The sequence below is a fragment of the uncultured Sphingosinicella sp. genome (assembly GCF_963974575.1).
In the GTDB taxonomy this organism is placed as follows: Bacteria; Pseudomonadota; Alphaproteobacteria; order Sphingomonadales; family Sphingomonadaceae; genus Sphingosinicella.
This window is the reverse complement of the sequence record NZ_CAXBBQ010000006.1, coordinates 1-113,782: the sequence shown is the minus strand read 5'-3', so window position 1 is coordinate 113,782 and position 113,782 is coordinate 1. Positions and strand designations below refer to the sequence as shown.

Annotated in this window: 111 protein-coding genes and 1 tRNA gene (1 of these 112 cut by a window edge); 41 read left to right on the top strand and 71 right to left on the bottom strand. The window is 65.1% G+C overall.

Annotation, left to right across the window (positions count from 1 at the left end; all coding sequences use genetic code 11):
- From lpdA to eno, 7 genes are all read right to left on the bottom strand, one after another.
- Nucleotides 1-1,363, bottom strand: partial view of a dihydrolipoyl dehydrogenase gene (lpdA, locus tag AAC014_RS12385; protein WP_339708934.1) — the 5' portion only. Its footprint begins 38 nt before the window's first position; only the first 1,363 of its 1,401 coding nucleotides appear in the window; it begins with the start codon at nt 1,361-1,363; its stop codon lies off the left edge, out of view.
- Nucleotides 1,356-1,820, bottom strand: a complete 465-nt coding sequence (locus tag AAC014_RS12380; protein WP_339708932.1) for a hypothetical protein — start codon at nt 1,818-1,820, stop codon at nt 1,356-1,358. The genes lpdA and AAC014_RS12380 overlap by 8 nt, the downstream gene beginning before the upstream one ends.
- The gene (locus AAC014_RS12375) at nt 1,817-3,091 is read right to left on the bottom strand and encodes a pyruvate dehydrogenase complex dihydrolipoamide acetyltransferase (protein WP_339708930.1); all 1,275 of its coding nucleotides are present in this window, start codon (nt 3,089-3,091) and stop codon (nt 1,817-1,819) included. Before AAC014_RS12375 ends, AAC014_RS12380 begins: the two co-directional genes overlap by 4 nt.
- A gap of 2 nt (nt 3,092-3,093) precedes the next feature.
- Nucleotides 3,094-4,491 carry a pyruvate dehydrogenase complex E1 component subunit beta gene (locus tag AAC014_RS12370; RefSeq protein WP_339708928.1) on the bottom strand — a complete coding sequence of 466 codons (1,398 nt, stop codon included), beginning with the start codon at nt 4,489-4,491 and terminating at the stop codon, nt 3,094-3,096.
- Nucleotides 4,491-5,477, bottom strand: coding sequence for a pyruvate dehydrogenase (acetyl-transferring) E1 component subunit alpha (pdhA, locus tag AAC014_RS12365; RefSeq protein ID WP_339708926.1), 987 nt, complete (start codon nt 5,475-5,477; stop codon nt 4,491-4,493). The genes AAC014_RS12370 and pdhA overlap by 1 nt, the downstream gene beginning before the upstream one ends.
- A gap of 213 nt (nt 5,478-5,690) precedes the next feature.
- On the bottom strand, nt 5,691-6,005 hold the full coding sequence (locus AAC014_RS12360; RefSeq protein ID WP_339708924.1) for a septum formation initiator family protein: 315 nt from the start codon (nt 6,003-6,005) through the stop codon (nt 5,691-5,693).
- Nucleotides 6,006-6,044: 39 nt separating this feature from the next.
- Complete coding sequence (gene eno / locus AAC014_RS12355) at nt 6,045-7,325, bottom strand: phosphopyruvate hydratase (RefSeq protein ID WP_339708922.1); 1,281 nt, start codon at nt 7,323-7,325, stop codon at nt 6,045-6,047.
- Between the two features lie 177 nt (nt 7,326-7,502).
- Here eno and AAC014_RS12350 point away from each other — a divergent pair, with 177 nt between their 5' ends.
- The 3 genes from AAC014_RS12350 to AAC014_RS12340 are packed head-to-tail and all read left to right on the top strand — an operon-like array spanning nt 7,503 to nt 9,168.
- Nucleotides 7,503-7,931: a hypothetical protein gene (locus tag AAC014_RS12350; protein ID WP_339708920.1), complete on the top strand. Its 429-nt coding sequence runs from the start codon at nt 7,503-7,505 to the stop codon at nt 7,929-7,931.
- A 14-nt stretch (nt 7,932-7,945) separates the two neighbouring features.
- Complete coding sequence (locus AAC014_RS12345) at nt 7,946-8,302, top strand: phage holin family protein (RefSeq protein WP_339708918.1); 357 nt, start codon at nt 7,946-7,948, stop codon at nt 8,300-8,302.
- Nucleotides 8,299-9,168, top strand: coding sequence for a hypothetical protein (locus tag AAC014_RS12340; RefSeq protein WP_339708916.1), 870 nt, complete (start codon nt 8,299-8,301; stop codon nt 9,166-9,168). The genes AAC014_RS12345 and AAC014_RS12340 overlap by 4 nt, the downstream gene beginning before the upstream one ends.
- On the opposite strand, the gene AAC014_RS12335 is transcribed toward AAC014_RS12340, so the two are convergent.
- On the bottom strand, nt 9,165-10,115 hold the full coding sequence (locus AAC014_RS12335; protein ID WP_339708914.1) for a DUF2336 domain-containing protein: 951 nt from the start codon (nt 10,113-10,115) through the stop codon (nt 9,165-9,167). The two genes, AAC014_RS12340 and AAC014_RS12335, sit on opposite strands and share 4 nt — an antisense overlap.
- Before the next feature lie 91 nt (nt 10,116-10,206).
- Between AAC014_RS12335 and AAC014_RS12330 the strand changes: the two genes are divergently transcribed.
- From AAC014_RS12330 to AAC014_RS12315, 4 genes are read left to right on the top strand one after another with little or no spacing between them, the layout of a single operon-like run.
- Complete coding sequence (locus AAC014_RS12330) at nt 10,207-10,590, top strand: c-type cytochrome (protein ID WP_339708912.1); 384 nt, start codon at nt 10,207-10,209, stop codon at nt 10,588-10,590.
- Nucleotides 10,591-10,620: 30 nt separating this feature from the next.
- Entirely contained in the window at nt 10,621-11,244 is a 624-nt protein-coding gene (locus tag AAC014_RS12325) for an ABC transporter substrate-binding protein (protein WP_339708910.1), read from the top strand.
- Entirely contained in the window at nt 11,241-11,810 is a 570-nt protein-coding gene (locus tag AAC014_RS12320; protein ID WP_339708908.1) for a gamma carbonic anhydrase family protein, read from the top strand. The genes AAC014_RS12325 and AAC014_RS12320 overlap by 4 nt, the downstream gene beginning before the upstream one ends.
- A 9-nt stretch (nt 11,811-11,819) precedes the next feature.
- Complete coding sequence (locus AAC014_RS12315; protein ID WP_339708906.1) at nt 11,820-12,059, top strand: DUF4170 domain-containing protein; 240 nt, start codon at nt 11,820-11,822, stop codon at nt 12,057-12,059.
- Here AAC014_RS12315 and AAC014_RS12310 read toward each other — a convergent pair.
- The 4 genes from AAC014_RS12310 to carA form a co-directional block, all read right to left on the bottom strand.
- Nucleotides 12,056-12,682: a rhomboid family intramembrane serine protease gene (locus AAC014_RS12310; RefSeq protein ID WP_339708904.1), complete on the bottom strand. Its 627-nt coding sequence runs from the start codon at nt 12,680-12,682 to the stop codon at nt 12,056-12,058. The genes AAC014_RS12315 and AAC014_RS12310 overlap by 4 nt on opposite strands.
- 14 nt (nt 12,683-12,696) lie before the next feature.
- A complete protein-coding gene (gene greA / locus AAC014_RS12305) occupies nt 12,697-13,176 on the bottom strand; it encodes a transcription elongation factor GreA (RefSeq protein ID WP_293777592.1) in 480 nt (159 codons plus the stop codon).
- 86 nt (nt 13,177-13,262) lie between these two features.
- A complete protein-coding gene (gene carB / locus AAC014_RS12300) occupies nt 13,263-16,508 on the bottom strand; it encodes a carbamoyl-phosphate synthase large subunit (protein ID WP_339708900.1) in 3,246 nt (1,081 codons plus the stop codon).
- Between the two features lie 4 nt (nt 16,509-16,512).
- A complete protein-coding gene (gene carA / locus AAC014_RS12295; RefSeq protein WP_339708898.1) occupies nt 16,513-17,673 on the bottom strand; it encodes a glutamine-hydrolyzing carbamoyl-phosphate synthase small subunit in 1,161 nt (386 codons plus the stop codon).
- A 138-nt stretch (nt 17,674-17,811) separates the two neighbouring features.
- Between carA and AAC014_RS12290 the strand changes: the two genes are divergently transcribed.
- From AAC014_RS12290 to AAC014_RS12245, 10 genes are all read left to right on the top strand, one after another.
- The gene (locus AAC014_RS12290; RefSeq protein WP_339708896.1) at nt 17,812-18,267 is read left to right on the top strand and encodes a GatB/YqeY domain-containing protein; all 456 of its coding nucleotides are present in this window, start codon (nt 17,812-17,814) and stop codon (nt 18,265-18,267) included.
- 10 nt (nt 18,268-18,277) lie between these two features.
- Nucleotides 18,278-20,161: a DNA primase gene (gene dnaG, locus AAC014_RS12285; protein WP_339708894.1), complete on the top strand. Its 1,884-nt coding sequence runs from the start codon at nt 18,278-18,280 to the stop codon at nt 20,159-20,161.
- The gene (rpoD, locus tag AAC014_RS12280; protein WP_339708892.1) at nt 20,127-22,157 is read left to right on the top strand and encodes an RNA polymerase sigma factor RpoD; all 2,031 of its coding nucleotides are present in this window, start codon (nt 20,127-20,129) and stop codon (nt 22,155-22,157) included. Before dnaG ends, rpoD begins: the two co-directional genes overlap by 35 nt.
- A 121-nt stretch (nt 22,158-22,278) precedes the next feature.
- Complete coding sequence (locus tag AAC014_RS12275; RefSeq protein ID WP_339708890.1) at nt 22,279-23,004, top strand: collagen-binding domain-containing protein; 726 nt, start codon at nt 22,279-22,281, stop codon at nt 23,002-23,004.
- A gap of 91 nt (nt 23,005-23,095) precedes the next feature.
- Nucleotides 23,096-23,800 (top strand): hypothetical protein, encoded by a 705-nt coding sequence (locus AAC014_RS12270; protein ID WP_339708888.1) that lies wholly within the window; start codon nt 23,096-23,098, stop codon nt 23,798-23,800.
- An 81-nt stretch (nt 23,801-23,881) separates the two neighbouring features.
- The gene (locus AAC014_RS12265) at nt 23,882-24,733 is read left to right on the top strand and encodes a MoxR family ATPase (protein ID WP_339708886.1); all 852 of its coding nucleotides are present in this window, start codon (nt 23,882-23,884) and stop codon (nt 24,731-24,733) included.
- A 10-nt stretch (nt 24,734-24,743) separates the two neighbouring features.
- Nucleotides 24,744-25,406, top strand: coding sequence for a hypothetical protein (locus AAC014_RS12260; RefSeq protein WP_339708884.1), 663 nt, complete (start codon nt 24,744-24,746; stop codon nt 25,404-25,406).
- Nucleotides 25,407-25,561: 155 nt separating this feature from the next.
- Nucleotides 25,562-26,263, top strand: a complete 702-nt coding sequence (locus tag AAC014_RS12255) for a PEP-CTERM sorting domain-containing protein (RefSeq protein WP_339708882.1) — start codon at nt 25,562-25,564, stop codon at nt 26,261-26,263.
- Between the two features lie 173 nt (nt 26,264-26,436).
- Nucleotides 26,437-27,618, top strand: coding sequence for a VWA domain-containing protein (locus tag AAC014_RS12250; RefSeq protein WP_339708880.1), 1,182 nt, complete (start codon nt 26,437-26,439; stop codon nt 27,616-27,618).
- Nucleotides 27,615-28,106: a GNAT family N-acetyltransferase gene (locus AAC014_RS12245; protein WP_339708878.1), complete on the top strand. Its 492-nt coding sequence runs from the start codon at nt 27,615-27,617 to the stop codon at nt 28,104-28,106. Before AAC014_RS12250 ends, AAC014_RS12245 begins: the two co-directional genes overlap by 4 nt.
- A gap of 19 nt (nt 28,107-28,125) precedes the next feature.
- On the opposite strand, the gene AAC014_RS12240 is transcribed toward AAC014_RS12245, so the two are convergent.
- The 3 genes from AAC014_RS12240 to glpK form a co-directional block, all read right to left on the bottom strand.
- Nucleotides 28,126-30,225, bottom strand: a complete 2,100-nt coding sequence (locus AAC014_RS12240) for a PQQ-dependent dehydrogenase, methanol/ethanol family (RefSeq protein ID WP_339708876.1) — start codon at nt 30,223-30,225, stop codon at nt 28,126-28,128.
- Between the two features lie 70 nt (nt 30,226-30,295).
- A complete protein-coding gene (locus tag AAC014_RS12235; RefSeq protein WP_339708874.1) occupies nt 30,296-30,475 on the bottom strand; it encodes a hypothetical protein in 180 nt (59 codons plus the stop codon).
- Nucleotides 30,472-31,947: a glycerol kinase GlpK gene (glpK, locus tag AAC014_RS12230; RefSeq protein WP_339708872.1), complete on the bottom strand. Its 1,476-nt coding sequence runs from the start codon at nt 31,945-31,947 to the stop codon at nt 30,472-30,474. Before glpK ends, AAC014_RS12235 begins: the two co-directional genes overlap by 4 nt.
- Nucleotides 31,948-31,990: 43 nt before the next feature.
- On the opposite strand from glpK, the gene glpD reads away from it, so the two are divergent.
- Entirely contained in the window at nt 31,991-33,463 is a 1,473-nt protein-coding gene (gene glpD, locus AAC014_RS12225; RefSeq protein WP_339708870.1) for a glycerol-3-phosphate dehydrogenase, read from the top strand.
- A 44-nt stretch (nt 33,464-33,507) separates the two neighbouring features.
- Nucleotides 33,508-33,747 carry a hypothetical protein gene (locus AAC014_RS12220; RefSeq protein ID WP_339708868.1) on the top strand — a complete coding sequence of 80 codons (240 nt, stop codon included), beginning with the start codon at nt 33,508-33,510 and terminating at the stop codon, nt 33,745-33,747.
- On the opposite strand, the gene AAC014_RS12215 is transcribed toward AAC014_RS12220, so the two are convergent.
- Nucleotides 33,744-34,694 (bottom strand): threonine/serine dehydratase, encoded by a 951-nt coding sequence (locus AAC014_RS12215; RefSeq protein ID WP_339708866.1) that lies wholly within the window; start codon nt 34,692-34,694, stop codon nt 33,744-33,746. The two genes, AAC014_RS12220 and AAC014_RS12215, sit on opposite strands and share 4 nt — an antisense overlap.
- A 162-nt stretch (nt 34,695-34,856) precedes the next feature.
- On the opposite strand from AAC014_RS12215, the gene AAC014_RS12210 reads away from it, so the two are divergent.
- Nucleotides 34,857-36,038: an alanine racemase gene (locus AAC014_RS12210; RefSeq protein ID WP_339708864.1), complete on the top strand. Its 1,182-nt coding sequence runs from the start codon at nt 34,857-34,859 to the stop codon at nt 36,036-36,038.
- Nucleotides 36,039-36,160: 122 nt separating this feature from the next.
- On the top strand, nt 36,161-37,213 hold the full coding sequence (locus AAC014_RS12205) for a deoxyhypusine synthase (protein WP_339708862.1): 1,053 nt from the start codon (nt 36,161-36,163) through the stop codon (nt 37,211-37,213).
- On the opposite strand, the gene AAC014_RS12200 is transcribed toward AAC014_RS12205, so the two are convergent.
- From AAC014_RS12200 to AAC014_RS12140, 13 genes are all read right to left on the bottom strand, one after another.
- On the bottom strand, nt 37,210-38,403 hold the full coding sequence (locus tag AAC014_RS12200) for a methyltransferase (RefSeq protein ID WP_339708860.1): 1,194 nt from the start codon (nt 38,401-38,403) through the stop codon (nt 37,210-37,212). The genes AAC014_RS12205 and AAC014_RS12200 overlap by 4 nt on opposite strands.
- The gene (locus AAC014_RS12195; protein WP_339708858.1) at nt 38,400-39,770 is read right to left on the bottom strand and encodes an NAD(P)H-hydrate dehydratase; all 1,371 of its coding nucleotides are present in this window, start codon (nt 39,768-39,770) and stop codon (nt 38,400-38,402) included. Before AAC014_RS12195 ends, AAC014_RS12200 begins: the two co-directional genes overlap by 4 nt.
- Before the next feature lie 136 nt (nt 39,771-39,906).
- A complete protein-coding gene (locus AAC014_RS12190; RefSeq protein ID WP_339708856.1) occupies nt 39,907-40,071 on the bottom strand; it encodes a hypothetical protein in 165 nt (54 codons plus the stop codon).
- Between the two features lie 13 nt (nt 40,072-40,084).
- Nucleotides 40,085-41,803 (bottom strand): dihydroxy-acid dehydratase, encoded by a 1,719-nt coding sequence (gene ilvD, locus AAC014_RS12185; RefSeq protein WP_339708854.1) that lies wholly within the window; start codon nt 41,801-41,803, stop codon nt 40,085-40,087.
- A complete protein-coding gene (locus AAC014_RS12180) occupies nt 41,800-42,531 on the bottom strand; it encodes an N-formylglutamate amidohydrolase (protein WP_339708852.1) in 732 nt (243 codons plus the stop codon). Before AAC014_RS12180 ends, ilvD begins: the two co-directional genes overlap by 4 nt.
- Nucleotides 42,528-43,310: an enoyl-CoA hydratase-related protein gene (locus AAC014_RS12175; protein WP_339708850.1), complete on the bottom strand. Its 783-nt coding sequence runs from the start codon at nt 43,308-43,310 to the stop codon at nt 42,528-42,530. Before AAC014_RS12175 ends, AAC014_RS12180 begins: the two co-directional genes overlap by 4 nt.
- Before the next feature lie 152 nt (nt 43,311-43,462).
- Nucleotides 43,463-43,756 carry a hypothetical protein gene (locus tag AAC014_RS12170; RefSeq protein WP_339708848.1) on the bottom strand — a complete coding sequence of 98 codons (294 nt, stop codon included), beginning with the start codon at nt 43,754-43,756 and terminating at the stop codon, nt 43,463-43,465.
- A 195-nt stretch (nt 43,757-43,951) separates the two neighbouring features.
- Entirely contained in the window at nt 43,952-47,395 is a 3,444-nt protein-coding gene (gene dnaE, locus AAC014_RS12165) for a DNA polymerase III subunit alpha (RefSeq protein ID WP_339708846.1), read from the bottom strand.
- A gap of 3 nt (nt 47,396-47,398) precedes the next feature.
- Entirely contained in the window at nt 47,399-48,004 is a 606-nt protein-coding gene (locus AAC014_RS12160; protein WP_339708844.1) for a GNAT family protein, read from the bottom strand.
- Nucleotides 48,001-48,681 (bottom strand): ABC transporter ATP-binding protein, encoded by a 681-nt coding sequence (locus AAC014_RS12155; protein WP_339708842.1) that lies wholly within the window; start codon nt 48,679-48,681, stop codon nt 48,001-48,003. Before AAC014_RS12155 ends, AAC014_RS12160 begins: the two co-directional genes overlap by 4 nt.
- Nucleotides 48,674-49,921, bottom strand: a complete 1,248-nt coding sequence (locus AAC014_RS12150; protein ID WP_339708840.1) for a lipoprotein-releasing ABC transporter permease subunit — start codon at nt 49,919-49,921, stop codon at nt 48,674-48,676. The genes AAC014_RS12155 and AAC014_RS12150 overlap by 8 nt, the downstream gene beginning before the upstream one ends.
- A complete protein-coding gene (proS, locus tag AAC014_RS12145; RefSeq protein ID WP_339708838.1) occupies nt 49,918-51,207 on the bottom strand; it encodes a proline--tRNA ligase in 1,290 nt (429 codons plus the stop codon). Before proS ends, AAC014_RS12150 begins: the two co-directional genes overlap by 4 nt.
- A 536-nt stretch (nt 51,208-51,743) precedes the next feature.
- Complete coding sequence (locus AAC014_RS12140) at nt 51,744-52,631, bottom strand: AraC family transcriptional regulator (protein WP_339708837.1); 888 nt, start codon at nt 52,629-52,631, stop codon at nt 51,744-51,746.
- A 135-nt stretch (nt 52,632-52,766) separates the two neighbouring features.
- On the opposite strand from AAC014_RS12140, the gene AAC014_RS12135 reads away from it, so the two are divergent.
- On the top strand, nt 52,767-53,522 hold the full coding sequence (locus tag AAC014_RS12135; protein ID WP_339708836.1) for an SDR family oxidoreductase: 756 nt from the start codon (nt 52,767-52,769) through the stop codon (nt 53,520-53,522).
- Nucleotides 53,523-53,572: 50 nt separating this feature from the next.
- On the opposite strand, the gene AAC014_RS12130 is transcribed toward AAC014_RS12135, so the two are convergent.
- On the bottom strand, nt 53,573-55,204 hold the full coding sequence (locus AAC014_RS12130; RefSeq protein ID WP_339708835.1) for a CTP synthase: 1,632 nt from the start codon (nt 55,202-55,204) through the stop codon (nt 53,573-53,575).
- Nucleotides 55,205-55,284: 80 nt separating this feature from the next.
- Complete coding sequence (gene secG / locus AAC014_RS12125; protein WP_339708834.1) at nt 55,285-55,686, bottom strand: preprotein translocase subunit SecG; 402 nt, start codon at nt 55,684-55,686, stop codon at nt 55,285-55,287.
- A gap of 113 nt (nt 55,687-55,799) precedes the next feature.
- On the opposite strand from secG, the gene AAC014_RS12120 reads away from it, so the two are divergent.
- The gene (locus AAC014_RS12120; protein WP_339708832.1) at nt 55,800-56,642 is read left to right on the top strand and encodes a class I SAM-dependent methyltransferase; all 843 of its coding nucleotides are present in this window, start codon (nt 55,800-55,802) and stop codon (nt 56,640-56,642) included.
- On the opposite strand, the gene AAC014_RS12115 is transcribed toward AAC014_RS12120, so the two are convergent.
- Nucleotides 56,639-57,694, bottom strand: coding sequence for a phospholipase A (locus tag AAC014_RS12115; protein WP_339708830.1), 1,056 nt, complete (start codon nt 57,692-57,694; stop codon nt 56,639-56,641). The two genes, AAC014_RS12120 and AAC014_RS12115, sit on opposite strands and share 4 nt — an antisense overlap.
- A 3-nt stretch (nt 57,695-57,697) precedes the next feature.
- Entirely contained in the window at nt 57,698-58,441 is a 744-nt protein-coding gene (gene tpiA, locus AAC014_RS12110; RefSeq protein ID WP_339708828.1) for a triose-phosphate isomerase, read from the bottom strand.
- A gap of 144 nt (nt 58,442-58,585) precedes the next feature.
- Between tpiA and AAC014_RS12105 the strand changes: the two genes are divergently transcribed.
- The 8 genes from AAC014_RS12105 to lexA all read left to right on the top strand — a co-directional run bounded on the left by AAC014_RS12105 (nt 58,586) and on the right by lexA (nt 66,840).
- The gene (locus tag AAC014_RS12105; RefSeq protein WP_339708826.1) at nt 58,586-60,514 is read left to right on the top strand and encodes a SurA N-terminal domain-containing protein; all 1,929 of its coding nucleotides are present in this window, start codon (nt 58,586-58,588) and stop codon (nt 60,512-60,514) included.
- A gap of 10 nt (nt 60,515-60,524) precedes the next feature.
- The gene (gene trpE / locus AAC014_RS12100) at nt 60,525-62,033 is read left to right on the top strand and encodes an anthranilate synthase component I (RefSeq protein ID WP_339708824.1); all 1,509 of its coding nucleotides are present in this window, start codon (nt 60,525-60,527) and stop codon (nt 62,031-62,033) included.
- 39 nt (nt 62,034-62,072) lie between these two features.
- Complete coding sequence (locus AAC014_RS12095) at nt 62,073-62,666, top strand: aminodeoxychorismate/anthranilate synthase component II (protein WP_339708822.1); 594 nt, start codon at nt 62,073-62,075, stop codon at nt 62,664-62,666.
- The gene (trpD, locus tag AAC014_RS12090; RefSeq protein ID WP_339708820.1) at nt 62,663-63,652 is read left to right on the top strand and encodes an anthranilate phosphoribosyltransferase; all 990 of its coding nucleotides are present in this window, start codon (nt 62,663-62,665) and stop codon (nt 63,650-63,652) included. Before AAC014_RS12095 ends, trpD begins: the two co-directional genes overlap by 4 nt.
- The gene (gene trpC / locus AAC014_RS12085; protein ID WP_339708818.1) at nt 63,649-64,440 is read left to right on the top strand and encodes an indole-3-glycerol phosphate synthase TrpC; all 792 of its coding nucleotides are present in this window, start codon (nt 63,649-63,651) and stop codon (nt 64,438-64,440) included. The genes trpD and trpC overlap by 4 nt, the downstream gene beginning before the upstream one ends.
- A 3-nt stretch (nt 64,441-64,443) precedes the next feature.
- Nucleotides 64,444-64,920, top strand: coding sequence for a cyclic pyranopterin monophosphate synthase MoaC (gene moaC / locus AAC014_RS12080; protein ID WP_339708816.1), 477 nt, complete (start codon nt 64,444-64,446; stop codon nt 64,918-64,920).
- On the top strand, nt 64,914-66,104 hold the full coding sequence (gene glp, locus AAC014_RS12075) for a gephyrin-like molybdotransferase Glp (protein ID WP_339708814.1): 1,191 nt from the start codon (nt 64,914-64,916) through the stop codon (nt 66,102-66,104). The genes moaC and glp overlap by 7 nt, the downstream gene beginning before the upstream one ends.
- Before the next feature lie 73 nt (nt 66,105-66,177).
- Nucleotides 66,178-66,840 (top strand): transcriptional repressor LexA, encoded by a 663-nt coding sequence (gene lexA / locus AAC014_RS12070; RefSeq protein WP_339708812.1) that lies wholly within the window; start codon nt 66,178-66,180, stop codon nt 66,838-66,840.
- 123 nt (nt 66,841-66,963) lie between these two features.
- On the opposite strand, the gene dmeF is transcribed toward lexA, so the two are convergent.
- The 3 genes from dmeF to AAC014_RS12055 are packed head-to-tail and all read right to left on the bottom strand — an operon-like array spanning nt 66,964 to nt 70,406.
- The gene (dmeF, locus tag AAC014_RS12065) at nt 66,964-67,881 is read right to left on the bottom strand and encodes a CDF family Co(II)/Ni(II) efflux transporter DmeF (protein ID WP_339708810.1); all 918 of its coding nucleotides are present in this window, start codon (nt 67,879-67,881) and stop codon (nt 66,964-66,966) included.
- A gap of 13 nt (nt 67,882-67,894) precedes the next feature.
- Nucleotides 67,895-68,176 carry a metal/formaldehyde-sensitive transcriptional repressor gene (locus tag AAC014_RS12060; RefSeq protein ID WP_339708808.1) on the bottom strand — a complete coding sequence of 94 codons (282 nt, stop codon included), beginning with the start codon at nt 68,174-68,176 and terminating at the stop codon, nt 67,895-67,897.
- 16 nt (nt 68,177-68,192) lie between these two features.
- Nucleotides 68,193-70,406 carry a ComEC/Rec2 family competence protein gene (locus tag AAC014_RS12055; protein WP_339708806.1) on the bottom strand — a complete coding sequence of 738 codons (2,214 nt, stop codon included), beginning with the start codon at nt 70,404-70,406 and terminating at the stop codon, nt 68,193-68,195.
- Between AAC014_RS12055 and gltX the strand changes: the two genes are divergently transcribed.
- The gene (gene gltX, locus AAC014_RS12050) at nt 70,405-71,832 is read left to right on the top strand and encodes a glutamate--tRNA ligase (RefSeq protein WP_339708804.1); all 1,428 of its coding nucleotides are present in this window, start codon (nt 70,405-70,407) and stop codon (nt 71,830-71,832) included. The two genes, AAC014_RS12055 and gltX, sit on opposite strands and share 2 nt — an antisense overlap.
- Nucleotides 71,833-71,863: 31 nt before the next feature.
- Nucleotides 71,864-73,150 (top strand): citrate synthase, encoded by a 1,287-nt coding sequence (locus AAC014_RS12045; protein ID WP_339708802.1) that lies wholly within the window; start codon nt 71,864-71,866, stop codon nt 73,148-73,150.
- A 188-nt stretch (nt 73,151-73,338) separates the two neighbouring features.
- On the opposite strand, the gene AAC014_RS12040 is transcribed toward AAC014_RS12045, so the two are convergent.
- From AAC014_RS12040 to AAC014_RS12015, 6 genes are all read right to left on the bottom strand, one after another.
- Nucleotides 73,339-74,799, bottom strand: a complete 1,461-nt coding sequence (locus tag AAC014_RS12040; RefSeq protein WP_339708800.1) for a HAMP domain-containing sensor histidine kinase — start codon at nt 74,797-74,799, stop codon at nt 73,339-73,341.
- Nucleotides 74,800-74,804: 5 nt separating this feature from the next.
- Nucleotides 74,805-75,947, bottom strand: coding sequence for a DUF2336 domain-containing protein (locus AAC014_RS12035; protein WP_339708798.1), 1,143 nt, complete (start codon nt 75,945-75,947; stop codon nt 74,805-74,807).
- Between the two features lie 81 nt (nt 75,948-76,028).
- Complete coding sequence (locus tag AAC014_RS12030; RefSeq protein WP_339708796.1) at nt 76,029-77,492, bottom strand: capsule assembly Wzi family protein; 1,464 nt, start codon at nt 77,490-77,492, stop codon at nt 76,029-76,031.
- Nucleotides 77,489-78,199 carry an NTP transferase domain-containing protein gene (locus tag AAC014_RS12025; protein WP_339708794.1) on the bottom strand — a complete coding sequence of 237 codons (711 nt, stop codon included), beginning with the start codon at nt 78,197-78,199 and terminating at the stop codon, nt 77,489-77,491. Before AAC014_RS12025 ends, AAC014_RS12030 begins: the two co-directional genes overlap by 4 nt.
- Before the next feature lie 9 nt (nt 78,200-78,208).
- Nucleotides 78,209-79,315 carry an inositol-3-phosphate synthase gene (locus AAC014_RS12020; protein WP_339708792.1) on the bottom strand — a complete coding sequence of 369 codons (1,107 nt, stop codon included), beginning with the start codon at nt 79,313-79,315 and terminating at the stop codon, nt 78,209-78,211.
- A 42-nt stretch (nt 79,316-79,357) separates the two neighbouring features.
- Complete coding sequence (locus AAC014_RS12015; RefSeq protein WP_339708790.1) at nt 79,358-80,716, bottom strand: CDP-alcohol phosphatidyltransferase family protein; 1,359 nt, start codon at nt 80,714-80,716, stop codon at nt 79,358-79,360.
- 197 nt (nt 80,717-80,913) lie between these two features.
- Here AAC014_RS12015 and AAC014_RS12010 point away from each other — a divergent pair, with 197 nt between their 5' ends.
- Complete coding sequence (locus AAC014_RS12010) at nt 80,914-81,630, top strand: CDP-alcohol phosphatidyltransferase family protein (protein ID WP_339708788.1); 717 nt, start codon at nt 80,914-80,916, stop codon at nt 81,628-81,630.
- On the opposite strand, the gene AAC014_RS12005 is transcribed toward AAC014_RS12010, so the two are convergent.
- A complete protein-coding gene (locus AAC014_RS12005) occupies nt 81,619-81,927 on the bottom strand; it encodes an Hpt domain-containing protein (RefSeq protein ID WP_339708786.1) in 309 nt (102 codons plus the stop codon). The genes AAC014_RS12010 and AAC014_RS12005 overlap by 12 nt on opposite strands.
- A gap of 134 nt (nt 81,928-82,061) precedes the next feature.
- Between AAC014_RS12005 and AAC014_RS12000 the strand changes: the two genes are divergently transcribed.
- Nucleotides 82,062-84,413, top strand: coding sequence for a hypothetical protein (locus AAC014_RS12000; RefSeq protein ID WP_339708784.1), 2,352 nt, complete (start codon nt 82,062-82,064; stop codon nt 84,411-84,413).
- 27 nt (nt 84,414-84,440) lie between these two features.
- Here the strand turns inward: AAC014_RS12000 and AAC014_RS11995 are convergent, their stop codons facing one another.
- From AAC014_RS11995 to AAC014_RS11885, 23 genes are all read right to left on the bottom strand, one after another.
- Entirely contained in the window at nt 84,441-84,689 is a 249-nt protein-coding gene (locus AAC014_RS11995) for a DUF1467 family protein (protein ID WP_339708782.1), read from the bottom strand.
- Nucleotides 84,689-86,338, bottom strand: coding sequence for a ribonuclease J (locus AAC014_RS11990; RefSeq protein WP_339708780.1), 1,650 nt, complete (start codon nt 86,336-86,338; stop codon nt 84,689-84,691). The genes AAC014_RS11995 and AAC014_RS11990 overlap by 1 nt, the downstream gene beginning before the upstream one ends.
- A complete protein-coding gene (locus AAC014_RS11985) occupies nt 86,335-87,105 on the bottom strand; it encodes a type III pantothenate kinase (protein WP_339708778.1) in 771 nt (256 codons plus the stop codon). Before AAC014_RS11985 ends, AAC014_RS11990 begins: the two co-directional genes overlap by 4 nt.
- On the bottom strand, nt 87,105-87,815 hold the full coding sequence (locus AAC014_RS11980; RefSeq protein ID WP_339708776.1) for a biotin--[acetyl-CoA-carboxylase] ligase: 711 nt from the start codon (nt 87,813-87,815) through the stop codon (nt 87,105-87,107). Before AAC014_RS11980 ends, AAC014_RS11985 begins: the two co-directional genes overlap by 1 nt.
- A complete protein-coding gene (gene nuoN / locus AAC014_RS11975; RefSeq protein WP_339708774.1) occupies nt 87,812-89,257 on the bottom strand; it encodes an NADH-quinone oxidoreductase subunit NuoN in 1,446 nt (481 codons plus the stop codon). Before nuoN ends, AAC014_RS11980 begins: the two co-directional genes overlap by 4 nt.
- Entirely contained in the window at nt 89,257-90,804 is a 1,548-nt protein-coding gene (locus tag AAC014_RS11970) for an NADH-quinone oxidoreductase subunit M (RefSeq protein ID WP_339709263.1), read from the bottom strand. Before AAC014_RS11970 ends, nuoN begins: the two co-directional genes overlap by 1 nt.
- A complete protein-coding gene (gene nuoL, locus AAC014_RS11965; protein WP_339708772.1) occupies nt 90,801-92,849 on the bottom strand; it encodes an NADH-quinone oxidoreductase subunit L in 2,049 nt (682 codons plus the stop codon). The genes AAC014_RS11970 and nuoL overlap by 4 nt, the downstream gene beginning before the upstream one ends.
- A gap of 6 nt (nt 92,850-92,855) precedes the next feature.
- The gene (gene nuoK, locus AAC014_RS11960; RefSeq protein WP_339708770.1) at nt 92,856-93,161 is read right to left on the bottom strand and encodes an NADH-quinone oxidoreductase subunit NuoK; all 306 of its coding nucleotides are present in this window, start codon (nt 93,159-93,161) and stop codon (nt 92,856-92,858) included.
- Entirely contained in the window at nt 93,158-93,778 is a 621-nt protein-coding gene (locus AAC014_RS11955) for an NADH-quinone oxidoreductase subunit J (RefSeq protein ID WP_339708768.1), read from the bottom strand. The genes nuoK and AAC014_RS11955 overlap by 4 nt, the downstream gene beginning before the upstream one ends.
- 34 nt (nt 93,779-93,812) lie before the next feature.
- A complete protein-coding gene (nuoI, locus tag AAC014_RS11950; RefSeq protein WP_339708766.1) occupies nt 93,813-94,301 on the bottom strand; it encodes an NADH-quinone oxidoreductase subunit NuoI in 489 nt (162 codons plus the stop codon).
- Nucleotides 94,298-95,347 carry an NADH-quinone oxidoreductase subunit NuoH gene (gene nuoH, locus AAC014_RS11945; RefSeq protein ID WP_339708764.1) on the bottom strand — a complete coding sequence of 350 codons (1,050 nt, stop codon included), beginning with the start codon at nt 95,345-95,347 and terminating at the stop codon, nt 94,298-94,300. Before nuoH ends, nuoI begins: the two co-directional genes overlap by 4 nt.
- Entirely contained in the window at nt 95,347-97,368 is a 2,022-nt protein-coding gene (nuoG, locus tag AAC014_RS11940) for an NADH-quinone oxidoreductase subunit NuoG (protein ID WP_339708762.1), read from the bottom strand. The genes nuoH and nuoG overlap by 1 nt, the downstream gene beginning before the upstream one ends.
- A gap of 9 nt (nt 97,369-97,377) precedes the next feature.
- Nucleotides 97,378-98,685 (bottom strand): NADH-quinone oxidoreductase subunit NuoF, encoded by a 1,308-nt coding sequence (nuoF, locus tag AAC014_RS11935; RefSeq protein ID WP_339708760.1) that lies wholly within the window; start codon nt 98,683-98,685, stop codon nt 97,378-97,380.
- Nucleotides 98,682-99,314, bottom strand: a complete 633-nt coding sequence (gene nuoE, locus AAC014_RS11930) for an NADH-quinone oxidoreductase subunit NuoE (RefSeq protein ID WP_339708758.1) — start codon at nt 99,312-99,314, stop codon at nt 98,682-98,684. The genes nuoF and nuoE overlap by 4 nt, the downstream gene beginning before the upstream one ends.
- Entirely contained in the window at nt 99,311-100,519 is a 1,209-nt protein-coding gene (locus AAC014_RS11925) for an NADH-quinone oxidoreductase subunit D (protein ID WP_339708756.1), read from the bottom strand. The genes nuoE and AAC014_RS11925 overlap by 4 nt, the downstream gene beginning before the upstream one ends.
- Nucleotides 100,519-101,148, bottom strand: coding sequence for an NADH-quinone oxidoreductase subunit C (locus AAC014_RS11920; RefSeq protein WP_339708754.1), 630 nt, complete (start codon nt 101,146-101,148; stop codon nt 100,519-100,521). Before AAC014_RS11920 ends, AAC014_RS11925 begins: the two co-directional genes overlap by 1 nt.
- Nucleotides 101,145-101,690, bottom strand: a complete 546-nt coding sequence (locus AAC014_RS11915) for an NADH-quinone oxidoreductase subunit B family protein (RefSeq protein ID WP_339708752.1) — start codon at nt 101,688-101,690, stop codon at nt 101,145-101,147. The genes AAC014_RS11920 and AAC014_RS11915 overlap by 4 nt, the downstream gene beginning before the upstream one ends.
- A complete protein-coding gene (locus tag AAC014_RS11910; RefSeq protein WP_121048569.1) occupies nt 101,681-102,058 on the bottom strand; it encodes an NADH-quinone oxidoreductase subunit A in 378 nt (125 codons plus the stop codon). The genes AAC014_RS11915 and AAC014_RS11910 overlap by 10 nt, the downstream gene beginning before the upstream one ends.
- 77 nt (nt 102,059-102,135) lie before the next feature.
- Nucleotides 102,136-102,945: an inositol monophosphatase family protein gene (locus AAC014_RS11905; protein WP_339708749.1), complete on the bottom strand. Its 810-nt coding sequence runs from the start codon at nt 102,943-102,945 to the stop codon at nt 102,136-102,138.
- 11 nt (nt 102,946-102,956) lie between these two features.
- Complete coding sequence (gene efp, locus AAC014_RS11900; RefSeq protein ID WP_339708747.1) at nt 102,957-103,520, bottom strand: elongation factor P; 564 nt, start codon at nt 103,518-103,520, stop codon at nt 102,957-102,959.
- Between the two features lie 38 nt (nt 103,521-103,558).
- Entirely contained in the window at nt 103,559-104,254 is a 696-nt protein-coding gene (gene thiE, locus AAC014_RS11895) for a thiamine phosphate synthase (protein WP_339708745.1), read from the bottom strand.
- The gene (locus AAC014_RS11890; RefSeq protein ID WP_339708743.1) at nt 104,244-104,912 is read right to left on the bottom strand and encodes an O-methyltransferase; all 669 of its coding nucleotides are present in this window, start codon (nt 104,910-104,912) and stop codon (nt 104,244-104,246) included. The genes thiE and AAC014_RS11890 overlap by 11 nt, the downstream gene beginning before the upstream one ends.
- A 5-nt stretch (nt 104,913-104,917) precedes the next feature.
- The gene (locus AAC014_RS11885; RefSeq protein ID WP_339708741.1) at nt 104,918-105,832 is read right to left on the bottom strand and encodes a class I fructose-bisphosphate aldolase; all 915 of its coding nucleotides are present in this window, start codon (nt 105,830-105,832) and stop codon (nt 104,918-104,920) included.
- 169 nt (nt 105,833-106,001) lie between these two features.
- Here AAC014_RS11885 and AAC014_RS11880 point away from each other — a divergent pair, with 169 nt between their 5' ends.
- Complete coding sequence (locus AAC014_RS11880) at nt 106,002-106,790, top strand: hypothetical protein (RefSeq protein WP_339708739.1); 789 nt, start codon at nt 106,002-106,004, stop codon at nt 106,788-106,790.
- Nucleotides 106,791-106,794: 4 nt separating this feature from the next.
- Here the strand turns inward: AAC014_RS11880 and AAC014_RS11875 are convergent, their stop codons facing one another.
- From AAC014_RS11875 to tkt, 4 genes are all read right to left on the bottom strand, one after another.
- The gene (locus tag AAC014_RS11875; protein WP_339708737.1) at nt 106,795-107,322 is read right to left on the bottom strand and encodes a CAP domain-containing protein; all 528 of its coding nucleotides are present in this window, start codon (nt 107,320-107,322) and stop codon (nt 106,795-106,797) included.
- Nucleotides 107,323-107,427: 105 nt separating this feature from the next.
- Nucleotides 107,428-108,621 carry a phosphoglycerate kinase gene (locus AAC014_RS11870; protein ID WP_339708735.1) on the bottom strand — a complete coding sequence of 398 codons (1,194 nt, stop codon included), beginning with the start codon at nt 108,619-108,621 and terminating at the stop codon, nt 107,428-107,430.
- A 2-nt stretch (nt 108,622-108,623) separates the two neighbouring features.
- Nucleotides 108,624-109,631, bottom strand: coding sequence for a type I glyceraldehyde-3-phosphate dehydrogenase (gene gap / locus AAC014_RS11865; RefSeq protein ID WP_339708733.1), 1,008 nt, complete (start codon nt 109,629-109,631; stop codon nt 108,624-108,626).
- Nucleotides 109,632-109,655: 24 nt separating this feature from the next.
- Entirely contained in the window at nt 109,656-111,626 is a 1,971-nt protein-coding gene (tkt, locus tag AAC014_RS11860; protein WP_339708731.1) for a transketolase, read from the bottom strand.
- 233 nt (nt 111,627-111,859) lie between these two features.
- On the opposite strand from tkt, the gene AAC014_RS11855 reads away from it, so the two are divergent.
- The 5 genes from AAC014_RS11855 to AAC014_RS11835 all read left to right on the top strand — a co-directional run bounded on the left by AAC014_RS11855 (nt 111,860) and on the right by AAC014_RS11835 (nt 113,662).
- Nucleotides 111,860-112,063: a hypothetical protein gene (locus AAC014_RS11855; RefSeq protein ID WP_339708729.1), complete on the top strand. Its 204-nt coding sequence runs from the start codon at nt 111,860-111,862 to the stop codon at nt 112,061-112,063.
- 4 nt (nt 112,064-112,067) lie between these two features.
- Nucleotides 112,068-112,379 (top strand): cell division protein ZapA, encoded by a 312-nt coding sequence (locus AAC014_RS11850; RefSeq protein WP_121048536.1) that lies wholly within the window; start codon nt 112,068-112,070, stop codon nt 112,377-112,379.
- A gap of 199 nt (nt 112,380-112,578) precedes the next feature.
- Complete coding sequence (locus tag AAC014_RS11845; protein ID WP_339708725.1) at nt 112,579-113,142, top strand: 5-formyltetrahydrofolate cyclo-ligase; 564 nt, start codon at nt 112,579-112,581, stop codon at nt 113,140-113,142.
- A complete protein-coding gene (locus tag AAC014_RS11840) occupies nt 113,139-113,357 on the top strand; it encodes a DUF2842 domain-containing protein (RefSeq protein ID WP_339708723.1) in 219 nt (72 codons plus the stop codon). The genes AAC014_RS11845 and AAC014_RS11840 overlap by 4 nt, the downstream gene beginning before the upstream one ends.
- Complete coding sequence (locus tag AAC014_RS11835) at nt 113,354-113,662, top strand: chorismate mutase (RefSeq protein ID WP_339708721.1); 309 nt, start codon at nt 113,354-113,356, stop codon at nt 113,660-113,662. Before AAC014_RS11840 ends, AAC014_RS11835 begins: the two co-directional genes overlap by 4 nt.
- A 42-nt stretch (nt 113,663-113,704) precedes the next feature.
- Here AAC014_RS11835 and AAC014_RS11830 read toward each other — a convergent pair.
- Nucleotides 113,705-113,781 (bottom strand) — tRNA-Asp (locus AAC014_RS11830).
- Nucleotide 113,782 lies beyond the last annotated feature (1 nt).

Below are 113,782 nucleotides of genomic sequence, written 5' to 3'. Positions count from 1 at the left end.
TTTCGTGCATCATTTCCGAAAGCGTCGGGTGCGGGAAGGTCGTGCCCATCAGCTCGGCCTCGGTCGTCTCCAGCTCGCGCGCGACGACATAGCCCTGGATCAGCTCAGTGACTTCCGCGCCGACCATATGCGCGCCCAGAAGCTCGCCGGTCGCCTCGTCGAACACGGTCTTCACGAAGCCCTCGGTCTCGCCGAGTGCGATCGCCTTGCCATTGCCGATGGCGGGGAACTTGCCAACCTTCACCTTGTAGCCGGCTTCCTTCGCCTTCGCCTCGGTGAGGCCCACGGAGGCAACCTGCGGGCGTGAGTAGGTGCAGCCGGGGATGTTGGCCGTGCTCATCGCATGAACGTCCTTCACGCCTGCCATCTTCTCGACGCAGATCACCGCCTCATGCATCGCCTTGTGCGCGAGCCACGGCCCGCTGGTGACGTCGCCGATCGCCCAGATGCCCTCCACGTTGGTGCGGCCGTAGCCGTCCGTCTCGATGTGCTTGTTGGAAAGCTGCTTCACACCGAGCTTTTCCAGCCCGATATCCTCGATGTTCGGCACGATGCCGACTGCGACGATGACATGGCTGAACTCCTGCGTTTCAACCTTGCCGTCCGCGAACTTGATCTCGGCCTTCACACCCTTCGCAGTCGCGTCCAGTTTCTGGACACCGGTCTTCGTGTGGATCGCCATGCCCTGCTTCGTGAGCGCCTTTTCCATGAAGGCGCTGACTTCGGCGTCTTCTACGGGAAGGATACGCTCCAGCATCTCGACGACCGTCACCTTGGCACCGAGGTCCGAATAGAAGCTCGCGAACTCGATGCCGATCGCGCCCGATCCGATCACCAGCAGCTTTTCCGGCACCGCTTCGGGCACCAGAGCATGGCGATACGTCCAGATGCGCTTGCCGTCGGCCTTCGCGAACGGAAGCTCGCGGGCGCGGGCGCCCGTGGCGACGATGATGTTCTTCGCCGAAAGCTCCGTGGTCTTGCCGTCCTTCGAAACGGAGAGTTTCCCCTTCCCCGTCAGCGTGCCGACGCCCTCGTGGACATCGATCTTGTGCTTCTTCATCAGCCCTTTGACGCCGCCGTTCAGCTGATCGGCCACCTTGCGGCTGCGCGCCACGACGGCCTTGATGTCAAACGATGGCTTCTCGGCGCTGAGGCCATAAGCCGAAGCGTGCGTCAGATAATGGAAGATCTCCGACGAGCGCAGCAGGGCCTTCGTGGGGATACACCCCCAGTTGAGGCAGATGCCCCCCAGCCGCTCGCGCTCGACAATGGCCGTCTTCATTCCAAGCTGCGCTGCGCGGATCGCCGCAACATAGCCCCCCGGCCCGGAGCCGAGGACGATAAGATCATAGGTATCAGCCATAAAATCTTCCTATCCTTTGAGGTTCCATGAGAACCCAACCGATATAACCTGTAAGAACGCCAAACATGGCGCCAACCCATGGCGAGTAATTCCCTATTGGCTCAACAATATTCGGAAAACTTAAAGAGCGATCCAAGTAAACCAGTGCTGCTCCTAAGATGGCTCCGATGATGGAAATCAAGAAGAGATCGCTTTTGCGCTTTCTTCCGAAAAACACACACGATGGCCAAAAGCCAATCAACGCTCCTAAAAAAGTATAAGGCAATACGTTTGCAATTATCGGCAGCCCTAAAACCAAACTGGCCAGAATAAATAACGGGGCCTCCAACAACGCTAACATATCCCCCTCTTTGAGAGCGCGTGCAGCTTCAGCGATCGGTAGAAATAAAAATCCTCCAATCGCTGCGCCGCCGATCGCAGTCGCGGGAACCTTCCAGAGCTGGTTCGCGACAATCACGCCAGCAGGCTGAGCGGGTTTTCGACGAGGCGCTTGAACGCCTGCATCAGGCGTGCACCGTCTGCACCGTCGATGGCGCGATGGTCGAAGCTGCCGGTCGCCGACATCACCGTTGCGATGGCGAGCGCATCGTTCACGATGTACGGCCGCTTCTCGCCCGCACCGATCGCCATGATCATGCCCTGCGGCGGGTTAATGACCGCGTCGAACTGCGTGATACCGTACATCCCCATGTTGGAGATGGAGGCCGTGCCGCCCTGATATTCGTTAGGCTGCAGCTTGCCTTCCTTGGCGCGGGCGGCGAGTTCCTTCATCTCCGTCGCGATCGCCGACAGGCTCTTGGCGTCCGCGCCCGTGATGATGGGCGTGATCAGGCCGTTCGGGATCGACACTGCCACCGAGATATCAGCGCGACTGTATTTGAAGAGCTGGTCGCCCGAAATCGAGACGTTGCACTCCGGCACCTCGATGAGCGCGGCGGCGAGCGCCTTGATCAGCAGATCGTTGACGCTGAGCTTCACGCCGCGCGGCTCCAGCGCCGTGTTCAACTCGCCGCGCAGCTTCAGGAGCGCATCGAGCTGGATATCCACCGTGAGGTAGATGTGCGGAATCGTCTGCTTCGCCTCGGTAAGGCGCCGCGCGATGGTTTTGCGCATGTTCGAAAGCTTCACCGCCTCGTGCGGAATCTCGGTATCGAACGCTGCAGGCGCCGCAGGTGCAGCGACCTTGGCTGAGGGCGCGGCCGCAGCCGGTTTTCCGCCATCGAGGTCCGCCTTCACGACGCGTCCGCCGGGGCCGCTGCCCTGAACGTCGCCAAGGTCGATGCCCTTGGCCTCGGCGATACGGCGCGCAAGCGGGCTCGCCTTCACGCGATCTTCCGAATCCGTCGCCACCGGGGCGGGCGCCGCCGACTTCGGAGCTTCAGCCTTCACCGGTTCGGGTGCTGGCTGCGGCTTCTCTTCGGCCTTGGGGGCCTTCGGCGCCTCTTTCGGTTCCGCTTTTGCAGCCTTCGGCGCGGAGACCTCTTCGCCCTCTTCGGCGAGCACGGCAATGAGCTGGCCGACCGGAACGTCCTCCGTTCCCGCGGCAACGACGATCTTCGCCACAACACCCTCGTCGATGGATTCAACCTCCATCGTCGCCTTGTCGGTTTCGATCTCGGCGATGACGTCGCCCGGCGAGACCTTGTCGCCTTCCTTCACCAGCCATTTCGCGAGCGTCCCCACCTCCATCGTGGGCGACAGCGCGGGCATCGTAATGTCAATCGGCATGTTCAGTCCTTGTAAGTGACGCGCTTGGCGGCGGCGACAACGTCGGCAGCCTTCACGAGGGCGGCTTTTTCCAGGTTCGCGGCGTAGGGCAGCGGAACATCTTCATTGGTGACGCGGAGAACGGGCGCATCAAGATCGTCGAAGCCGTCCTCCATCGCGATCGCCATGATTTCAGAGGCGATCGAGCATTGCGGCCAGCCTTCCTCGACGACGACCATGCGGTTCGTCTTCTTGAGGCTTGCGAGGACAGTGCTGCGGTCGAGCGGACGCAAGGTGCGGAGATCGACGACCTCCGCCTCGATCCCCTCGTCCGCCAGCGCCTTCGCGGCTTCGAGCGCGACGCCGACGCCGATCGAGTAAGACACGATGGTGACATCGCTCCCCTCGCGCGCGATCCGTGCCTTGCCGATGGGGAGCACATAATCCTCAACCTCGGGCACATCGAAGCTCTGGCCGTAAAGCAGCTCGTTTTCGAGGAACACGACGGGGTCGGGCGAACGGATCGCCGCCTTCAGAAGGCCTTTCGCGTCCGCCGCGCTGTAGGGCGCGATCACGATAAGGCCGGGTACGCTCGCATACCACGGGCCGTAGTTCTGGCTGTGCTGTGCCGCAACGCGCGACGCTGCGCCGTTCGGGCCGCGGAACACCATGGGGCAGCGCATCTGGCCGCCCGACATGTAGTTGGTCTTGGCGGCTGAGTTCACGATATGGTCGATCGCCTGCATGGCGAAGTTGAACGTCATGAACTCGACGATTGGGCGAAGACCGCCCATCGCGGCACCGGTGCCGACGCCCGCAAACCCGTATTCGGTGATCGGCGTATCGATGACGCGCTGCGGACCGAACTCTTCGAGCAGGCCCTGTGTCACCTTATAGGCACCCTGATACTCCGCGACCTCTTCGCCCATCACGAAGACGCGGTTGTCGGTGCGCATTTCTTCGGCCATCGCATCGCGCAACGCCTCGCGTACCGTCATGCGGCGCAGATTGGTGCCCGAAGGGATTTCGGGATCGTTCGCGATCGCCGGCTGCGGCGTTGGAATCGCCTTGGCGCCGGAAGGTGCTTCGGTCTTCTGTTCGGGATGTCTTTCAGCCGGTGCCTTTTTGGCGACCGGGGGCTCGGTCTTTTCCGGCGGCGCCTCGGCGTCGCGATCCCCTTCCCCGTCATCGATCACGGCAATCAGCGTGCCGACGGCAACGCTGTCCGATCCGGCCTCAACCAGGATCTTCGAAACAGTGCCGCCTTCGTCCGATTCCAGTTCCATCGTGGCCTTGTCGGTCTCGATCTCGGCGATCACGTCGCCGGGCTTCACCGTGTCGCCTTCCTTCACCAGCCACTTGGCGAGCGTCCCCTCTTCCATCGTGGGGGACATGGCGGGCAGCTTTATCTCGATCGCCATCAGTAGCTCCCCACCAGAACGTCGGTGTAAAGTTCGGAAAGTTCCGGTTCGGGCGTCTGCTCGGCGAAGTCGGCAGAATCGTTGACGATGGCCCGCACCTCCTTTTCGATGTCCTTGAGCTTGGCCTCATCGACACCCGCGGCGAGCAGGTGCTTCTTCGCCGCCTCGATCGGATCGGACTTTTCGCGCATCGCCTGCACTTCCTCACGCGAGCGGTATTTCGCGGGGTCGGACATGGAATGGCCGCGATATCGGTATGTCTTCAGCTCAAGAAGCAGCGGCCCCTTGCCCGAGCGAACCCATTCGATCGCCATCTGCGCTGCGCCGCGCACTTCGAGCACGTCCATGCCGTTCACCTGGATGCCTTCGATGCGGAAACTCTCGCCGCGGCGGTAAAGCTGGTCTTCCGCGCTCGCGCGATTGACGCTCGTACCCATGGCGTATTGATTGTTTTCGACCACGTAGACGACGGGGAGCTTCCACAGCTCCGCCATGTTGAAGCTTTCGTACACCTGCCCCTGGTTCGCCGCGCCGTCACCGAAATAGGTGAGGCAGATATTGCCGTCGCCCTTGTATTTGTGTGCGAAGGCAAGCCCGGTACCAAGTGGCACCTGTGCGGCGACGATGCCGTGCCCGCCGTAAAAACCGTGCTCGACACTGAACATGTGCATCGAGCCGCCCTTGCCTTTGGATATGCCGGCGGCACGGCCGGTCAATTCCGCCATCACCGCGCGCGATTCGATGCCGCAGGCAAGCATGTGGCCGTGGTCGCGGTAACCGGTGATAACGCTGTCGCCGGCCTTCAATGCGGACTGAAGGCCGACAACGACGGCCTCCTGCCCGATATAGAGGTGGCAGAAACCGCCGATCAGCCCCATGCCGTAAAGCTGGCCCGCCTTTTCCTCGAAACGGCGGATGAGCAGCATCTGGCGGTAGAAATCGAGGAGTTCGTCGACGCTGGCCTTGTAGGGCGAATAGTCGGGCAACCGGTCCAGTCCCTCGCGAACTTCAGACTGCCGCTGCGACGTCGCAGCCTTTGTTTTACGAGCCGCAGGTTTGGGCTTGGGCGATGTTTTCGCCTCTTTGGTTCGCTCGACGATGATCCCCTCCTCTGGTTCGCAAGGTAAAGTTTTTTACTTCACCGACGCTATACGTGCGACCGTGTGTAAAGTTCAAGCGCGAGCGAGACGCTTGATGGCTTATTTGTCGAGACGGATGACGAACTCGTCCTCACGGACGAGGCCCAGATTCTCACGTACGAGTTCGTCTGCAAGGTCGGGATCGACCTTCGAGGGATTGAGGAGCGTCACCTTGCGCTCAAGATCCGCCTTGCGCTGGGCGACAACGGCCGCTTCCTTCGCAAGGCGCGTCTCTTCGGCCTTATAGCCGCCGAGCGCGAGAATGCCCGTGTCGCCCGCAACCGCGTGCCATCCGAAGAACGCGACGAGGCCGATGCACAGCGCGGGAAGCCACGCTGAGCGGATATAGGAGACAAGGCGGACGGGTTCGCTCACGTCCGCCTTTGAATCACGCGAATCCTAATGATTCAAGCGTTATTTTGCGCGGAGAATCGATCGGCCTGCATATGTGGCGACATCGCCCAGCTCCTCGGCGATGCGGATCAGCTGATTGTATTTCGCGAGCCGGTCCGAACGCGCCATGCTGCCGGTCTTGATCTGACCGCAGTTCGTCGCGACGGCGAGGTCAGCAATCGTCGCATCCTCGGTCTCGCCCGAACGGTGTGACATCACGGCGGTGTACCGCGCACGGTGCGCCATGTTGACGGCTTCGAGCGTTTCGGACAGCGTACCGATCTGGTTAACTTTTACCAGAATGGAGTTCGCGGTACCCTTGGCAATGCCGTCGCGGAGGCGTGCAGGGTTGGTCACGAAGAGGTCGTCGCCGACAAGCTGGACGCGATCTCCGACGCGGTCGGTGAGCAGCTTCCAGCCGTCCCAGTCGTCCTCACCCATGCCGTCCTCGATCGAGATGATCGGGTAGCGATCGCAAAGGCTTGCAAGGAAGTCCACCATCTCGGCCGACGACAGCGACTTGCCTTCGCCCGTCATCTCGTAATTGCCGTCCTTGTGGAATTCGGTGGCGGCGCAGTCGAGCGCCAGCATCACCTCATCGCCTACCTTGAAGCCCGCCTTTTCCACGGCGCCCATTATGAAGTCGAGCGCAGCCTCGGCGCTCGCGAGGTTCGGTGCGAAGCCGCCTTCGTCGCCCACCGCGGTCGCGAGGCCCTTGTCGTGTAGTGACTTTTTCAGCGTGTGGAAGATTTCCGCGCCCCAGCGCAGCCCCTCGCCGAAGCTCTCGGCACCGACCGGCATGATCATGAATTCCTGGAAGTCGATCGGATTGTCGGCGTGCGCACCACCGTTCAGGATGTTCATCATCGGCACCGGCAGCACGCTTGCCGAGACGCCGCCAACGTACCGATAGAGCGGCAGCCCCCGCGAATCCGCAGCCGCCTTTGCTGCCGCCAGGCTGACCCCGAGAATGGCGTTGGCGCCAAGCCGCGCCTTGTTCGGTGTGCCGTCCAGCGAGATCAGCGTGTTGTCGAGCTCAAGCTGGTCCTCGGCATCCATGCCGAGCAGCGCGTCCTGGATTTCGCCGTCAACGGCGGCGCACGCTTTCTCGACACCCTTGCCGAGCCAGCGGCTCGTGTCGCCGTCGCGAAGCTCAACGGCCTCATAGGCGCCCGTCGAGGCGCCCGAGGGCACGGCGGCGCGGCCGAAGGCGCCATCTTCCAGCGTCACCTCGACCTCCACGGTCGGATTGCCGCGGCTGTCGAGAATCTGTCTGGCGTGGATGTCGATGATCGCGGTCATGGCGTCGCTCCGGCTTGTGAAAATATCGTTCGTGCGCGCTCTTAATCAGCCTCGGCGCGTGGGGCAACGCCGCTTGTTCTGCCAGTGTCGCAATGCGGCCTTGTTTTTGCCCACGACGGAACCAACATCCTGTTCTATTGTTGTACTACAGCCCCCGTAAGCCTGAAAGGAATTGGCATGTCCGACACTCTTCCCGCGCCTCCTACTGCCGATCCCGTTGCCGCGAAAACGGACCGGCTGGCCACGATCAAGGCTGAAGCCAGCAAGTTCAAGACCGAAGCCTCGACAAAGGCGCGCAGCGCCGCCGAGGAAGGCAAGACCCGCGCCGCCGAAACGCTCGGCAGCGTCTCGCACGTCACGCGCGAAGCCGCCGACAAGCTGAAAGGCACGCAGGCGGAGCCGCTCGCGAACATCATCAATTCGGCCGCAGATTCGGTGGAATCCTTCGCGCAGCGGATGCGTGAGAAGACAGTCGATGACATTATCGACGACACGCGCGAAATGGTCCGCCGTTCGCCGGTGCTGGTGATCGCCGCCGCAGCGGCCGCCGGTTTCATTATCTCGCGCTTCTTCAAGGCCAGCCGCAACGACGACGCTGAAGTCTGAGAGGACCAACAGGGGTGGCCGATCAGGACGTAAAAATCTCCGATCTCTTCGAGCGCCTCGTCGACGAAGGCGGAGACTTTCTGCAGGCGGAAGTCCGCATTGCCGAGGCGAAGATCGCCCGGCGACTTCAATTGGCGCGGCTGCCGCTTGCGTTTCTCAGCGCTTCGGTTGCTTTGGCGTTCGTGGCACTGATGGGGATTGCGACGGCGCTCGTCGTGCTGCTCGGGCCCTATGTCGGATTCTTCTTGGCGGTGGTGATCGTCACCGTGATCGCTGCCGGAGCGTCGTGCCTTTTGTTTGTTGAAGGGCGCAAACGCCTTGAGATCGTGATTGAGCCCCCATCCTTGCTGCGCCACCGGAGCGAAACGTGAAAGACGACCCCGTCAATACGGCCCTTTATGAAGCGGAAGCCGCTGAGGCGCGGCGGCGGATCGCGCTGACCGTCGGCGAGATCCGGCACCGGCTCGATCCCCGTACGATCGCGAACGAGGCGATTGATGCAGCGGCTGAACGGGGGGCAGAACTCGTTGCACGCGGCCGTAAGGCAGCGAGCGACAATCTTGGCGCGATCTCCATCGTCGGCGCGCTTGCCGGTCTGATGGCGGGCGCGCGGCACCATCGGAAGAGCAGAAAGGCACCCGCCATGAGCCAGTACGAAGATGATTTCGGCAACGAAGCGCCGGGCAAGGACCGGCTGGAAGGTGTGAAACAGACCGCGCAGCAAGTGCGCGAGACGGTGACACACAAGGCGCAGGCCGCGCGCGAGGCCGCCGGCGAAACGTTCGCTTCCGCACGCCAGCACGCGAATGACGCCTGGGAAACGGCGCGTGAGCGTGCCGCGGATTATTCGGAGCGCGCGAAAGTGCAGGCGGCGAAGGCGCGCGAGCGCACGGCCGAAAGCGTCGACGAGAATCCACTCGTCGCCGTGCTTGCGGGCGCGGCGCTCGGTGCGATCATCGGCGCGCTCCTGCCGCGCAGCAGCGGTGAGAACCGCGCCCTCGGCCCGGTTCGCGACAAGCTCGCGTCGACGGCGCGTACGGCGGCCCGGGTTGCGCGCACGGCCGGCGAAGCGAAGCTTGCCGAACTTGGCATCAAGGAAGCCGCCAAGCTGCGCTTCAGCGAGATCAAGGAAGGTGCGGCCGAGGTCGCGAAGTCTGCGACATCCGCCGTTCGCGGCAAGGGCAAAGCCGTTAACGGCACCCCTGCCGAGGATGAAAGCCCGGCCGAACTCGCCTAGGCGGCGGCGGGGACAACCTCGTCGATTTCCGATGGAACAAGGCCGACTTCGCGCAGCATCCGCCGCGCCGAGTCCGGCTGATCGAAGGCTTCCACCACAAGGCCGTACCGAAGCCCGGTGAGCCTTGAGACAACCGCCTGCATCAGCTCGCGATCGCCGAGCCGCCCGGCGCGGATGACGAGCGAGGGTTGCAGTTTTCCGGCCGCGTGCAGTTGGTCGACCATGGCGATGAGATCGAGCACGTCGGTTTCGCCGCCCCCGAGTATGAACGCCGCACCTTCGGAAACCTGCGAAAGCCCCTTCGCGAACTGCTGAAACCTGTCCCCTTCCCCCGCCATCCGGGCTCTGATCCGGCTCGAAACCAGCGCAACGAGCCGCTCCGCGATGGCAAGCGGCAGCGATGGGCGATCGGCGAGCGGCATCGCCACGGCTTCTTCATCGCCGAAGCGTTCGACTGCACGCGCCATCGCGGCTTCCGCGATGTCTGCGCCGGCATTGGCGGCAAGCGTCGACACCGCCCGCACTTCGGCATGTTCGACAATCGCCGCGGAAACCGGCTCCCGCACCACGGGCCGCGCGGCGATGGCGACGCGGTGTTCCTCGCTCCGCGATTTCACGATCTCCACGAGCATGTCGTCGTCGAGGAGGTCGCTCGCCTTCAAAATCGGCTCGGCGACCTCAATAACGTCGTGCGCCATGCGAAGCGCCACGTCCTGCGGAATGTCGGCGCTTGAAGCGATGGTTTGCGCCAGCGCCTTGCGCACCTCAACCTCAACGTCACGGGCGATCGCGCGCACAATATCGTCCGCGATTCCGCGTTCGCGGTTGTCGAACAGGCGCTGCGTATAGCTGTGCCCAAGCTTCAGCGCGATCGCGCGGCGGGCATCCGCGTTCGCGTTCTCCTGTAGCCGCTCGACGTCGGCAAGAGAGGGCAGAAGCGGGTCCATCTCTTTACAATAGCCCGAAAAACATTACCGATTAATCGCCGATTCACAGGGGATCGTGCATTCCAGCATTATGGAAAAGAAAGCTACGCACATGAAAACGCGCGCTGCCCGTTTGGTTGCCCTTTCCGCTCTTGCCGTGTTGATCGCCGGTCCGGCGGCAGCGGCAGACGGAGCGCAATTGTTCAAGAGCCGCTGCGGCATCTGCCACTGGGACCCTGCCCAGGCTGGCGAAAAGCCGCGCCAGGGCCCATCGCTCAAAAAGCTGATCGGGCGCACTGCGGGCACTGAAAAGAGCTTTCCGCGCTATTCCCCGGCGATGAAGAAAGCCGGCTTCACGTGGACTGCGGACAAGCTCGACACGTATCTCGACAATCCCCGGAAGGTGGTTCCGGGAACTTCCATGGCCTTTGTCGGGTTGAAGAAGCCTGACGAGCGCAAGGCGGTCGTCGATTATCTCTTAAAGGCGTCTCGCTAAGCGAACGCCAAGCGGACGGAGTTCTGATAAATGTTCATTCGCGCACTCGCGATTCTTCTCGCCTCGGCGGCCGTTGCCACGCCCGCTGCCAGCCTTGCGGCGCAAACGACTGCGCCGGCCGACAACGGCAAGGCTGCCGGCACCTTCATTACCGAGCTCTCTCAGCGCGCTTATGCCGTGCTGCGCGACAAGTCGAACGACAAGAATGAAGTCCGCGCCCAGTTCCGGAGGTTGCTCAAGGAGAACTTCGCGGTCACCGACATCGGCAACCGCCTGATCCGCCGCCATGTGCGGACGATCAACAAGCAGCAGTATCAGGCCTATCAGGCCGCCTTCCCGGACTATGTCGTCGATACCTATACCGACAACCTGTTCGAGTTTGCCGACAGTGAACTCAAGGTTGTCCGCACCGTGCCCCGGGGCACGCGCGGAACCATAGACGTCTACGCCCGCGTCACCCGCAACAACGGCGCGCAGCCGATCGATTCGATCTGGACCGTGAAGAAGAACCAGAGCGGCAAGTATGTCGTCGACAATCTCACGGTGGCCGGCGTGAACCTGTCGCTGACGCAGGAAGCCGACTTCACCGCCTATATCCAGAAGAACGGCTTCGATGCGCTCGTCCAGTTCATGAGGGATCGCAAGTCCGCATGACATCCGTCATCGACCGCGAAGCTGCGGCGTTCATCCATCCTTCGGCGCAGCTTTACGGCCATATCCGTTTCGAGGAAGGGTCCTCGGTCTGGTGCAACGTGGTCATGCGTTCGGAAGCGGAACATATCCGGATCGGGCGTTTCACGAATATCCAGGACTTCGTGATGGTTCACGCAGAGCCGGGCCGTGCGGTGGAAATCGGCGATTACTGCTCGATCACGCACCATGCGACGATCCATGCCTGCAAGCTCGGTAACAATGTCCTCGTCGGCGTGAACGCCACGATCTTCAACGATGCGGTGATCGGCGACAACAGCATCGTCGGCCAGCACGCCTTCGTGCGCGACGGCACGGAAGTGCCGCCGAACAGCATCGTCGTCGGCTCCCCCGCCAAGGTGATCCGCACCCACAACAGCTGGATCGCGAACCGAATGAACGCGCTCATCTACCACCGCAACGCGCTCGCGTATGCAAAGGGCGACCACAGGGCATGGGCAGCCCCGGAGTTCGAGCGTTGGGCCGGTGCGACGCTCGAACGCTTGCAGCGCGAGTTCGAGGCGCTATAGCGCACGTGCATGGACCAGACTGAAAAACAGAAACTCCACCTCGTGTTCGGCGGACGCGTCGCGGACCCGCGCGGGCTCGAGTTCGAAGACCTCGCCGCGCTCGACATCGTCGGCATTTTTCCAGACTTCAAGAGCGCGGAAAACGCGTGGCGCGCCAATGCGCAGCGCACGGTGGACGATGCGGCGATGAAGTATGTCGTGGTGCACCTGCACCGGCTGCTGGAGCCCGACGCGGACCCCTCCGCCTAACGGAACCGTCGCGCGATCGCAGCGCGGGCGAGCGGCAGGGCGACGATCAGGCCCGCCACGAAGCCGCCAACGTGCGCGCCGATCGCGATGCCGCCGCCATCCGTGTTGAGCACGAGTCCCGTCGCGACCTGGAGGCCGATCCAGAGCGCGGCGAGCTGAAGCGCGCGCGCGAACTCGCCCTTCCCGCCTGAACGCCCGAAGATCATCGCGTGCGCGGCAAATACGCCGGAAATGGCGCCACTCGCGCCCACGACCGGGATCGGCGAGCCGGGATCGAGCGCGACCTGAACGAGCCCGCCCGCGATGCCCGAGACGAAGAACAGCAGCAGATAGCGCCAGCGGCCGAGCACCGCCTCGACGAAACGGCCGATCCACGCGAGGAACAGCATGTTGAAGCCGAGGTGTGCCCAGCTTCCATGCAGGAAAATCGAGGATACGAGCGTTGCGGGTGCCGGGATCGCATGATCGAGGACGAGGCTGCCCCCGATCCGCGCCGGGATCAGACCCCCGCCCATGCTGATCGCCATCTCGAAACCGGGGCCGCCAAGCGTCACCGCGAGCTGGATCAGAACGCAGGCGATAATGATCGCGCGGGTCGCGAGATCCACGCGTTCAGCTTCCACCGGCTTTCCGCCTTTCAGATGAAGTTGAGTTTGACGATCTCGTAATATTTGTCGCCGGACGGGGTCGAAACTTCGACCTCCTCACCGACGCGGCGCCCGATGAGCGCGCGGCCGAGCGGGGACGTGTACGAGATGCGGCCCTGCTTGGCATCGGCCTCGTAGGGGCCAACGATCTGGTAAACGACGGGCTTATCGTCTTCATCCAGAAGGTCGACCGTGGCGCCGAACACCACCTTGTCGCCCGAAAGCGTTGTCGGATCGATCACCTGCGCGCGGGCGAGCTGATCTTCCAGCTCGATGATCTGCGCTTCGATCTGGCCTTGCCGCTCTTTCGCGGCATGATACTCGGCGTTTTCGGAAAGGTCGCCGTGCGCACGTGCTTCCTCGATGGCCTGCACCACCTCGGGACGGTCAACCGTCTTCAGCTTTTGCAGTTCGGTCTGCATTTTCGCATGACCGGACGGCAGGATCGGAAGCTTTTCAAGCGTCGCCATGTTCGTAACCCACTCCTAGCCTACTCCCCCGGCAAACCGACCCTCCGCCGGAAAATCCGCCGTCTCTTAGCCAGAACTGTCGGGGATCAGGTATCGAGATCAGAATAGTAAGATTGCAGCGACCGGACTGCAAGGGGTTGTTGACGCATTGCGCGGATGGCCATCACTGTCGCCAGCGATTCCGCCGCCGTCGTATAATACGGAATCTTGCCGTAAAGCGCCGAAGCGCGGATCGATTGCGAGTCCTTCAGGCTCTGTGCGCCCTCGGTGGTGTTGAAGATAAGGTCGATGTCGCCGTCCTTGATCCGGTCGACGATATGCGGCCGTCCTTCCAGCACCTTGTTGACCGGCTCCACCGCGATCCCCTGCTCCGCAAGGTAACTCGCCGTGCCCGAAGTCGCGACTATGCGGAAACCGAGCTCTATCAGCCCCCTGGCAGCGGCAAGGATCACCGGCTTGTCGGTATCCTTCACCGAAACGAAGACCGTGCCGGTATCGGGCAGCGTCGTCCCCGCGCCGAGCTGGCTCTTCGCGAAGGCCGTGGGGAAATCGACATCGATGCCCATCACCTCGCCTGTCGACTTCATCTCCGGCCCGAGGATCGGGTCCACGCCCGGGAAGCGCGCGAACGGGAACACGGCCTCTTTCACTGCGATATAGGGAATATCGCGGTTGATCGGGCCGAACGAGGCGAGCGCCTCGCCCGCCATCACGCGCGCGGCGATCTTCGCGATCGGCCGCCCGATGGCCTTCGCCACGAACGGCACCGTGCGGCTGGCGCGCGGGTTCACCTCGATGAGGTAAACCTCGCCGTCCTTCACGGCATACTGCACGTTCATCAGGCCCTTGACCTTCAGCGCGATCGCAAGCGCCACGGTTTGCCGCTCGATCTCGGCGATCATGTCTGCGGCCAGGCTGTAGGGCGGCAGCGAGCAGGCACTGTCGCCCGAATGGACGCCCGCTTCCTCGATGTGCTGAAGCACGCCCGCGACAACCACATCCTTGCCGTCCGACAGCGCATCGACGTCGACCTCGACCGCATCGCGCAGATACTGGTCGACAAGCACGGGCGAGGTGCCGGACACCTTCACTGCGGTCGCGATGTAGGTTTCGAGCTGCGTCTGGTTCTCCACGACCTCCATCGCGCGGCCGCCGAGCACGTAGGACGGGCGCAGCAGCACTGGATAGCCGATCCGGTCGGCCTCGCGGATCGCCTCTTCGAGGCTGCGCGCAAGACCGTTCGAGGGCTGCTTGAGACCAAGATCGCCCACCAGCTTCGCGAAGCGCTCGCGGTCTTCCGCAAGGTCGATCGCGTCGGGTGAGGTGCCGAGGATCGGGATGCCCGCGTCCTCAAGCCCCTGCGCGAGCTTCAGCGGCGTCTGCCCCCCGAACTGTACGATGACGCCGACGAGCGTACCCTTCGACATCTCGACATGCAGGATTTCAAGCACATCCTCGGTGGTGAGCGGCTCGAAATACAGGCGGTCCGACGTGTCGTAGTCGGTGGAGACCGTCTCCGGGTTGCAGTTGATCATGATGGTTTCGTAACCCGCCTCGTCGAGCGCGAAGCAGGCGTGGCAGCAGCAATAGTCGAACTCGATGCCCTGCCCGATCCGGTTTGGCCCGCCGCCGAGGATGACGACCTTTTTCGCGTCCGTAGGCTGGCTCTCGTCCTCGGGCACGCCAAAGCTCGGCGCCTCGTAGGTCGAATACATATAGGGCGTCTTCGCCTCGAACTCGGCGGCGCAGGTATCGATGCGCTTGAACACCGGGCGGACATTGAGCCCGCGCCGCTGTTCGGCGACCGCAGCCTCGTGCCAGCCGACGAGCGTTGCGAGCCGCGCATCCGAAAAGCCCATCGCCTTCAGCGCGCGGAAACCCTCAGCGTCCCTCGGCAGGCCGTTCTCGCGAACCTTTTCCTCGGCGTCCACGATCTCGCGGATACGCGCGATGAACCACGGGTCGTAAGCGGACAGGCGGTGAATATCGGCATCCGAAATCCCGCGCCGGATCGCGTCGGCGACGACCAGCAGCCGGTCGGGCGTCGGAAGCGCGAGCGCGGCTTCCACCTCGTCGTTTCCGGCGCCCATCAGCGCCTCGACCTCGTCGAAGCCGGTGAGTCCGGTTTCGAGGCCGCGCAGCGCCTTCTGCATACTTTCGTGAATCGAGCGGCCGATCGCCATAACCTCGCCCACGGACTTCATCGCCGTGGTGAGCGTATTCGAAGCCCCCTTGAACTTCTCGAACGCGAAGCGCGGGATCTTGGTGACGACGTAATCGATGGTGGGCTCGAAGCTCGCGGGCGTCGCGCCCGTGATGTCGTTCTCGATCTCGTCGAGCGTGTAGCCGACGGCAAGCTTCGCCGCGACCTTCGCAATCGGGAACCCCGTCGCCTTCGAAGCGAGCGCCGAAGAGCGCGAGACGCGCGGGTTCATCTCGATGACGACGAGGCGGCCGTCCTTCGGATTGACTGCGAACTGGACGTTCGAACCGCCCGTTTCCACGCCGATTTCACGCAGGACCGCGATGCTCGCGTTCCGCATGATCTGGTATTCCTTGTCGGTCAGCGTCAGCGCCGGGGCGACGGTGATGCTGTCGCCGGTGTGGACGCCCATCGGGTCGACGTTCTCGATCGAGCAGATGATGATGGCGTTGTCGTTCCTGTCGCGGACGACTTCCATCTCATACTCTTTCCAGCCGAGCAGCGATTCCTCGATCAGCACCTCGGTGGTGGGGCTGGCGTCGAGCCCGCCGCGCACGATCTCCTCGAACTCCTGCCGGTTGTAGGCGACGCCGCCGCCGGTGCCGCCCATCGTGAAGCTGGGGCGGATGATCGAGGGAAGCCCTGTGCGCTCCAGCACCTCGAACGCCTCGTCGAGCGAATGGGCGATGCCGGACCGCGCGCTTTCCAGCCCGATCTTGTCCATCGCCTGCCGGAATTTCAGCCGATCCTCGGCCTTGTCGATGGCCTCGGCATCCGCACCGATCAGCTCGACGCCGTATTTTTCAAGCGTACCGTCGCGCGCCAGCGCCAGCGCCGTATTCAGCGCCGTCTGCCCGCCCATCGTCGGCAGCACCGCGTCGGGCCGCTCCTTCTCGATGATCTTGGCGACGATCTCCGGCGTGATCGGCTCGATATAGGTCGCGTCCGCCATGTCCGGATCGGTCATGATCGTCGCGGGGTTCGAGTTCACCAGAATGATCCGGTACCCCTCCTCGCGCAGCGCCTTGCACGCCTGCGTACCCGAATAATCGAACTCGCACGCTTGCCCGATGACGATGGGGCCTGCGCCGATGATGAGGATGGAGGAGATGTCCGTGCGTTTGGGCATGGTTTTACTGCAGTCCCTTCACGAACTTCTCGAAGAGGTAGAAACTGTCCTGCGGACCGGGGCTCGCCTCGGGGTGATACTGGACGGAAAACGCCGTCTTGTCGGTGAGTTCGAGCCCGCAGTTGGAACCATCGAACAACGAGACATGCGTCGCCCGTGCGTTCGCGGGAAGCGTGTCGGCGTCCACCGCGAAGCCGTGGTTCATGCTGGTGATCTCGACGAGACCATCAGAGAGCCGCTTCACCGGGTGGTTCGCGCCGCGATGGCCCTGATGCATCTTCGCGGTTTTCGCGCCCACGGCGAGGCCGAGGAGCTGGTGGCCGAGGCAGATGCCGAAGATCGGCACGTTCGCGTCGAGCAGCTTCTTGATGACTGGCACAGCATATTCGCCGGTCGCGGCAGGGTCGCCGGGGCCGTTCGACAGGAACACGCCGTCCGGGCGCAGCGCCATTACCTCTTCGAAGGTCGCGCTCGCGGGCATCACGGTCACGCTCGCGCCTGCCGCCGTCAGGTTGCGCAGGATGTTGTTCTTGGCGCCGTAATCGATGGCGACCACATGCGGCCTGCCTTCACCGGCGCTTTCGCCGTAGCCCTTTCCGAGATGCCACGGCCCGCCGGACCAATCCTGCCGCGCGCTCCGCGTCACGTCCTTGGCAAGGTCCATGCCTTCGAGGCCCGGCCACGCCTTTGCCTCGGCGAGCAGCGCGTCGATGTCGAACGTGCCCGAGGGGCTGTGCGCGATCACCGCGTTCGGCGCGCCGAGTTCACGAATGCGGCGCGTCAGCGCGCGCGTATCGACGCCTGAGAGGCCCACGCGCCCCTTGCGCTTCATCCACGCGTCGAAGCCTTCGGCGCTGCGGAAGTTGCTGGGCGCCGTCACGTTCTGCCGCACCACGCAGCCTACGGCAGCGGGCGTATCGGCCTCCACATCCTCGGCATTCGTGCCGACATTGCCGATGTGCGGGAAGGTGAAGGTAACGATCTGCCCGGCGTAGGAGGGATCGGTCATCACCTCCTGATAGCCCGTCATCGCGGTGTTGAAGCAAACCTCGCCGACCGCGTGACCCTCGGCGCCGAAACCGTGCCCCCAGATCACTGTGCCGTCCGCGAGAATCAATACCCCCGTGGCTCCTTTGGGTGCGCGCGCGGGTTTGGCGTCGGACACGTGGTCTGGCCCCTTCGACTCTGGTTTCGTGCTTTGTGGCTAAGGCGCCTAGCTATTGGCGAGGGTCCGGAGCGTCAATCTATTCTTTTGCCTTTTTGGCGGCTAGACGGACCGCTTGCTCTTAAAGGGAAGAAAAGCATGATTCGCGACGACATCAAGGCGGCGCAGGTGGCGGCCATGAAGGCGGGCGAGAAGGAACGGCTGGCAGCCGTGCGCCTGATCCTCGCGAAGCTGAAGGACCGCGACATCGAGCTGCGCACGGCGAAATCCGTGCCGGACGATGACGTTATTGTCGTCGATGTCCTGCAGAAGATGGGCAAACAGCGCCGCGAATCCATCACCATGTTCGAACAGGGCGGCCGCGAAGAGCTCGCCGCGCAGGAAAAAGCGGAGCTTGCGGTCATCGAATCCTTCCTCCCCGCCATGATGGGCCCGGACGAGGTGAAAGCCGCCGTCGCCGCCATCGTTGCCGAGATCGGCGCCGCCGGCCCCAAGGACATGGGCCGCGTGATGGCCGAGGTGAAGGCGCGCCACGCCGGGCAGATCGACATGAGCACGGTCAGCGGAATCGTCAAAGCCGCGCTGGCGGGATAGCCCTGCCCGCATGAGCATCCCCCCGCAATTCCTCGACGAGATCAGGAGCCGGGTGAGCCTGTCGTCCGTGGTGGCGCGTCGGGTGAAGCTGCTCAAGGCCGGGCGCGAGATGAAGGGCTGCTGCCCCTTCCATAACGAGAAGACGCCGAGCTTCTACGTCAACGACGACAAGGCTTTCTATCACTGCTTCGGCTGCGGCGCCCATGGCGACGTCATCCGCTTCGTGGTGGAGCAGGAAGGCCTCAGCTTCCGCGATGCCGTGGCGGGCCTCGCGGCGGAAGCCGGGCTGGAGATGCCCGAGGAAAACCCGGAGGCGCGTGCGAAGGCGAAGGCTGCGGCGGGACTTCATGACGTCACCGGTGCCGCAAGCGACTGGTTCCGCAAGCAGCTTTCCGGCCTCGGCGGTGCGGACGCGCGCGCCTACATCGAAAAGCGCAGCCTGAAACCAGGCACCGTGGAAGCCTTCGGCCTCGGCTTCGCGCCCGACAGCCGCGGCGCGCTCAAGGCCGCGCTCGGCGATATAGACGTTCGCAAACTCATCGAAGTCGGCCTCGTCATCGAAGCCGAAGGCCGCGAGCCATACGATCGCTTCCGGGGCCGCCTGATGTTCCCGATCCGCGATCCGCGCGGGCGTGTCGTGGGCTTCGGCGGGCGCATCATCGGCGCGGGCGAGCCCAAGTACCTGAACTCCCCCGACACGCCGCTCTTCGACAAGGGCCGCCTGCTCTACAACCTCGACAAGGCCGGCCCGGCCGCGCGCAAGTCGGGCCGCATCGTCGTCGTCGAAGGCTATATGGACGTCATCGGCCTCGCGCAGGTCGGCTTCGCGGAGGCTGTTGCGCCGATGGGCACCGCGCTCACCGAGGATCAGATGAAGCTGCTGTGGCGTGTCGCGCCCGAGCCGGTGCTCTGCTTCGACGGGGATGCCGCCGGGCGCCGCGCGGCGATCCGCGCCGCGATGCGCGCCCTCCCCCTGCTCGAACCCGGCAAGTCGCTGCGTTTCATCACCATGCCGCAGGGGCAGGACCCCGACGATTTCGCCAAGGCACGCGGACTTTCCGCGTTCACGGACCTCGTGAACGGCGCGGCGAGCCTGATCGATACGCTCTGGAGGGCGGAGACAGAGGGCGTCGACACCGCCACGCCCGAACGCCGCGCCGCCGTCCGCCAGCGCCTGTTCGAGCACGCACACGCGATTCAGAACCAGACCGTCGCCTCGCTCTACCAAAGCGAGTTCCGCGAACGCTTCGATGCGATGTTTCAGGCGCGGCGGCAAAACCGCTTCATGCCCGTCGTTCGCGGCGCGTCGAGCGCGTTCAAAGAGCGCGCAGGGGTCGAAGGCACGCAAAAGCAGATGTACGCGATTTTTCGCGGCCTGCTCGACAGGCCTGAACTCGCAGAGGCGCACGCGGAAGACATTGCGAGCCTTTATATCGCCGATCCTCAGCTCACGGCGCTGAGAACTGCAATTTTTGCCGCAGTTTCGCGTAATCCCGATCTTGACAAAGATGCGCTGGCACACGACCTAGCGGCACAAGGGCTCGGTCAGTACGCGGAACACATCAGGCAACAGCGATATGCTCGCAACCGCCTCGATTTCAGCTTCACGCGACCCCGGACGCCCGCCGCGATTGCGGATCAGGACTTGGCATGTGTTGTGGGCCACCTTATGGCGCTGCAACGCATCGATGAGGATTTGGCGGATCTGCGTGCGCGCTACGATTCCCTGGTCCAGTCGGAATTCGAGGAACAACAACGGCTTCGCGCTGAAAAGGCGCGTGTCGAACGAGAACTTATCGATTTGGCAGAGGCGCGACGCGGGGATGATACGTCGGCGCCCATGAAGGAACGGAACCTGGATGGCGACCAAAGCACCGGCGAAGCCCAAGGGTAAGGACGAGAACGGCGAAGCCGACGGCGCGCCGCTCATCGACATGAACGATGCGTCGATCAAGAAATTGGTCGCGAAGGCGAAGAAGCGCGGCTGGCTGACGTATGACGAGCTGAACGCGGCGCTGCCGCAGGATCAGATGTCGTCCGAGCAGATCGAGGACGTGATGTCCGCGCTCTCTGAGATGGGCATCAACCTCACCGAGAACGAGGACACCGGCGACGATGAGCCGGAGGCCGAAGCGGAGGAGGAGGCCGAGGCCGAGGAGATCGACGGCGACGAGAAGCCGGCGCTGCACGTCATCGAGAAGAAGAAAGAGGTGCTGGACCGCACCGACGATCCGGTGCGCATGTACCTGCGCGAAATGGGCGCGGTGGAGCTGCTGTCGCGCGAAGGCGAAATCGCCATCGCCAAGCGCATCGAAGCGGGCCGCAACACGATGATCGAGGGGCTTTGCGAAAGCCCCCTCACCTTCACGTCGATGATCGCGTGGTCCGAAGCGCTGAACGCGGGCGAGATGCAGCTTCGCGAAATCCTCGACCTCGACGCCATGCTGAACAGCGGGCCGTCCGACGAGCAGGTGGAGAACGACAGCGATTCCGATCTGCCGAGCGGCGTTGAGCTGAAGGACGACGACGAGCCCGAAGCTGAGCCGGAGAAGAACGCCGACGAGGAAGACGAATACACCGAGAAGCGCGCCAAGCCGCAGCAGGAAGAAGAAGACGAGGAAAACACGCTCTCCCTCGCGCAGATGGAAGAGCAGCTGAAGCCGCAGGCGCTTGAGCAGTTCGCCGAGATCACCTCTCTCTACAAGCGCTTCCTGAAACTCCAGGAAGGCCGCCTCGAAGCGCTCAACTCCGGTGAGGAGTTCCCGCAGGCGCAGGAGAAGAAGTATCAGGGGCTGCGCGAGGAGCTGACCCTGAAGGTCGCGGCCGTGCACTTCCACAACGCCAAGATCGAGTTCCTCGTCGATCAGCTCTACAGCTACAACCGCCAGCTCATGACGCTTGGCGGCAACATGCTGCGTCTCGCCGAGCGTTACCGCATCAACCGCAAGTCGTTCCTCGACGAGTATATGGGCAGCGAGCTCGACGAGAGCTGGCTCGACCGCGTTTCGCGCATGGACGACAAGTGGGCCAATTTCGCACAGAGCGAGCGCGGCACGGTCGAGAAGATCCGCACCGATATCGCCGATATCGCACAGCAGACGGGCGTGGAGCTCGGTGAGTTCCGCCGCATCGTCAATATGGTGCAGAAGGGCGAGCGCGAGGCGCGGATCGCCAAGAAGGAAATGGTGGAGGCGAACCTTCGCCTCGTCATCTCCATCGCCAAGAAGTACACGAACCGCGGTCTGCAATTCCTTGATCTCATTCAGGAAGGCAACATCGGCCTGATGAAGGCGGTGGACAAGTTCGAGTACCGGCGCGGCTACAAGTTCTCCACGTACGCCACGTGGTGGATCCGGCAGGCGATCACGCGTTCGATCGCCGACCAGGCGCGCACGATCCGCATCCCCGTCCACATGATCGAAACGATCAACAAGCTCGTCCGCACCAGCCGCCAGATTCTGCACGAGATCGGCCGTGAGCCGACGCCGGAAGAACTGGCCGAGCGTCTCTCGATGCCGCTCGACAAGGTGCGCAAGGTCATGAAGATCGCGAAGGAGCCGATCTCCCTCGAAACGCCGATCGGCGACGAGGAAGACAGCCACCTTGGCGACTTCATCGAAGACAAGAACGCCGTGATCCCCGTGGACGCGGCGATCCACGCCAACCTCAAGGAAACGGTGACGCGGGTTCTCGCCAGCCTCACCCCGCGCGAGGAGCGCGTGCTTCGTATGCGCTTCGGCATCGGCATGAACACCGATCACACGCTCGAAGAGGTCGGGCAGCAGTTCTCGGTGACGCGCGAACGCATCCGTCAGATCGAGGCGAAGGCGCTTCGGAAGCTCAAGCACCCGACGCGCAGCCGCAAGATGCGGAGCTTCCTCGACACCTAGGGCGGATCGACATTCAGCCCTAAGACATTTGGTTCATGTCACTTTAATCAAATCACGGTTAGACGGCGGGCGCAGCGGTGTCCGCCGTTTTGCCATGAAGAACGAACAAGGGTCTGCGATCATGAAATCCGGTTTTGGCAGCGCGGTTGTTGCAGCGCTCCTGTTTGCGTCGTCCAGTGCTCTCGCGAGCCCGATCCAGGCTCTCAAAGACTATAATCTCATCGCTTTCAGCGACGTCACGCTCTCCAGCGACATCGAAGGCGCGGTTTACGTCGACGGCAACTACAACGCGGGCGCGGTTCAGATCGCCTCCAAGGGGACCAATGCCCAGAAGGCGAGCCTCGTTGTCACGGGCAATGTCTCGAACAACGCCAAGGTGAAGCGCGGGGACGCCTATGTGGGCGGCAGCGTTTCGCCCGCGATCGATTTTCAGGGCGGCGGCGGCAGCACGAAAGCGCTCGGCGATCTGCCGGGCGGCACGCTCAAGAAGTCCGATTTCATCCAGTTCTCAGCCGATCTCGCCGCGCTCGACGCCGGCGTCGGCTATGATCGCTACAGTCCCGGCGATCACATGAACGGATTTTTGATCACGCCGAGCCTTCCCAATGAAAGCGGCGTTTCGGTCATCTCGCTCTCCGCCGACTTCTTCCCGAACACGGGCAAGATCAAGTTCTCCTCATCGGCGAAGCTTCGCGGCGAGCTTCACCATGCGCCTTACGGCGGAAACTTCGAATTCCCGGACAACGGCACCGACATTCCCGAGCCGGCAAGCCTTGGACTCGTCGCGGCGGGTCTCGGTTTCCTCGCATGGCGGCGGCGCGCTGTAAAAAAGGGCAGCACGGATTAAGGCTCCCTTTACGTTGAGCACTCTACGCTTCGCGCCGGCGGTAAGAACCGCGGGGCAGCGGATGCGGAGACGACGGCAAATGGCGCCAGCGGTGGTCCCAACCTTCATGGACCAACTTCAGAAGACCCTGCGGGCTGCGGGTAGCGTAGCCGATTCGCGCAGCTTCGCTGCGGCGGTGATCGGCGCGCTACGAGATGGCGGCGCCGGCGGCAGCGCGCATTTACGTGCGCTTTCCGAAGGCGCGGTCGCGCGGCCGCTGCAGGCTGTTGCCGACGCGGCACATTTTCTTGTTATCCTGCACGGGCAGCTTCCGAGCGTGCTCGAAATCGCGCGGCTCAATGCCGATGAACCCGCTGCCTCGTGGCTGCGCAGCGCGGGCGTGGCGTTCGATCAAGACCGCCGCTGGATGGCCGGGCTTGCCGCGATGACCGGCGGCGCGCTCGATCTCCAGGGCATCAGCACCGCAGAACAGGTGGTGCGCGACCAGCGCGATGCCATGCTGACGCTCGCCAAATCGAACCGCATGGGCTGCGCGCTCGGCGCGGCGGTAACGCTCGTGCTCGATTGGCAGACCGTGCGCAGCCGCTTGCCCCGCGCGGCACAGCACCTCGGCTACGATCGCCACGAGCGGCTTTCAGACCCGTGGCCCGTGGATGGCGCGTTCGACGCGCTCGCCTGCCATGCAGACGATGTGCGCGTGCGTCGTGCCATCGAGTTCGGCGCGCTGCAGCTTGCCAGCCTCCACGCGCAGCTTTTCGACCTCCTCGAAGCGCGCCACGCCCAGCGCCTCGGCTGAGCCTCCTATCGCAAACAGGCGGTTGCCCGTTCGGCTTTCTCGCTTTAGGCCGAACGCGAACGGGCATCAGCGGAGAATTTCATGCGTTTCGAAGGCACCAGCGGCTATGTCGCAACCGACGACCTCAAGGTTGCCGTGAATGCGGCGGCGACGCTCCGGCGTCCACTGCTGGTGAAGGGCGAGCCCGGAACGGGCAAGACCGTGCTCGCGGCCGAAGTTGCCGCGGCGATGGGCGCTCCGCTCATCGAATGGCACGTCAAGTCCACCACCAAGGCGCAGCAGGGTCTCTACGAGTACGACGCCGTCAGCCGTCTGCGCGACAGCCAACTCGGCGACGAGCGCGTGCACGACATCCGCAACTACATCCGCAAGGGCAAGCTGTGGGAAGCGTTCACCTCCCCTGTCCTCCCCGTGCTGCTGATCGACGAGATCGACAAGGCCGACATCGAGTTTCCGAACGACCTCCTGCAGGAACTCGATCGCATGGAGTTCCACGTCTACGAGACCGGCGAGACGGTGAAGGCCGCCGAGCGTCCCATCGTCATCATCACCTCGAACAACGAGAAGGAACTGCCGGACGCGTTCCTGCGCCGCTGCTTCTTCCACTACATCAAGTTCCCGGACCGCGAGACGATGCAGGCGATCGTCGACGTGCATTTCCCTGACATCCAGAAGGAGCTGGTGCGCGAGGCGCTCTCCGTCTTCTACGATATCCGCGACGTACCGGGCCTCAAGAAGAAGCCGTCCACCTCCGAGCTGCTCGATTGGCTGAAGCTCCTCATGCACGAGGATTTGCCGCTTGAGGTACTGCGCTCGCGCGATCCCAAGAAGCTGATCCCGCCCCTCCACGGCGCGCTCCTCAAGAACGAGCAGGACGTCATGCTGTTCGAACGCCTGGCGTTCATCTCGCGGCGCGACGGCAAGCCGGGATAGGCGCCCCCCCATGAACTGGCTGGCCGACAGACGCACGACCGTGGTTCTGTTCGGCCTTGTCATCCTGATGTTCGCCATCCTGCAGGTGGTGTTTCCGAAGACGCTCGCCGCGCCGCTTCCAGAGGCGCGCGTGCAAAGCCCGGTGCTCGTCTTCGAGTTCGCGCGGACACCGGCGCATCTCGATCACATCTTCGGCGTCCCGACTGACCCGGCGCGGATCGCTGCGATGGACCGCGGTAACCGGCTCGATTTTCTGTTCATGCCGATCTACGGCCTCTTCGTCTTCAGTGTCTTCGCTGGTATCGCGCAGGATCGGAAACGCCCCATCTGGCTAGTTTTCGGCGCGTTCGGCCTCGTCGCGGCGGCAAGCGATGCGGTGGAAAATCTTCTGCTTCTCCACATCACCGCGAACCTCTCCGCCCCCGGCAATGCCCTTGCCCTGCTCGCTTGGCCCGTGTGGATCAAGTTTGGGCTGCTTGCGCTTGCTTCGGGCGGCAGCGCGATCGCGCTCATTCGGTCGGGACGCCGGGTGCTCGGCGCGTTGTGTCTTCCTGCGCCGTTCGTGATCCTCCCCGCGCTGCTTCAGCCCCTCCAGTTCGGCGGCCTTGTGGCTGGGGCGATCGGTCTGGGCTGGCTCGCCATGGGTCTTCACGTGATCACGCGCTCGCGCTGATTGCGCGCTGTCGGTAAAATTTACAAAATGAAAATCAAGCTGTTGGCCTGATTTCTGTCGATCCGCTCGAATCCTTTCGTTTTGAAAATATGGCATGTCGCTTGCATTGCCTCTTCCCGACGGTGCCGACAGGCAATTGTAATGAGGAGGGCCAAGTGAAATCGTTTTGGATCGAGCATGTGATGCGGGCGACGGTGTTTACCGCGCTGACGACGCTACCGATGGCGGCAATGGCTGCCCCTGTTTACCTCAATGCCGCATCGGGCGTTACGGTTTCGCTGGGTGACAGCCATGACGCGGACGTTCTTGCGAACCCGACGAATGGCCCGTTCCAGAACCTGAACATCGCCGCCTCGCTCGCGAACGTCATCGATGCCCCGACGGCGACTTCGCCGGAGTTTCACCGGTCGCCCTCAACCCATGTGTGGGTGAGCGGTGGACACCTCGAACTCGTGTTCGATTTCGGCGCGGAATACGACCTCTCGACCATGCACTTCTGGAACTACCACAGCGAAAGCTACGACGTGGACGAGATCGTGTTCACGTTCTACGACGACGCATGGGCACTCGTCGGCTCCCTCACCGAGGAGCCGCGTCTCGGCAACACCGACGGCAGCGACGGCACGCCCATCACGCCGGAGGACTACGCGCTCGATTTCCCGACGAACGTCCGCTACGTCAACGCGTGGCTCACCGGCTCGAACGGCCAGGTTGATTTCAACAACATCGGCTTCACCGCCGTCCTTTCGGACCCCGACCCCGATCCCGAACCCCCGCTCGACGTCCCGGAGCCTGCGAGCCTCGCGCTCCTCGGTCTCGGCCTGGCGGGTGTCGGCATCGTGCGCCGTCGGCGCTGAACGGACGCAAACCTGGCAAGGGTGGTGGGGCGATTGTTCCGCCACCCTTTTTTTATTCGACATAAGTCTGCCGCGTCGCGAATGTGACAGCCCTAGCGGAACCGGGTAATGCGTCGGCGCGCGGATTGCTCTATGCCTTCCGCGGACTGGACCAGCGAAAGGCCCCGCAGCGCATGTTTCTCGATTTCCTTGACGCCCTCCGCGCCGCGAAGATCCCGGCGAGCCTCAAGGAGCACCTGACGCTCCTGGAAGCGCTGAAGGCGGGCGTGATCGATCGGAACGTCGAGAGCTTCTACTATCTCTCGCGCGCAGCCTATGTGAAGGACGAGGCGCTGCTCGATCGCTTCGATCAGGTGTTCGGCAAGGTCTTCCACGGCCTTGAAACCAGTTTCGAGGCGGAAACCGCCGAAATCCCCGAAGAGTGGCTGAAGAAGCTCGCCGAGCTTTACCTCACCGACGAGGAGAAGGCCGAGATCGAGAAGCTCGGCTCGTGGGACGAGATCATGGAGACGCTGAAAAAGCGCCTCGAGGAGCAGAAGGAACGCCACGAAGGCGGCAACAAGTGGATCGGCACCGCCGGAAAATCCCCCTTCGGCGCCTATGGCTACAACCCAGAGGGCGTCCGCATCGGCCAGAAAGAAGGCCGCCAGGGCCGCGCCATCAAGGTGTGGGACAAGCGCGAGTTCAAGAACCTCGACAACGAGGTCGAGCTCGGCACCCGCAACATCAAGGTCGCGCTCCGCCGCCTGCGCCGCTTTGCGCGCACCGGCGCGGCGGACGAGCTGGACCTCGACGCCACGATCAAGGGCACGGCGCGCAAGGCCTACCTCGACATCGTGATGCGCCCCGAACGGCACAATGCCGTGAAGGTGCTGCTGTTCCTCGATGTCGGCGGCTCGATGGACCCGCATATCAAGCTCTGCGAGGAGCTGTTCTCCGCCGCGAGCAGCGAGTTCAAGCACCTCGAATTCTTCTACTTCCACAACTTCGTCTACGAAGGCGTGTGGAAGGACAACCGCCGCCGCTTCACCGAGCGGACGCCGACATTGGACCTGCTCCACAAATTCCCGGCGGACTATAAGCTCATCTTCGTCGGCGATGCTTCGATGAGCCCTTACGAGATCAACTATCCGGGCGGCTCGGTCGAACACTGGAACGAGGAAGCGGGCGAAGTGTGGATGCGGCGGTTGACCGATATCTACCACAGCGCCGTGTGGCTGAACCCGATCCCGGAGAAGAACTGGCAGTACGGCCAATCGATTCAGATGGTGAAGACCTTGATGGAAGACCGCATGTTTCCGCTGACTCTGGAAGGGCTCGACGACGCCATGCGCGCGTTGACCCGAACGCATTGATCGTCCGCTACGGAAGCGAGGCCGATCTTCCGGCGCTGGGGGTGGTCGAACTGTCCGCCGCCACGCTGTTTGCTGGAACGCACATGGCTTGGGCCGTCGGCCAGACATCGGCGCCCGAACATTTCCATCCCGCGCTGTCGCAAAACAAGCTGTGGATTGCGGACGCCGGCGGAATGCCGGTCGGCTTCCTTCGGGCCGAACGGCTGGGAAACAGCTTCTATATCGATGAAATTTCGGTCTCCGCTTCGCACCAGCGACGCGGCATCGGGCGGTTGCTCATCCAGGCGGCGCTGGGGGAGGCGGCAGCTCGCAAATTCAAGGCCGCGAGTCTAACGACAGATCGCACGATCCCCTGGAATGCGCCGTATTACGCGCGGATGGGTTTCCGGGTGCTCTCTGCCGATCAAACCCCGTCCGTACTCGCCCGCCGACTGGCCCCGCAACGGAATCCGGCGCGGCGCTGCGTGATGTGGCGCGATCTCCGTTAGGGCGGATCGACATTCAGCCCTAGTTCCCGCGCGCTTCCGCTGCCGCCAGCAGCCTCGCCTTGCCGGCGACATAGGCGCGGATCGCCTCGGCATCGTCGGCCGACATCCACGGGGCAAAGCTCACCATGCCGCGACCCTTCAGCGCACCGCCGATAACGACCGTGTTCCAGCTGTCCCTGTCGGCAAGAATGCCCGAACGCCGCAGATCGGGCAGCACGCCCGAAGAAATGCCTGCCGTACCGTGGCAGACGCCGCACGTGCTCTCATAAAGCGTGGCGCCGTGCGTAACGGTTTCGGCACTCCATGCCGCATCGACCACCGTTGCGGGCGCATTCTCGATACGCTCGATCGTGTAGGGGGTTCGCCCGCCGAGCTTGAAGACGAGCAGGCGACCGTTCGGCATCGGACGCGGGTTATCGACGAACGAGGACGACAGCGGATAGACGCCGCCGTAGCCCGCCATCACCGCCACATATTGTTCGCCGTCCACCGCGTAGCTGATCGGTGCGGCGATCACGCCGGTGCCCGCATCAAAGCCCCAGAGCTTCTTGCCGCTGTCTGCGGTGAAAGCCGCGAATTCGCCGTGGGCGTTGCCCTGAAACACGAGATTTCCAGACGTCGCGAGCACGCCGCCGTTCCACGGCCCATCGTACTGAACGCGCCAGACCTCCTTCTGCTTCACGGGATCCCAGGCGATAAGCTGTCCCTTCAGCAGCGCGCGCAGCGCACGGAACTGGGTCGTATCGTCCGGCGCAACGTTCGCGAGGAAGTCGATCGCGACATTCCATCCGCCTTCCCGCCCTTTGAAACTCGCGTCGGCGATATAGGCGAACGGCACCTCCTGCGCGGGAAGATACACGAGCCCGGTCTTCGGGCTGAACGCCATCGGGTGCCAGTTGTGCGCGCCGAACGCGGACGGCAGCGCCACGAACGCACCCTTCGTAAAGCGGGCGTTTTCCGCCTCGATCGGACGCCCGGTCGCCATGTCGACGCCGGTCGTCCACGTCTGCGGCACAAAGCCCTTTGCCGAGACGAGTTTTCCGTCCTTGCGGTCGATCACATAGAAATAACCGTTCTTCGGCGCCTGCATCATCACCTTGCGCGGCGCGCCATCCAGCGTGAGGTCGGCAAGGATGATCGGCTGCGTCTGTGTGAAATCCCACGTTTCGCCGGGCGTCCCCTGATAGTGCCACTTGTAGGCGCCGGTATCGGCATCGAGCGCGACGACCGACGAGACGAACAGGTTGTCGCCCTTCCCTTCGGAGCGAACCTTGTGGTTCCAGGGGCTGCCGTTGCCCACGCCGATCAGGATCTGGTTGAAGTCACGATCATAAACGATCGCGTCCCACACCGTCCCGCCGCCGCCGAACTTCGACCAGTCGCCCGCCCAGGTTGCGCGCATCTTCTCGATCATCGGGTCCGAAACCGCGCCGTCCGCGGGCGCGCCGGGGCCGGGCGGCACGGTGTAGAAGCGCCATGCGAGCTTGCCAGTCTTGGCGTCATAAGCGGAAACATAGCCGCGAACACCGTATTCGGCGCCGCCGTTGCCGATCAGCACCCTGCCCTTCACGATACGCGGCGCGCCGGTGATCGTGTAGGGCTTCGACTGATCAACCGTGACCTCGCTCCACACGAGCTTGCCGGTTTTCGCGTCGAGCGCGATCAATCGCCCGTCGAGCGTCCCTGAATAGACCTTGCCGTCATACAGCGCGACGCCGCGGTTCACGACGTCGCAGCAGGCCTTGAAGCCCGTTTCGCCGGGCACCTCCGGGTCATGCTCCCACAGGAGCGCTCCGGTTTTCGCGTTGAACGCGTAGACTTTGGACCAGGCCGAGGTCGTGTAGAGCACGCCGTCGGCCACGATCGGCGTCGCCTCCTGCCCCCGGTTGGTATCGAACGTATAACTCCACGCGAGACCGAGCTTGTCGACGTTTCCATCGTTGATGGTGTCGAGCTTGCTGTATCGCTGTTCCTCGTAGGTGCCGCCGTGCGTCAGCCAGCTTTCGGACTCGGCAGTTGCTGCGGATAGCCGCGCATCGTCCACCAGCCCCGGTGTTTTGTCCGTACTGCCACATCCGGCCGCCAAAAGGCAGGCAGCGATCACTCCCCATTGGCGCACGCGCGTCTCCCGTCGCTGTTGCGGCGACAAGTCTAGCTGGAGCCGTGCTCACGGCAACTGAAGCAAAATGTCAGGTTACGGGAGCTGCGAGCAGCCAGACGTTCACGAGTGTGACGATGGCGACACCCACCATCAGCAGGCCTTTTTTGAGCTCCGCAGGGCGTTTCAGCATGATCCACACGCCGCCGCCGCCGATGACGAAGGCGGCGATCACCGCAAACGACAGGATGATCGCAAGCATGTTCGTCATCGTTGAAGCCCCGACATCACCTGCCCCACGGCTGTTGCCCAATTCGTTTTGCGCACGCTGCGCGTCTCCTCATCGAGGGCCGGCTCGAACCTGCGCTCGGCGTGCCACATCACACTGGCCGACTCCAGATCGGCGAACAGTCCGTAACCCACCGCCGCCAGCATGGCCGCGCCAAGTGCTGTCGTTTCCACGACCCTCGGGCGCTCGACGGTAACGCCGAGCACATCGGCAAGGTCCTGACACAGCCAGTCGTTGGCCACCATGCCCCCATCGACGCGCAGAAGGGAAGGCGACACGCCGTCGCGGCGCATCGCGTCCAGCAGATCAGACGTTTGCAGGCTCATCGCTTCGAGGCAGGCACGCACGATGTGCGCGCGCGTCGTGCCGCCGCTGATCCCGGTGATGATGCCGCGTGCATTGGGCTCCCACCAAGGCGCGCCGAGGCCATTGAAGGCGGGCACGAACGTAACGCCGCCGCTGTCGGGTACCGAAGCGGCAAGTTCGGCGGTTTCGGATGCGCTCGCGATGATGCCGATCTGGTCGCGCATCCATTTGATCGCGCTTCCTGCAACGAAGATGCTGCCTTCAAGCGCATAGGCGGGGCGTCCGCCGAGCCGCCACGCCACCGTGGAAAGCAATCGGTTCGACGACACCGGCGCGGTGCCCCCGGCGTGCGCCAGCACGAACGCGCCCGTACCGTAGGTCGATTTGACCGCGCCGGGTTCAAGGCACACTTGCCCGATCGCGGCCGCCTGCTGGTCGCCTGCGCACCCGGTGATCGGAATCGTGCGCCCGCCGATCAGCCGCGTTTCGCCGATGCGCCCCGCGCAATCGACGATCTCGGGAAGCGCCTCCATCGGCACGTCGAACAGCGCGGCGAGCCCGGCGTCCCAAGTGCAGCGTTCAAGGTCCATCAGCAGCGTGCGCGCGGCGTTCGTGGCGTCGGTGACGTGGAGCCCGCCGGTCAGACGCCAGATCAGCCACGAATCGATCGTGCCGATGGCCAGCCGTTTCGCCTTCGCTGCCGCGCGGACCTCCGGCCAGTTTTCGAGCGCCCAGCGGATCTTGCTCGCCGAAAAATAGGGGTCGAGCAGAAGCCCGGTGCGGCCCTGCACATCATCCTCCAGCCCGCGCGCCTTCAGGTCCGCGCAGATCGCCGCGCCGCGTCGGTCCTGCCAGACGATCGCGGGCGCCAGCGGATCGCCGGTCCTCCGGTCCCAGAACACGATTGTTTCGCGCTGGTTGGTGATGCCGATCGCCGCGATCGATTGTGCGCCGACGTCCTCGACGACCCGATTCGCGGCGCGTAGCGTCTTCTCCCAGATCTCGGCGGGATCGTGCTCCACCCACCCGCTCTGCGGGAAATGCTGGACGATTTCCTCGCCATGTACGGCGCCGATGCGCCCTTCCGGCCTGAAGGCCACCGCGCGCGTCGAGGTCGTGCCCTCGTCGATGCTGAGGATGTGCGTCATTACCCGCTTTCCTAGCGCGCGCAGCGGCTTTAGGTAAACGCCCGTGAACAGGGGCCATTTCGATCTTCTCATCATCGGCGCGGGCGTCAATGGTGCCGGGCTTGCGCGCGACGCTGCCGGGCGCGGCCTCAAGGTCGCGCTCGTCGATGCCGCTGACATCGGCGGCGCGACCTCGTCGTCGTCCACCAAGCTCATCCACGGCGGGCTGCGCTATCTGGAATTCTACGCGTTCCGGCTGGTCCGCAAGGCGCTCGCGGAGCGCGAGGTGCTGCTCGATATCGCCGCGCACCTCACGCGCCCGATGCCCTTCATCCTGCCGCTCGGCCCCGATACGCGCCCCAGCTGGATGATCCGCGCCGGGCTCTTCCTCTACGATCATCTCGCGCGGCGCGAGCAGGTGCCCGGTTCCTCGAAGGTGGTGCTACGCGATGATCACGCCGGCCAGCCGCTCGACAAGCGCTATACACAGGCGTTTCGGTACTGGGACGGCTGGGTGGACGACGCCCGGCTCGTCATCGCGAACGCACAGGATGCGTCGTATCGGTCCGCCCTCGTCCTTCCCCGCACCCCCGTCACCCGCGCAACCCGAACAAGCGCGGGCTGGACCGCAGAACTCGGCGACGGCACGAGCCTCTCCGCCGCCCGCGTCATCAACTGCGCCGGACCATGGGCAAGCGAAGTCGCCGCCAATGTCCTCGGCCTCCCCGACGCCCCCCGCCTCCGCCTCGTGCAGGGCGCGCACCTCGTCACGCGCCGCATCGGTCGCGGGCAGGACAGCTACATCCTCCAGCAGCCCGACGGCCGCATCGTCTTCATCATCCCCTACGAAAACGACTTCTCTCTGATCGGCACCACCGAAACGACGATCGACTCGCCGGAAGCGCCGCGGATCACCGAGGCGGAAACCGACTACCTGCTCGACGCCGCGAATCGCTATCTCTCCCGCCCGCTCGAACGCGCCGACATCATCTCCACCTACGCCGGCATCCGTCCGCTGGTGGCGGAGGAAGGCAAAGGCGCGCGCGAAACGACTCGCGACTGGAAGATCTTCGCGCACGAAGGCGGTGACGCCGTCACCGTCGTCGGCGGCAAGATCACCACGTACCGGCTGCTCGCCGAAGACGTGCTCGGCCGCCTCTACCCCGAAAGTAAGCGCTGGACGGCGGGACAGCCGCTCCCGGGCAGCGATTTCCCGCGCCTTCCCGGCCTCACCGGCCAGCAGGCGTGGACGAAGTGGCGCGAGAACCTGCGCGTGAAGCACGCCGACTACGACCCGCGAATCGTCGATCGGCTGGCAAGGCTCTACGGCACGCACGCGGACACGATGCTGGAGAACGGCCTTGGCGAAAACCTCGGCGGCGTGTTCACCGCCGAGCTTGAGCACATGGTCGCCGAGGAGTGGGCGCAAAGCGCCGACGATGCGCTCTGGCGTCGCAGCAAGCTCGGCCTCCACCTCTCCGAAGACGCCAGGGCGGCGGTCGCGCAGTGGTTCGCCGCACGATTTACCAAGAGTTAGGAAGCCGGTCGTAGATTCCTTGCAACGCACAAGGAAAACGCCCGATGGTCGCTCACAATCACAACTTCGCCGCCGACTACGCCACCAGCACGTCTGTCAGCCTGCTCGACGCGCTGATCGACGCCATGACGCTGGCACGCCCCGGCAAGGACGCAAGCGCGTTCGCGACCGACATCAAGCGCCTCGGCGACGGTGCCGCGCGCGCCGCCTATGAACTCGACGGCCTGCTCGAAGCGCCCGCGACGGCGAAGGTTCGCACGATCCGCAAGACGGACGCCGCCTAAATCCCGAGGCACACCCGGTAGGTTTCCGCGTCGACATTGCCGCCCGACAGGGTGATCGCGACAGTCTTGCCCTTGAGGTCGAGCTTTCCAGAGAGCGCCGCCGCCAGTGCCGCCGCGCCGCCGGGCTCCACCACCAGCTTCAGCGTGCGGAACGCGAACGCCACCGCGGCCTTCACTTCGGCCTCCGAAACAGCGACGCCGCGTGCGCCCCGCGCCTGCAAGATGCCGAAGGTGAGCGGCGACGTCACCAGCGTCTGGAGCGCGTCGCACAGCGTCGGCCCCGGATCGCGAACCGGCTCGATAACGCCACTTGCAAGCGAGCGGATGACGTCGTCATAGCCTTCCGGCTCCACCACGACGATCTCGCTGCCGGGCAGCGCAAGCGCGATGCCGCTCGCAAGCCCCCCGCCCCCGCAGCACACGAGCGCGATGTCGGGCTGGCCGATCTCTTCGGCGATCTCGAGGCCTGCCGTGCCCTGCCCCGCCACCACATAGGGATCGTTGAACGGCGCCACGATCACGCCGCCGCGCTCGGCCACGATCTTCGCTGCGATCGCATCGCGGGGTTCGGTCAGCCGATCGTAGCTGACGACCTCCGCGCCGTGCCCGCGTGTCGCCTCCACCTTGATGCGCGGCGCGTCGGACGGCATGATGATCGTCGCGCGGATGCCGAGCAGCTTCGCCGCCAGCGCGACACCCTGCGCATGATTCCCCGACGAGAAGGCGACCACGCCTGCACCGCGTTCTTCCGGCGTCAACGCCGACAGGCGGTTCCATGCGCCGCGGAACTTGAACGAACCGGTGCGCTGCAGACATTCGGCCTTCAGCCAGACCTTCGCGCCGGTGATCGTATCGAGCGTATCCGACCGTAAAAGCGGGGTTCTTACGGCTACACCGGCAAGTCGCGCGGCGGCGGCTTGGACGTCTTCAAGGGTGGGCGTGTTCATCTTCTGTTAACTCGCTGATTTCACTTGGGGAAACAATAAAAACGCTTCAGCGATTTTTTCTTTACATCGAGACCCCCCGACCCTAAACAGCGCGTCCGCTGCCCCATGGGACTTCCACCGCAAGGCAGTGCAATGTCAACTGTCTCCCGGAGGTCCCTTGAGTTGCGAGAATTTCATAGCGCGTTGGGGGTAGCGTCGGTTCTTCGACCCGATGCACCCGTCACCCTTATTCGTCCTCACGCTGCAAATCGTGCGGCCCGATTCTTCGTCGAGAAGTTTCCGGGTCTCTCGATGTATGCCGTGAAGGCCAATCCTTCGCCAGAGATCATCAAGACGCTCTGGGAAGGCGGAATCACGCATTTCGACGTCGCCTCGATCAACGAGGTGCGCCTGGTGCGCGGCCTGCTGCCTGAAGCGACCTTGTGCTTCATGCACCCGGTGAAATCGCCCGAAGCGATCACCGAGGCGTATTTCGAGCACGGCGTCCGCACCTTCTCGCTGGACAGCGAGGAAGAGCTCGCGAAGATCGTCGAGGCGACGGGCGGCGCTGCCGACCTGACGCTCTGCGTCCGGCTGCGCGTCTCTTCGGCGCATTCGAAGCTCAGCCTCGCCTCCAAGTTCGGCGCCTCGATCGAGGAGGCTCCGGCGCTGCTGCTCGCCGCGCGGCAGGCAGCGGACGCGCTCGGCGTCTGCTTCCACGTCGGCAGCCAGGCGATGAGCCCGCAGGCTTATGTGGAGGCGATGACCCTGGTCCGCGCCGCGATCGTCCACGCGGGCGTCACGGTTGACGTCGTCGATGTCGGCGGCGGTTTCCCGTCGATCTATCCGGGTATGGACCCGGCGCCGATGCAGATGTTCTTCGATGCGATCCACCGCGCCTTCGAAGCGATGCCGATCAGCTATTCGGCAGAGCTTTGGTGCGAGCCGGGCCGCGCGCTCTGCGCCGAGTACGCGAGCGTCCTCGTCCGCGTGGAGCGGCGCAAGGGCGACGTCATCTACATCAACGACGGTGCCTACGGCTCGCTGTTCGATGCGGCGCATGTCGCATGGCGCTTCCCCGTGAAGCTGCTGCGCGGCAGCATCGGCGCGGAAGAGGCGTTCAGCTTCTACGGCCCCACCTGCGACGACATGGACTACATGGCCGGCCCGTTCATGCTGCCCGCCGATGTCAAGGCCGGCGACTATATCGAGGTCGGTATGCTCGGCGCCTATGGCGCGGCGATGCGCACGGCGTTCAACGGCTTCGTGAACGGCGAAACCGTGATCGTCACCGACGAGCCGATGGCGAGCGCCTACGCTGTCACGGAGTCGACACCGCAGGGCGTTACTGCCATACGCAACTGAGAACGGCCGCCTGTCATGGGCGGCCGTCCCCTTCCCGCTCGGCGCCGGCAAATCCGGCCGCGGGCGGCGCTTTTCATGCGCCGAGCCAGTCCACAGCAACTTATCGACTGGAAGGAATACCAATGACCGATGTTCGCGTAGACGCGCAGCGCAAGGCCGAGCTTCTCTCGAAGGAAGTGCGCCACATCGATATCAAGAGCTTCGACGCCCGCCCGATCATCGATCAGATGGACGGCATGAGCTTCACCAGCCGCGACCTCGCGCGCGCCACGAAGATCTACAACACCATGCTGGAAGACAAGGACTGCTCGATCTTCCTCGTCATCGCCGGTTCCACCTCGGCGGGCGGCTGCATGAACCTCTATGCGGACCTCGTCGCCAACAACATGGTGGACGGCATCATCGCCACCGGCGCCTCGATCGTCGACATGGATTTCTTCGAAGGCCTTGGCCACAAGCACTATCAGGCGCTTGAAATCCCTGACGATAACGTGCTGCGCTCGCTCTACATCGATCGCATCTACGATACCTATATCGATGAAGAGCAGCTGCAGGATTGCGACCACACGATCGGCGAGATCGCGAACGGCCTCGACCCGAAGCCCTATTCGAGCCGCGCCTTCATCCGCGAGATGGGCCGCTACCTCTCGAAGCACGGCAAGAAGGACAACAGCCTCGTCAAGCTCGCCTTCGAGCACGACGTGCCGATCTTCTGCCCGGCATTCACCGACTCGTCGGCTGGCTTCGGCCTCGTCAAGCATCAGGTCGATGCGATGAAGGCGGGCCGCCCCTACATGACGATGGATTCGATCGCCGATTTCCGCGAACTCACCGATATCAAGATCAAGGCGGGAACCACCGGCCTTCTCATGATCGGCGGCGGCGTGCCAAAGAACTTCGTTCAGGACACTGTCGTGTGCGCCGAAATCCTCGGCCATGAAGACGTCGAGATGCACAAGTATGCGGTGCAGATCACGGTCGCCGACGTCCGCGACGGCGCCTGCTCGTCCTCGACGCTCAAGGAAGCGGCCAGCTGGGGCAAGGTCGATACCACGCTCGAACAGATGGTGTTCGCCGAAGCGGGCTCGGTACTGCCGCTGCTCGCGTCGGACGCCTACCACCGCGGCCATTGGAAGACCCGCCCGAAGCATGGCTGGGCGAAGCTGTTCGCTTAACCGCGCAGGAAAACGGCGGCCAGTTCCACATGGATAGACCAGCGGAACTGGCCGACCGGCCATAGCTCGGTCAGCCGAAATCCGGCTTCGTGCAGAATCTTCGCATCGCGCGCGAAGGTATTGGGATTGCACGAGACATGCACGACCCGCTTCAGTTTTGAACGCGCGATCGTTTCCACCTGCGTCTTCGCGCCCGCGCGCGGCGGGTCCAGAACCACGGCATCGAATTTATTGAGCTCCGCAGGCTGCAACGGCTGACGGAACAGGTCGCGGTGCGCGGTCGTGACCGGGCGTCCGCTACGTTTCGCGGCCGCTGAAAGCGCGGCGACGGCATCGCGCGCCGCATCCGCCGCAAAGACCTTGGCACGCGCCGAGAGCGGCAAGGCGAACGTTCCGGCGCCGCAGAACAGGTCTGCCACGGTCCCGGCGCCGCCTATCCCCTCCAGCACAGCCGCCTGCAACGCCGCTTCGCCGTCCACAGTCGCCTGCAGGAAACCGCCCGGCGGCAATGCCACGGTGACGTCACTGAAGCGCACGGCGGGCTCGGCAAGCTGAAGCGCGATCTCGACGCCCGCAGAGGTTTCGGTCGCGATCCGGGCCAGCCTTGCATCCGATGCCAACGCCGCAAGTGCGCCGATATCCTTCGCAGTAAGCGAGAGGTTGGTGAGCAGCACGTCGAAGCCGGACAAGGTCTCGGTAAGCGTCATGCCAACGGCGTGGCCGGTGCGCAGCTTCGGCGCGAGCGCGTTCCGCAGCGCACACGCCGCATCCCAGAGCGCAGGCTGAACCACGGGACATTCTGCAAGATCGACAACCGCGCTGCTGCCCTCGACATTGAAGCCGATGCGAACGCTGCCGTTGTCGCGTACCAGCCGGAAGCTTGCGCGCCGCCGTGCACCTGCGGGCGACAAATGCGCCGGGTGGACCGTCTCGGGCACGATGCCGATACCGGCGAGTGCGCCGAGGATGCGGCCCGAAACGAACTCGGCGAGCACGGCATCGTCCGCATGCTGCAACTGGCAGCCGCCGCAGACGCCGAAATGCCGGCAGGCCGGCGTAATCCGGTGCGGTCCCGCCGCGATGACGTCACCCTCCACCGTGTCTCCCGGGATCGCCCCGGCGACATAGCGGCCGCTTTCGGTGACGCCGTCACCGCGTGCCGCGAGGTGGATGATGGTCTCCGCGCTCAACGGATCAGGCCGACAAGGTCTTCCGCGATGAGGCCGTCCCGCCCCCGAAGCGCGGCATCGCCGTGACGCCACACGGCGGCGCAGGCGGCATCAAACGGCGCTTCACCGCGCGCGAGGTGCGCCGCGATCATGCCCGAAAGCACATCGCCGCTTCCGGCGGTCGCAAGACGCGCCGATGCGTGGTCGTTGATGACTGCGCGGCCGTCCGGCGCGGCGATCACCGTGTCCGGGCCTTTCAAGACGATGACGTTGCCGGACCGCGCGGCAGCGGCGCGGGCGCGATCCACCTTGCTCCCCGGAAGATCGCCGAAGAGGCGCGCGAATTCGCCTTCGTGCGGCGTCATCACCGCGCCGAGGCCGAAGACCGATGCGGGATCGTCCGCGAACAGCGAAAAAATGTCGGCATCGAGCACCATCGGCCTTCCCGCGCCCAGCACCCTCCGGGCGCGTGTCCGCGCCGCCGTGTCGCGGCCAAGGCCCGAGCCGAGCACAACGGCATCCGCGCGGGCAAGGTCGACCGCGCCGAGCGGCTGCACGACCAGCGACGACGGCGGCATCGCCGTTTCCGACGCCAGCGTCACATAGCCCGTCCCGGCTCGCTGCGCCGCGCAGGCGGCGAGCCATGCTGCGCCCGCCATCGCACCCGAAACGACGAGCACATGCCCGCGCCGGTACTTGTGCGTGTCCGCCCCCAGCACGGCAGTCGGCGCTGCGCCATTCCTGAAAAGCCGCGTCTCGATCTCGCCTAGGCCGATATCGGCGACGACGACCCGTCCGCACGATGCCGCGGTAGGATGCAGCAGGTGCGAGGGCTTCATCGCGCCGAACGTGACGGTGAGGTCCGCGCGAACGAGCGGCGACAGCGCCGTGCCGTCGTCGGTCGCCGCACCGCTCGGCAGGTCGAGCGCGATCACGACTGAAGATGCGCGTGCAAGCGCATGAAACTGCGATAGAAGCGGCTCTTCCAGCCCGCGCGTCAGTCCTGTCCCGAACAGCGCGTCCACAAGGACGAAGCGCGGCTCCGCGTCGGCAATATCCATCACGGGCGCGTTCCACAGCGCGGCGGCCTGCTGCGCCGCTTCGGTCGCGGGCGGCGCCAGCGCGGCGACCTCGACCGGCCAGCGGCGCTGTCTCAGCGCGTTCGCCACGACATAGCCGTCCCCGCCGTTATTGCCCGGGCCCGCCAGCACCAGCACTGGCGCGGGACCGTAAAACGCCGCGATGCCTGCGGCGGCGGCCTCGCCAGCGCGGCACATCAGCTCGAAGCCGCTCGTACCCGCGGCGATCGCCGCTGCCTCGGCAGCGCGCATTTCGGCGGCGGTCACAACGGGTTCGCGGGGCAGAAGCGTTGGATATTCAGCAGGCATGGAAAGACCCGACACTGATCAGGGCAGGCTTGTCAACGCGCGCCGTTCTTGCGACAGCATATGACGTCATGCGCCTTCCCGCCCTCATCGTTCTGGCCGTCACGCTCATCGTCGGCGCCTGTGCGCCGTCCCCTTTCTATGCGGGCGGTGTCAGGACGACGCCGGGCGAGATTCCCCGCGATTCGCGTGGGGAGCCCGTTTGGTCCGCGATATCCCAGCCGCCGCAGGACGGGAACGCGGCGGCGATGCCACCGCAGCCGAAGGCGATCCCCGTGCTGCCGCTGCCGACATCGCCTACCACCCTGTCTTCGCGCTTAGATGTCGGCGTAGACGTGGCGCTCGGCGCTGGCGCCGGGGTGCGTGCAGGCGCCCTTGCTGGCCGGGCCGACGTTCTGGGCGTAGCGCCACAGCGCGCCGGACTGGTAGGCGTTGACGCGCGGCTGCCAGCGCGCGCGGCGCTCAGCGAGAACATCGTCGCTGACGAGGAGGTCTATGGTGCCCTCAACGGCGTCGATGCTGATCATGTCGCCGTTCTCGATGAGCGCGATGGGACCGCAGTCCGAAGCTTCGGGGCCGACGTGGCCGATGCAGAAGCCGCGCGTCGCGCCGGAGAAGCGGCCGTCGGTGATCAGCGCCACCTTGTCGCCCATGCCCTGCCCATAGAGCGCGGCGGTGGTGGCGAGCATTTCGCGCATACCGGGGCCGCCCTTGGGGCCTTCGTAGCGGATGACGAGGACTTCGCCCTCCTCAAACTGGCGGTTCTCGACGGCAGCGAACGCGTCCTCTTCGCAATCAAAGACGCGGGCCGGGCCTTCGAAGGTCAGCTTGGCGAGCCCGGCGACCTTCACGATCGCGCCATCGGGAGCGAGCGATCCCTTGAGGCCGACAACGCCGCCCGTGGGGGTGATTGGGTTTGAAACCTCGCGGATGACCTTCTGGTCGGGGTTCCACGTGATTTCCTCGATGTTCTCGCCGAGCGTCTTGCCGGTCACGGTCATGCAGTTGCCGTGCAGGAAGCCGCCGTCGAGGAGTGTCTTCATCATCATGTAGACGCCGCCCGCCTCGTACATGTCCTTGGCGACGTACTTGCCACCCGGCTTCAAGTCTGCGACGTAAGGCGTTGATTTGAAAATCTCCGCGACATCGAAAAGGTCGAATTCGATGCCCGCTTCCGAAGCCATCGCCGGAAGGTGCAACGCGCCGTTCGTCGAGCCGCCCGTCGCCGCGACGACCCGCGCCGCGTTCTCGAACGCCTCGCGCGTGCAGATGTCGCGCGGGCGGAGATTGAGCGCGATCAGCTTCATGATCTGGCGCCCGGCCGCCTCAGCGATGTCGTCGCGCGTCTCGTAGGGCGCGGGCGCCATGTTGCTGTTCGGCAGGCTGAGGCCGATCGCCTCCGCCACGCACGCCATCGTGTTCGCCGTATACTGCCCGCCGCACGCGCCATGCCCAGGGCACGCGGCCTTCTCGATCGCGGTCAGGTGCGAAAGTGGACACTTGCCGGACGCATACTGCCCGACAACTTCGAATACATCCTGCACCGTAAGGTCCCGCCCCTCGAACCGCCCCGGCAAGATCGAACCGCCGTAAACGAAGATCGAAGGCACATTCAGCCGCAGCATCGCCATCATCATCCCCGGCAGCGACTTGTCGCAGCCCGCAAAGCCGACGATGGCGTCATAGCAATGCCCGCGCACCGAAAGCTCGACCGAGTCCGCGATCACCTCGCGGCTGACGAGCGAGGCCTTCATGCCCTGGTGGCCCATCGCGATACCATCGGTAACGGTGATCGTGTTGAACCGACGCGGCAGGCCGCCTGCGGCGTGAACGCCCTTGCGCGCGATGTCGGCCTGATGGTCGAGCATCGTGTTGCAAGGCGCACTGTCGTTCCCCGCCGAAACGACGCCGACGAAGGGTCGGGCGATCTCTTCCTCGGTCAGGCCCATCGCGTAATAGTACGAGCGCTGCGGCGCGCGCTCGGGGCCGACCGACACATAACGGCTCGGCAATTTCGATTTGTCGAACGTCGTCATGCGATTACCTCCAGAAGCTCAGATTCAACGATGCCAATGACACGACCGAGACGCTGCGTCCATGCGGCAATCGCACCTTCATCCGCAAGGAGATCCTGACGGATTTCGAAGGTGAGATAGCAAAGCCCCCTCGCCTCCGCATGGCGGTCCGTCGTGTAGCCGTAGACTGCGCCCGAATAGGGCTGGTTATCGCCGACCGTGAAACCTTCAGCGGCGAGAGCGCGCATGGCGACGCGTGCGGCGCGGTCGTCTCGGTTGTAGAGCAGCGCGACCTGCCACGGGCGCGTCTCCTGAGGGCGCGATGCAAGGCTGGGCGTGAAGCTGTGGATCGAGACGAGCAGCCGCGGGTTCAGCATATCCAGCGCATCGGCGATGGCGGCGTGATAGGGTTCGTGCCATGCCTCAAGGCGCGCCTGCCGCGCGTCTGCACCGAGCGCGTTGCCGGGCACGGGAATGCCGTCACTCGCGGGCGGGATCGCCCCGTCATCCTCCGGCGCGCGGTTGCAGTCGGCGACAAGACGGGATGCCGTCGCGAGGACCGCGGGGGCGGCGAGTGCAGCCGACAGGCTCCGCGCCAGCGCCGCGGTGCCGATGTCCCACGCGATGTGCTTCTGAAGGTCCGCAGCGCTGACCCCGAGCGCAATCTCCGCCGGAACGGCATTGGATGCGTGGTCGGCAATGATGAGCAAGCGCCCCGGCGTGCCGGGCAGATATTCGGCCGCCTTCATCGATCTGCGAACACCGGCTTGCGGCGCGCGGCGAATGCCGCAAGCCCTTCGGCGAAATCGGCACCTGCGAAGGCTCCATCGAAAATCGCCGCGCTGGCCGCATCATCGTCCCGGTCGCCATCGAGCACGCGGCGGACGAGTCCCTTGAGCGCGGTGGTGCTCGACGGCGCATTCTCCACGATGCGCGCGATCAACAACTCCGCCTCGCGGCTGAGCGCCTCCACCGTCGTGCCCATCTCGATAAGGCCAATGACAAGCGCCTCGTCTGCGGAAAGAAGCTCACCGGTGTAAAGGATGCGCCGCGCCTGACCTGGGCCCACAAGATCGACGAGCAGCTTGATATCGTGCAGCGGATAGACGAGACCGAGCTTAGCCGGCGTGATGCCGAACCGCGCACGCGAGGAGGCGATCCGCATATCGCAGGCGAGCGCGACGCCGCACCCCGCCCCTACGCAATCGCCGTCCACGATCGCAAGCGTCGGGACCGGCGCGCGCGAAATGGCGAGTTGCGCCCCGCGCAGCGCCTGCCGGTTGCCTGCCTGCCACACGGGATCGCGCGCTTTTTCCGCAAATTCGCCGATATCGGCCCCTGCCGAAAACATGGCGGGCGTCGCCGACTGGATCACGAGCGCGCGCACACCGCGCTCGGCAACCGCAGCCTCGACGAGACGTGGAAACGCTTCCCACATCGCCTGCGAAATGGCGTTGCGCTTGTCCGCACGGTTGAAGGCGATGCGCGCGACCGGCCCATCGATTTCGAGTTGCAGCGCGTCGGTCATTTCACCCCGTCCTATCCGGTGTCGAACCGGGGCTCCAATGTCACGCGCCTCGCGGCCTCGCAACCCGCAAATGCCCTGCCTCGCGCGCAAAGAAAAAGGGCTGCGGCACGTATGCCGCAGCCCTTGAAGGCCGCATTGGGCCTTGGGGGGACTTACTTCGCGAGCTGAGCGTATTCAGCTTCGGCAACGCCGAGCGTCTTGTACGCGCCTTCGAACTTCTTCTTCGCCGCGCGCTCGTTGCCCGCATCGCAAAGCAGTTCGCCGGTGCGAACCAGCTTCAGCGCCTTCTTGGCCGCATCCGCATCGCCCTTTTCGGCGACAGAACGGATGTTGGCGGGCATCGCGGCGCATGCGCCGTCAGAGGCGTGTGCGGGCGTGATCGAGGCGGTGACGAAGAACGCGGACGCGACGAAAGCGAGGGGGAGAGTGACGAGAACGCGGTTCATGATCTTGCTCCTGATTTGCCGTGGGAGGGCGATTGCTGAGTCTTACTTAAAACCACTGAAGCTTGTTTAAGTGCCACTCAGTTCTATGTCAAACATTTTTTTGAGTGCCACACAAATTGCATACTGCAATGCAGCATTGCAACACCAAAATCGGCTTGAAAGCGGCTGCGGCGTTGCGCCGCGCCGCAAATCGACTCAGCTTACGGCGACGAGAGCCGCCGAGGTCACGCCAGCGATGCGTTCAGCGGTATGGCGCATTTCAGAATCGAGCAGCAGCCCATGGGCGACCCGGATCGAGGCGAAACCGTCCGGCAGTTCGATTTCGGCAAAGATGTCGCCGCGCCCGGTCGGCTGGCTATCTGCAAGGCGTCGCAGGGCAGCGGCGTCGAAGCCTGCCGAGACCTTGAGCGTGAGGCGCCCCCTACTGTGCTTCGACAGCTCAGCGACGGCGGTAAGCCCCCGGATCGTGACGCGCGGCGCCTCTTCGCCATCACGCCACAGGAGCTCTGCGTTGATGAGCACGACCTCCTGCGCCGCGGCAGCGGCTTCAAGCGCAGGCATCACCTCTTCGTCAAAGCAGCTTGCAACGTACTGACCGCCCGAGTCCGACAGGCTGGCGAGAAGGTAGCGCGTGCTGCGTCCGTTCTGGGGCGTGCGCCAGCGCACTGCCTCGACGAGCCCCGCCATTGTCGCGCTGCCGCGCCCGCCGTCCCACGGTGGGCCGTCCTCGCAAACGCGCGCATAGGAGCGCGCGCCATGCGTATCGAGCACATGCTGCCAAGCCGAAAGCGGGTGTGCGGCGAAGTAGAAGCCGAACGCGTCGCGTTCCTTCGCCATCGTGTCACCCAGCGACCACTCCGAAACGCTGCCGGGCGCCATGAGAGTGATCGATGCGCCGCCCCCTGCCCCGCCGAACAGCGCGCCCTGGTGCGTCTTCCGCGCATCCGCCGCCGCGTTCGCCGCCGCCAGAACGGCCTCCGCCATTGCATGGGCCTTGGCGCGGTTGGACTCCACACAATCGAACGCACCGCCCGAAACGAGGCTTTCGATCTGCCGCTTGTTAAGCAGCGTTGGATCAATGCGCTCTGCAAAGTCAGTCAGCGACTTGAACGTGCCGCCCGCCTCGCGGACCTCGACAATACCCTCCATCGCCCGCTCGCCGACGCCTTTGAGCCCGGCGAGCGCATAACGCACCTTGCCGTCTTCCACCGAGAAGTCGGCCTCGCTGTTGTTGATGCAGGGCGGCAGGCACTCCACACCCATGCGCTTCATGTCGTCGATGAACACGCTGAGCTTGTCGGTAAGCGCGATGTCGTAGGCCATCGATGCGGCGTAGAACTCGACCGGGTACTTCGCCTTCATCCAGCCGGTCTGGTACGCGACGAGCGCGTAAGCGGCTGCGTGGCTCTTGTTGAAACCATAGCCCGCGAACTTCGCCACGAGTTCGAAGATGTAATCCGCCTGCGCCTTGTCAACGCCCTGCGCGGTCGCGCCTTCGAGGAAACGCGCCTTCTGGGCGTCCATCTCCTCTTTCTTCTTCTTGCCCATCGCGCGGCGCAGAAGATCGGCTTCACCGAGCGAATAGCCCGCGAGCACCTGCGCGATCTGCATCACCTGTTCCTGATAGATGATGACGCCGTAGGTTTCCTTGAGGATCGGCTCCAGCTTCGGGTGCAGGCAGTCGACCGCCTCGGTGCCGTGCTTGCGGTTCGCGAAGCTCGGAATGTTGTCCATCGGGCCGGGCCGATAGAGCGAGACGAGTGCGATGATGTCTTCAAAACAGTCCGGCTTCACCTGCGCGAGCGTGCGGCGCATGCCTTCGGATTCGAGCTGGAACACGCCAACCGTGTCGCCCTTCGCCAGCAGCGCGTAAACATCGGGATCGTCCCACGGGATCGTCGACAGGTCGACGGTGATGCCACGCTTGGCGAGCAGATCGAGCGCGCGCTGGAGGACCGAAAGCGTCTTGAGGCCGAGGAAGTCGAACTTCACGAGGCCCGCTTTTTCAACCCACTTCATATCGAACTGGGTGACGGGCATGTCAGAACGCGGGTCTCGGTAGAGCGGCACTAGCTCGTCGAGCGGGCGGTCGCCGATCACGACACCCGCCGCGTGTGTCGAGGCGTGGCGCGGCAAGCCCTCGAGCTTCATCGCGAGATTGACGAGGTTTTCGACCGCCGGATCGCGCTTGGTTTCGTTTTCGAACTCGGCGACGCCGTTCATGGTGCGGTCGAGCGTCCACGGGTCCGTCGGGTGGTTCGGCACCAGCTTGGCGAGCCGATCCACCTGCCCATAGGGCATCTGTAGCACGCGGCCGACATCCTTCAGCACGGCGCGCGCCTTCAGCGTTCCGAACGTGATGATCTGCGCCACCTGATCGCGGCCGTAGCGTTCCTGTACGTAGCGGATCACCTCGCCGCGCCGGGTTTCGCAGAAGTCGATGTCGAAGTCCGGCATCGAGACGCGCTCGGGGTTCAGGAAGCGCTCGAACAGCAAGCCAAGCCGCATGGGATCGAGATCGGTGATGGTGAGCGCCCACGCGACGACGGAGCCCGCACCCGAACCGCGCCCCGGCCCCACGGGGATGCCTTGGGACTTCGCCCACTGGATGAAGTCCGCGACGATCAGAAAGTAGCCCGCGAAGCCCATCTTGTTGATGATGCCGAGCTCGTAATCGAGCCGCTCGAAATAGGCTTCGGTGTCGGCGCGGCCTTCGAGCCGACGGGCGAGCCCCACGCGCGCCTGCTCGACGAGCATCGTCGCCTCGCCTTCGCGGTCGCCCGCAAGGCTCGGCAGGATGGGCTTTCGAGACGGCGCCATCACCGCGCAGCGGCGCGCTATGACGAGCGTGTTGTCAATCGCCTCCGGCACATCCTCGAACAGCCGGACCATCTCTTCCGGCGGTTTCAGCCAGCATTCCTCCGACACGCGGCGGCGGCCTTCGGTTTCGACGTAGGCGCTGTCCGCGATGCAGAGCAACACATCGTGTGCGGCCGCGAAGCTCTTGTCCGGGAAAGCCACCGGATTGGTGGCGACGAGCGGCAGGTTCCGGGCGTGCGCGAGCGCGATCAGCGCCTGCTCGGCACTGTCCTCGATCGGGTTATGCGTGCGCGAAAGCTCGATGTAGAGCCGGTCCGGAAACAGCGCCTGTAATGTGTCCGCATAGGCGCCGGCGGCATCCGCCTGCCCATCCGCGAACATCCGTGCGAGCGCCCCTTCCGGCCCCGCAGTGAGCGCGATGAGCCCTTCCGTCAGCCCTTCAAGCTCGGCGAGCGGCACGTTTGGCCCGTCGACCGGATCGGATTCGAGGTGGGCGCGGGAGACAATGCGGATGAGGTTCTTGTAGCCGGTCTCGTCCTGCGCAAGCAGCGCCAGCCAGTCCTGCGCGGGCTTGCTGCCCGCTTGCGGGGTGCCGGGCCGGGCGACCGAGAGCAGCGCGCCGATGATCGGCTGCACGCCCGCGTCTGAGAGCTTGTCCGAAAACTCCATCGCCGCGAACAGGTTGTTCCTGTCGGTAATGGCGGCTGCAGGCATACCGTATTTGATGCAGGCCTTCGCGAGATCCTTCGCATGAACCGCACCCTCCAGCATCGAATAGGGCGACTGGATGCGGAGATGGACAAAACGCGATTCGGGCATGGCCTATTGTGGCGCAGGCTCTCGATGCCGGGAAAGCATGAATTCGAGATTCTGTTTCACGCCCGGCCATTCGCCCGCGATGATGCTGTAGCAGACGATATCGCGCAGGCGGCCGTCCGCCGCGATCTGGTGGTTGCGGAGCACGCCGTCGCGCTTCGCACCGAGCCGTTCGATGGCGCGCTGGGAGGTGCGGTTCAGCCAATCCGTGCGGATCTGGACGACGTTGCAGCCCATGACCTCGAATGCATGGCCGAGCAGCAGCAACTTGCATTCGGTGTTCACCGGCGAACGCTGAACCGATTTTGCGTAAAACGTTGCGCCGATTTCGAGGCGCCGATAGGCCGCGTTCATGCGCAGATAGCGCGTTGCGCCGACGAGGCGCCCCTCCGCTTCGACGACGAAGGGCATCGCCCGGCCCGCGGCCTTTTCGGCAAGCGCGGTTCCAAGCCAGCCCTGCACGTCATCGGGCGAAGGTACGCGCGTGAAGAACAGCTCCCAGAGCCGGCCATCGCGCGATACCTCGGCGATGCTCTCCGCATGTTCGGCTTCGAGCGGCAGGAGCCGGGCGTGTCGCCCCTGGAGCTGGGGCTGATCCTGCCACGGGTTCATCGCGTTTCGACCAGTTGCCCCTCGTGCAGCGCGACCGTTCGGTCCATCTGCTTCGCGAGTTGCGTGTTGTGCGTGGCGATGAGCGCGGCGGAGTTGTGACGGCGCACAACGCGCAGGAACTCCGCGAGCACGCGCTGTGCGGTCGCCTCGTCGAGGTTGCCGGTAGGCTCGTCGGCAAGCACCAGAACTGGTTCGTTCGCGAGCGCACGGGCGACCGCGACGCGCTGCTGTTCGCCCCCTGAAAGCTGCGAGGGGCGATGATCAAGGCGCTCGCCGAGGCCGAGATCAGAGAGCAGAGCCTTAGCCTTGGCTTCAGCCGAAGCCATGTCGCGGCCTGCGATCAGCTGCGGCAGCACGACGTTTTCGAGCGCGTTGAAATCCGGCAGCAGGTGGTGGAACTGGTAGACAAAGCCGAGCTTGTCGCGGCGCACCTCGGTGCGTTCGTATGCGGAGAGCTTTTCGGCGGGGCGGCCGTCGATGACGATCGAGCCGTCGAAACCGCCTTCCAGGAGGCCGATCGCCTGGAGCATCGTGGACTTGCCGGAGCCGGAGGGACCGAGCAGCGCAACGATCTCGCCGGGGGCGACGCTGAGATCGACACCGCGAAGAACCTCAATCACCGCGCCGCCCTGATGGAAGCTGCGCGCGAGGCCTTTGACTGCAAGCACGTCACTCATAGCGCAGCACTTGCACGGGATCGGTGCTCGCCGCCTTCCACGCCGGGTAGATCGTCGCGAGGAAACTGAGCACCAGCGCCAGCGTGACGATGGCGGTGACCTCGACCATGTCGGTCTTTGCGGGGAGTTCGGTGAGGTAGCGGATGCGCGGGTCCCAAAGGTCGACGCCGGTGATCTTCGAGACACCCATCACGATGTTCTGCCGATAGTGCAGAAACAGGAAGCCGAGCGCGAGGCCGAGGAGGATGCCCGCAGACCCGATCAAGGTGCCCACCGTGACGAAGATGCGCATCATCGCCGCACGGCTCGCGCCCATCGTGCGCAGGATCGCGATGTCGCGGGTCTTCGCGCGCACGAGCATGATGAGGCTGGTGAGAATGTTGAACACCGCGACGAGGATGATAAAGCCGACAACGACGAACATCACCGTCCGCTCCACGGAAAGTGCCTCGAACAGAACGCCGTTCATCTGCCGCCAGTCGATGATAACACCGCGCCCGGTCAGCGCGGGGACGAGCGGCTGGAGGATGCGGTCGGCCTTGTCCGCGTCGGTTGTCGTCAGCGTGATCATGCCGATGTCGTTGCCCATGCGCAGGAACGTCTGCGCGCGGTCGAGCGGCATCAGCACGAAGGCCTTGTCGTAATCGAAGATGCCGACCTCGAACACGGCGGCGATCTGGTAGGGCACGATGCGCGGGGTCGTGCCGAAAGGCGTCACCTGCCCGTCGGGCGAGATCAGGCTGATCGTGTCCCCCACCCCGGCGCCGAGCGATTCGGAGAGGCGCGCACCGATCGCGACGAAATTGCCTTCGAGCGCGAGATCTTCGAGGCGCCCGGCCTTCACATTGTCGGCAACGAGCTTCAGGTTGCGGATGTCACCCATCAACATGCCGCGCAGGAGGACGCCCTCAGCGCGGCTCTTGTGGGAGCCGATGAGCGGCTGTTCGATGATCGGCTCGGCCTGCACCACGCCGGGCGTCGCCCGTGCCTGCGCCAGCAGCGGCTGCCAGTCGGGCAGGCGTCCGCCGTAGCCCTGCACCACGGCGTGGCCGTTGAGTCCGAGGATGCGGTCGAAAAGTTCGGCGCGGAAGCCGTTCATCACCGACATCACCGCGATGAGCGCAGCGACACCGAGCGCGACGGCGACGAGGCTGATCGAGGCGACGAGGAAGATGAAGCCCTCGCCCCGTCCCGGCAGCAAATAGCGCCGGGCGATCATGCGCTCGTAGCGGGAGATCATCCCGCGAGCTTCTCCAGCGCGGCATCGACGGAAAGCTCGTGGCGCTCGCCGGTCTTGCGGTGCTTCAGCTCCACGATACCGGCGCTGATGCCCTTCGGTCCGACGACGAGCTGCCAGGGGATGCCGACAAGGTCCATCCCTGCGAACTTGGCGCCGCCGCGTTCGTCGCGGTCGTCATAAAGTGTCTCGACGCCCGCGCGCTGCAGCTTTGCATAAAGGTCGTCCGCAGCCACGTCGCAGGCGGCATCACCGCTGCGCAGGTTGATGAGGCCGACCTTGAACGGCGCGATCGCTTCGGGCCAAACGATGCCGTCTTCATCGTGACACGCCTCGATGACCGCGCCGACGAGTCGCGAGACGCCGACGCCGTAGCTGCCCATCTGCGGCGTGACGGGCTTGCCGTCCTGCCCCTGCACGCTAAGGCCCATCGCGGCCGAATATTTGGTGCCGAAGAAGAAAATGTGCCCGACCTCGATGCCGCGGCGGCTGAGCAGGCGCTCGGTCGGGACCGGACAATCGGTGACCTTTTCGTGCTCCTCGGCCTCCATCGCGTAGATCGACGACAGCTTCGCCACGGCCTCGGGATCGGTGACGTCAACGTCCTCAATCGCCGAATCGTAGAAGATTTCGCTCTCGCCCGTTTCGGCGAGGATGTGGAACTCGTGGCTCATGTCGCCACCGATGGGACCCGTGGGCGCGCGCACAGGAACGGCCTTCAGGCCCATCGCCGCGAACGTGCGCAGGTACGCCTCGAACATGGCGTTGTACGAAACCTTGCCGCCCGCCTCGTCGAGATCGAAGCTGTAGGCATCCTTCATCAGGAACTCGCGGCCGCGCATCACGCCAAAACGGGGACGCACCTCGTCTCGGAACTTCCACTGGATATGGTAGAGCGTGCGCGGCAGATCGCGGTAGCTGCGCACGGAATCGCGGAACAGCGCCGTGATCATCTCCTCGTTGGTCGGCCCGTAGAGCATTTCGCGCTCGTGCCGGTCCTTGAAGCGCAGCATCTCCGGGCCGTAGGCGTCATAGCGGCCTGACTGACGCCAAAGATCCGCCGACTGGATGGTCGGCATCAAAAGCTCGATGGCGCCCGCGCGGTCCTGCTCTCGGCGGACGAGATCGGCGATCTTGTCCAGCACGCGGAGGCCGACCGGCAGCCAGGCATAAATGCCTGCCGAGGTCTGGCGCACGAGACCGGCCCGCAGCATCAGCTGATGGCTGACGATCTGCGCGTCGGTGGGGGTTTCCTTGAGGAGCGGAAGAAAATAACGGGAAAGGCGCATAGTGCGCGCTGTCTAGCATGGGCTGCCGCGCAAGCAACTGCCCAATCGGCGATCCACCCTTCCCATCCGTTACGCTGCCGTACCGAGCCGCATTGTTGCATCATGTCCACACCTCCTGAAATTAATATGCGTGAGGTGCGACGCTCTCTTGTCGGGATGGCCACCTGCGCCGTAACACACATGACATCTGATCCGGTTTCGCCTGTGGGAGGGCACCAGGGTTGGGGGAGGACGCGCGACGCGATTAACGACGGCGCGCTAGCAAGATTGGGCTCCGATGGGGGAACAGAGGACCCAAATCTTCGCGGGAGTTAAATGACTCGTCACGAGAGCGCCCGGGCCGGAAACGACCCGGGCGCTTTTCGTTTTGGGACCACACTCTACCGACTGCCAAAAATCTGCTTTTTCAACAGGCTGTTGCGGCGGCGCATCGCGCATGACACCTCTGGGCCACGCGGCCGAACGCCGCAGAGAGAGCCGCCGCCCTTCTGCGCGCAGCGCATCCGTCGATGGTTCGAGGCTCAGCAGCGCGCGCTTCAGGCCGCGCGGGCACTTTCTCGTGCCACGCGCGTGTCCCGCACCGGCGGCAGACCGAACAGGCGGGCATATTCGCGCGTGAACTGCGGCACGCTCTCGTAGCCGACGGAAAATGCCGCGTGCGCGGCGCTGATCCCTTCTGAGAGCATGAGCCTTTTCGCTTCGATGAGACGCAGCTGCTTCTGGAACTGCAGCGGCGAGAGCGAGGTGATCGCCTTGAAATGGTGATGGAACGACGATGGACTCATGCCGGCGGCGGCGGCTAGGCGCTCGACGGTGACCGGTTCGGCAAAGGCCTCGCGCAGGACGGCAACGGCCCGTGCGATGCGCCTTGCGTGGCCATCGGGCCAGCCGAGCTGTCTAATAGCGGGTCCATGCCGCCCGGCCAGCAACCAATAGTGCATCTCGCGCCGCAACTGCGCCTGCAGCACCGGCAGCGCCTGCGGCCTGTCCAGCAGCCGCATCAAACGAAGCGCGGCGTCAGCGACCTCCCCGTCTGTCGTATCGACGCGCACGGGTGCGGTATCGGAAACGAGCGCGGGCTTCATTTCCGCGGTGAGCGCGGCAATCAGCGCGAGGTCCAGTTCGAGCACCAGCGAATAGTAGGGCGCGGCGAGACTCGCCCGCGTGATCTGGCTGACAGTCGGCACGTCTGCCGTCACCAGCAGCGAATCCCCCGCGGAAAAGGCGAAGGCCTGCGTTCCCATCGTCACCTGCTTGCTGCCTTGCACCAAAAGGCAGACGAGTGGACGGTAGACATCGTGGAGAAGCCCGCTCGGCGCGGTCGCGCGCACGGCGAACAGGCCGGGGATTGAAGTCGGTGCGAAACCGAGCGGGTCGGCATGGGCGTCCGCGTGACGCCGGACAGCTTCGAGGAGCATTGTCATGCAACGTGCAATAACCGCTTTCCGCCCAAGGTGCAGCTCATTTGGAGGATCAGGCAAGAGAATCCGAGCTTCCGGCAACACGCGGAAGGTTTAGCTGCTTAGAGATGAAGCCACACAAACCCAAGGAGAACAGCCATGACGAAGATTGCTCTCATCAGTGGTTCCAGCCGTGGCCTTGGCCGCAACACGGCGCTTAGCATCGCGCGCCGCGGCGGCGATGTCGTGCTCACCTATCACAGCCGCAGCGACGAGGCCGAGCGTGTCGTTGCAGAGATTCAGGCAATGGGTCGCAAGGCGGTGGCCCTGCAACTCGACACCGGTAATGTCGCGGCCTTCGCAGACTTTGCGGGACGGTTGCGTACGGCGCTGCGCGGCACCTGGCAGCGCGAGACTTTCGATCATCTGGTGAACAATGCCGGGCATGGCGAATACGCGTCGATTACCGAGACGACCGAGGCGCAGTTCGACGGTCTAGTGAACGTTCACCTGAAGGGCGTGTTCTTTTTGACCCAGACGCTGTTGCCGCTCATCGCCGACGGTGGCCGGATCGTGAACATCTCGAGCGGCCTCACCCGCTTCGCCTACCCCGGCTACGCGGCCTATGCGGCTATGAAAGGCGCGGTCGAAGTGCTGACGCTCTACATGGCGAAGGAGCTTGGTGCGCGGGGGATCGCGGTCAACACCGTGGCGCCCGGTGCGATCGAGACCGATTTCGGCGGTGGCGCGGTGCGCGACAATGCCGAGATCAACAAGGGCCTTGCCGACATGACCGCGCTAGGCCGTGTCGGTGTGCCGGACGATATCGGGCCGATGATCGCAAACCTGCTGTCCGAGGACAATCGCTGGGTGAACGCGCAGCGGATCGAGGTCTCGGGCGGTCAGGCGATTTAGGCTCGCCGGACGTGTTTGTTGCCCCTCTCCCCGGCAGGGAGAGGGAAAAATCAAACGAGGCGGCTTTGTTTGAGCGCCGCCGCGATGAAGCTGGCGAAGAGAGGGTGCGGGTCGAACGGCTTCGATTTCAGTTCCGGGTGGAATTGGACGCCAATGAACCAAGGGTGGTCAGGCCGTTCGACGATCTCAGGAAGCTCGCCGTCGGGAGACATGCCGGAAAAGACGAGCCCGCCCTTTTCGAGCGCATCCTTGTAGTGGATGTTCACTTCGTAGCGGTGGCGGTGGCGTTCGGAGATGTCGGTGGCGCCGTAGACGCTGCCAACGACGCTGTTCGCGCCAAGTTTTGCCGGGAACGCGCCGAGGCGCATCGTGCCGCCGAGGTCGCCGCCCACCTCACGTTTCTGGAGACCTTCTTCGGACATCCATTCGGTGATGAGGCCGACGACAGGCTCGTCCGTAGGACCGAACTCGGTAGTGGACGCGCTCTTGATGCCGGAGAGGTTCCGCGCACCCTCGATGCAGGCCATCTGCATCCCTAGGCAGATGCCGAAGAACGGCACGCCGCGCTCGCGCGCGAAGGCGACGCTGGCGATCTTGCCCTCGCTGCCCCGCTCGCCGAAGCCGCCGGGGACGAGGATGCCGTGCATGGGTTCAAGGAGCTGGGGCTCCGCCCCTTCCCCTTCGAACAGTTCGGCGTCCAGCCACTTGACGTTGACCTTGACGCGGTTCGCGATGCCACCGTGAACGAGCGCCTCGTGGAGCGACTTGTAGGCGTCCTGCAAGCCCACATACTTGCCGACGACACCGATCGTGACCTCGCCTTCGGGGTTGTCCAACCGGTCCATGATGTCGTCCCAGCGGGATAGATCCGGCGAGGCGTTTGCCTCTATGCCGAAGGCGCGCAGCACTTCGCGGTCCAGCCCCTCGGCATGGTACTGAAGGGGTACGCCGTAGATGCTCTTCGCATCGAGCGCCGGGATCACGGCTTCCTTGCGGACGTTGCAGAACAGCGCGATTTTCGCGCGGTCACTGTCCGGCACGGGCTTTTCGCAGCGGCAGACGAGCACCTGCGGCTGGATACCGAGGCTGGTGAGTTCGCGCACGCTGTGCTGCGTCGGCTTCGTCTTCAGCTCACCGGCCGCCGCGATGTACGGGATCAGCGTGACGTGGACGAAACAGACGTTTTCGGCCCCGATATCATTCCGAAGCTGGCGGATCGCCTCGATGAACGGCAGCGATTCGATGTCGCCCACCGTGCCACCGATCTCGCAGAGCACGAAATCGAGGTCTTCAGTGTCGGCGAGCGCGAACGCCTTGATCGCGTCCGTCACGTGCGGGATCACCTGCACGGTCGCGCCGAGGAAGTCGCCGCGGCGTTCCTTCGCGATGATCTGCTGGTAGATGCGCCCCGAGGTGACGTTGTCGGACTGTCGGGAAGGTACACCCGTGAACCGCTCGTAGTGGCCGAGATCGAGATCGGTCTCCGCGCCGTCGTCGGTGACGTAGACCTCGCCGTGCTGATAGGGCGACATGGTTCCCGGATCGACGTTCAGATACGGGTCGAACTTGCGGATGCGCACCTTGTAGCCGCGCGCCTGAAGGAGCGCGGCGAGGCTCGCCGCCATGAGACCTTTTCCGAGCGAGGAAACCACGCCGCCGGTGATGAAAATGTACCGCGCCATGGGAGAAAACCTATAGGCGAGCAAAGGGATGGACCGCCACCCGATTCGGGGTAGCAGCGGGACTTTTTCTGTGGATGATTTTATTGCGCGGTCGGAATGTCGTCGCTGGCGGGCGCGGCAGGGAGCGCCATCGGCAGCGCGTCGTCAGCCGGTGCAGCGCCGGGGAGCGCGGTCGGCAAACCGTCGGCAGGAGCTGCAGGCGCTTCCGCCGTCGGCACGAGCGAGGTGTCGATCGTGGTCGGCGCCTTGGCAAGACTCGCGAGCACGGCGAGCAGGATGCTGGTGCTGAGGAAGAGTGCGGCAAGGACGCCGGTCGACTTGGTGAGCAAATTGCCGGCTCCGCGCGCCGTGAGGAGACCGCCCGGGCCGCCGCCGATGCCGAGCGCCCCGCCCTCGCTGCGCTGAAGCAGAATCACCGCGACAAGCGCGATCGCGATCAGCGAGTGGACGACAAGGACGAAGTGCATCAGCGCGGTGGACATGCGGAACCGATCGTTTCTGGCGAATTTCTGCTGGCCACATAACGACGCAGGCCGGGGAGTTCAAGCGCTCCGGCCGCCGCGCACCGCGATTGACCTTTGCATACGGCGGCGCGATGGGAGGCAGCGTCACCACGCAGGACAACGGCCATATGGACCCCAAGGATATGATCGAGGCCGCCGTAAGGCTCGGCCCGAGCGTCGATTTCGGCAAGGCTTCGTCAGATTACGGCAAGTTCCGGGCCGGTTTCCCGGAAGCGTTCTTCAATCGCCTTGCCGAGCAGATCGAGCTTCGAGCGGGAGCGAAAGCGCTCGATATCGGTACAGGCACGGGGACCGTCGCGCGCAGCCTTGCCCGGCGCGGCCTCGACGTCATCGGTGTCGATCCCTCGCGCGAGATGATGCAGGAAGGCGCCGAGATCGCACGGCGCGAAGGCGTTTCCGTCGATTTCCGTGAAGGCCGTGCCGAAACGCTGGCGTTTGCCGACCAGAGCTTCGATGTCGTCACTGCCGGGCAGTGCTGGCACTGGTTCGAACGCGCGCGCGCCGCTGCAGAAGCCTTCCGTGTGCTGAAGTCCGGCGGGCACCTTGTCATCTGCCATTTCGACTGGCTTCCGCTGCGGGGCAACGTCGTCGAGGCGACCGAGCAGCTGATCGTGGAAGCGAATCCGGCATGGGCGCTCGCCGGCGGAACAGGGGTCTACCCGCACTGGCCCGCCGATATGGCGAACGCTGGCTTTACGGGACTCGAAACCCGGTCGTTCGATATCGCCCAGCCCTACAGCCACGAAGCGTGGCGCGGCCGCATCCGTGCCAGCGCCGGCATCAAAGCCAGCCTCGACGCTGAGGCAACCGCCCGTTTCGACGAGACGCTCGCCTCCACGCTTCGCGCACATTTTCCGGAAGACCCGCTCGCGGTTCCGCACCGGGTGTGGTGGATCGTCGGTGAGAGGCCCTAGCGGACGATGCCGATGCCGAAGCGCAGGCGGGTGTTGCGTTCGTCGTAGTCGATGAGCGCCTCGCCGTAGCCTGTGTAGAGCTGGCTGTAGAGATAGAGGTTAAGCCCGGTCCAGCGGCGGAGCGAGTAGCTGACATCAACCTCCGCGCTGCCGCGGCCGCCCTCGATGTTTCCCTGAAGATAAGTGCGGATGCCGAGGCCGTCGGTCTGCTTCAGATCGAGCGTGAGGCCCGTGTAACCGCGGTAACGGGCGATGCGCTCGTTGCCCTCCTTGCTGCCGACATAGGCCCAGAGCCGGGGCGCCGCTGTGAGCGTCCAGCCGTTGCCGAGGCCGAAGCCGACCGACGGTTCGACGTAGAGCGTGTTGAAACTGCGCGAATCCGCGCCGTCTTCGCCGTTCGACTGGTGCCGGACGCCCGCCTGGATGCCGAGCATCGGGGCGCCCACGCTCGTCGAACCTGGCGAGACCGCTCGCACGAACAATTCGGGGCTGAACGTGATGTCGTATATCGGGATCGACTCTTGGGAGAGATCCCAGAACATTCGCTGCGTGTAGCCGAAATAGAGGCCTGCGCGCCACTTGCGGCTACCGTCTCCCGTTGTGAACTCACGCGGCTGATGGCCGAAGAGGCGGTAGCGGAAGCTGAGCTGGAGCTTTGCGTCCGATGGGTTTGCGCCGACGAGCGCGTACATCGGCATATAAGTTTCGAAACGGCCAAGGCCTGTCGATTCCGCCTCCTGCGGCGTGGCTGTCGAAGCAGCAACAGCGACTTGGGGTGGCGGTGCTGCGGTCACTGAGCCGAGGCGGTAGATAACGCGCGCAAAGCCGCCGGGCGTGATCTCTGTCGGCACCGGGCCCTCCAGCGCCGCCTCACCTTCCGCCACGGTGATCGTTTCCGGCGCGTCGAGCTTCGCGGCCGCCGCGCCGTCGTTGAGGAAGATCACCTCGAACGTACCGGTGCGCGGGGCGCTCGCCTCCGGCACTACGAGCCGCACCTCCGCCACTGCCGGAAGAGAGACAAGCAGGGCGGCGGCGAAGGCGGCGGCGCGCACGCCTCAGGCTGCCGCGATGATCGGCAGGAAGTCCGCAGCTTTGAGGCTGGCGCCGCCGACGAGCGCGCCGCCGACCTCGGGCACGGCGAACAGCTCGGCCGCGTTCGACGGCTTCACCGAGCCGCCGTAGAGAATGAGGGTGCGGCGGCCGTCTTCGCCGTAGCGGGCGACGAGGCGCGCGCGGATGGCGTTGTGCATCTCGTCCACATCACCCGCGAGCGGCGTGCGCCCGGTGCCGATGGCCCACACGGGCTCATAGGCAATGACGACACTCGCCGGGTCCGCATCAGGGAGTGAGCCGTCAAGCTGTGTCTCGACGACATTGAGGTGACGCCCCGCATCACGCTCAGCCTCGGTCTCGCCCACGCAGATGATCGCGCGCAGGCCCGCACCGATGGCGGCGGTGGCCTTCGCCTTCACGATCGCGTCGGTTTCGCCGTTGTCGGTGCGGCGCTCGCTATGGCCGACGATCACGAAGTCGCAGCCGAGATCGGCGAGCATCGCCGCGGCGACACAGCCCGTATGCGCACCCGATGGGTTCGCGTGGCAATCCTGCCCGCCGATGCGCAGGCGTGAGCCCTCCGCTGCATCCTTTGCAAGGCCGACGAGCGTGAACGGCGGCGCGAGGGCGACCTCGATGCGGGAGGGCGCGCTATCCGCTGCGCGCGCGATCGCTTCCACCTCAGCGAGCGCCGCCTTCAAACCGTTCATTTTCCAGTTGCCTGCAACCAGCATCGGCTTTTCCATCAAACTCTCCATGTGTATTTGCGGTAGGCCTTAGCAACGCACGCACAGACAAGCCAAGGGCGCGCTTGCCGCGCCTGCCGCACCTACCTATAAACCGGGCGCTATTTTCATTGCTGAACGCGCGCGAAAGACCAAAGGCTCCCGATGATCAGTTTCTTCCGCAAGGCCCTCTCGTCCTGGATCGTCCTTGCCCTTCTCGGGCTGGTGCTCGTGGCCTTCATCGTCACCGGCATCGGTGATCCGTTCGGCGGCGGCCCTGCGGCGAACACGGTGGCCGTGATCGCCGGGGACGACGTTACCGATACGCAGCTCTCCAGCCAGTTCGACCGGCAGCTCGCGACGATGCGGCAGGAACAGCCGGGCATCACGGCGGCGCAGGCCGTGCGCGGCGGGATGCTGGAAGGCGTACTCGAGCGCCTGATTGGTTCGCACGCGCTCACCGCGATGGGCGAAAAGCTGGGCCTTGGCCCGAGCAAGCGACAGGTGGATGCGGAAATCGCATCGGTCGCGGCGTTCCGCGGTCCCGACGGGCGCTTCTCGGAAGATGTGTTCCGGCAGGCCATCTCCTCGCAGGGGCTTACGGAAGACATGGTACGCCGCGAGATTGGCGGCGATGTCGTGCGCCGCCAGCTGCTCGGCCTCGTCGATTCGATCCCGATGACGCCGCGCAAGCTCGCCGAACCGTTCACGGCGCTGCAGCTTGAACAGCGCACGCTCAACATCGGCGCCGTGCCTGCACAGTCGTTCCCCGCCCCGAAGCTGAGCGACGACGACCTCCAAGCCTTCTACAAGAAGAACATCGCCAACTACACGGTGCCGGAACGCCGCCGCATTACATACGCCCTCATCGACAGCGCTGAGATCGCGAAGACGGTGAAGGTAACGGATGCAGCGCTCGCCGATTACTACAAGAGCCATGCCAGCGAATTCGCCGCGAGCGAGACGCGAACGCTGCGTCAGGTGGTGGTGCAGGACAAGGTTCAGGCCGACACGATCGCAAAGCGGGTGAATGCGGGCGAAGACTTCGCGGCTGTCGCGAAGGATGTGGCAGGCTACGGTGAAACCGACCTGGAGCTCGGGACGCTCTCCAAAAGCGCGATGGCCGACCAGACTGCGGACGCAGTTGCGGACGCGGCATTCAAGGCCGCATCCGGCAAGGTCGCCGGGCCGGTGCAGAGCGAATTCGGCTGGCATGTCGTGCATGTCGATGCCGTCGTAGCGAAGCCCGCGCGCACGCTTGCCGAAGTGAAGGACGAGATTCTTCCGGCGGTCGAAGCCGATCTCGCCGCGAATGCTGTCGCCGACATTGTCGAGAAGGCGGACGATGCGCTTGCCGACGGTGCAAGCGTTGCCGAAGCGGCGAAAGACCTCGGCCTCACCGTGGTCCGCGTTCCGCCCGTCACGAGCGAAGGCCTGATGCTCGGCGAATCCGGTCTCCAGCTCGACCAGCGCATCCGTCCGCTTATCGAGCGCGCTTTCGCGACCGAGGAGAACGACGAGCCGACTGTCGAGGATATTTCCGATACGCTCCATGCGCTGATGGACGTGGAAGAGGTGGTGCCGCCGACACCGGTCCCGCTTGCCGATATCAAACCGCAGTTGACGGCCGCCTTGACCTTCGAGCGCCAGATGGATGCCGCGAAGGCTGTTGCTGACAAGATTGTTGCGGGTCTCAAGGCCGGCAAGCCGCTCGCCGGCCTGCTTGCGGAAAACAAACTGCCGCCGGTGCAGACCTTCACGGCACGCCGAATCGAAATCGCAGCGCGGCGTGAGCCCGTTCCGCCGCCGATCGGCCTTGGCTTCGCACTTTCCAAGGGTGATGCGCGGGCGCTCGCGCAGCCACGCAATGGCGCGTGGTTCGTCGTGCACGTCGCGGACGTGAAGCCCGGTGATCTGGCGGAGGCGCCCGCTTTCCTCGACCAGATGCGTTCGCAGATGCAGACCGCCGCAACGAACGAGTATGCCCAGAATTTCGTGGCCGCGATCATGTCCACTGTTGGCGTCAAGCGGAACGACAAAGCCCTCGAACGCCTAAAGCAGCGCTATCTGGGCACCGCCGACCAGCCCAATTGATCGGCGCCCGATGATCCACCCCGAAGCCGCGGACTTCGCGCGGGTTTACGAGGCCGGACGGCCACAACTCGTCTGGACGCGGCGCATCGCTGATACGGAAACCCCGGTTTCCGCGATGCTGAAGCTCGGCAAGGCGGGATCTGGCGCGTTCGTGCTCGAATCCGTGGAAGGCGGGACGGTACGCGGGCGCTATTCGCTGCTCGGTTTCGCGCCCGATCTCGTGTTCCGGGTTCGCGGTCGGCAGGCGGAGATCAACGCCCGTTTCGCTTCCGCGCCCGACGTGTTCACGCCCGTCGACGCCGCGCCGCTCGATGCGCTTCGCGATCTCGTCGCCGGGTGCCGCATGGACTTGCCACCGGACCTGCCGCCCGCCTTCGCCTGCCTCGTCGGCTACATGGGCTATGAGACGATCGGGCTTGTCGAACCGGTGCCGACGCCGGAGAAAGACCCGCTAGGGCTTCCCGACATGCTCTTCGTGCGCCCATCGCTGTTGATGGCGTTCGACCGCCTGAAAGACGAGCTCTTCATCGCCGCACCCGTTTTTCCGAGCGACCTTTCGGCGAGCGAAGCGCTTGCCGCCGCCATCGAGCGGATCGAAACCGCCGAGGCGCGGCTTGCGGGCGCGCTGCCGCAAACCGCACGCGAGACGCCCGCGCCCGCTTCGGCCGAGGTGACACACCACACCGACCCGACGCGCTATGCCGAGATGGTGCGGCGCGCGCAGGACTATATCGTCGCGGGCGATATCTTTCAGGTTGTGCTGGCGCAGCGCTTCTCGATCCCGTTCGCACTGCCTCCATTCAGCCTCTACCGCTCGCTGAGGCGCATCAACCCCTCGCCGTTCCTTTACATGCTCGACCTGCCGGGCTTCGCGCTGATCGGGTCCAGCCCGGAAATCCTGGTGCGCGTGCGTGAGGGCGAAGTGACAGTTCGCCCGATTGCCGGCACCCGCCCGCGCGGCGCGAATGCGGTTGAGGACGCGGCGAACCGCGAGAGTCTGCTCGCCGATCCCAAGGAGCTTGCCGAACATCTGATGCTGCTCGATCTCGGACGCAACGATGTGGGCCGCGTGGCGTCGGAAGGCAGCGTTTCGGTGACAGAACGCAACACAGTGGAGTTCTACAGCCACGTGATGCACATCGTTTCCAACGTGCGCGGCGACCTCGCGAAGGACAAGGACGCCATCGATGCGCTGATGGCCGGCTTCCCGGCGGGCACAGTCTCCGGGGCGCCCAAGGTGCGTGCGATGCAGATCATCGCCGAGTTGGAGGCCGAGAAGCGCGGTGCCTATGCGGGCGGCGTCGGCTATTTCTCGCCCGACGGATCGATGGACAGCTGCATTGTGCTGAGGACCGCGGTGGTGAAGGACGGCACCATGCACATTCAGGCCGGCGCAGGCATCGTCGCGGACTCAACCCCCGCCTATGAGCAGCGCGAGTGCGAGGCCAAATCCGGCGCGCTCATTGCCGCTGCGCGCGATGCCATCACCCGCGCCGGAGAGTCGGGATACGGGCAATAACTTGCCCTCCCCGCGTCCCTTGATTAGGGCGGTCGCGCCATGATCCTCGTCATCGACAATTACGACAGCTTCACCTGGAACCTCGTCCACTACCTGATGGAGCTGGGCGCGGAGGTGGAGGTGGTGCGCAACGATGCGATTTCCGCCGGGCAGGCACTTTCTAGCGGGGCGAGCGCGTTTCTGATTTCGCCCGGCCCCTGCACACCGAACGAAGCCGGGATCAGCCTCGACATGGTGGCAGCGTGCGCGGACACTGGGAAGCCGCTGCTCGGCGTCTGTCTCGGTCATCAGGCGATCGGCCAGCATTTCGGCGGCAAGGTGGTGCGCGGACACCTGATGCACGGCAAGACATCGCCTGTACGCCACGATGGCACCGGGCTTTTCGCGGGCATCCCTTCGCCCTTCACCGCGACGCGCTATCATTCGCTGATCGTGGAGGACATTCCCGAAAGCCTGATCGTGAATGCATGGTCGGACGATGAAGCGGTGATGGGTTTCCGCCATGCGCACCTGCCGATCCACAGCGTGCAGTTCCACCCCGAAAGCATCGCGACCGAGCACGGCCACGACATGCTCGCCAACTTCATGCGGATCGCGGCGCTGACGCCGCGACCGCGCGATCTCGCCGCGTGAAACACCTGCCCGGGACCGAAGCGCCACTTGGCGAGGCGGAAGCGCGTGCGGCATTCGATGCTATCCTGAACGCCGATGTGGAGGACGCGGAGATTGCCCGCTTCCTGACCGGCCTTGCCGAGCGCGGCGAGACGGTGGACGAACTCGTCGCGGCGGCAAGCGTACTTCGAAGCCGTATGCGGCTCGTCGCGGCGCCCGAAGGTGCCATCGACGTGTGCGGCACGGGTGGAGACGGCGCGCATACGCTCAACATTTCGACAGCGGTCGCCATCGTGGTCGCGGCGTGCGGTGTGCCGGTCGCCAAGCACGGCAACCGGGCGGCATCCTCGAAGTCCGGCGCGGCGGACGTGCTTTCCGCGCTGGGCATCGATCTCGACCTCGCCTCGGACACGGTGGAACGCTCGCTTGCCGAGATCGGCATCGGCTTTCTGTTCGCCGCAAAACACCATCCGGTGATGGCGCGTGTCGCAGGTGTGCGCCGCGCGATCGGTCGGCGGACGATCTTCAACATGATCGGACCGCTCGCGAACCCGGCTGGGGTAAAGCGGCAGCTTGTCGGCGTGCCGGGGCAGCAATGGGTGCTCCCGATTGCCGAGGCCCTGCAGAGGCTAGGCGCCGACGCGGCGATGGTGGTGCACGGAAGCGACGGGCTCGACGAACTGACCGTCACAGGACCCACAACCTACACACGTCTGACCGCTGCATATATCGAAGCCGGAGAGGTAAGCCCGGAAGCCGCCGGTCTCGCGCGGCACGTGCCGGAGGCGATCCGGGGCGGGACGCCGGAGGAGAATGCAGCGGCGATGCTAGACCTGCTCGCGGGTGCGCATGGAGGCTACCGCGATATTGTTTGCCTGAATGCCGCAGGTGCACTGATCGTCGCGGGCAAGGCGCACGACTGGACCACGGGTGCCGCGCTTGCCGCATCGGCTCTGGACGATGGGTGCGCGCGGGCGTTGCTCGAACGCTGGAAGGCCTTTCGATGAGCGATGTGCTGGCGGACATCTGCGCCCATAAGCGGAGCGTCGTCGCGGCGCGGAAGGCCGCGCGGCCGATCGGGGAGATCGAGGGGGCCGCGCGCGCAGCAGACGCCCCGCGCGGCTTCAAGGCGGCGCTCGACACGGCGAAGCTGGAAGGGCGCTACGGCCTGATCGCGGAGATCAAGAAGGCGTCGCCGAGCAAAGGGCTGATCCGCGCGGACTTCGATCCGCCGGCGCTGGCGCGCGCTTACCGCACGGGCGGGGCTTCGTGTCTTTCGGTGCTGACCGAGGAGCACTGGTTTCAGGGCAGCGACGACAAGCTGATCGCGGCGCGCGCGGCGGTGCCGCTGCCGGTGCTGCGCAAGGACTTCATGGTCGATCCGTATCAGGTGGCGGAAGCGCGGGCGATTGGGGCGGATGCGATCCTGATCATCGTGGCGGCGATCGATATGGGGTTGGCGCGGGAGCTGGAGGATGCGGCGTTCGGGTGGGGGATGGATGTTCTTGTCGAAGTTCACGATATAGTCGAGCGCGATGCTGCGCTTACCCATTTGAAATCGCGGCTTTTGGGCGTTAATAACCGTAATCTCAAGACTTTGTATGTAGATATTGAGACTTCGGTTGAACTGTCGGACGTGCCGGAAGGCTATACGCTTGTCGGCGAGAGCGGGCTGCGGACGCGGGCGGACCTTGACCGGCTGGCGGCGCACGGCATCAACAGCTTCCTTGTCGGGGAATCGCTGATGGCGCAGGATGACGTCACCGCCGCGACGAAGCGGCTGCTGGAGGGCTGATCAATGGCGCTCACCCACCTCGACGAGGCCGGCAAGGCGCGCATGGTCGACATTTCGGGCAAGGCGGTGACGGCGCGCACGGCGATCGCCGAAGGGCATATCGCCATGTCCGCTGAAGCGCTCGCGGCCGTGCGTGATGCCACGGTGGTAAAGGGCGACGTGCTCGCGGTGGCGCGCATCGCGGGGATCACCGCGGCAAAAAAGACCGCCGACCTCATTCCGCTCTGCCACCCGCTGCCGCTGACCAGCGTGGGCGTGGACTTCACGCTGGAGGACGGCGGCGTGCGCGTGGAGGCGACGGCTTCGACGACGTGGGGCACGGGCGTTGAAATGGAAGCGATGACAGCGGCTTCCGTCGCGCTGCTGACGATTTACGACATGGTGAAAGCCGTGGACAAGGCGATGATCATCTCGGGCGTGCGCCTGCTGAAGAAGACCGGCGGCAAATCCGGCGACTGGACCGCGCCGGGCGGATGCTGAGCTACGAGGACGCGCTGGCGCGGCTGCTTGCGGCCTGTGAGCCGGTTCCGCCCGTAGACCTTCCGCTCGCCGACGCTGCCGGCCTGACGCTTGCCGATGACCTCACCGCGCGGCTGACGCAGCCGCCCTTCCCGTCTTCCGCGATGGACGGCTACGCGATCCGCTGGGCCGATATGCCGGGGCCGTGGCGCGTCGTCGGCGAAAGCGCCGCGGGACGAGGCTTTGCCGGAACGGTCGGCGCGGGTGAGACAGCCCGGATCTTCACCGGCGCGCCCCTGCCCCAAGGCGCCGATACGGTCATCGTGCAGGAAGAGGTTGGCCGCGAGGGCGAGCTGCTGACGCTCACGGGCGAAGGCCCGCCGCGCCTCGGCGCGCACATCCGCGTCGCGGGCAAGGATTTCAGCGCAGGCGAGCGGCTGATCGCGGCGGGAACGCGGCTTAGCCCACAACACCTCGGCCTTGCCGCCGCTTCCGGGCACGGCAGCCTCGCAATCAGGCGCCCCCGCGTCGCGATCCTCGCGACGGGCGATGAACTGGTCGCACCGGGCGCCGTGCCGCAGACGGACCAGATCGTGAGTTCGAACGGCGTAATGCTGGCGGCGCTGTTTCGCGCAGGCGGCGCGGATGTGCGCGACCTCGGAATCTTCCCCGACGAGCTGGGCGCGATCGGCAAGGGGTTGAGTGCGGCCAGCGATGCGGACCTCATCGTCACCATCGGCGGCGCGTCGGTCGGCGACCATGATCTCGTACAGGCCGCGCTGAAAGACGCGGGCGCGGCGCTGGACTTCTGGAAGGTCGCGATCAAGCCGGGCAAGCCGCTGATCGCCGGATCGCTTGGGCGTGCGCGCGTGCTCGGGCTGCCCGGCAACCCGGTCTCCGCCTTCGTCTGCGCCGTGCTGTTCGCGCTGCCGATGCTGCGGCGCATGGCCGGAAGCATGGACACCGATCCCGTGACCGCGGCGCGGCTGCTCGCCCCCCTGCCCGCCAACGGCAACCGCCGCGATCACCTGCGCGCGCGGCTGACGGCAGACGGCGTACACGCGTTCGATGCGCAGGATTCCTCCATGCTCGGCGTGCTCGCTGGCGCGAACGCGCTCATCATTCGCCCGGCAGGCGCTCCGGCGATGGAAGCCGGCGCGGATGTTCCCGTGCTCGCGCTTGACAGGATTTTCGCCACCCCCTAAATGTTCCCCATTCGTTCACGAAAAACGGAACATGTTGTGGACGAGTCGTGAAACACGGAGGGCGAAACCGGACATGCTGACGCGCAAGCAACACGAACTGCTGATGTTCATCAACGAGCGGCTGCAGGCGGGCGGCGTCTCGCCCTCGTTCGAGGAAATGAAGGACGCGCTCGATCTCAAATCGAAGTCGGGCGTGCACCGGCTGGTGAATGCGCTCGAGGAGCGGCAGTTCATCCGGCGGCTGCCGAACCGCGCCCGTGCGCTTGAAGTGCTTCGCTTCCCCGAAATCGGTACGGCACCGAAGGCTCCGCCGCGGCAGATGCCTGTCGTCCAGGCGGCGAACGATGACATCGTCACGCTGCCGCTGCACGGAAAGATCGCAGCGGGTATGCCGATCGAGGCGATGGAAAGCGATCGTAGCCTGTCGGTTCCCGCAGCCCTGCTCGGTGGCGGCTCCGGCGACCATTTCGCGCTGGAGGTTTCCGGCGATTCGATGATCGAGGCGGGCATTCTCGACGGCGACTATGCGCTCGTGCAGAAATGCGACACGGCGCGCGACGGCGAGATTGTCGTGGCGCTGGTCGATGAAGACGAAGCGACGCTCAAATACCTCCGCCGCGACAAGGGCGAAATCCGCCTCGACCCGGCGAACAGCGCCTATACCGCGCAGCGCTATGCACCGAACCGCGTGCGCGTGCAGGGCAAGCTCGTGGGGCTGCTGCGCCGCTACAATTGAGGCTTAATTCAGTTCTGACGGCCTGCAAATGGCGGATTTCCGCGCTTCCGGTGCTCACGTCCCTTTCGTACGCTCCGCTCCGGGTCACGGAAATTCACCATTTTCGGCGCGTCATTTTCGGAATTACCGCGCCTCGATCGTGAGGTGCGCGAGTTCGTGTACGGGACGCAGGCGTTCGCGGGCGGTTTCCGGCGGGATGCCGGATACGGAAACGATCGCCGCGTGAACCCCGGGGCCGACCTGCCAGACGTGAAGATCGCGGATGCTGGCGTCACCCGTTTCCACGCATTCCCGGATTTCCGCGACGAGGTGTGGATCGGCGGCATCGAGCAGCACGGCTGACGTATCGCGCATCAGCGTCCACGACCAGCGCGCGATCACGACGGCACCGACGATGCCCATGACCGGATCAAGCCAGACCCAGCCGCCATATCGCCCGGCGAGCAGCGCGGCGATGGCGAGAACCGATGTGAGCGCATCGGCAAGCACGTGCAGGTAGGCAGCGCGGAGGTTATTGTCGCTGTGATGATGGCCGTGATGATCATGATGGTGATCGTGGCCGTGGCTGTGTCCGTGATGATGGCCGCCGGATAATAGCGCGGCGCTGACGAGGTTGACGGCAAGTCCGACCACGGCGACGATCGTCGCTTCGCCGAATGCGACATCGACCGGACGCGCGAGCCGGAGCGCGGATTCGAACGCGATGCCGAGCGCGATGACGCCGAGCACGAGCGCGGAGGCAAAGCCCGCGAGGTCGCCGACCTTGCCGGTGCCGAACGAATAGCGCGGACTATCGACATTGCGGCGTGCATAGGCATAGGCGATCGCGGCGATGCCGAGCGCGCCGGCGTGCGTCGCCATGTGGAAGCCGTCCGCAAGCAGCGCCATCGAGCCTGTCGCGTAGCCTGCGATGATCTCCGCGACCATCATCAACGCCGTCAGCAGCACCACCCAGAGCGTTCGCCGCGCGTTCGCATCGTGGTTCTTGCCGAGAAAATCGTGGGAATGGGCACCATCGGCGATGCCGGGAAGACCGCTCAATCTCGCCTCCACTTCAGCGCATGTGCCGCTTGAGCACGGTGGCGAGTTCGTCCGCGCCCGACGCGCGCTCCGCATCGCTCAGCCCCGGCGCTGCGACGTGCGCGCGCAGGTGATCCTCGACGAGCTCATCCATCAACCCGGCGACGGCACCGCGCACCGCGGCGGCGAGATGCAAGGTTTCGCTGCACGGCGCCTCGCCGGTGATCGCCCGCTCTATCGCGGTGACCTGACCGGCGATGCGACGGACACGGGCAACAAGACGGTCCTTGCGTTCGGTTTCCTGGAGATGTGCCATACCATAGGGGGGTATCCTATTCTGGCGCGCGGCGCAACATGCGGCTGCCTTCCGGGGCGGGCTTTTGCCGTGCCCACGGGTGCGCCCCGTCCTCACGCGCGACGGCACGGATGCGCGGCCCGTCCAACCAGATCGACAGCGCGCCGGTTTCGGCGAGCCTGGAACGGTCTAGTTTCAGCCAGCGCGGAGCGCACCAGTATGGCAGGCGGCGATCGCTGACGACGATGTCTGCGGCGGCACAGGCGGGTTCGAACGCGGCGCGGTCGATGAGAAGGCCCGAGCGTGTCGCGAGCAGCGTCCATGCACGGCCGCCCGCCATGATGCGCGCGGTGCAGGCATCGGGTGTGCAGCGCGCGTCCGGCAGGGTTTCGAGATTGCCGCTTATCGCCTCCCCTGCCGCGTCCGCCCACATCGAGCGCACATAGTCTCCGGCGCGCGCGCGCAGGAGCGCGACCTTTCCGTCCCGCACCACGGCGAGGTGCTTGCCGTCCCCATCGACGATGAGATCGGGCGGCTGCGCGGTCGCCATGCCCACGGCGCCGATCGCGACAGGAACCAGCGCCAGCCAGCGGCGGCGCGTCTGCCAGAGACAGAACCAGACGCCGCCGAGGATCAGCACGGCGAACGCCCAGTCCGGCGCGGCGGGGAGCCGGGAGACGGCACCGGGCATTGCCGCCGCGATCTCGGCCACGCGGATGAGCAGATCGAGCGCATGGCCGAGCAGCCAGTCGATCGGCGCGGCGAGCCCGACTGCGCCGAGGAACACCGAGAGGCCAAGCAGCGGCAGGATCACGAAGCTGGTGAGCGGGATCGCGGCGAGGTTCGCGGCGACGCCGTATAGGCCCATCTGGTTGAAGTGGAAAAAAGCGATCGGCGCGAGCGCGATTTCGGCGGCGATACCGGTGGCGAGGAGCGCGAGAACGCCGTGCCACAGGCGCGCGGCGCGGCCCGCCTCTTTTCCGGCATTGAATCGACGACCGAGCGGCGATTCGTAGAGCGCGACAATCGCGGTGACGGCGGCGAAGCTGAGCTGGAAGCTTGGCCCAAGCAGGAAATCGGGGCGGACGAGAAGAATGAAAAAGGCCCCCGCCGCGACGAGGCGCAGCGAGATCGCCTCTCGCCCCAGTGCGAGGCCGACGAGCACGATGAGGACGGCGATGCAGGAGCGCACCGTCGGCACCTCGGCGCCCGCAATCAGCGTGTAGCCGATGCCTGCGACTGCAGCGGTAAGCGCGGCGATCAGCTTGATGTTCAGATCGAGCGCAAGGCGTTCGCTCTGCGCGAGCAGGCGACGCGTGCCCCACAGCACGCCGCCGACCACGACGGCGATGTGCAGCCCCGAGATCGAGATGAGGTGCGCGAGGCCGCTATCGCGCATCGCTTCGGTGACGTCTTCGGGGATGCCGCCGCGATCCCCCGTGACAAGCGCGGCGGCGAGGCCGCCTTCCCTGCCGCCGACGCCATCCTGCAGGCGTTTGGTAAGCGCGCTGCGGAACGCCTCGAAGCGGCGGACGAGGCCAGCTTGCGGCGGCGCGGGCGTAACGACTGTGACGCCTGAAAGCGCGTAACCGACGGCGCCGATGCCGTCGAACCACGCGCGACGCGCGAAATGATAGCCGCCGGGAATGTTCGGTCCGGGCGGCGGCGACAGCGATGCGCGCAGAGTGACGCGCGCGCCGGGGGCGATACCCGCCGGCGCATCGCCGCGGATACCGACCCGGGCCTTGAGGCCGGGCGGCAAGCCGGAAATATCCGTGAGCAGCAGGCGCGTTCGCCCCTCGGCAGGACGGAATTCGACGCCATCCACCGTGGCCTCGATCATAAGCGCGCGCCATGAGCGCTCGACGACCGGCGCGCGGACCTGCTCGGCACGCAGCCACGCGGTGCCGATACCGAGCGCAAAAAGCAGCCCGAACGCAGCAAGCGCTATGCGTGGAAGGCCATTTGCTTGCAGGCCGAACACGGCCAGCGCGCCGCCGAGCAGCATCGCCGCGGCCCATTCACGCGGTGTCGGCAGCGTGAACCAGGCCGCGATACCGAGGCCGAGCGCGACGGGCGCGAACAGCACAAGCTGGTGCCGCTCCTCCGCGAGCCAAATTTCGATGGCTTCGTGCAGGCGGAACAGACGCGCACGCGGCGACGCTCCGGCCTCGACCGGCCCGGTTTGAACGGCTGGCAGCGTTATGATAGAGCCCCCGCGACTTTCTTCAGTTTCGGACAGGATATTCATGGGCGCAAGCGCCAAAGCCCCGGTCGTCACCCGCTTCGCACCGAGCCCGACCGGCTTCCTCCATATCGGCGGCGCGCGCACCGCGCTGTTCAACCTGCTGTACGCGAAGGCGACCGGCGGGACCTTCAAGCTGCGCATCGAGGATACCGACAAGGCGCGCTCCACCAAGGAAGCGATCGACGCGATCATCGACGGGCTTTCGTGGCTGGACTTCGATTGGGACGGCGAGATCGTCTACCAGTCAGAGCGCGAGGCGCGGCACGCCGAGGTGGCGCGGAGCCTGCTGGAGACGGGCGGGGCGTACAAATGCTTCGCGAGCCCGGAAGAGCTGGAGCAGATGCGCGAGCAGGCGCGCGCCGAAAAACGCCCGCTGCGCTACGACGGGCGCTGGCGCGACCGCGATCCTTCTGAGGCGCCCGAAGGCGCGCCTTATGTGATCCGCCTGAAGGCGCCGCAGGAGGGCGAAGTGACGATTCACGACGCCGTGCAGGGCGCGGTGACGGTGAAGAATGCCGAGCTCGACGATTTCGTGCTGCTGCGTTCGGACGGGACGCCGACCTACATGCTCGCAGTGGTGGTCGATGACCATGACATGGGCATCACGCACGTGATCCGGGGCGATGACCATCTGAACAATGCGTTCCGCCAGCTCGCGCTGATCCGCGCGCTCAGCTGGGCTGAGCCCGCCTATGCGCATGTGCCGCTGATCCACGGCGCGGATGGTGCCAAGCTTTCCAAGCGGCACGGCGCGCTCGGTGTCGATGCCTACCGCGACATGGGGTTCCTGCCCGAGGCGCTGGAAAACTATCTGCTGCGCCTGGGCTGGGGGCACGGCGACCAGGAGTTCTTCACGCGGGATGAGGCCGCCGCAGTGTTCACGCTCGAAGGCATCGGCCGCAATCCGGCACGACTCGATTTCAAGAAGCTGGAAAGCGTCAACGGCCACTATCTTCGCATCGCCGACGACGCGCGGCTGGCGGCGCTGATCGAACGCCGCATCGCCGCCACCCTGGCGCGCGATCTGACGCCGGAGGAGCAAAACTTGCTGCTCCGCACAATGCCGCATCTGAAGCCAAGAGCGAAAGATTTGAACGAGTTGGCGGCCTCCAGCGTCTTTCTGTTTCGGCAGCGCCCAATAACACTCGACGAAAAGGCTGAAGGGTTGCTAGACAGCGCCGGCAGAGGGCGCCTTGCTGCACTGCGGGAGGTTATCGCCGGCGTCGGCGAATGGACAACCGCGGCCATCGAGGCAGTCGTGCGGGATTACGCCGAGCGCGAGCAAATCGGACTCGGCAAGCTGGCACAGCCCCTGCGCGCGGCGTTAACGGGAACCACGACGTCGCCGGGTATATTCGAAGTGCTTGAAGTGATGGGGCGCGATGAGAGCCTCGGCAGGATAGACGATCAAGTTGGAAAGACGGCCTAGACCGCCAACAAAACGGAAGGGTGAGCGAGCCATGAGCAACACGACTGCGAAGCTGGATCTGGGCGGCAAGGCCAGCGACTACCCGGTGCTTTCGGGCTCGGTCGGGCCGGATGTCGTCGACATTCGCAAGCTCTACGGCAACACCGGCGCCTTTACCTACGACCCCGGCTTCACCTCGACCGCCTCGTGCGAATCGAAGATCACCTACATCGACGGCGACCAGGGCGTGCTGCTGCACCGCGGCTACCCGATCGACCAGCTCGCCGAAAAGTCAAGCTTCATGGAGGTCGCGTACCTGCTGATGCGCGGCGAGCTGCCAAACCCCAACGAGTACGACGAGTTCGTGCGTACGATCACGCGGCACACGATGATCCACGAGCAGCTCGCGATGTTCTATCGCGGCTTCCGGCGCGACGCGCACCCGATGGCGATCATGTGCGGCGTCGTCGGCGCGCTCTCGGCCTTCTACCACGACTCGACCGACATCAACGATCCCGTCCAGCGCCGGATCGCCAGCCACCGCCTGATCGCCAAGATGCCGACGATCGCGGCGATGGCGTACAAATATTCGGTGGGCCAGCCGTTCCTCTACCCGGACAACAGCCTCTCCTACACGGGCAACTTCCTGCGCATGACGTTCGGCGTGCCGGCGGAAGCCTATGAGGTCGATCCGGTGATCGAGGCGGCGATGGACAAGATTTTCATCCTGCACGCCGATCATGAGCAGAACGCTTCGACCTCGACGGTGCGCCTTGCCGGTTCGTCGGGCGCCAACCCGTTCGCGTGCATCGCGGCGGGCATCGCCTGCCTGTGGGGCCCGGCGCACGGCGGCGCCAACGAGGCAGCGCTCGAAATGCTGCGCGAGATTGGCACGCCCGACAAGATCCCGGAATACATCAAGCGCGCCAAGGACAAGGACGACCCGTTCCGCCTGATGGGCTTCGGCCACCGCGTCTACAAGAACTACGACCCGCGCGCGAAGGTCATGCAGAAGACGGCGAACGAGGTGCTTGCCAAGCTGGGCGTCACCGATCCGGTATTCGACGTGGCGCGCGAGCTGGAACACCTCGCACTCAACGACGCGTATTTCATCGAGAAGAAGCTGTACCCGAACGTCGACTTCTATTCGGGCGTCATCCTCTCAGCGATCGGCTTCCCGACCTCGATGTTCACCGTGCTCTTCGCGCTCGCCCGCACCGTCGGCTGGGTCGCGCAGTGGAACGAGATGATCGAGGACCCGGCGCAGAAGATCGGCCGCCCGCGCCAGCTCTATACGGGTGCTACGCAGCGCGACTACGTGGAGATCACGAACCGCTGATCAGCGGGCTGAACGACGGAAACGGACGGGCGCCTTCGGGCGCCCGTTTTCGTGTGCGGGTTCAGCGCTGCGCTGCGCCGGGGGTCGAACATCGGTTGCAGGGGGACCGCCCTCGCCCTCCCTCTCAATGAGACCGGTTTAGCGAAGGTGCGCGCCAAGCACCCAAAACTTTGGGACGGCGCTGCGCGTCAGTCCGCAGCAGGCAGTGTGAGCGTGAAGCGGGCGCCCATGCCCTTGTGGCTTTCGAGCGTAAGGCCGCCGGTCATAAGCTCGGCAAGACGGCGCGAGATGTGGAGACCGAGGCCGGTACCCTCGCCGCTCGCCACATAGGGCGGTTTCGGCAGTTGCTCGAACTTCTCGAACACGCGCGCCTGGTCTTCCGGGGCGATGCCCGGGCCGGAGTCCCACACGGTGATCGCGACATAGCCGGGCAGCGATACCGCCGGCTCCGCACCAACGAAGCCGCCTTCGGGCGTGAATTTCACGGCATTGGTGAGCAGGTTGACGAGAATCTGCAGCGTGCGGCGGCGATCACCCCGCGCCCGCAGCGGCACATCGAGCACGACCGCCTTGATGTCGATATTGCGCGCCGATGCCTTCATCTGGACCATCGCGCGCGCCTGCTCAACGAGCGCGGCAAGGTCGAAATCCTCGGTATCAAGGTCAATCTCGCCGGAATCGAGACTGGAGATATCGAGCAGATCCTGAATGAGGCCGAGCAGGTGGCGTCCGGCGTTGGCGATATCGCCCGCATATTCGACGTACTGCGCCTTCAGCGGACCATGGACTTCATGGTTCATCGCCTCGGCGAAGCCGATGATGGCATTGAGCGGCGTCCGCAACTCGTGGCTCATCGACGAGAGAAAATTCGCCTTGGCGGTACGGCCAAGCTCCGAGCGCATCCGCTCGATGAGCCGCGCACTGTCCGGCACCACCGCCGCGACGCCGCGATAGCCGCAGCCGCCATCCTTCGTGGGCACAGCGACGCCCGCGAGACGGTAAAGCCGCGTCGCGCCGCCCTGCGTCGTCACCGACATCAGCTGATCGCGGAAGCTGGAGCCACGCGCCTGCGCGGATTCATACGGAACCTCGCCGTTCTCGCCGCGCAGAAGCGTGCCGATGGCGGTGAGCGGCCGACCGAGAAGCGCGCCCGCAGGCTGCCCGACCAAAAGCTCCAGCGCGCGCGAAATCGAGGTCAGCGCACCACGGCTGTCCGTCTCCCAATACCAGTCCGAATTGACGCGCACGAGCTCATCGCCCTGCCAGCCGGCAAGGGTATCGCGCTCGCGCTGCTCAACCGTGATGGACGATTCCCGCATGATTCCCACGAATTTCAACTCGTTGCGGGCCAGTGTCGACACGGGCACGAAACGAACGTGAAAATGACGTGAATTGCCCAAAAGCTCAAGAGTGAAGCTTGCGGAGACCGATTCTCCTGTTGGCGCCAGCGCAGCGACCAACCGGGCCGCAAGTTCGCCCGGCCCAAGCATGGCGGCACGTTCCAGTTCTGCGTAGGCCGCGTTGGCGTCCAGAAGCGCGCCGGTGGACAAACATTCGAACACGGTCGCACCCGCAAGTGCGGGGTCTGCCGCAGCAAGCGCGTCGAGCGCGCTCGCGTGACCGGGGCGGATGTCGCGCGGCTCGAACATGGCCGCTACGCGGCGCCCTCGTTCAGATCGTCGATCGCCTGCCGAAGTCCGACATCGAGCTGCCAATAGTTCAGCACACGGCGTGCTGAGGCGACATCGAGCTCGTCGTGGAGCCGGAGAACTTCCGCGACCGCCGAGGGCGGACGCGCGCTGGCCGCGTTGCCCAGATCACCAAGCACGATCACGAGTGACGCCGTGGCGTCGCGGCTGACGTCAACCGCCTTCGCGAGCACGATAAAGCTCTCGCTCGCCGGATCGGTGACGATCCTCCACACGGTGTTGAACGCGATCTTCGCGCGCGCGGCGAACGCCGCGGTGAACAGGCTGAGCCGCCCCTGGCGCAGGGTGCGAAGCAGGAAGCCGTCCGTCAGCTCGCCGAGCTCATTGAGGCGCCGCGCAAGCTGGAGCGCGCGGGATTGCACGGACTGCGTGTCGTCGTATTCCACCATCGCGCGCTTTGCCGCGCGTTCGAGCATCGGATCGAGCACGGCCTGATCGATGACGAAATTCTTGAGGATATGGCGGCGGAGCGCAGCCGCGACCCACCAGTAAACCTCGTGCGCGAGATCGGCGGGGAGATCGTTCTGCGTGAGGAGCGGCTGCTGGAACTGGCCGTTGCGCTTGCTCTCCGCGACCAGAAGCTCCATCGCGCGGCGCGACAGCACAGGGTCTTCGGTGCGGATCAAACCTTCGAGGACGTCGTCCTCGCTGCCCTTGAGCCCGCGCTCGGCCAGCGCCTCTGTGAGCGGCGGCGAGACGGTTTCGCGCAGCGCGATCGCCATGCGGTGCTCTTCGGCGCACTGGATGACGATATCCATGAGCGCGGGATTGCGAACGACGCGGCTGCGTTCGAGGATCGGACGCGCCACCTCTATACTGTCGCTCGCAAGCCGGGCTTCGAGATCGGGCTGCGATGCGGGCGAGCGGCTGAGCGCTTCGGCGAGATGCCGGCGCACCTCCATTTCGACGGTGCCGAGCAGGCGCCCGAGCACGTCCGTCATCAACGCGCGCTGCTGATCGGTAAGCCGCTGCGCTGCCGGCAGGAACAGATCGGTGACAGCATTCGCAAGCTGCGCCCGCGCCGCGCCGGAACGGCCAGCGGCGAGACCCAGCAGCGCCTGAACGTCGATTGGCCGATCCAGCGGCAAGGCAACCCCTCTTTGGTGCGAACCCGTATCTTTTCTCCTGAAGAGCCTAGAAGGATGCACCTAAAATTGGATTAACCTTGGCTAGAAACGCGTACGCCACCCGATTTCAATCGCGGTTTTCGCATCGCTGGTGCCCGGCGTGTTCGGCGCGTCGGTATCGTAGCGGGCTTCAACACTGATATCGCCGAATGCGGTGGGGAGTTCGGTGCCCACCTCGAAGGCGTTGTACGTCTCGCGCGTCAGCGAGAGGTTGTTGTTCCGCAGATTGCTCGTCTTGTTGATGTCGACGCGGCGATAGGTGCCGTAAAAACGGCGGTTCTTCGTGTCGGTGACGGAAAGGCCCGCGGTCCAGAGCTCGCTGTCGCCGTCGAGGCTGTGGCCGAGCGCGCGGTCGCGGTAGGTGAAGCCGTCGAAGTATATGAAATTGTTATACATGCTGCCCGGATAGGTCTTGCCGCCGCCGAGCTTCACGGCAAGCGTGTCGGACCATTCGCCGAGGAGCGTCCAGCTCGCGCCATTGTCGCCGAGCGGACCGGAAAGCGTGAACCCCGCCATTCGCGAGAACTGCTCGATGAGGAGGTTGTCCTCATCCTCGGCTTCCCACTCTGTGTACGCCTGCACCGCGACGTTGCCGATCATGCGCGTGTAGCTGATGTCGAAACCGGCGATCTGGTTGCCGGGCTCGTTCAGGGTGCCGGTGTTGTCGGCGTCGCCGATGCCGACAACGGCGTCGAAAATCGTGCCGAGCCCGCAGGGGCGCCCGCTGCCGCAGAGCTGGAGGCCGCGATTGAGGCCGACTTCGAGGCCCGGGACAGGCTCGAAGGACAGGCGCATCCCGGCGATGGCCGGATTGTTGTAGTCCGCGCGCGTTTCGGTCGCGATGCCCGCGAAGATATCGAGCCGCCACGGGCCGAACCAACGGAGGACAGGGAAGTCGATCGGTTCGGGCACCAACCGCTTGATGCCGACGCGCGGGATCGGGCGGGCGTTGGTGGAGAAGAGCAGCGCGCTGTCGTGGCCCGGGCCCCACCATGTGTCGACATAGCCGCCGTAGAGCGCCCAGTTACCGATGGGCAGCGCGAGCGTCGCGGGCTCGAAATGGAAGTCGCGGCCCTGTTGGCCATCGCGCCAGCCGACGCCGTAGGAGATATAGAGCTTGCCGAGTTCGTGCTCGGCACGGACGGTGACGTCGCCGTCCTCGCGTGCGGTATCGCCGAAATCGCGGACGACGGACGCGCGATTGGTGGCGCGGGCGTGGACCTCGTAGCGGCTCTTCTGGCCGTCGCGTTCGGAGAGGATAGTCAGGCGGCGCACGGCCGCGCCGAGATGCGACGGCAGCGTCTGGCCCTTCGCGCGCTCAAGCCCTTCGGCGACCTGCGCCCATGGCAGCGGCCACGCGTTGACGGGGCCACGGATCAGCCCGGCTGCCTTCAGAAGCTCGACATCGCTGCGAACCTGACGGTCGCCCGCTTCAAGCCACGGACCCGCCGCGGCGGGCATCGCCGACAGCAGGACGGCGGCCGCCGCAATACCCAGAGACTTCATGCAGCACACTCCCCTTCCGCGCCGAGCCAGCGCTCCGCAATCTCCAGCGCTCGTGCGTCATCCACGTCGAGCCAAGCGCAATCCCCGGTTTCGACCGCGCGCGCAAGCCCGGACGCGGCGAGCGCGGCAACACCTTGCGACAGGCTGGGCGCGGAAAGGCCGGCGAGCGCGTCAAACAACCGCTTGCCCACGGAGAAAACGCCGGTGTCGTAGCCGTTGAAGGGGTCGAGGCCCTTGCCGATGGCGACGATGGCCTGCCCCTCCGTGCGGACACGGGTGACGTCATCCTCGTCGATCCACGCGTGGCCGATGCGGCGATCGACGCCGAGCAGCAGCGCGCCGTCCTCGGCAGGCGCTTCGGCAAGGGCGCGGTAGAGTGCGGGATCCACGAGATGGTCGGCCATCACGAGCAAAGCGCGCGACGCTATGAAAGGCGCGGCCGCCAGCGCGGATACGCCGTTCGGCAACGCGGGATCGGCGACGGTGACTGTACGCACCGTCAGCGGCAGGTTCCATTCGGCGAGCGCCGCTGCGACCTCTTCCGTGCGGTGCCCGAGCACGACCGTGACATCATCGACGCCCGCTTCGGCGAGGCGCAGGGCCGTGTGGAGCAGCAGCGGCCGCCCCGCGACCAGCGCGAGCGGCTTCGACGGGGCGTGACTGCGGAGCCGGCTGCCGAAACCGGCGGCAAGCACGATGGCCTGCATGGCGCTGTCCTAGTGCAGCTTGCCGCCGCCGGCGATGAACGCCTCCAGCGCGGCGAAGGCAAGATCGTCGGTCGTCTGGCGCGGGGGGTGCTTGCAGAAATAGCTGGCGGCCGCATCGATCGGCCCGGCGATGCCGCGATCGAGCGCGAGCTTCGCGCAGCGGATCATGTCGATCGCGACGCCCGCCGAATTGGGGCTGTCCTCCACCGACAGGCGCAGCTCGAGGTTCATCGGAACGCCGCCGAACAGCTGGCCTTCCATGCGCAGGAAGCAGACCTTGTTGTCGTTCTGCCACGCCACGTAGTCCGACGGGCCGACGTGGATGTTCTCGTCGTCCATGCGGCGCGCGGCGACCGACTGCACGGCTTCGGTCTTCGACTCCTTCTTGGAGGCGAGCCGCGTGCGGTTGAGCATATTGAGAAAGTCGGTGTTGCCGCCGGTGTTGAGCTGGTAGGTGCGGTCGAGCTTCACGCCGCGCTTGGCGAACAGATCGGTGAGCACGCGGTGGACGATCGTGGCGCCGAGCTGCGCCTTGATGTCGTCGCCGATGATCGGGAGGCCCGCATCCTTGAAGCGTTTCGCCCAGACGGGGTCGCTCGCGATGAACACGGGGATGTTGTTGACGAAGGCGACGCCGGCTTCGAGCGCGCATTCGGCGTAGAATTCGGTCGCCTTCTGGCTGCCGACGGGGAGGTAGTTCATCAGCACGTCGGCGCGGGTTTCGCGCAGTACGCGCACGACCTCGTCCTTGTTGGCCTCCGCGTCGTCCGCCACGAGGAAGGTGCGGTCGTCGGGATAGTCCGCCATATGCTCGCCGACGCCGTCGAGAATCCGGCCCATGCGGACGGCGACACCGGTTTCGGGCACGTGATCGCAGAACACGGCGGTGCAGTTCGGCTTCGCGAAGATCGCTTCGGCGATATCAAGACCGACCTTGCGGCTGTCGATATCCCAACCGGCAACGAAACGAATATCCTTGGGTCGGTAACCGCCGAGATCCCAGTGCAGCAGGCCGATCTGTTCGTTTGCGCCGCCGTTCTGATAGTGGGCGACACCTTGAACAAGCGAACTTGCGCAATTGCCGATGCCAACGACAGCCACTCTTACTTCATTCATGGGAAAGATCCTGAGGCGCGTCTACTGCGCGGTTGAACATGATCACTTAGCGTTGCCAGCAGAATCGGGCAAGAATGTGTAGGCCGTCTTTGCAAAGTTCGCGGCGATCCGATCGCTGTTTTCGCTGCCATATTCCTGCAACCGAACGAAGAAGCGCGCCTGCATGACGAAAAAGGTAAGCGCGCTGTATGCCGCGATCATCGCAAAACCCGCATACCAGGCGCCAAATGCCGCGAACGGCAAAAGGCTCCAGAAGAACGTGTTGCGGCGGCCCGCGACCAACCGGAAGCGGCGTTCGAAGTCGCCGGCGTCGTCGATCTGCTTGCCCGTGAAGCGCCGGAAGAACTCGCCCTGTACGGCTTCGGCGAGCGCGAAGCCCACGCAGATCGCGGCGAGCGGCCATGCGCCGCCGTGGCCGACGGAATTGAAATAATAGGCGAGCGCAGCGAACCAGCCGTACTCGACGATCTTGTCCGCGACATGTTCGAGGTCGCCCCACTTCGAGAACTCGACGCGCGTGCGCGCAAGCTTGCCGTCAACGCCGTCGAGCGGTCCGATGACGAGCGCGAGGACAAGGCCGACCCAGAGATGACCGAGCGCGAACGCCGCCATCGCCGCGAGCCCGAGCAGGAACACACCCACCGAGATCATGTTGGGCGTGAGCGGGGTCGGCAGCAGCAAGCGGGTGAGGATGTTCTCGATAGGCGGGTGGATGAAGCGCGCGGGCCAATCGAGGATGCCCTTCTGTGCGGAAGCGAGCGCGTCCGTGGTTACCGCGTCGGCAGAGGCCGTGTCGACCGCGCGGCGCCATTGCAGCGGCACTTCGCGGCGCCGCGACGGGCAATAAGCCGGGATGCGCGCGACGGCGACAGGCGTGTGCGGCCCCTCCCCCAGCGCCGAGCGTACCAGCGTCGCCTGCATGTCCCAGTCGCCGAGACGACCAGCGACGTTGCGAACAAGACGCCCGGGGAAGCGCGCGAGCCCGGCAAAGAAGCGGTCCGAGGCGATGCGCTCGGCGGTGATCGGTCGGTCGTCCGCCTCCATCCAGACGCCGAGCACGACATCTCCGGTCGCACCCGCGACGGCGGCGATCGCGCGCTCGTCGGCGACGAGGCCTTCATCAAGCGAGAGCACACTGTCTTCCTCGCGGATGGCAGCGCGGACACCGTCTCCCCCGTGGACGACCTCGACACCGGGCGATGCACGCCGCGCGCGATCGAGCGCGGCGGCGAGGCGCGGCGTCACGCGCTCCACCATGACGACGACACGCTCGGCGCCCGCACGGCGGCACTGCCGAATCTGCCGGTCCACCGAGGCTATTCCCGTGATGCTGAGCGCGGCCAGCGGTTCATCCGCCCCGACACTGAAATGATGGGCATAGAGCAGCGCCACAAGCGCCATCGTCGTCTCCGGGTTTGAATGGATGGCGGACCATAAGGGCAAGCAAGCGGACTTGCCAACTCTCCCCTGAGCGGCGCACATCGCACATAATGCAATTCACAGTCGACACAGCAGATGGCGGACGCCCGCGGGCGATAGAGGAACCGCTGAACATCGCGGTCATTCACCCGATATCGCGAGCCTTGCTGCCGTTTGCGGTGAAGCTTCACATTCCGCCGAACGCCATTTCGGTCGCCGGGATCGGCTTCGGCATCGTCGCCGCGTGGGCCTATTTCCATTATGAAACCCCGGCGATGGCACTCGCCGGATTCGCGGCGATGCTCGCCTGGCATGTTTTCGATGGCCTCGATGGCATGACGGCGCGGGCCACGGGGCGGACCAGCGCGTTCGGACGTTTCCTCGACGGCTTCTGCGACTACAGCGTCTTCATTCTGGTCTACCTAAGCCTCGCCTTCGCGGCGAAAAACGAAGCGGGGCTCGCGATCAGCCTGGGGGCGGCCGTGCTTGCAGGCGCGGCGCACGTCGTCCAGGCCGCATGGTATGAGCTTCAGCGCGAGGTCTTCATCCGGCGAAGCGCAGGCCAACCCGGCTTTGTACCCCGCGCGGCGGTCGGCGGCTTTCTCGAGATCGGTTATAATGCGCTTCAAGCGAAATTGATGCCCGGCGCGCACGCGCTCGACGCTGCGCTCGGCGCGGACCCGGCGCTGCGTGCAGGCTATGTGGAGAGAATGCGCCCTATTCTCTCCGCCGCCACGATCCTCGGCGCGAGCGGGCGCACATTTGCGATCTTCATTGCATGCCTTGCCGGAAGCCCGCTCTGGTACTGGCTTTGGGAAATCCTTGGTCTCAGCCTGGCGGCGGTTCTGATCGAACGCGCGCGCCGCCGACGCGAGGGCGCGTTTCTAGAAGCTTGAAAAGCGCATGATTTCGGCGTCGAGGCGCGCAAGGAGCGCGCTGTCGCCCGGCGCAGACAGCTCGGCAAGCAGCGCAATCGCGCCGATCGCCTCCGCGCCGATGGCCTGCGCCGCGCCTTTCAGGCGGTGTGCGGCGGCTTTCCAGCCCGCGCGATCCTTCGCCGCGCGCAGTTCGGCGGTGTAGGCGGGCAGGTTTTCCCGGAATTCAGACATCAGATCGTCGAACAGCGCCGTATCCCCGCCCGTGATCTCGAGCAGGCGATGCGGCAGGAAAGCAGGGACGGATTCGGGGTTCATGCAGCCATGTTCGACGACGAGTGTTAACAAAGTGTCGACAAATGCCGATTGCCGGGCTGTCCTGTCCGCACGGGCGGTGATAGACAGGGGCGTGAGGGGTTTTAACACAACAGGTTTCGCGGGGGTCGTGCACCATGAGTCCAGTCGGTCGGCGGTCGTTTCCGGAAAAGCTTCCGCCGGACTACACGTGGCAGCAGAACGCCGTGCCTGACGCAGAGCCGGATACGTCGGCGCCGATGAAGCGCCTGCGCCAGATGGACGACGAGGCCGTGGATGACGCCGTGCCGACATTTTCCAGCCGTGTGCTGCTGTTCGCCTCGCTTGCCTCGCTCGCGTGGTTGGCGCTTGCCGCCGCTGTCGTCTGGCTGATTGCCGGCTCGGCGGGCGTCGGCGCGCTGACGCTGACCGAATGGGCGGGCGTCGCGGGCGGCGTTGCAGCTCCGCTTTCGGCGATCTGGCTGATCGCGCTCGTCGCAGCGCGTGTATGGCCGGGTCAACAGCGCGAGATGCTCGCGCGAATCGAAGCCGCCGAGGCACGCTTTGCGCTCACTGCGCGCGAAACGCGCACACAGCTTGAAAGCATCGATTCCGTGCTCGCCGCCGTTACCATGCGCGTCGACGGGCTGCGCAAGGTGTTCGCCGACGAGGTTGAGGGTTTTGTGAGCGCCACCGACGCCGCCGTGCACCGCACGCGCACGCTCGCGGGATCACTCGCCGAGGACCGCGCCGCGATCGACGCCAGTTCGTCCGCGCTCGCGGAGAGCAGCGAGAAGGCGCGCGCCAGCTTCGATTCGCTCGCCGGTGCGCTGCCCGAAGCGGAAGCGCAGGTGAACCGCATCGCCGGACTGCTCGCCACGAGCGCCACCGATGCGCGCACGCAGCTTCAGGAAACAGAAGACCTGCTCGCCGCCGTGTGGACACGGAGCGAGGACGCCGGCGCGCAGGCCAAGGCCGCGACCGCAAGCCTCACCAATGTGATTGCCGCGATTTCCGCCTCTGCAGCAGATGCCGAAGGCCGCCTCGGCACCTATGCGACCGCGCTCGAAGCAAGCGGTGACGCCGCGCTCGCCAAGACCGGCGAGGCGCTGGAAGCCACGCGCGCCGGTGTCGAGGCGCAAACCGCCGCGCTCGCCGCCGCGATCTCGCGCACGTCGCTCGATCTTGAAGACATCGGTGGGCGCGCCATCGAAACCATCGCAGGCCGGATCACTGCCATCGCCGAGCACGTCTCCGAACTCAGCAAGCGCATCAGCGACCAGGACGCGGGCAGCCGCGGCTTCCTCGATACGGTCGAGCGCGGTTTCAGTGTGCTCGACGCCAAGCTCGGCAATGCCGCGAATTCGAGCGAGAGCGTGCTTGCAAGCCTCTCCGCGCGGATCGGACAGGTGCGCGGCGAGATCGATTCGCTCTCTGCGCCGCTCGGCACCACGCGAGGCGCCGCGAAAGAGATTGGCGATTCGCTCGCGGCTGTTCGCGAAGCGACCGAACAGGCGCTCGCCTCGCTTGCCGAGGGTGTGCCCGCAAGCGCGGAAAAGGGCCTTGGCGCCATCGACGCACTGCGGGGTTCGGTGACGAACCTTTCGCAGGACATCGAGCGCGTTTCCGAGCGCGCCGTCGCAATCAACGCGCCGATCGCCGCCGGACGGAAGGCGATCGACGAACTGCTCGACGGGCTGGAAGACCAGCGCGAAAGCCTGGAGGCCGTGGTGGCCAAGGTGCGCGGCGAAATCGAAGCCGCGCAGGGTATTCTCTCCGGCGTCGAGCGTTCGGCGGAGAGCACCACGCTCAGCGCGACGACGCAGCTGATCGACGCGCTCGGGCGCGTGCGTGAGGTCGCGGCGCAGACGGCGGGCACCGTGAAAACGGCGCTTGAAGCGGTCGTCGAGGAGGCACGCGAGGCGCTGACGAAGGCATCGCGCGAGGCCGTGCGCCAGAGCGCGATCGAGCCTGTGGAAACGCAGATCAAGGCGCTGGAAGCGGCGGGCCAACGCAGCGCCGACGCCGCGCAGGCCGCCGCCGAGCGCCTGTCGCGCCAGCTCGTATCGGTCGCCGAGACCGCCGCCGCGATCGAAACGCGCGTGAACGAAGCGGACTCGCACCTCGACGCGGCGCTTCGGAAGGACATCGGCCGTCAGTCCGAACTGCTCGTCGAAGCGCTCAACAGTGCCTCGATCGATATCGCCAAGGGGCTTTCGGCGGAGGTCACCGAGACGGCGTGGAAGCAGTATCTGGCGGGCGAACGCGGGGTTTTCTCACGCCGCGCCGTGCAGCTCCTCACGAACCGCGACGCCAAGGAAGTCACGCGCCGCTACAGCGAGGATGCCGAATTCCGCGACGGCGTCCGCCGCTACATCCACGATTTCGAAGCCATGCTGCGCCGCTTCAACGCGGACCGCGACGGCAACGCGCTTTCGATGACGCTGCTGTCGTCCGACCTCGGCAAGCTCTACGTGGCGCTTGCGCAAGCGACGGAACGCCTGCGCTGAGCCGTCCCTAGACTTCGCTTGCCCAGCTCAGTTGGGCATGAAATCGAGGTAGCCCGCCTCGCCCAGCCACCAGACGCCGGCCATCAGGACGGCCGAAATGAGCGTCGTCCAGAGCAGCTTCTTGGCGAGCATCGGGCGCGCGGGGGCGCTGTCGGCTTGGCCTTTCACCTTGTCCTCGCCCGCCTCTTCGGAGGTGCGAACGCCGAACGGGAGCACGGTGAACAGCGTGACCGTCCAGATCAGAAGATAGATCGCGAGTATCGATCCCCAGCCCATCAGCCTTTGACCCTCGTGACGGTGACTTCGGTGATCGGCTTCTTGCCTGTCCATTCGCGCGCTGTGCGGCGAACGGCGACGCGGATCGCCTCGGCAAGCGCGTCTTCGGTCTTGCCGCGGGTTTTCGCGGCGGCTTCACTGGCGGCGGAGACGCAGTCGTCGAGAAATTCGTCGCGGTCGTCCTCCACCGGGACGCCGTGCGACTGCACCTGCGGCGGAGCGAGCAGGCGCCCCTTGCCGTCCAGAACCACGAACACGGCGATGAGGCCGTTGTGCATCATGCGGCGGCGGGCGAGCATCGTCGCGCCGTCGGCGGGGAGGATCACGTCGCCGTCAAGCACCAGACGTCCGACGGGCTCGTGGCTTATGATCTGCGGTTTGCCGGGCGCGAGGCGAATGGCGCTGCCGTTCACGGGCACGACCGCCTCCGGCACGCCGAAGCGGCGCGCGAGGCGGGCGTGCTCTTCCATGTGGCGGCGCTCGCCGTGGACGGGGATCGAGATTTGCGGGCGAATCCAGCCATACATCGCCTCAAGCTCCGGGACGCCGGGATGGCCGGAGACGTGGACGTGCGCCTGCCGATCGGTGATGATCTCGATGCCCCGCGCCGCGAGCGCGTTCTGCACGCGGCCGATGGAGATCTCGTTGCCGGGAATCTGCTTCGACGAATAGACGACGAGGTCGCCGCGTTCGAGCTTGATGTGGGGATGATCGCCCTCCGCGATGCGGGAGAGCGCGGCGCGCGCCTCGCCCTGCGCGCCCGTGGAGACGATGAGCAGCTTGTCGCGCGGCACCTTCATCGCCTCTTCGTGCGACACGGTGGGCGGGAAATCGGTGAGGTAGCCGACGCTCTTCGAGACTTCGAGAATGCGGTCCAGCGAGCGGCCAACCACGCAGATTTTGCGGCCCGTGTCCTTCGCGACCTCGCCGAGCGTGTGGAGGCGCGCGGCGTTCGAGGCGAAGGTGGTGACGAGCACCCTGCCCTTGTGGCCCGCGATCACCTTGTCGAGCCCTTCGCGGACGCCGGTTTCGCTGCCCGAGGCCTCGGGATTGAAGACGTTGGTGGAATCGCCGACGAGCGCGAGGATGCCTTCGTCGCCGAGCGCGGTGAGTTCCTCGGCGGTGGAGGGCACGCCGAGCACGGGCGCTTCATCGAGCTTCCAGTCGCCGGTGTGGAAGATCTTGCCGTAGGGCGTTTCGATAAGGAGCGCATTGCCTTCGGGGATCGAATGCGCGAGCGGCACGTAGCGGCACTTGAACGGGCCGAGGTTGACCTCGCCCTCAAGCGGCACGACGTTCAGCTCGACATCGCGCTCGATGCCTTCCTCGATCAGCTTCTTGCGGATGAGACCCGCGGTGAAGGGCGTCGCGAACAGCGGCACGTCGAAGTCGCCGACCAGATAGGGGATCGCGCCGATGTGGTCCTCGTGGCCGTGCGTGAGGACGATGCCGAGCAGATCCTTCTGCCGGTCCTCGATGAACGACAGGTCCGGGAGCACCAGTTCGATGCCCGGCAGGTTCGGATCGGCGAAGGTCATGCCGAGATCGACCATGATCCACTTGCCGTTGCAGCCGTAGAGATTGACGTTCATGCCGATCTCGCCCGAGCCGCCGAGCGGCAGGAAGATCAGTTCTTTTCCAGGCTTCAAAGCCTGTTCCTTTCATCAATAATCGTAAGGCCGCGCACCGTGAGATCGACGTCCACGACATCGATCACGCTGGTGTAGGGCTCGAACAGGACGGCAAGGCCGCCCGTTGCCAGAACGTTCATCGGCCCCGCAGCCTCCGCCTTCAGGCGGGCGACCAATCCCTCGATCATCGCGAGATAACCGAAGAAAATGCCCGACTGCATGGCGGACACGGTATCGAAGCCTTTCGCCTTGCCACCCTTCGGCGGCGCGACAGCAACACGCGGCAATTGCGCGGCGGCGACGTAGAGTGCCTCCGCCGACAGATTGATGCCGGGCGCGATGATGCCGCCGGTATAGGCATTGCCGACGAAGATGTCGAATGTCGTCGCCGTGCCGAAATCGATGATGATGAAATCGCCTTCGTGGCGATCGCCTACCGCGACGCAATTGACGAGGCGGTCCATGCCCACCTGCTCGGGATGCGCGACCTCGATGCCGACGCCGAGATCGAGATCCTTGGTGACGACCAGCGGATCGATGCCGAAGCCGCGCCGCGCCATGCGTTCGAGATTGAAAAGCGTGGTTGGCACCACGGTGGAGATCACCACGCGGTGGACCTTGTGGCGGTCCACGCCGTCGATCTCCATGAGTTGGGTGAGCCAGACCATGTATTCATCGGACGTGCGCGACGCCTGCGTGGAGATGCGCCAGCGGTGGACGATCTCGCCGTGGTCCACCACCGCGAACATCGTATTGGTATTGCCGACATCGATCGCGAGCAGCATCAGGCCTGATCCCCCAATGTGAACACTTCGCCCGCGTGAATGGGGCGTAACGTCCCGTCCGGCAAGCGCAGAAGCAGGGCGCCATCCTCCGCCAGACCTTCAAACGTCCCGGTGAGGTCGGCGTTCCCGAGGCGGGCGACGATGGGCTTGCCGAGCCCGGCGGCGGCCGTGAGCCAGTCGGCGCGCGTGGCGCCGAAGCCCTCCTCGCGCCAGCGACGGCGGTGCGCGGCGAAGGCTTCGGCGAGCGTTTCGCACGCCTCGCGCGCGGAGGGTGGCACGATGCCTGCCGCGGCGAGGCTCGTCGCGGGGCGCTCCGTGCCTTCCGGGAAGTGCGCGAGGTTGACGCCGATGCCGATAATGACGCCTTGCGCGTGGCCTTCGAGCAGGATGCCCGCGACCTTCACACCGTCCAGCAGCAGATCGTTCGGCCATTTGAGCGACAGCCGGTCACGCGGGACCCAGCGGGCGACGGTATCGAGCAGCGCGTTCGCGGCGACGAACGAGAGCTGCTGCGCGGCCCCTTCCCCCGGCTGCGGCGCGGCGAAGGTGCTGGTGAAGAGATTGCCGACCTCGGACGTCCACGCCCGCGCGCGGCGGCCGCGCCCTGCCGTCTGCCGGTCGGCGCGGACCCAGAGCCCGTCTTCCGGGTGCTCGGCGATCCAGTCGTTGGTGCTGCCGGTTTCGGCGAGATCGACGATGCGAAAATTCATCCGGTGACGATGATGCGCGCCGCAGCCGTCGCCCACGCCACGAGCGGCGCGATGGCGAGCATCCCGACGGGCGAGCAGAACACGGCGGCTGCCGTCAGCACGATGCCGTTCACACGGCTGTCGCCCGGCGCGAGCGTGCCAACGGGCTCGTCGAAGTACGCGAGCTTGACGACGCGCAGGTAATAATAGGCCCCGACCACCGACGTGACGACGCCGATCACCGCAAGCACGTACATCTCCGAAGCAATGGCGGCATTGAAGACGCTGAACTTCGGCCAGAAGCCGAGCATCGGCGGGATGCCGGCAAGGCTGAACATGAAGACGGCGAGCGCGGCGGCAAGGCCGGGACGCGTCTTCGAGAGGCCAGCGAGGCGCGCCATGTCGTCAACCGGCGTACCGTCCGGGTCACGCAGCGCGAGGACGACGAGGAACGAACCGACCGTCATCGCCGCATAGATGCCCATGTAGAAGAGCACACCCGCGATACCGGCTTCCGTACCTGCGGCAAGGCCGATGAGCGCGAAGCCAACGTTGTTGATCGACGAATAGGCAAGCAGGCGCTTGATGCTGGTCTGGCCGATGGCGCCGACCGCGCCCAGGATCATCGAGGCGACCGCGGCGAAGGCGATAATCTGGCGCCATTCATCGGCAAGGCCGCCGAAGCCTTCGATCGCGACGCGCACGAGAAGACCCATTGCAGCGACCTTCGGCGCGGAGGCGAAGAAGGCGGCGACCGGCGTCGGCGCACCTTCGTAAACGTCGGGCGTCCACATGTGGAACGGCACGGCGCTGATCTTGAACGCGAGCCCCGAGAAGATGAAGACCAGCCCGAAGACGATGCCGATCGATGCATCGCCTTCAAGCTGCGTGCCGAGCGCGACGAAGTTCGTGCTGCCGACGAAGCCGTAGATGAGGCTGATGCCGTAGAGCAGAATGCCGCTCGCCAGCGCGCCCAGCACGAAATACTTGAGGCCGGCTTCGGAGGACTTCGCTTCGCTGCGGTGGAACGCGGCGAGCACGTAGGCGGCGAGGCTTTGCAGCTCGAGCCCGACGTAGAGCGACAGAAGGTCGTTCGCCGAGACCATCATGCCCATGCCGAGCGCGCCGAGCATGAGCAGCACGGGGTACTCGAACTTGTCCGAATGCGCGCGGCGCAGATACGGAATCGCGATCACAGTGCAAACGGCGGCAGCGCCGTAGACCACCGTTTTCAGATAGTCCGAGAACAGATCCGCGACGTAGAGGCCATCAAAGGCGAACGCGCGCGGCGTATCGTCGATCATGAACAGGCCGGCGACGGCGTAGATGCCGACCGCGAGCCACGACAACAGGCCGAGGCTGCGATCACCCCGGAACGTGCCGATCATCAGCAACGCCATCGCGCCGATGGCGAGGATGATTTCCGGTGCGGCGATGCCGAGCGATTGCGCGAGCGGCTGCATCAGTGAGTCTCCGCCGAGGTGTGGGGTTTGGCCGCAGCCTGCTTCACGACCGCAACGCTTTGCTGGTGCGGCGCGGTCGGCTCAAGCCGGGCGACGATCGCCGCAACGGGCGCGCGCACGGGATCGATGAACACGTTGGGCGCTATACCCATCCACAGCACGAAGACGGCGATCGGCGCGAGGCAGAGCACTTCGCGGAACGAAAGGTCCGGCATCGCGCGCACCGCGTCCTTCGTCACCATGCCGAACATCACCTTGCGGTAGAGGTAAAGCATGTAGGCCGCGCCGAGGATGATGCCCGTGCAGATCACGGCGGTCGCGAATGTCGACGTGCGGAACGCGCCCATCATCACGAGGAATTCGCCGATGAAGCCGCTGGTGCCCGGAAGGCCGACCGACGCCATCGTGAACAGCATGAACAGGATCGCGTAGCGCGGCATGATCGTGGCGACACCGCCGTAAGCATCGATATCGCGCGTGTGCAGCCGATCGTAGACGACGCCGACGCACAGGAAGAGCGCGCCCGAGACGAGGCCGTGGCTGAGCATCACGACGATCGAACCTTCGATCGCCTGCTGGTTGAAGCCGAACAGGCCGACGGTGACGAACGCCATGTGCGCAACCGACGAGTAAGCGATGAGCTTCTTCATGTCCGACTGCGCGAGCGCGATGAGCGACGTGACGACGACCGCGATCATGGAGAGCGCGAAGACGATCCACATCAGCTCCGCCGAGGCCGCCGGGAACATCGGCAGCGAGAAACGGATGAAGCCATAGCCGCCCATCTTCAAGAGCACGCCCGCCAGGATCACCGAACCCGCCGTCGGCGCCTGCACGTGCGCGTCGGGCAGCCAGGTGTGGACCGGCCACATCGGCATCTTCACCGCGAAGCTCGCGAAGAACGCCAGCCACAGCCACGTCTGCACGTTGGGATCGAAGTCGTAGACGAGCAGCTGCGGGATCGAGGTCGTGCCCGCGACGCTGGCCATATAGAGCATGGCGAGCAGCATCAGCACCGAGCCGAGCAGCGTGTAGAGGAAGAACTTGTAGCTGGCGTAGATGCGGTCCTTGCCGCCCCAGATGCCGATGATGAGATACATCGGGATCAGGCCGCCTTCGAAGAAGACGTAGAACAGGAACAGGTCGGTCGCCGCGAAGACGCCGATCATCAGCGCTTCCATGAGCAGGAACGCCGCCATGTATTCCGGCACGCGCTTTTCGATCGAGGTCCACGACGCGAGGATGCAGATCGGCATCAGGAACACGCTGAGCGCGATCAGAACCAGGCTGATACCGTCGATGCCGAGCGACCAGGAAAAGTACGGCTCGAACAGCGGCAGGCTTTCGGCATACTGGAAGCTCGCCGAGCCGACATCGAACTGCACCCAAAGGACGACACCGAGCACCAGCTCGACAAGCGTGACGCCGAGCGCACCCCAGCGCGCCGTGCTGGCCCGCGCATTCTCGTCTCCGGGAACGAAGAGCAGCAGCGTTGCTGCCACAAGCGGCAGCAGGATCATCAGGGAAAGGATCGGAAAGCCCATTATTCGCCGCCCAGCATCTTCGGGAGGAACCACGCTGCCGCGGCGGCGAGGCCGATCAGCATCACGAACGCGTAAGTGTAGAGGTAACCAGTCTGCAGCCGCCGCGCGACGCCTGCGCCGCCCATCACCAGACCCGCAAGGCCATTCGGGCCGAAGCGGTCGATGGTGCCCTCGTCACCCTTCTTCCACAGGAAGCGGCCAAGCCACTTCGCCGGGCGCACGAAGATCGTGTCGTACAGCTCGTCGAAGTACCACTTGTTGAAGAGGAAGGCGTGGAGGCCGCGGAACATCGCGACGAAGCGCGCGGGTGCGCCGGGATCGCGGATATAGTTGTTCCACGCGATGAACAGGCCGAGCAGCATGACGAGGCCGGGCGACAGCTTCACCCACAGCGGCACCTCGTGCGAAGCGTGCGCGAGGTGCGCGTCGAACGCCAAGGCGCCCTTCCAGAACGCGACACCGCCTTCGGCATCGATGAAGGCATGGTGGAAGAGGAAGCCCGCGAACACCGCGCCGAGCGACAAGACGCCGAGCGGAATCAACATGCTCGCCGGGCTTTCGTGAGGATGATAGCCGAGTGTGCCGTCGCCGTGATCATGCGCATGAGCGGGGGCGTGGTGGTCATCGTGAGCGTGGTCATGCCCGTGATCGCCGTGCGCCGCGTGCTGGATGTGCTCGCTCTGCGACCAGCGCGGCTTGCCGAAGAAGGTGAGGAACACGAGGCGCCACGAATAGAAGCTGGTGAGCAGCGCGGCGAAGACGCCGACCCCGTAGGCGACATAGCCGGACTGCGTTCCCGCGGCGAAGGCGCTCTCGATGATCGCATCCTTCGAATAGAAGCCCGCGAAACCGAACACGCCGATGATGCCGACGCCGGTGATCGCGAGCGTACCGATCGTCATCGCCCAGAAGGTCAGCGGGATGTGCTTACGAAGGCCGCCGTAATAGCGCATGTCCTGCTCGTGGTGCATCGCGTGGATCACCGAGCCCGCGCCGAGGAACAGAAGCGCCTTGAAGAAGGCGTGCGTGAACAGGTGGAACATCGCCGCGCCGTAGGCGCCGACGCCTGCCGCGAAGAACATGTAGCCCAGCTGCGAGCAGGTGGAATAGGCGATGACGCGCTTGATATCGTGCTGCGTGGTGCCGACGGTGGCCGCGAACAGCGCCGTCGCCGCGCCTACATAAGTGACGACGGTGAGCGCAATCTCGCTGGTTTCAAAGAGCGGCGACAGGCGGCAGACCATGAACACGCCCGCCGTGACCATCGTGGCGGCGTGGATCAGCGCGGAGACCGGCGTCGGGCCTTCCATCGCGTCCGGCAGCCAGGTGTGGAGGCCGAGCTGCGCGGACTTGCCCATCGCGCCGATGAACAGCAGTAGGCAGAGCACGGTGAGCGTATCGACCTGCGCGCCGAGGAACGCGAAGCTGCTGCCAGCGAAGTTCGGCGCGGCCGCGAGAATGGTCGCGATGTCGGTGGTGCCGAACACCATGAACACGCCGAAGATGCCGAGCGAGAAGCCGAAATCGCCGACGCGGTTCACGACGAACGCCTTGATGGCGGCGGCGTTCGCGGAGGGCTTCTGATACCAGAAACCGATGAGCAGGTACGACGCGAGACCGACGCCTTCCCAGCCGAAGAACATCTGCACGAGGTTGTCCGCCGTCACCAGCATCAGCATCGCGAAGGTGAACAGCGACAGATACGCGAAGAAGCGCGGCTGATCGGGATCCTCCGCCATGTACCCCCACGAATAGAGGTGCACGAGCGCCGACACGGTCGTGACGACGACGAGCATCACGGCGGTGAGCGTGTCGAGCCGGAGCGACCAATCGACAACGAGACCGCCCGAGCGGAACCATTCCATGACCGGCTGGCCCTCGACAGGCGCGCCGGAGAGCACGGGAATGAAGATCGCCCACGACAGCGCGCACGCCAGGAACAGGCCGCCCGTGGTGATCGCCTTGGCGAGCGTGTTGCCGAGCACGCGGTTGCCGAGACCGGCAACGATCGCCGTGAGCAGCGGCAGGAATACGATGGTATGAAGCACGCCCGCTCAGCCCTTCATCATGTTGATGTCGTCGACCGCGATGGTGCCGCGGTTGCGGAAGTAGATGACGAGGATGGCAAGGCCGATCGCCGCCTCGCCCGCCGCGACGGTGAGCACGAACATCGCGAACACTTGGCCCACGAGATCGCCGAGGTACGCCGAGAACGCCACGAGGTTGATGTTCACCGCGAGCAGGATCAGCTCGATCGACATCAGGATGATGATGACGTTCTTGCGATTGAGGAAGATGCCGAGCACGCCGAGCACGAACAGGATCGCCGCGACGGTGAGATAATGGGTGATACCGATCATTTGAGTTTCACCCCCTCGCCCACAGGCACGCTGACGATATCGACCGCCTCTTCGGGCCGCACGGCGTTCTGGCGTGCGATGTTCTGCTTCTTGACGCCGGTGCGCTGGCGGTGCGTGAGCACGATCGCGCCGATCATCGCGGTGAGCAGAACCATGCCCGCCGCCTGGAAAATGTAGACGTATTTGGTGTAGATGAGCGCGCCGAGCGCCTCGGTGTTGGTCACGTCACCCGCAGCCGACAGCGGCGCGGCCGCGACGGCCTGCGCCCCTGCACCGAGCGTCCACGCCGTGCCCGCGATCACGAGTTCGGCAAGCAGCACGCCCGCGAGCATCAGCCCGAACGGCATGTAGCGCGAGAAGCCCGTGCGTAGCTCCGAAAAGTCGATGTCGAGCATCATGACGACGAACAGGAACAGCACCGCGACGGCGCCGACGTAGACGATCACGAGGATCATCGCGATGAACTCCGCGCCGAGCAGCAGGAACAGGCCGGCGGCGTTGAAAAACGCCAGGATCAGCCAGAGCACGCTGTGCACCGGGTTGCGGGCGAAGATCACCGCCGTTGCCGACAGGACAATGATGCCTGCGAGCATGTAGAAGATGATGGCCTCGATCACGGTTTCGACTTGCCCCTCTTTTGCCTGCGGCGAGTTATCGCCACTGCGCGTCCGCCGCAAGGTTGGCGGCAATCGCCGCTTCCCACTGATCGCCGTTCGCGAGCAGCTTCGCCTTGTCGTAGATCAGTTCTTCGCGCGTTTCGGTCGCGAACTCGAAATTCGGCCCTTCGACGATCGCGTCCACCGGGCAGGCTTCCTGACAGAAGCCGCAGTAGATGCACTTTGTCATATCGATGTCGTAGCGCGTGGTGCGGCGTGAGCCGTCCTCGCGCGGTTCGGCCTCGATCGTGATCGCCTGCGCCGGGCACACCGCCTCGCACAGCTTGCACGCGATGCAGCGTTCCTCGCCGTTCGGATAGCGGCGCAGCGCATGTTCGCCGCGGAAGCGCGGGCTGATCGGCCCCTTCTCATAGGGGTAGTTCAGCGTCGCCTTCGGCTTGAACATATATTTGAGCGTAAGCGCCATGCCGTGGATGAACTCCAGCAGCAGCATCGATTTGGCGGCGCGGAATATGGCGGTCATGATGCAAACCTGTCTGTAAAGAACATCAGCCACCCGGAAACCAGGAACACCCAGAAGAGCGACAGCGGGAGGAAGACCTTCCAGCCGAGGCGCATCAGCTGGTCATAGCGATACCTCGGCACGGTCGCCTTCACCCAGGCGAAGACGAAGAACACGAACGCCATCTTCGCAAGGAACCAGATGAAACCGGGGATCAGATAGAGCGGCGCCCAGTCCACCGGGGGCAGCCAGCCGCCGAGGAAGAGGACCGAGGTCATCGCGCACATCAGCAGGATGTTCGCGTACTCACCGAGCCAGAACAGCGCGAAGCTCATCGAGGAATATTCGACCTGATAACCCGCGACGAGCTCGGCTTCCGCTTCGGGAAGATCGAACGGCGGGCGGTTCGTTTCGGCGAGCGCCGAGATGAAGAACACGATGCCCATCGGGAACAGCAGCGGATTGAAGATATTGCCGTTCAGAAACAGGATGTTGCTCTGCTGGCTCATCACGATGTCGCTGAGATTGAACGACGATGCGTAGAGCACGACGTTGATGATGACGAGGCCGAGCGAGACTTCGTAGGACACCATCTGCGCCGCCGAGCGGAGGCCGCCGAGGAACGGGTATTTCGAATTCGACGCCCAGCCCGACATGATGATGCCGTAGACGCCGAGCGAGGACACCGCGAACAGGTAGAGGATGCCGACGTTGATGTCGGCAAGCACCGCGCCCGCATCGAACGGGATCACCGCCCAGCCGATGAGCGCGAGCGTGAAGGTGATCATCGGCGCGAGCAGGAACACGCCCTTGTTCGCGCCCGACGGGATGATGGTTTCCTTGAGGAACACCTTTGCGCCGTCGGCGAAGCTCTGCAGCAGACCCCACGGGCCGACCACGTTCGGCCCGCGCCGAAGCTGCATCGCCGCCCAAATCTTGCGATCCGCATAGACCGCGAAGGCGACCGCGATCAGCACCGGTAGCGTGATGGCGAGGATGAGGATGAGCGTGGCGACGAGGTAGCCGAAGGTCGGCCCGAGGATCGATGCCTGGAAGAATTCGGTCATTACTCCGCCGCCTCCAGAACCGGCTGGCCATGCAGTAGCGTCGCCGAGCAATCCTGCATCACCTCGGACGCACGCGCGACGGCGTTCGTCAGGTAGAAATCGTGGATGAAGCGGCCGATCGGCGCGGCGTCGAATTCGCTGCCGGTGCCGAAGTCGATCTCACCGGAGGCCGGCGCAATGCCTTCCTCGGCGAGGTGCGGCCATTCAGCGGCGATACGGGCGCGGAGCGCGGCGAAGCTGTCGTAGGGCAGCTTATTGCCAAGCACTTCGGAAAGCGCACGCAGAATCGCCCAGTCCTCGCGGGCGTCGCCCGGCGCGAACACGGCGCGGTAGGCGCGCTGAACGCGGCCTTCCATGTTGACGTAGGTGCCGTCCTTCTCGGCGAAGCTTGCCGAGGGCAGGATCACGTCCGCCCCGCGTGCGCCGAGGTCGCCGTGGTGGCCGATGTAGACCTTGAAGACGCCTTCGAGGTTGGTGTCGATCTCGTCCGCGCCGTGCACGATGAGCGCTTTCAGACCGCCGCCGAGCACTTCAGAGATGCCGCCGTCGTGCGTGAAGCCGATGTCGAGACCACCGACGCGCGAGGCGGCGGTGTGCAGGACGTTGAAGCCCTCGGCGTTCATCTTCGCGGCCTTGGCGATCTTGCCGAGCGCGGCGAGGACCGCGGGCGCGTCGCCGCGCGTGAGCGCTGCGGCACCGACGATGATCGCGGGCTTCGTGGCGCTTTTCAGCGCGTCAGCCGCAGCCTTCGGGAGCTTGCCGAGCACGGACGCGCCGTCGCCGAGCTGCGTGACCGGATAGGTGAGATCGACCTCCGGCCCCACGTTGAAGACCTTGGCGCCCTTCTTCACGACCGCCTTGCGCAGACGCGTGTTGACGAGCGGCGCATCCCAGCGCGGGTTCGCGCCGACGAGGAGCACGACGTCCGCGTCCTCGATCCCGGCGATGCCGGTGTTGAAGCGGTAAGCGCCCGCGCCGCCGGCGGGCAGCGCCATGCCGTCCGTGCGGCACTCGAAGCGGTCAGAGCCGAGCGACTTCATCAGGTCTTTGAGCGCGACCATCGATTCAACGTCGAGCAGTTCGCCCGCCACCGCGCCGATCTGGTTGCCGCTGAGGTCGGAAAGGCCGGTTTTCACGGCGTTGAAGGCTTCCGCCCAGCTCGCCGCCTCAAGCTTGCCGCCGCGCCGCACATAGGGCTTGTCCAGGCGACGCTTCGAAAGGCCGAGGGGGGCGTAGCGCGTCTTGTCCGACGCCCATTCCTCGTTCACGTCGTCGTTGACGCGCGGCAGCACGCGCAGCACGGCGGGGCCGCGCGCGTCGATGCGGATGTTGGTGCCGACCGCGTCCATCACGCAGATGCCGCTCGTCTTCGTAAGCTCCCACGGCCGCGCCTCGAACGCATAGGGCTTCGAGGTGAGCGCGCCCACGGGGCAGAGATCGATGACGTTGCCCGAAAGCTCCGACTTCACCGCCGCTTCGAGGTACGAGGTGATCTGCATGTTCTCGCCGCGATAGAGCGCGCCGATCTCGTCGGTGCCCGCCACTTCCTCGGCAAAGCGCACGCAGCGCGTGCAGTGGATGCAGCGCGTCATGGCCGTCTTGATGATCGGGCCCATGTACTTCTCGGTGACGGCGCGCTTGTTCTCCGTGTAGCGCGTGCGGCCGCGCCCGTAGGCGATCGACTGGTCTTGCAGGTCGCACTCGCCGCCCTGATCGCAGATCGGGCAATCGAGCGGGTGGTTGATGAGCAGGAACTCCATCACGCCCTCGCGCGCCTTCTTGACGAGCGGGCTGTCGGTGCGGATTTCCTGTCCTTCGGCGGCGGGAAGCGCGCACGATGCCTGTGGCTTCGGCGGCCCCGGCTTCACTTCGACGAGGCACATGCGGCAGTTGCCCGCGATCGAAAGCCGCTCATGATAGCAGAAGCGCGGGATTTCCTTGCCCGCAGCCTCGCACGCCTGAAGCACGGTGGCTCCGGCGGGGACTTCGACCTCGATGCCGTCGACGGTAAGTTTGGGCATCAGACTTTCCTACTCTGCCGCCACGGCGAGGGCAGCGCCCTTGCGTTCGTTGATGCGGCGCTCAAGTTCCGGGCGGAAGTGGCGGATGAGGCCCTGGATGGGCCAAGCGGCCGCGTCGCCGAGCGCGCAGATGGTGTGGCCTTCGACCTCGGTGGTGACGTCGAGCAGCGTGTCGATTTCCGAAAGATCGGCGTCGCCGGTGCGCAGCCGCTCCATCACGCGCCACATCCAGCCGGTGCCTTCGCGGCAGGGCGTACATTGCCCGCAGCTTTCGTGCTTGTAGAAATAGGAGATGCGGCTGATCGCGCGGACGATGTCGGTCGACTTGTCCATGACGATCACCGCCGCCGTGCCGAGGCCGGACTTGAGTTCACGGAGCCCGTCGAAGTCCATCGGCGCGTCCATGATCTGTTCGGCGGGCACGAGCGGCACGGACGAGCCGCCGGGGATGACCGCGAGCAGATTGTCCCAGCCGCCGCGAATGCCGCCGCCGTGCTTTTCAATGAGCTCGCGGAAGCTGATGCCCATCGTTTCTTCAACGACGCAGGGCGTGTTCACATGGCCGGAGATCTGGAAGAGCTTGGTGCCGAGGTTGTTCGGGCGGCCGAAGCCCGCGAACCATTCGGCGCCGCGCCGCAGGATCGTCGGGACGACCGCGATGCTCTCGACGTTGTTCACTGTCGTCGGGCAGCCGTAGAGACCTGCGCCCGCCGGGAACGGCGGTTTCAGACGCGGCTGGCCCTTCTTGCCTTCAAGGCTTTCGAGGAGCGCGGTTTCCTCGCCGCAGATGTACGCGCCCGCGCCGCGATGGACGTAGACGTCGAAATCATAGCCCGAACCGCAGGCGTTCTTGCCGATGAGGCCCTTGTCGTAGGCCTGCTCCACGGCCGCGAACAGTGTCTCGGCCTCGCGGATGAACTCGCCGCGAATATAGATGTACGCGGCCTTCGCGCGCATCGCGAAACCGGCGATCAGCGCGCCTTCGATCAGCTTGTGCGGATCATGGCGGATGATCTCGCGGTCCTTGCACGAGCCGGGCTCGGACTCGTCGGCGTTGATGACGAGGTAGGACGGGCGATCCTCGCGCGGTTCCTTCGGCATGAAGGACCATTTGAGCCCGGTGGGGAAGCCCGCGCCGCCGCGCCCGCGAAGGCCGGACGCCTTCACCTGCTCGATGATCCAGTCCTGCCCCTTGGCGAGGAAATCCTTGGTGCCATCCCAGTCGCCGCGCTTCAGCGCGCCTTTGACGCCCCAATCCTGGAACCCGTAAAGGTTCGTGAAAATCCGGTCCTTGTCCTCAAGCGGCGCAATGGTCATGCCATGAACTCCTTGAGAACACGGGGTCCGCCCACGGGCGCGCTGTTCTGGCGATCGACCTGCGGGCCGGGCTTCGGCGTCTTGCCGGCGGCAAGCTCGTCGAGGATGCGCGTCATGCTCGCGTAGTCGAGGTCTTCGTAATTGTCGTCGTTGATCTGCACCATCGGCGCGTTCGCGCAGGTGCCCATGCATTCGACCTCGGTGAGCGTGAAAAGGCCGTCCTCGGTCGTGTGCCCCTTGGCGAGCCCCTTGTCCTTGCACGCCTGCATCACGTCGTCCGAACCGCGCAGCATACAGGGCGTCGTCCCACAGACCTGCACATGGTGGCGGCCGACGGGCGCGAGGTTGTACATCGTGTAAAAGGTCGCGACCTCGAGCACGCGGATATACGGCATGCCGAGCATCCCGGCGATGAATTCGATCACCGGGATCGGCAGCCAGCCCTGCGTCTTCGTCTGCGCGCCGACCTGGCGCTGCGCGAGATCGAGGAGCGGCATCACGGCCGATTGTCTGCGCGCCTCCGGATAGCGCGCAAGGATAACCTTCACGCGCTTGGCGTTCTCAGGAGTCCAATCGAAGCCATCGAACGCGTGATGCTGTTCGGGCGTTGCTGAAGCGGCGTGACTCACCGGTCGACCTCACCGAAAACGATATCGAGACTACCGAGCACGGCGGGTGCGTCGGCGAGCATGTGACCCTTGCAGAGGAAATCCATCGCCTGCAGGTGCGAGAAGCCCGTTGGGCGGATCTTGCAGCGGTACGGCTTGTTGGTGCCGTCAGCCACCAGATAGATGCCGAACTCGCCCTTGGGGCTTTCGGTGGCGACGTAAACCTCGCCCGCCGGGACGTGGAAGCCTTCAGTGTAGAGCTTGAAGTGGTGGATGAGCGCCTCCATCGAGCGCTTCATCTCGCCGCGCTTGGGCGGCACCACCTTGCGATCGAGGCTGGCGATCGGGCCTTCCGGCATCTCGTTCAGGCACTGCTTGATGATGCGCAGCGACTGCTTCATCTCCTCGATGCGGACCATGAAGCGGTCGTAGCAGTCGCCGTTCTTGCCGACCGGGACGTCGAATTCCATGCGGTCGTAAACCTCATAGGGCTGCGACTTGCGGAGATCCCACGGCAGGCCGGAGCCGCGAATGCAGGGGCCGGAGAAGCCCCACGCCACCGCGTCCTGCTCGCTGATGATGCCGATATCGACGTTGCGCTGCTTGAAGATGCGGTTGTCGCAGATCAGCGCCTCGAAGTCGGCGAGCGCCTTCGGGAAGGCATCGGCCCAGTCGGCGATGTCGGCGATCAGCTTCGGTGGCAGGTCCTGATGGACGCCGCCCGGACGGAAGTATGCCGCATGGAAGCGCGCGCCGGAGGCCCGCTCATAGAAGCCGAGCAATTCCTCGCGTTCCTCGAACAGCCACAGGATCGGCGTCAGCGCGCCGACATCCATCGCGTGCGCGGTGGTGTTGAGGATGTGGTTCGCAATGCGCGTCAGCTCCGCGAACAGCACGCGGATATACTGGGCGCGCAGCGGCACCTCGATATCGAGCAGCTTTTCGATGGCGAGCACGTAACTGTGCTCCATGGACATCGGCGACACGTAGTCGAGCCGGTCCATGTAGGGCAGCGCCTGCAGGTAGGTCTTGTACTCGATCAGCTTCTCGGTGCCGCGATGGAGCAGGCCAATGTGCGGATCGCAGCGCTCGATGATCTCGCCGTCCAGCTCCATGACGAGGCGCAGCACGCCGTGCGCCGCCGGGTGCTGCGGGCCGAAGTTGATCGTGTAGTTCTGGATTTCGACGTCGCCAGTCGTGGGCGTCGTGGTTGCGACTTCGGCCATCAGACAGGCTTTCCTTCCGCCTTCTCATCGCCCGGCAGCACGTATTCGGCGCCTTCCCAAGGGCTCATGAAATCGAAGCTGCGGAAATCCTGCGCGAGCTTCACGGGTTCGTAAACGACGCGCTTGTGCTCTTCGGAATAGCGCAGCTCGACATAGCCGGTGAGCGGGAAGTCCTTGCGGAAAGGATGCCCGGTGAAGCCGTAGTCGGTGAGGATGCGGCGATGATCGGGGTTGCCGTCGAAGCGGACGCCGTACATGTCCCACACTTCGCGCTCCAGCCAGCCCGCGACCGGCCAGAGGTCGACGACGGACGGCACGGCGTGCTTTTCGTCGGTGAGCGTCTTCACGCGGATGCGGCGATTCTTCGTCAGCGACAGCAGGCAGTAGTTCACTTCGAAACGCTCGGGGCGCTCCGGATAGTCAACGCCCGCGATCTCCATGAGCTGCTGGTATTCAAGGCCGGGCGTATCACGCAGCGCTTCGAGCGCCTTGTAAAGATCGCGGCGATGAACGGTGAGCGTCACCTCGAAGGCGTGCTCGGCAGCATCGATGACGAGATCACCGAGCGCGGCGCGTGCGGCTTCGACGACGCCTTCGTCGGAAGAGGTGCGGGGCGCGGGGCTTTTCATCGTTCGAACGTCCCCACGCGGCGGATCTTCCGCTGCAGCTGCAGGATGCCGTAAAGCAGCGCTTCAGCAGTCGGCGGGCAGCCCGGCACGTAGATGTCGACGGGCACGATGCGGTCGCAGCCGCGCACCACCGAATAGCTGTAGTGGTAGTAGCCGCCGCCGTTGGCGCAGCTGCCCATCGAGATGACGTAGCGCGGCTCCGACATCTGGTCGTACACGCGGCGCAGCGCCGGGGCCATCTTGTTGCAGAGCGTGCCCGCGACGATCATCACGTCCGACTGGCGCGGAGATGCGCGCGGCGCAGCGCCGAAACGCTCAAGGTCGTAGCGCGGCATGCTCGAATGCATCATCTCGACCGCGCAGCAGGCAAGGCCGAAGGTCATCCACCACAAGGAGCCGGTGCGCGCCCAGTGGAACAGCTCCTCGGTCGAGGTGACGAGGAAGCCCTTGTTGGACACCTCGCTGTTGATGTCGTCGACGAAGCCCTGGTCCGGCATGATGATACCGGAGCCGGCAGGCGCCATTTGGGTCTCTACTCCCATTCCAGCGCGCCCTTCTTCCATTCGTAGATGAAACCGATGGTGAGGATACCGAGGAACACCATCATCGATGCCCAGCCGAACACGCCCGTCGCCCCGAGGCTGACCGCCCACGGGAACAGGAACGCGACCTCGAGATCGAAGATGATGAACAGGATCGACACCAGATAGAAGCGCACGTCGAACTGGCGGCGCGCGTCTTCGAAGGCGGGGAAACCGCACTCATATTCCGCAAGCTTGTTGGGGTCCGGCTTGTTGGTTCCGGTGAGGTTCGAAACAAGCACCGGCAGGCCGACGAAAACGCCCGACAGCACCACCGCGACGCCCAGAAACAAGAGGATCGGCAGATACTCCGCCGCGACCGATTGCATACGCGATTCCCTGATGTTCGCGGCGCTTTTAGGCGCGTGTCAGCGGGCTTGCAAGGCTGTAAGCCTGCCTTTTGAAATCACTTTGCTGCGGTGCGAAGAGCCCCGCCGATGAGTTTATGCAAACGCGTCTGAATAGCGCTGTTTGAAGCGATGATCTCGCGCCGTTCGAGCGGCCGGTCGCCGCCGCGATAGTCGCTGACGAAGCCCCCGGCCTCGCGCACCAGGAGGATACCGGCGGCGACATCCCAGAGGTTGAGCCCCGCCTCCCAATAGCCGTCGTAGCGCCCTGCCGCGACCCAGGCGAGATCGAGCGCGGCCGAACCGAAGCGGCGAATGCCTGCGACATTTGGCGCCACCGCCTGCAGGATGGAATCGAACTGATCGAAGTCGCCGTGGCCGCGAAACGGCACGCCGGTGGCGATCAGGCTGTCGCCGAGCTCCTTGCGCGCCGAAACACGCAGGCGCTGGTTCTGAATCCAGGCGCCCCTGCCCGCCTCCGCCCAGAAGCTCTCGTCGGTCATCGGCTGATAGACGAGGCCCGAAATGATCTGGCCGTCCTGCTCCGCCGCGATGGTGATCGCGAAGTGCGGGATGCCGTGCAGGAAGTTCGATGTGCCGTCGAGCGGATCGACGATCCAGCGCGGACGCGAAGGATCGCCTTCGACCTCGCCGCCCTCCTCCAGCACCAGCCCCCAGTCGGGACGTGCCTGTCGGAGGATTTCGACGATGGTACGCTCGGCGGCGTGATCGGCGTTGGACACGAAGTCCGACGGCCCCTTGCGGGACACCTGAAGCTGCGACACCTCATTGAAATCACGGCGCAGCCGCGGCGCGGCCTTGCGCGCGGCCTTGTCCATGATGGTGATGAGGGCGGAATGGGCTGGCATGACGGTTCCGATCAGTCCGCGCGGCGGACGTAGGTCTGCTCGTAGACGTCGACGACGATGCGCGTGCCCGATGCGATGTGCGGCGGCACCATGATGCGCACGCCGTTGTCGAGCACCGCGGGTTTGTAGCTGGACGAAGCCGTCTGGCCCTTCACCACGGCATCGGCCTCCACGATCGTGGCTTCGACCTGATCGGGAAGCTGAACGGAAAGCGGCTTTTCTTCATAGAGTTCCATGACGACGTCCATGCCGTCCTGAAGGAACGCGGCGGCATCGCCGAGAAGATCCTGCGGCAGCGAGACCTGTTCGTAGGTCTCCTTGTCCATGAAGGTCAGCATGTCGCCTTCGGCGTAGAGGAACTGGAAGTCCTTCGTATCGAGCCGGACGCGCTCCACGGTTTCCGACGAGCGGAAGCGGACGTTGGTCTTGCGGCCGTCGACGAGGTTCTTCAACTCCACCTGCATGTAGGCGCCGCCCTTGCCAGGCTGCGTGTGCTGGATCTTCACGGCGCGCCACAGCCCGCCTTCATATTCGATGATGTTGCCGGGACGAATGTCCACGCCGCTGATCTTCATGGGTGCGTTCCTGAGAAAGAAAGGTTGGGCGGCATCTATCAGCGCGCGGGCGCGGGCTCAAGGACGCTCTGAAACGCTTTCACGCCCGCCCCGGCGCCGTCCGGATGCGCCCAGACAGCACTGGAAACGGCCAGAAAGTCCACACCGGCAGCAACGAGCGGCGCGGCGTTCTCTGCCGTGATGCCGCCGATGGCGACGCAAGGAATCTCGCTGATCGTCGTCCACCACGAGAGGATCGACGGATCAGGACGATGCGTCGTTACCTTGGTCGTGGTGGGATAGAAGGCCCCGAACGCCACATAATCAGCGCCCGCCTCACCCGCTTCCATCGCGAAATGACGGCTGTCGTGACAGGTGACGCCGATCTGCGCGTCGTGGCCGAGCAGACTGCGTGCCGCAGCGACGCTGCCGTCGGCTTGCCCAAGATGCACGCCATCGGCGCCCAGTTCCTTCGCGAGGTCGGCGCGGTCATTAAGGATGAAGGCGACATCGTAGGCCGCGAGGATCGGTTTCAGCGCGGCTCCGGCGCGCAGGATTTCCATGTCCTCCACACCCTTCAGCCGAAGCTGGAACGCCGCTACAGGCCCCGCATCGAGCGCGGCCTTCAGCGTTTCGGGAAAGCCCGGATCATAGCGCTCCGGCGAGATCAGATAGAGCTGGCACGGCGGCCGCCTATCCTGCTCGAAACGATCGGCAAAGCCGGGATCGAGCGCCACATCGTCATCATTCATCATTCACCACCGCGATCATAAACCCGTCCCAACCCTTGGCACCCACGGTCTGAATCGCCGTGGCCGTCAGCCGCGGCTCCGCAGCGATGACATCGAAAAGCGCACGCGTACCGAGGATCGCAGCGTCCGTGCTCGACGCATCCGTCACGCGGCCCTCGCGCACCACATTGTCGACGATGATGAGCGATCCCGGCCTCGCGATTGCGAGCGCCGCCTTCAGATAAGCAACGTTGTTCGGCTTGTCTGCGTCGATGAACACGAGGTCGAAAGGCCCTTCGCCTTCCGCCTCCATGCGGGTCAGCATCTCGACGGCCGGCCCGACGCGGATCTCGACCTTGTCGCCGACGCCCGCCGCATCAAGGTTCGCGCGGGCGACTTCGGCATGGTGCGGATCAATTTCCAGCGTCACCAGCACGCCGTGATCGGGAAGCGCACGCGCAAGCCAGATCGTCGAGTAGCCACCGAGCGTGCCGACCTCCAGAATCCGCCACGCGCCGATGGAGCGCGCGAGGATGTGGAGCAGCTTGCCCTGCGCCGGCGATACATCGATCGCAGGCAAGCCTTCGGCCGCATTGCGGGCCAGGGCCTCGTCGAGCGCCGGATCGTCGCCGATCAAACGGTCGGCGATCCAGGCGTCAACCTCGGCCGAGGCCACGGACATCGGGCCTATTCCTTGCCCTTGTAGATGTTCACCAGCTTCGCGAGCATGGCCATCGCCTCGTCGCGCGGGCGCTGGAAGGTGTTGCGGCCGATGATCGAGCCGTTGCCGCCGCCGTCGCGAATGTCGCGCGCGTCCTGATAGACGGCGTCAGCGCCCTTCGCAGCGCCGCCCGAGAAGACGACGATGCGGCGGCCGTTGAAGCACGACTTCACGACGTGCGCCACGCGCTTCGCCTGCGTGGAGGCATCCAGCTTCTCGTACGCCTTCTGCGCATCCTTCTGTTCGATGTGCGCGCTCGGCAGCTTCACCTTGATGATGTGCGCGCCAAGCAGCGCAGCCATGTGCGCGGCGTAAGCGCCGACATCGAGCGCCAGCTCGCCGTCCTTCGAAAGATTGCCACCGCGCGGATACGACCAGATCACCGTGGCAATGCCAACCGACTTCGCCTCGGCGGACATTTCGCGGATTTCCTCCATCATATCGAACACCTCGTCGGCGCCCGGATAGATGGTGAAGCCAATGGCCGAACAGCCGAGACGCAGCGCGTCGTCGACCGTGCCGGTGACGGCCTGGTTGATCGAGGTCGCCCAGCTGTTCGAGCTGTTCACCTTGAGGATCGTCGGGATCTGGCCCGCGAACGTGTCGGCGCCCGCCTCGATCATGCCGAGCGGCGCGGCATAGGCGGAAAGCCCCGCGTCGATGGCGATCTGGAAATGGTAGTGCGGGTCGTAAGCCGGCTCGTTGACCGCGAAGCTCCGCGCCGGGCCATGTTCGAAGCCCTGGTCGACCGGGAGAATGATGAGCTTGCCGGTGCCGCCGAGATGGCCCTGCATCAGGATGCGGGCGAGGTTCGCCTTCGTGCCGGGGTTGTCGCTTTCATAGTTCGAAAGGATGGCCTTCACGGCTTTCGTGATCTTCATTCGTCGTCCTCGTCGCTTTTGGCTGCTGTGTTGGGAACGCTGTAGCCAATGCCCCGGTTCATCGCAACGCCGTCTGGGACCATCTGGACGGGGAAATCCAAACGTCTATCCTGCCCTGACGTTGCTTATGCGTGCCTGTACCTTCTCATTTGGCAAGGAAGACCGCATCATGACAATCCCCCGCACCATCAGCCTTCTCGCGGCGTGTTCCCTGGGGCTTTCAGGCTTTCCGGCCCAGGCCAACACGCCGGGCGACCTCAGCGATCTCGTGGGCGCCCGCGGCAGCTCCGGTGAAAACGAAATGATCTCGCGCGGCTATTACAACCACCACACCGCCGAGGCCGACGACGGCAAGTACAGCTATTGGTGGAACCAGTCGAAAAAGAGCTGCGTCCGTGTGCTGACGAGCGACGGGCGCTATCAAAAGATCAAATCGGTAGGCGGATCGGACTGCGGCCAAAAGGGCTCCGACGGCGACAAGACCGCTGCAATCGCGATAGGCGCTGCCGCGCTCATCGGGGTCGCGGCGCTTGCGTCGAAGTCCCACCATCGCGGCGACAAGGACTATGATACGCAGGACACCGCGGACTTCGAGCGCGGTTACCGCGACGGGCTTTATAGCCAAGCCTATCACAACTACGGCCGCAGTGACGTTTACTCCGACGGCTACAATGCCGGCGTGAGGGAGCGCGGCTACCAGACGCCTTACCGCGAAGGCTATTCACATAACGCCGGGTACAGCCCTCATGCCGGCTATCAGGATGTTGTGGGCCATTCCAATGACAGGGCGGACTCGATGCTCCGCGATCGCGGTTATGTCTACATGGGTAAGGACGACACCGGCGGCGGCCACGAGCGGACGTACTGGAGCGCGGTAAGCCGCCAGTGCATTTCCGTACGCACGAGCAGCGGAAACGTGGTGGACGCGCATTCGATAAAGGCGCGAAACTGCCGGTGAGCCGCTAGTACGCGGAGAAAGCCGCCGCGACCTGCATGTCCGCCTCGCGGCGGCCGAGGACCATCGTCCAGAAGCGGCCCTTGGTGGGTGAGCAGGCGTAGCCGATGCCGACGTCGGTGACGTCTTCGAGCATCATGTTGTCGCGGTGGCCGGGGCTCCTGTCCCACGCGACGACCACGGCCTCGGACGTCGGCAGGTTCCACGCGACGTTTTCCGCGCGCGGCACACCGTCGAAGCGGGCACGGTCCGCACGGTCGACGAAGTTGCTGCCGTCCGAGCCGCTGTGAGAGAGCTTACCCCATCCGGCGAGGTCGTCCGAATGCAGCTGCGCGGCGCGGGTCAGCGCGCTGCTGACGCGTACGGGTCCAAGCCCCTGCCCGCGGCGCAGATCATTGAGCGCGGCCACGGCATCGGCGGGGTTCACGTCGCCCGCCGCGCACCAGCTGTGCTTCGCGACCGCAACGGTCGAAAAACCCGCAGCGACGGCCGGGGTGGCGATCAGGAACGCGGCAGTGGCGAGACGCATAAGCATGGCACCGACCTTCGCCCTGAAGACTTAAGGTCGGGTTTTAAGATAAGGTTAATTTCCGGCTTACCGTCGCTGAACCGACGCATCGCCGCGGCAAAAACGGGTTCGTTACGCCCGCAGCGCGTCCACGCCCGGCAGCGGCTTGCCTTCCATCCATTCAAGGAACGCGCCGCCTGCGGTCGAGACGAAGCTGAAGCTTTCCGCCACGCCCGCATGGTTGAGCGCCGCGACCGTATCGCCGCCGCCCGCCACCGACACGAGGCTTCCCGCTTCGGTAAGCGCCGCCGCCGTGCGCGCGAGCGCGACCGTGGCCGCGTCGAACGGTTCCATTTCGAACGCGCCGAGCGGACCGTTCCAGACAAGCGTGCGGCAGGTCTTGAGCGCGTCCGATAGCGCCTCGACGGCGGCGGGACCGACGTCGAGGATCATCTCGTCCGCTGCGACCTCGTGCACGTTCACCGTGCGCACCGGCGGATTGGCGCGGAATTCCTTCGCCACGACCACGTCGTAGGGCAGGTGCACGGTGCAGCGCGCCGCTTCCGCCTTCGCGAGGATGGCGAGCGCGGTGTCCTTGAGATCGTGCTCGCACAGCGACTTGCCGACGTCGACGCCCTTCGCGGCGAGGAAGGTGTTCGCCATGCCGCCGCCGATGATGAGATGATCGACCTTACCGACGAGGTTGTTGAGCACGTCGAGTTTCGAAGACACCTTCGCACCGCCGACAACCGCCGCGACGGGCCGCTCCGGCTCGCCGAGCGCTGCTTCCAGATGCTCCAGCTCCGCCTGCATCGAGCGCCCCGCATAGGCCGGGAGCACATGCGCCAGCCCTTCGGTGGAGGCGTGCGCGCGGTGCGCGGCGGAGAAGGCGTCGTTGACATAGATGTCGCCGAGCTTCGCGATCGCGGCGACGAGCGCCGGATCGTTCTTCTCCTCGCCCGGCTCGAAGCGCGTGTTCTCAAGCACCGCGATCTCGCCTGCTGCCATCAGGCTTACCGCCTGCTCAGCCGCCGGTCCCTTGCACTCGGTGACGAAGCCGACCGTGCGGCCGAGCACCTTCGCAAGCGCGCTGGAGATCGGCGACAGGCTGAGCATCGGGTCTTCGCCCTTCGGACGCCCGAAGTGCGACAGCACCAGCACGATCGCGCCCTTGTCGGCGAGTTCGGCGATGGTCGGCTGCGCCGCGCGCAGGCGGGTGTCATCGCTGACCTTCCCCGCCTGCATCGGCACGTTGAGATCGGCACGGACGAGGACGCGCTTGCCGCGTACGTCCCCGATGTCGTCGAGCGTCCGGAACTTGGCCATGGTTAGAGGAACGCCGCGATGGCTTTCGCGGTGTCGACCATGCGGTTCGAGAAGCCCCACTCGTTGTCGTACCAGGAAACGACGCGCACGAGCTTGCCTTCGAGAACCGCGGTTTCGAGGCTGTCGATGGTCGAGGACGCGGCTGTGTGCTGATAGTCGATCGAAACGAGCGGCTCATCCGAATAGCAGAGGATCCCCTTCAGCGGGCCGGATTCAGACGCCGCCTTCAGGATCGCGTTCACCTCGTCCTTCGTCGTGTCGCGCTTCGGCGTGAAGGTCAGGTCGACAAGGCTGACGTCGGGCGTCGGAACGCGGATTGCCGAACCGTCGAGCTTGCCCTTCAGTTCGGGCAGCACCTCGCCCACGGCGCGCGCGGCGCCCGTGGTGGTCGGGATCATCGACATCGCGGCAGCGCGGGCGCGGCGCGGATCGTCGTGGATCTGGTCCAGGATTTTCTGGTCGTTGGTGTAAGCGTGCACCGTCGTCATCAGGCCGCGCTCGATGCCGAGCGCATCGTTCAGCACCTTGGCGACCGGCGCGAGGCAGTTCGTCGTGCAGCTCGCGTTCGAAACGATCTTGTGCTCGGCCGAAAGCTTGTCGTTGTTCACGCCGAAAACGACCGTGAGGTCGACGTTCTTGCCCGGCGCGGAGATCAGCACGCGCTTGGCACCCGCCGCCATGTGCTTTTCGGCCGAGGCGCGGTCCGTGAAGAAGCCGGTGCATTCGAGCGCGATGTCGACGCCGTTTGCCGCGTGCGGCAGGTTCGCAGGGTCGCGCTCGGCCGAAACCTTGATGCGCTTGCCGTCGATGATGAGGTCGTTGCCGTCAACCTCGACCGTACCCTGCCAGGTGCCATGCACGGAATCGCGCTTGAACAGCAGGGCGTTCGACTTCGCGTCGGAGAGGTCGTTGATCGAAACCAGTTCGAGGCCGCTGTCCGGACGCTCCAGAATAGCGCGCGCCACGAGGCGCCCGATGCGGCCGAATCCGTTGATCGAAACCTTCGCCATGTCTCTCGTACTCCTGTTCCTAATTTAAGCGAGCTTGCCCCGAACCGCCTTCGCGATGGCGTCGGCGGTCAATCCGAACTTCTCGAACAAGGCCTCGGCGGGCGCGGACGCGCCGAAGCGGTCGATGCCGAGCCGCAGGCCTTTGCGGCCCGTGTAGCGTTCCCAGCCCACGGTCGTTCCCGCCTCGACCGACACGATAAGCGCGTCTTCGGGCAGGATGTCCGCCTGATAGGCATCGCTCTGCAGGTCGAAGAGTTCCCAGCAGGGCATGGAAACGACGTCGCAGCCGATGCCGCCGGCTTCGAGCTGATCGGCGGCTTCGAGCGCGGCCTGCACTTCGGAGCCGGTCGCGAGGAACACCACCTTGCGTGCGGCAGAGGCGCTGCGCAGGCGGTAGGCGCCCTTCGCGGAAAGGTTCTCGCTCCCATCCGTACGGACCTGCGGCAGGTTCTGACGGGAGAGCGCAAGCACCGTGGGGCCACTGTCGTTTTCAAGCGCGAGCGCCCAGCATTCGGCGGTTTCGACGACGTCGGCCGGACGCATCACGAGGACGTTCGGCATCACGCGCAGGCTCATCACGTGCTCGATCGGCTGGTGCGTCGGCCCGTCTTCGCCAAGCCCGATCGAATCGTGCGTCATCACGTAGATCGCCTGGGCCCGCTGCAGCGCGCTGAGGCGGATCGCCGGGCGGCAATAATCGGTGAAGACGAGGAAGGTGCCGCCGTAAGGCACGATGCCGCCGTGCAGCGCCATGCCGTTCATCGCGGCGGCCATGCCGAATTCACGGATGCCGTAGTAGACGTAGCGCCCGCCATAATTCGCGGCGTCGAGCGTGCCGAGGCCTTTCGTCAGCGTGTTGTTGGAGCCGGTGAGATCGGCCGAGCCACCGATCGTGTTCGGCACGGCCGCGTTGATCGCGCCGAGCGCCATTTCGCTCGCCTTGCGCGTCGCCACCGTCTGGGGCGCCGCAATCAGGCTATCGATATGCGCCTTCAGCGCGGGGCCTGCGGCTTTCAGCGCGGAACCATCGAGCCAGCTCAGGAATTCTGTATAACCCTCTGTTTTCGCAGCATTCGCCTTCCAGTCGGCGCTGACCTTCGTGCCGCGCGCGCCCGACGTGCGCCACGTATTCAGGATATCCGCCGGGATCTCGAACGGCGCGTGATGCCAGCCGAGCGTTTCGCGCGCCGCCGCGATTTCCGCCGCGCCGAGCGGCGAGCCGTGCGTGGCCGCGGTGCCCTGCTTGTTGGGCGCCCCGAAGCCGATGATCGTGCGACAGGCGATCAGCGACGGGCGCGGATCGGCCTTCGCGGCCCGCAGCGCCGCGTCGATGCTCGCTGCGTCGTGGCCGTCGCAGGAAACGACGTGCCAGCCCGAAGCCTCATAACGCGCCTTCACGTCTTCGGACGTCGACATGGAAGTCGCGCCGTCGATCGTTATGCGGTTGTCGTCCCAGATCACATTCAGGCGGCCGAGCTTCAGGTGCCCGGCAAGGCCGATCGCTTCGTGGTTGATGCCTTCCATCAGGCAGCCGTCGCCGGCGATCACCCACGTGTGATGATCCTGCACCGCGTCACCGAAGCGCGCGTTGAGGTGACGCTCCGCGATCGCCATGCCGACGGCGGTGGCGAGGCCTTGCCCAAGCGGGCCGGTCGTCGTCTCGACGCCGGGAAGCTCGAAGTTTTCCGGATGGCCGGCGCAGGGGCTGCCGAGCTGGCGGAAGTTCCGAATCTGGTCGAGCGTCGGCTTCTCGTAGCCCGTGAGATAGAGAAGCGCGTAAATCAGCATCGAGCCGTGACCGGCGGAAAGCACGAAACGGTCGCGATCAGGCCATTCAGGCCACTGCGGATCGTACTTCAGATGTTGTGTGAAGAGAACCGTCGCGGCATCCGCCATGCCCATCGGCATTCCAGGGTGGCCGGAGTTCGCGGCCTGTACGGCATCCATCGCCAGCGCACGGACAGCGTTGGCGAGATCGGCGTGATTGACGGTCATCTTCGGCTTGGGTCCCCAATATTTCGGCCGGGCGGCGAATCGGCGCGCACAATGGAGAGGGGCTTATGCTGCGTCAACGTCATGTCAAGGCATGGCGGCCATGCACACATGAAACAGGCGGGAATCCGGCTGAATCGGGATGAATCGCCGAACCGTCCCGCGCTTGCCTTGACCGTCATTCGGATTCGTTCTTATGTTCCTCGCCCAAACTGCTGTTTTCGGGACTTTTCGGCATGGATCAGATGACCGGTTTCGCGTCGGCGCTGACACGCCTTGAAAGCGCACTCGACAAGCTCGAGCGCGCCGCCGGGGGCGTACACGATGCAAGTGGGGCGCTCACCGAACTGGAAGCACTGCGCCAGAAGCACCGCCGCCTGAAGGACTCCACCGAACGCGCCGTCGCCGATCTCGACGCGCTGATCGCGTCGCGGAGCTAGGCGCGTGGGGCAGATCAACGTCAGCATCGGCGGCCGTTCCTATCCCCTCGCCTGCCGCGATGGCGAGGAAGAGCGGCTGAACCGTCTCGCAGCGCATGTCGACGCCAAGGCGGCCGATCTGCAGGGCGCGCTCGGACAGATGAGCGAGCCCCGCCTGCTGCTGATGTCCGCCATCCTGATTGCCGATGAATTCTTCGACCTCAAGGAACGCGACCCCTCGCTTGGCGACACGATCGCGACGGGTGCGCTCGAAAAGGCGGCACAGCGGGTGGAAGCGATTGTCGCGGCCCTTGAGAAGCGTCGCGCCAACGCCTAGATTAGCAACGGCGGATACTGCCTGGTGCGCGCGATGCGAACATCCCTGAGGCGATATCGACATCCAAGGGTGCTGTCCCTGTGCGGATCCTGGTCCGACCATATGGTGCCCACCTGACGTTACTGGCGTCAGAGGATATTCCGGCAAACGGCCGAGGCGGTTCCGCCACCCATTTTTGACCTGTCGCCCGGATTCCCGTTTGTCCACCGCCGCCCTTTTCGACAAGGAAACCCTGCGCCGCGATGCTCGTGCAGCGCGCGCGGCGTTCGTGCGCGGCCTGTCCGCCGAGGAACGGCAGGCGCTGGAAGCCGCGCTCGCCGCGCGCGCCCTTCCCTTCCTCGCGAATGCCCGCGCCATCGGCAGCTACGTGCCGATGGGCCACGAGATCGATCCCGCGCCGTGCCTCTCCCACGCAACAGTGCTGCTGCCATGGTTCGCGAGCCGTGATGACGTGATGCGCTTTCGCGTCGCTGGCGGCCCGCTGGAGCCAGGCCCCTTCGGCACGATGCAGCCGCTTGCCGACGCCGCCGAGGGCGTGCCCGATACGCTCCTCGTGCCGCTCGTCGCAGCCGACGCGCACGGAAACCGCATCGGCCAGGGCAAGGGCCACTTCGACCGCGCGCTTGCCGCGCTCCGGGCCGTTCAGCCCACGATTGCCATCGGCCTCGCCTGGGACGTGCAGATCCTGCATACGCTTCCGGCGGATAGCTGGGACCAGCGCCTTGATGCGGTGGTGACACCCACAAGGACACTCACCGCATGACCGACCCCAAGCCGAGCCTCAGAAAGCCTTTCGGCGTGCTGCTGCTGATCGTCCTGATCGCGGTCTATGCCGCTGTCGCTGTCGCCGTGGCTGAGCCTGTCACACGCCTTCACGTGCTCTTGCAGCTTCCCGTCTGGATCTTGCTCGGCATCGCCTGGGTGTTCCCCGCCCGCCCCCTTGTTCGCTGGATAGAAACCGGACGCTTCCGCAAATGACCGATATCGTTCCCCCCGACGCCTGCACCACCATGCCGGAGATCCGCACCGCGATCGATGCCCTGGACCGCGAGATCGTCGCGCTGCTGGCAACGCGGATGCGCTACATCGAGGCGGCGGCGCGCGTGAAGACGTCGCGCGGCGCGGTGCGCGACGAAGCCCGCAAGGCGGACGTGATCGCCAAGGCCTGCGATGCCGCCGAGACGCACGGGCTGTCGCGTGACCACGTGGCGGCGCTCTATGAACTGCTGGTGGAGCGTTCGATCGCGCATGAGTTGAGGGTCTTCGACAGCGTCGAAGCCTGATTTCGTTTCCTGCGGGGAAGCGCCATTTCTGCCTGTGAGAAATGGCGCGAGTGACGGGGCTCGAACCCGCGACCTCCGGCGTGACAGGCCGGCACTCTAACCAACTGAGCTACACCCGCG

Coding starts and splice junctions, on each gene's coding strand:
- AAC014_RS12375 (WP_339708930.1), bottom strand. CDS start 3,091: ATGCCGATTGACATTACGATGCCCGCGCTGTCGCCCACGATGGAGGTG.
- AAC014_RS12370 (WP_339708928.1), bottom strand. CDS start 4,491: ATGGCGATCGAGATAAAGCTGCCCGCCATGTCCCCCACGATGGAAGAG.
- eno (WP_339708922.1), bottom strand. CDS start 7,325: ATGACCGCGATCATCGACATCCACGCCAGACAGATTCTCGACAGCCGC.
- AAC014_RS12350 (WP_339708920.1), top strand. CDS start 7,503: ATGTCCGACACTCTTCCCGCGCCTCCTACTGCCGATCCCGTTGCCGCG.
- AAC014_RS12335 (WP_339708914.1), bottom strand. CDS start 10,115: ATGGACCCGCTTCTGCCCTCTCTTGCCGACGTCGAGCGGCTACAGGAG.
- AAC014_RS12330 (WP_339708912.1), top strand. CDS start 10,207: ATGAAAACGCGCGCTGCCCGTTTGGTTGCCCTTTCCGCTCTTGCCGTG.
- AAC014_RS12325 (WP_339708910.1), top strand. CDS start 10,621: ATGTTCATTCGCGCACTCGCGATTCTTCTCGCCTCGGCGGCCGTTGCC.
- AAC014_RS12320 (WP_339708908.1), top strand. CDS start 11,241: ATGACATCCGTCATCGACCGCGAAGCTGCGGCGTTCATCCATCCTTCG.
- AAC014_RS12315 (WP_339708906.1), top strand. CDS start 11,820: ATGGACCAGACTGAAAAACAGAAACTCCACCTCGTGTTCGGCGGACGC.
- greA (WP_293777592.1), bottom strand. CDS start 13,176: ATGGCGACGCTTGAAAAGCTTCCGATCCTGCCGTCCGGTCATGCGAAA.
- carB (WP_339708900.1), bottom strand. CDS start 16,508: ATGCCCAAACGCACGGACATCTCCTCCATCCTCATCATCGGCGCAGGC.
- AAC014_RS12290 (WP_339708896.1), top strand. CDS start 17,812: ATGATTCGCGACGACATCAAGGCGGCGCAGGTGGCGGCCATGAAGGCG.
- dnaG (WP_339708894.1), top strand. CDS start 18,278: ATGAGCATCCCCCCGCAATTCCTCGACGAGATCAGGAGCCGGGTGAGC.
- rpoD (WP_339708892.1), top strand. CDS start 20,127: ATGGCGACCAAAGCACCGGCGAAGCCCAAGGGTAAGGACGAGAACGGC.
- AAC014_RS12275 (WP_339708890.1), top strand. CDS start 22,279: ATGAAATCCGGTTTTGGCAGCGCGGTTGTTGCAGCGCTCCTGTTTGCG.
- AAC014_RS12265 (WP_339708886.1), top strand. CDS start 23,882: ATGCGTTTCGAAGGCACCAGCGGCTATGTCGCAACCGACGACCTCAAG.
- AAC014_RS12260 (WP_339708884.1), top strand. CDS start 24,744: ATGAACTGGCTGGCCGACAGACGCACGACCGTGGTTCTGTTCGGCCTT.
- AAC014_RS12250 (WP_339708880.1), top strand. CDS start 26,437: ATGTTTCTCGATTTCCTTGACGCCCTCCGCGCCGCGAAGATCCCGGCG.
- AAC014_RS12235 (WP_339708874.1), bottom strand. CDS start 30,475: ATGACGAACATGCTTGCGATCATCCTGTCGTTTGCGGTGATCGCCGCC.
- glpK (WP_339708872.1), bottom strand. CDS start 31,947: ATGACGCACATCCTCAGCATCGACGAGGGCACGACCTCGACGCGCGCG.
- AAC014_RS12220 (WP_339708868.1), top strand. CDS start 33,508: ATGGTCGCTCACAATCACAACTTCGCCGCCGACTACGCCACCAGCACG.
- AAC014_RS12215 (WP_339708866.1), bottom strand. CDS start 34,694: ATGAACACGCCCACCCTTGAAGACGTCCAAGCCGCCGCCGCGCGACTT.
- AAC014_RS12205 (WP_339708862.1), top strand. CDS start 36,161: ATGACCGATGTTCGCGTAGACGCGCAGCGCAAGGCCGAGCTTCTCTCG.
- AAC014_RS12195 (WP_339708858.1), bottom strand. CDS start 39,770: ATGCCTGCTGAATATCCAACGCTTCTGCCCCGCGAACCCGTTGTGACC.
- ilvD (WP_339708854.1), bottom strand. CDS start 41,803: ATGACGACGTTCGACAAATCGAAATTGCCGAGCCGTTATGTGTCGGTC.
- AAC014_RS12180 (WP_339708852.1), bottom strand. CDS start 42,531: ATGAAGGCGGCCGAATATCTGCCCGGCACGCCGGGGCGCTTGCTCATC.
- AAC014_RS12175 (WP_339708850.1), bottom strand. CDS start 43,310: ATGACCGACGCGCTGCAACTCGAAATCGATGGGCCGGTCGCGCGCATC.
- AAC014_RS12170 (WP_339708848.1), bottom strand. CDS start 43,756: ATGAACCGCGTTCTCGTCACTCTCCCCCTCGCTTTCGTCGCGTCCGCG.
- dnaE (WP_339708846.1), bottom strand. CDS start 47,395: ATGCCCGAATCGCGTTTTGTCCATCTCCGCATCCAGTCGCCCTATTCG.
- AAC014_RS12160 (WP_339708844.1), bottom strand. CDS start 48,004: ATGAACCCGTGGCAGGATCAGCCCCAGCTCCAGGGGCGACACGCCCGG.
- AAC014_RS12155 (WP_339708842.1), bottom strand. CDS start 48,681: ATGAGTGACGTGCTTGCAGTCAAAGGCCTCGCGCGCAGCTTCCATCAG.
- AAC014_RS12150 (WP_339708840.1), bottom strand. CDS start 49,921: ATGATCTCCCGCTACGAGCGCATGATCGCCCGGCGCTATTTGCTGCCG.
- proS (WP_339708838.1), bottom strand. CDS start 51,207: ATGCGCCTTTCCCGTTATTTTCTTCCGCTCCTCAAGGAAACCCCCACC.
- AAC014_RS12140 (WP_339708837.1), bottom strand. CDS start 52,631: ATGACAATGCTCCTCGAAGCTGTCCGGCGTCACGCGGACGCCCATGCC.
- AAC014_RS12135 (WP_339708836.1), top strand. CDS start 52,767: ATGACGAAGATTGCTCTCATCAGTGGTTCCAGCCGTGGCCTTGGCCGC.
- AAC014_RS12130 (WP_339708835.1), bottom strand. CDS start 55,204: ATGGCGCGGTACATTTTCATCACCGGCGGCGTGGTTTCCTCGCTCGGA.
- secG (WP_339708834.1), bottom strand. CDS start 55,686: ATGTCCACCGCGCTGATGCACTTCGTCCTTGTCGTCCACTCGCTGATC.
- AAC014_RS12120 (WP_339708832.1), top strand. CDS start 55,800: ATGGGAGGCAGCGTCACCACGCAGGACAACGGCCATATGGACCCCAAG.
- tpiA (WP_339708828.1), bottom strand. CDS start 58,441: ATGGAAAAGCCGATGCTGGTTGCAGGCAACTGGAAAATGAACGGTTTG.
- AAC014_RS12105 (WP_339708826.1), top strand. CDS start 58,586: ATGATCAGTTTCTTCCGCAAGGCCCTCTCGTCCTGGATCGTCCTTGCC.
- trpE (WP_339708824.1), top strand. CDS start 60,525: ATGATCCACCCCGAAGCCGCGGACTTCGCGCGGGTTTACGAGGCCGGA.
- AAC014_RS12095 (WP_339708822.1), top strand. CDS start 62,073: ATGATCCTCGTCATCGACAATTACGACAGCTTCACCTGGAACCTCGTC.
- trpC (WP_339708818.1), top strand. CDS start 63,649: ATGAGCGATGTGCTGGCGGACATCTGCGCCCATAAGCGGAGCGTCGTC.
- moaC (WP_339708816.1), top strand. CDS start 64,444: ATGGCGCTCACCCACCTCGACGAGGCCGGCAAGGCGCGCATGGTCGAC.
- glp (WP_339708814.1), top strand. CDS start 64,914: ATGCTGAGCTACGAGGACGCGCTGGCGCGGCTGCTTGCGGCCTGTGAG.
- lexA (WP_339708812.1), top strand. CDS start 66,178: ATGCTGACGCGCAAGCAACACGAACTGCTGATGTTCATCAACGAGCGG.
- AAC014_RS12060 (WP_339708808.1), bottom strand. CDS start 68,176: ATGGCACATCTCCAGGAAACCGAACGCAAGGACCGTCTTGTTGCCCGT.
- gltX (WP_339708804.1), top strand. CDS start 70,405: ATGGGCGCAAGCGCCAAAGCCCCGGTCGTCACCCGCTTCGCACCGAGC.
- AAC014_RS12055 (WP_339708806.1), bottom strand. CDS start 70,406: ATGAATATCCTGTCCGAAACTGAAGAAAGTCGCGGGGGCTCTATCATA.
- AAC014_RS12045 (WP_339708802.1), top strand. CDS start 71,864: ATGAGCAACACGACTGCGAAGCTGGATCTGGGCGGCAAGGCCAGCGAC.
- AAC014_RS12040 (WP_339708800.1), bottom strand. CDS start 74,799: ATGTTCGAGCCGCGCGACATCCGCCCCGGTCACGCGAGCGCGCTCGAC.
- AAC014_RS12030 (WP_339708796.1), bottom strand. CDS start 77,492: ATGAAGTCTCTGGGTATTGCGGCGGCCGCCGTCCTGCTGTCGGCGATG.
- AAC014_RS12025 (WP_339708794.1), bottom strand. CDS start 78,199: ATGCAGGCCATCGTGCTTGCCGCCGGTTTCGGCAGCCGGCTCCGCAGT.
- AAC014_RS12020 (WP_339708792.1), bottom strand. CDS start 79,315: ATGAATGAAGTAAGAGTGGCTGTCGTTGGCATCGGCAATTGCGCAAGT.
- AAC014_RS12015 (WP_339708790.1), bottom strand. CDS start 80,716: ATGGCGCTTGTGGCGCTGCTCTATGCCCATCATTTCAGTGTCGGGGCG.
- AAC014_RS12005 (WP_339708786.1), bottom strand. CDS start 81,927: ATGAACCCCGAATCCGTCCCTGCTTTCCTGCCGCATCGCCTGCTCGAG.
- AAC014_RS12000 (WP_339708784.1), top strand. CDS start 82,062: ATGAGTCCAGTCGGTCGGCGGTCGTTTCCGGAAAAGCTTCCGCCGGAC.
- AAC014_RS11995 (WP_339708782.1), bottom strand. CDS start 84,689: ATGGGCTGGGGATCGATACTCGCGATCTATCTTCTGATCTGGACGGTC.
- AAC014_RS11985 (WP_339708778.1), bottom strand. CDS start 87,105: ATGCTGCTCGCGATCGATGTCGGCAATACCAATACGATGTTCGCGGTG.
- AAC014_RS11980 (WP_339708776.1), bottom strand. CDS start 87,815: ATGAATTTTCGCATCGTCGATCTCGCCGAAACCGGCAGCACCAACGAC.
- nuoN (WP_339708774.1), bottom strand. CDS start 89,257: ATGCAGCCGCTCGCGCAATCGCTCGGCATCGCCGCACCGGAAATCATC.
- nuoK (WP_339708770.1), bottom strand. CDS start 93,161: ATGATCGGTATCACCCATTATCTCACCGTCGCGGCGATCCTGTTCGTG.
- nuoI (WP_339708766.1), bottom strand. CDS start 94,301: ATGACCGCCATATTCCGCGCCGCCAAATCGATGCTGCTGCTGGAGTTC.
- nuoH (WP_339708764.1), bottom strand. CDS start 95,347: ATGACCGAATTCTTCCAGGCATCGATCCTCGGGCCGACCTTCGGCTAC.
- nuoG (WP_339708762.1), bottom strand. CDS start 97,368: ATGCCCAAACTTACCGTCGACGGCATCGAGGTCGAAGTCCCCGCCGGA.
- nuoF (WP_339708760.1), bottom strand. CDS start 98,685: ATGACCATTGCGCCGCTTGAGGACAAGGACCGGATTTTCACGAACCTT.
- AAC014_RS11925 (WP_339708756.1), bottom strand. CDS start 100,519: ATGGCCGAAGTCGCAACCACGACGCCCACGACTGGCGACGTCGAAATC.
- AAC014_RS11920 (WP_339708754.1), bottom strand. CDS start 101,148: ATGAAAAGCCCCGCGCCCCGCACCTCTTCCGACGAAGGCGTCGTCGAA.
- AAC014_RS11915 (WP_339708752.1), bottom strand. CDS start 101,690: ATGGGAGTAGAGACCCAAATGGCGCCTGCCGGCTCCGGTATCATCATG.
- AAC014_RS11910 (WP_121048569.1), bottom strand. CDS start 102,058: ATGCAATCGGTCGCGGCGGAGTATCTGCCGATCCTCTTGTTTCTGGGC.
- AAC014_RS11905 (WP_339708749.1), bottom strand. CDS start 102,945: ATGCCAGCCCATTCCGCCCTCATCACCATCATGGACAAGGCCGCGCGC.
- efp (WP_339708747.1), bottom strand. CDS start 103,520: ATGAAGATCAGCGGCGTGGACATTCGTCCCGGCAACATCATCGAATAT.
- thiE (WP_339708745.1), bottom strand. CDS start 104,254: ATGATGAATGATGACGATGTGGCGCTCGATCCCGGCTTTGCCGATCGT.
- AAC014_RS11890 (WP_339708743.1), bottom strand. CDS start 104,912: ATGTCCGTGGCCTCGGCCGAGGTTGACGCCTGGATCGCCGACCGTTTG.
- AAC014_RS11885 (WP_339708741.1), bottom strand. CDS start 105,832: ATGAAGATCACGAAAGCCGTGAAGGCCATCCTTTCGAACTATGAAAGC.
- AAC014_RS11880 (WP_339708739.1), top strand. CDS start 106,002: ATGACAATCCCCCGCACCATCAGCCTTCTCGCGGCGTGTTCCCTGGGG.
- AAC014_RS11875 (WP_339708737.1), bottom strand. CDS start 107,322: ATGCTTATGCGTCTCGCCACTGCCGCGTTCCTGATCGCCACCCCGGCC.
- AAC014_RS11870 (WP_339708735.1), bottom strand. CDS start 108,621: ATGGCCAAGTTCCGGACGCTCGACGACATCGGGGACGTACGCGGCAAG.
- gap (WP_339708733.1), bottom strand. CDS start 109,631: ATGGCGAAGGTTTCGATCAACGGATTCGGCCGCATCGGGCGCCTCGTG.
- tkt (WP_339708731.1), bottom strand. CDS start 111,626: ATGACCGTCAATCACGCCGATCTCGCCAACGCTGTCCGTGCGCTGGCG.
- AAC014_RS11855 (WP_339708729.1), top strand. CDS start 111,860: ATGGATCAGATGACCGGTTTCGCGTCGGCGCTGACACGCCTTGAAAGC.
- AAC014_RS11840 (WP_339708723.1), top strand. CDS start 113,139: ATGACCGACCCCAAGCCGAGCCTCAGAAAGCCTTTCGGCGTGCTGCTG.
- AAC014_RS11835 (WP_339708721.1), top strand. CDS start 113,354: ATGACCGATATCGTTCCCCCCGACGCCTGCACCACCATGCCGGAGATC.